The sequence below is a fragment of the Vibrio sp. 1-2 (7-a) genome, from assembly GCF_013048515.1.
Taxonomy (GTDB): Bacteria; Pseudomonadota; Gammaproteobacteria; order Enterobacterales; family Vibrionaceae; genus Vibrio; species Vibrio diabolicus.
This window is the reverse complement of sequence record NZ_VHSQ01000001.1, coordinates 922,743-1,038,085: the sequence shown is the minus strand read 5'-3', so window position 1 is coordinate 1,038,085 and position 115,343 is coordinate 922,743. Positions and strand designations below refer to the sequence as shown.

The window sequence follows — 115,343 nt, the reverse complement described above, 5'->3', positions numbered from 1 at the left end:
CGTCAATTTTAATAATCACTCAGCCCTACAGATAACAAACGCAAATTCTATGATTAAGCAATGCCTAGATTAAAATAAAGCAGTCTGAATTGGGTACACCTCAAGAAAACCATATCACATCTTTGAAAAACTGGTTCGTTTATTATTGGTTTTATACCCTATGTGAACTAATATTGAATACCATACTTAAAACAGACCAAAGTGACAAAAATGTTCATACGAGGGTACCTAAGAGCATCAACTGATGAACAGGACGCTAATCGAGCTAAAGCTGAATTAGAGCAGTTTGCCAACCAAAAAGGTGTACGTATTGCCAGTTTCTATATTGAAAACCAATCAGGTTCTAAACTAGAAAGAGCTGAACTGTCACGTTTAATAGATGATTCTCATCAAAATGATATTTTGCTTATCGAAAAGGTTGATAGGTTATCAAGATTGCCATATGAACAATGGAAGCTGCTCAAACATCAATTAGTTGATGCAGGACTTCATATTGTTGTTCTTGACCAGCCAATGACTCACGCTGCCCTCAGTGGTAACGCCGAAAGTTCTATGATTTCAAAAGTGCTCACTGAGTTTATGATTGATCTCGCTGCGGCAATGGCCAGGGATGATTATGAGACTCGACGTAAAAGACAAGCACAAGGAATACAGAAAGCAAAAGCCTTGGGTAAGTACCAAGGAAGAAAACCAGATCTCAAGCTGAGAGAAAACGTAGCACTTTTACTTAGTGAGGGGAAAAGTTGGTCCCAGATTCAACACCTTTTAGGCTGTAGCCGATCAACTATTGCAAAGGTTAAAAAGCAAGGTGACTCTGGTAAAGACTTCACTTTGTAAGAAAGAATAAAATGAAGATATTTTTTCCTTTATAAATATAAGGTTACGCTCTTAGCGTACAATATATTCCGAATCGTCGTTTGACCCCTTCTTGCTCTTGAGTGATTTGTCCCACCTTTAAAGAAGTAAGAAACGCTCGTTCATGACGAATTCGTTGATTCTCAAGTGCTATTTTAGGCCTTAAGAAATCAAAAAACGCCGCTTTTTTCTCTTTGGTGTCTTTTATTGCGTTGAAGTCAGGGATATCACCAATGTGTGGCAAATGAGACAAATCGACATGCTTAATTGTCCCGGACAGCACATCAGGATTCTCAACATATTTAAACTGTTGCTCGTAGTGTAAATACGGTCCAATGGAAATGAAAGTGGCGGCTATACAGGTAGCCGCCACTCGTAAACTTATTGATTTTAAAGAATTAGGCATCAAACACCTGTGAGTTACCATCGTGATCATTGTCGTTTTTCTGTGTTGCAACGATTTTGAGCTTAATTCCAAACATTTCGCGGTAGAGTATGCCTTTCAAATGAAAGAAGAATGGCAACACAAAAATCAAGCCAATACCGTAGAACATCGCTGCGACAATAAACATCAACATCACGCCTAAGTAAAGCCCTGCGACAACAAAAATCTTCTTGTTAATAGCGCGAAGTGATAACAGTAGCGCCTGCATTGGTGGCACTCTTTTTTCACAAATCAACAAGATAGAGTGACTAAACGCTAAAGAAAGATACAGGGACAGTAGAGGGAAGATCATACCAACTACGCCTTGCAGCATTAGGCTCATCAGCGTTGCTAGGATCACGGGAATAGTAAACTGCAGCCCTTTACCTACATGGCGCAACTTAGTCTTTAAGCCCGCTATATGGCTCATCGCCATCAAGCTGATCCCTGCATAAATTGGGGCGCTGATCACCTCATAACTAAAGTTCGCGACATAAATAGAAGCCACAATATCGTTAGTGAATGATTCTGGATTCTCAAATGCATCAAGAATAACGGTCAGATCACCCAACTGCAGTTGTAACGCGATATAGAAAATACCTAACTGGACAAAAAGCAATACAATAATAGCAGGAGAAAAGGATAAAAAGTGCTGGATGGTTGCTCGCCAAGCCTCATTGAAAACAGCCCCAGCTTTAAGCTCGTAGTTGCCAGACAAAGCTCGCTCTACACTCCCCCCAAGATTGAAATCTTTCTCAAAATCGTCGTTCATAGTTTATCCAAGATTAACTTGTAAAATTTTCACTGGAATTCCAGTCAATTAATGTGGCCGTTATTATAAAGAAATCTTTCCACATCTAACATCACAACTCACGTACTATCCTTGCAATCTCAACTGTATGGTTGATAATTAACCACTCACAAGGTTATGAAATTGAAAACAATTATTGTACAGAGCTTAGTGCTATCAAACTGTGTTTAAATGCCAATTAATCTTATAAAAACAGTATGGTAAGGAATGATGACTTTTGCCTGCAAAATTTTTTCTGTTTCAAGATAAGAAAATGCTTTAATTTCACAATTTTGGTGATTATGATGCGCGCCTCAAAAGTGAATGGCTAGTGTCACATCAGCTGGGATTATCCCAGCTTGAACGTGGGGGAAATACAGACGTTGAACGCAAAACCGCAAGCAGGAAAGCCAGTTATTCGTTTATCTGGTATTAGTAAAAGTTTCGATGGTAAGGAAATCATCGGTAATTTAAATCTGGATGTTAATCATGGTGAGTTTCTGACGATTCTTGGGCCTTCTGGTTGTGGTAAAACGACAGTTTTACGAATGATCGCTGGTTTTGAAGCGGCGGATAACGGTCAAATCATTTTGGATGACCAAGATGTAACACAGGTTCCTGCTGAGCAGAGACACGTCAACACGGTATTTCAAAGTTACGCACTGTTTCCACACATGACCGTATATGAGAATGTCGCTTTTGGTCTTCGTATGCAAAAAACGCCTGCAGCAGAGATTGAACCAAGAGTAATGGAAGCATTACGTATGGTTCGTCTAGAAAAAATGGCACAGCGTAAACCGCACCAACTTTCTGGTGGCCAGCAACAGCGTATCGCAATTGCTCGTGCAGTTGTTAATAAACCAAAAGTACTTCTGCTCGATGAATCGCTATCGGCGCTGGACTACAAGTTGCGTAAACAAATGCAGATCGAGTTGAAGCAGCTTCAGCGTCAACTTGGTATTACCTTTATCTTTGTAACACACGACCAGGAAGAAGCCCTATCGATGTCAGACCGCATTATCGTGATGCGTGATGGCGTTATCGAACAAGATGGCTCTCCGCGTGAGATTTACGAAGAGCCTAAGAACCTGTTTGTTGCTCGCTTTATTGGTGAGATCAACGTATTCAATGCAACCATGCTAGAGCGCATCGATGACAAACGCATCCGCGCAGAAATTGAAGGTGTTGAATCCGTCGTTTACTACGATAAGGAAGCACAGAAAGGCGACAAACTACAAGTACTACTTCGCCCTGAAGACTTACGTATCGAAGAAATCAAAGAGTCTGAAGAAAAAGGCATTGTTGGTCACGTAACTGAGCGTACTTATAAAGGTATGACGTTAGATTCTGTTATCCAATTGGATTCAGGTATGCGTGTAATGGTAAGCGAATTCTTTAACGAAGATGATCCTGATGTGGACCACTCACTTGGCCAGAAAGTCGCTATCACTTGGGTTGAGAGCTGGGAGGTAGTACTCAATGATAAGCAAGAAGATTAATCTTCAGAACGCGATCATTGCCTTAATCGTAGGCTGGCTAACACTGTTTGTGTTGGTACCAAACGTGATGATTATTGGTACCAGTTTCTTAACGCGTGATGAAGCAAACTTAATCGAAATGACATTCACTTTCGACAACTACTTGCGTCTGCTGGACCCACTGTATGCGAAAGTGCTGATGCACTCGTTCTACATGGCAATTGTGGCAACGTTGTTGTGTTTAGTCATTGGATACCCGTTTGCTTATATCGTAGCGAAAATGCCTGAAAAATGGCGTCCGTTTATGCTGTTTTTGGTGATCGTACCATTTTGGACGAACTCTTTGATTCGAACTTACGGACTGAAGATTGTTCTCGGTACACAGGGCATTTTGAACAAGTCGCTGATGACAATGGAAATCATCGACAAGCCGTTGCGTATTATGTATACCGAAACGGCTGTAATGATTGGTCTTGTATACATCCTACTTCCTTTCATGATTCTGCCGCTTTACTCGGCAATCGAGAAGTTGGACAACACTTACATCGAGGCAGCAAAAGACCTCGGTGCGAACAAGCTCCAAACCATTACTAAAGTAATTCTACCTCTGACAATGCCTGGCATTATCGGTGGCTGTTTGTTGGTTCTACTACCTGCGCTGGGTATGTTCTACATCTCAGATCTTCTAGGCGGTGCGAAGAACCTACTGATTGGTAACGTAATTAAGAGTCAGGTATTGAACGCTCGTGATTGGCCATTTGGTGCTGCGACCAGTATCGCCCTCACCTTCGCAATGGCGGTCATGCTTTACGCTTACTACCGAGCAGGAAAATTATTGAATAAGAAAGTGGAGCTAGACTAATGGGACGCACAGTTAGATTTAGCTTTATGGCGTTGGTTTATGCATTTTTGTATCTGCCAATCGTTGTACTAATCGTAAACTCATTTAACGCCAATAAATTTGGTATGAAATGGGGTGGTTTCACCACGAAATGGTATGAAACCCTAGTCAACAACGACAGCCTAATGCAGGCTGCATGGCACTCATTGAACGTGGCGGTATTTTCTGCAACAGCGGCTACTATTATTGGGAGCTTAACAGCTGTTGCCCTATTCCGTTACTCGTTCAAAGGCAAAGGTGCTGTAAACGGCATGCTGTTTGTCGTAATGATGTCTCCAGATATTGTCATGGCGATTTCATTACTTGCTCTGTTCCTAGTATTAGGCGCACAGCTGGGCTTCTTTACTCTATTGATTGCCCACATCACCTTCTGTTTGCCATTTGTGGTGGTAACCGTATACAGCCGCTTAAATGGCTTCGATGTGAAGATGTTGGAAGCAGCAAAAGATCTTGGCGCAAGTGAATGGGTTATCTTAAAGCAGATCATCCTTCCTCTTGCAAAACCAGCAGTTGCGGCAGGCTGGCTGCTTAGCTTTACCCTGTCTCTGGACGACGTAATTATCAGTTCGTTCGTAACAGGTCCAACGTATGAAATCCTACCATTGAAAATTTACTCGATGGTTAAGGTGGGTATTTCACCGGAAGTGAATGCTCTTGCAACGGTCATGTTGGTAGTTTCTTTAATTCTTGTCGTAATTTCTCAGTTGCTCGCAAGAGAAAAAGTAAAGTAAAATCCACATCCGTTAACATCACGAAACAGAATGGTTACATGCCATTCTGTTTTTCTATCTACCGTCCAAAATGATTTGGACAACGTTTGGTTTGGAGCTAACGTCAATGAAAAAATGGGCTACTCTATTAGCTGGTAGTGCATGTGCGCTTTCTCTGTTCTCAGGTTCAGCGGCAGCGGACGATAAAGAATTGGTATTTATGAACTGGGGGCCTTACATCAACAGTAATATCCTAGAGCAATTTACCAAAGAAACTGGTATCAAAGTGATCTACTCGACTTACGAGTCGAATGAAACTTTGTACGCAAAGCTAAAAACTCATAATCAAGGTTATGATCTAGTGGTACCTTCAACGTACTTTGTAGCAAAAATGCGCGATGAAGGTATGCTACAAAAGATCGATAAGACTAAGCTGAAAAACTTCGGCAACCTAGATAAGAACTATCTAGACAAGCCTTACGATCCAAATAACGACTACTCTATTCCACACGTTGTTGCGATTACAGGTCTAGCGGTTAACGCAGATATGTACGATCCAAACGACTTCCAAAGCTGGGCAGATCTATGGAAGCCTGAGCTTGAAGGTCAAGTAATGCTGATGGACGACACTCGTGAAGTCTTCCACATCGCTCTGCGTAAACTCGGCTATTCAGGTAACTCAAAAGACCCTAAACAAATCGATGAAGCGTACGCTGAGCTACAAAAGTTGATGCCAAACGTTCTAGTTTTCAACTCTGACAACCCAGGCGCACCTTACATGTCTGGTGAAGTGGGCGTTGGTATGCTTTGGAACGGCAGCGCTGCAGCAGCTCAAAATGAAGGCCTAAACCTTAAACTCGTATTTCCTAAAGAAGGCGGTATCGGTTGGGTTGATAACTTCGCTATCTCTTCCGGTGCGAAGAACGTAGAATCAGCTCACAAGATGATCGACTTCCTACTACGTCCAGAAATCGCAGAGCAAATCTCTCGTGATACTGGTTACTTAACAGCGGTAGAGGAATCGAACGCTAAGTTTAAAGATGTTGCACCGCTATTTCCTTCTCAAGAAGATCTTGATCGAGTGGAATGGCAAGATGCGGTTGGTGATCTAACCGTTAAGTACGAAGATTACTTCCTAAAGCTGAAAGCGGGACAGTAATCGAGCTTGTGTAACAAGTCATCGACTAAAAGAAAATAGGCAGCAATACGCTGCCTATTTTTGTAATTGACTGATATAATTATGCGTTGCTAGGTTTATCTGGCTCGATGTCTAGTTTTATCTTCTCACAAAGCGGAGATACAGCCCTCGAGCTAAATAAACAGATTTGTGCTTACTGCGATTTGGATCAACTTGATAACTCCAGCTAGTATTGACTTGTCCAATCGCGAAACAAAACGGAAAACAAATGAAAAGTAAATTCTACGCAAGCGCTCTATGTGCAGCGACGCTCATCGCTACCCCTGCAATAGCTGCTGATCAAGAACTGTATTTCTATAACTGGTCGGAATACATTCCAAACGAAGTTCTTGAAGACTTTACAAAAGAAACTGGAATCAAAGTTATTTACTCTACATATGAATCTAACGAGAGTATGTACGCAAAACTTAAAACCCAAGGTTCTGGTTACGACTTGGTAGTACCGTCTACCTATTTCGTCTCTAAAATGCGTAAAGAAAGCATGCTGCAACAGATCGACAAAGAGAAATTGTCTCATTTTGCCGATCTTGATACTAACTTCCTTAACAAACCGTTCGATCCGAACAACAATTACTCTATCCCTTACATTTGGGGTGCGACTGGTATTGGTATCAATGCTGACATGCTAGACAAATCATCTGTTACTAAGTGGGATGATTTTTGGGATAGCAAGTGGGAAGGTCAACTAATGTTGATGGATGATTCTCGCGAAGTATTCCACATTGCATTGACTAAGCTTGGTTACTCACCAAACACGACTAACCCAGAAGAAATCAAAGCCGCTTACGAAGAACTGAAAAAGCTAATGCCAAACGTATTAGTATTTAACTCAGACTTTCCTGCAAACCCTTACCTAGCGGGTGAAGTTTCACTTGGTATGCTTTGGAATGGTTCTGCTTACATGGCTCGTCAAGAAGGCGCGAACATCGACATCATCTGGCCAGAAAAAGGAACGATCTTCTGGATGGACAGCCTGGCAATTCCAGCTGGCGCGAAGAACGTTGATGCGGCTCATAAGATGATTGACTTCTTACTGCGCCCAGAAAACGCAGCTAAGATCGCACTAGAGATTGGTTACCCTACTCCAGTGAAAACGGCACACGAACTGCTACCGAAAGAATTTGCTAACGATCCAAGCATCTTCCCACCACAAGAAGTGATGGACAGCGGTACTTGGCAAGATGAAGTTGGCGAAGCGAGCGTAATGTACGATGAGTACTTCCAAAAGCTAAAAGTGAACAACTAATTCGTTAGTTTTAAAGATATGAAAAGCGGCTCATGAGCCGCTTTTTTTGTTCTTAATGACAAGACAAAAACTCTCCTCTGTGAGAATTATTACGCTCTTTCTTTTCCTTCTAGAGCCAGTATCTCGTCAACTAATTTTGGAACCTCGACGCTTGCTTTTCCGTAGCGTTTTTCCTCAAATTCACTTTCTACCGCACTAGGCTCGAGGTTAATTTCGATGGTGTGCGCGCCATGCATTTTTGCATCATGAACAAAACCTGCTGCGGGATATACGACGCCAGATGTCCCGATAGAAATAAATAAATCTGCTTCTTCTAATGCTGCGTAGATATCCCCCATTCGTAGTGGCATTTCACCAAACCAAACAATATGTGGTCGCATTTGTGAAGGGATCTGACAGCAGTGACAAAGCTCACCAGTCTTAATGTCCTCACTATGTTCTATAACTTGGTTTGATTCACTGCACCTCGCTTTTAAAAGCTCACCGTGCATGTGAATGACGTTATGGCTGCCGCCTCTTTCGTGAAGGTTGTCTATATTTTGAGTGATGACGGTCACTTTACCTTCTAACTCAGCTTCTAGACGACCCAATGCTTCATGCGCTGCATTAGGCTGTATAGCATTGTCTTGAAGTTTCTTGCGGCGTTGGTTGTAAAAATCTTGAACAAGGTCCGGATCGCGAGCAAACCCTTCAGGTGTTGCTACATCTTCAATACGGTGATTCTCCCAAAGGCCATCTTGCGCACGAAATGTTTGAATACCAGATTCGGCCGAGATACCTGCACCAGTAAGTACTACAATATTTCTATAAGGGAAATTCATAACTCATCCTTGCTGTTTTTTCATTAGCTTAACACTGAAAGAATAGCAACAGTAGTAATATGGATTAGACCATGGTCGTAATGGTCACTATTAGAATTACAATTTAAGAGGAACAGCAATGAGACAAGTATCTCTAGCGCTTATATTACTTACGACTTTAGCAGGTTGCCAACTAACCAATGTTGAAGGCGAAGTGGACGACGTAAAAGTAAGAGTCAGCACCAATGACGATAACCATCGTGGTAATGGAGATTTCTGTCCACCTGGCCAAGCAAAAAAAGGCAATTGCTAAAAGAGCGGCTTTACGCCGCTCCCACATTGGCCTCAATCCTCGTTGGTAGAAGATATTTTATGAATGGCTAGGTCAGCGCCATTGAACTCGTCTTCTTCCGAAAGCCTTAGTCCCATACTGGCATTGATCGCGCCGTAGACTGCAAAAGCCCCAAGCACTGCGATGGAAAGGCCCAAAAGCGTTCCTAGAAGCTGAACGATAATGCTCACGCCACCTAGCCCACCCAATGCGCTTTGACCAAAAATCCCAGCGGCAATACCACCCCAAGCGCCACATAAACCGTGTAAAGGCCAGACACCCAACACATCATCAATCTTGGTTTTGTTTTGTAGGTAGGTAAAAAGATAAACAAATAGCACGCCAGCAATCGCACCTGTCACTAAAGCACCGATAGGATGCATTAAGTCTGAACCCGCACATACAGCAACCAAGCCAGCCAGTGGGCCATTATGAATAAAGCCGGGATCATTCTTACCAGCCAACAATGACGCGACAATGCCTCCGACCATTGCCATCAATGAGTTCATAGCCACCAAGCCACTTATGCCTGACACGGTTTGAGCTGACATGACGTTGAAGCCAAACCACCCCACACATAAGATCCAAGCTCCCAAAGCCAAAAACGGAATATTCGAAGGTGCAAAGTTGGTATGCTTTCCTGCTCGAACTCTGCCTTTTCTCATGCCCAAAAACACAACGGCAACCAGCGCTATCCAGCCGCCAACACCATGTACAACGACTGAACCTGCAAAATCGTGGAAGCCATAACCAAAGGTATTTTCAAACCAAGCTTGAACGCCAAAGTTTCCGTTCCAGATCATTCCCTCAAATAACGGGTATACGATGCCGACAGTGAAAAATGTTGCGATTAGAATCGGATAAAAACGAGCTCGCTCTGCGATACCACCAGAAACAATAGCAGGAATCGCTGCAGCGAAGGTCAGCAAGAAAAAGAACTTCACCAACTCGTAACCATTGCCTTGAGATAATGTCTCTGCATCAGCAAAGAAGGTGCCGCCATAAGCGACCCAGTATCCAATGAAAAAATACGCAATGGCGGAAATACCGAAATCGGCCAAGATTTTAACTAAAGCATTAACTTGGTTCTTTTGGCGCACGGTTCCTACTTCAAGAAAAGCAAAACCAGCATGCATCAAAAAAACCATGATTGCGCCAAGTAGTAAGAAAAGTGTGTCGGAACTTTGCGTGAGAGTTTGTACAGCGCCGTGTACCTGATTGGCAGTTACACTCATTATGATTGTCTCCGTTGATCTGTAGCGCACTTATCCTGTGCATCAAAGTTAGGCTCATCACCAATTTGGTGAACTTAGTTTATAGAGCGTCTAACAGAGCAATTCTCATTCCATAATTTACATTTCTAACACTTACACTTTAATTTATTGTTTTGTATGAACTTTAATAAAATTATGCATTCTTGAAATGGTGCTTAACACGCTAATAAATGCACCAATATGGTTTTAGTGCACCAACATAATGCGTACTATATAACTCAACAAAACGTAAAAGCCACCTCATGAGAGGTGGCTTATATACTGAATTGCTAACTAAAGGAGTTTATCGAGTGAACTTCCCTGCTTTTACGCCCTCTAACCAGCGCCCCTCGACGAGATAAGGAGGAAGCCAACCGGTTTCAATAGATAAACGGTTGCCTTTGTCGTACCACATACAAGCCATGCCAAGCAGAGGGAAGTTAATAAAAGTTCGGATGCCTATCCTATCTGGTCCTAATTCTCTAAGATGATATTTCTCTTGAAACTGTAGGTTTTTAACGAGCACTTCCTCAAAATTATAACCAATGTTAGTAGTGAGCGCTGCGAAGGTTTCTAGAATCCCCATCGCAATTTCCAACGCCCAGTTATCCCCTTGAGCTACCGCTGCGTCCATTGCTGCAACCAGCTTATCAGGATAATCCGATGTGCGGTTGTGGAACGACTGAATGACGTCTACTAGCATATAAGACAGCTCACCTGCTTTGGTAGAGCTCTGTCTCATCAAAGAAATCGGAAAGTTCGCCAATACGTCCATGCTAGGTTTATCACGCACAATCACCGAAGTAAAATAAGCATCTAGCCACATTGAAGGACAAATGAAGCCCATATCTAAGATACCTTCACCATCCCATGTTACTTCTGGACAATCGGGTAAATTTAAACGTTGAGGCTCATTTGGATTCAGCACTAACTGATGATAAAAAGATCTCATCACAGATGCTTCGTAGAGACAAAGAGTTCCGACTTGCTCATTTGGTATGGATTGAGGTAACCATGTATACCACCTTACTATCTCTTCATAGGAACCGACCATATCCACAAGGTTTTCTCTTCTAATCAAGAGTCTTCGTTTTCTTTTATCTAAATCATCGTTTATCTCTTCCACCAATTCTAATTCATGTTCCTGATTTAATTTAGGGTTAGCCTTTCGCTCAATTTGCATAATCACGTTGCAAGACCTCGCTTCAATTTTCCTTGGTTAATTGAGAACTCCTTGACACGCACTTTATCAACCTTTTTGTTGATTGGAGTTTGCGCATGTAAATATCTGATCGGGATACCATCGTACATTGCTTTTTTAATTTGATTTCCTGCTCGTCTTTCCGTCGTCCCCATTGCATTTTCTTGCATTAACTTTGTTATTGCTGCCGCATACTCAGTTGTCCCTTGTTGATATGCTTCGTTTCCTATTTTTCTGCTACCGAGCGAACTGCTGCCACCTTTAGCCTCAACAATTATAATTTCACCAGGTGGTGGCTCTTCCACCTTGTAAACCATATCAAAGTCGCCCGGCTTCGAAATTGAAGTTCCAATATCTTTGGGATGAATTAGCTTAGCATTAGGACATTTACTCCGAACAAAATCATCCGCCGCCAATTCACCAATTTTTGCCGATTGTTTATTGATTTTACCTATTTGCGCGTTATATCCATCTTGACCAGTCCGAGCGTCCATTGCCTTTTGACGTTCCACTAAACACTCTTCAATCTTCTCTTTACACTCTTCAGAGAGTTTGTATTTATCATTATCGTTGAATTTTGAGTTCTCTTTGTAATCCGCTTCATTAAGCACTAGCTCCTCGGTTAAGATAGTACAACTTTCATCTCCACCGACTTTCTCTGAGTCAAAAACATGCGCATTGACAAACTCCTCAATCCCAACAACATACTGCACTTCGTGCCTGCTGCCATCTGAATGATTGATATGACGATAAAAAGTAATTTCATTTTTCTCGCAATCAATATGGTCTAAATCGTATTCATATCGAATATGATTTTTACCTTTGGGTTTGCGGATTTTGACTTGCGAGCGAACGCCATCTTCTCCGACGGATGACTCTTTTGCAGCTTCTAAAATCTGATCGCAAACCTCTTGGGGAACATCGCTTTGCGCCTGATACTCAGCCAGCATTTGCTGCAAGCGTTTTAGCCCTTCTTCACATAGGAAACCTGTTGGGTCAATCCATTGGATAGGGTTGACTGCATATTGGTAATGATTAATACCACCAGCAATAGATATCGGATCTTGTTGGATAAAACGTCCTAGCTTAGGGTCGTAATACCGAGCGAGGTTGTAGTGTAAGTTGGTTTCTTGATCGAAATACTGTCCTTGAAAACGCAATGGATTTACTACTTTTTCAATATGTACATGAGCAAAGCCGTGAGCATCGTAGCTGGCACCCCATACAACATTCCCTTCGCAATCGATCAGTCGCTCTGGTTTACCAACTTGATCGCACTGGTACCAATAAATAACGTCATTCTCTAACAGTGCCACTGGCGTGTAGGTTTCTGGTTGATATAGGTACCAACGGAAAGCACCTGAAGAACGTTCACCAATTAAACGTTCACCTTCCCACAGGAACTCTGTAACGCCTTGTTGTGTAATTTTCTTCGTTCTGCGCCCTAATGCATCATATTCATATTGACTGATACCATCGTCGGTGTGAACTTCAATGAGCTGATTTAACGCATCAAATACGCGAGTCTGAACGTGTCCTTGCCCTTCACGTTTTGTCTGATTTCCTTGCGCGTCATATTTGAACCGGACATCATCGTGTACTTCAATACGATCAGCGAATACCTCTGAAGATGGCAAAGTAGGATTGCCAAAACTATCGTATTCAAACTTAATCACTTCTCCGGAAGCATTGACTCGTTTCAGTTGCCCTAAGGTATCGTACTGATAGTGCGTTGCTCCTGCCGTATTATCAATGATTGATGAAATACGGTTTTGCGCATTGTAAACGTACTTTTTCTCTCTATCCGGCCAATGTTGTTCAACCAAACGACCAACACCATCATAAATGATGCGCTCATTAAAATGTGCCGTTTCAATTTGGGAAACTCGTCCCATTTCATCGTAATGAAATTTGATTTGAGGTAAATCTAGGTTTCCAAACCGAATCGCTGAAAAACGCCCATATCGATCGTAAGAGAAGTTCAGCTCCGTATTATCTGGCAGTACCTGAGATACGCGTTGGCCAACTCTGTTAAACTCCTGCGCTATCTCAAACTGACCTTGAATGCGCTTTGTTAAATGCCCGAATGAAGAGTATTGGTATTGCAATGTTTGATGGCGATTGGATGCGAAAGTAAGTCGCCCACCAAACGTATAATTGAAGTGGTTCTCTACAATACTGCTACCATTTCCTGCTTTGACGTGCTTGAGATAACCCGCAGCGTCATAGCGGTACAGCACGGTCCTATCGGCGACTTGCTTACGATGGATCCGCCCCATATCGTCATAATCAAATTGGCTTTGTAGATTATCAAACCCAACAGTTCCTGATAGCTGGCCTTCATCGTCATACAGGAATTCGAATTCTAAGCCGTCACTCCGAACTAATTTAGTCAGGTTACGTTGTTTATCGTATTCATAAGAAATATGGCTGCCATCGGGGAAGATGACTGCTTCTTGTTGCGCGAGTGCTCCCCACTGATACGAGGTAATGCCTGCTGGCGTTCGAATCTGAGCAACACGGCTGTGCTCATCGTAAGAATATTCTTCGCTATAACCGACTTTGTCTTCGTCGTTAAAATAACGAACTGATGTACGCCTGCCAAATTGATCATAAGCGAGTTGAGCAATACACCCATCGGGATAAGCGACGCCATTCACCAGATCTTCTTCGTTGTAGCTGTAACGAAGTAATGTACCGTCTATTTCATTCGCGATAAGTCTTTGTTGTTCATCCCACCACCACTGACTTTTCTTACCATCTTCAGACTCTTTTTTGACGACTTGACCGTGTTTATCGTAATCATATTCCGTGACACAGCCGAACTGATCGGTATCCCAAACTCTTTGACCGAGGCTATTATAGTAAGCCTTCTCGATATCCCCGTCAGGTGAAACCGTTTTAACTAACTTACCTAAGCCGTCATAACCATATTGAACTTCTTTGCCAGAGGAATGAAACTTAGAAACTAATTGACCATGCTGATTATATTGATAATTGACCGTTGACTGATCAGGATAGATAGCTTGTGCTTTTCGTCCTAATTCATCATATTGCCATCGCCAAGTTTTACCTGTGGGGCTTATTTTCTCGAGTAAGTTACCCTGCTCGTCATGCAAGAAAGACCATTGATGATCTAACGAGTCAGAATAAGAAGAATGATTTCCCTGATAATGGAAGCGATAGTCATAAATTCCTGCGTCCCCAACGTTCCTGATGCATTTCGCGTTAGCACCTTCGCCATCCCATTCAAAATAATGAGTAAAGCCAGTTGGTCGTACACGCTTAACAATTAAATGACCGCTATATTGATATTGTTCCTTTAAGCCCAAATGATTAGTTGCACTGACCAAATCATCGTGCTCATCATAGGTATAAGTTGTCAGAACTTTTTGGGACTTTGCATTAAGCAGTTCTACAAGGCGTCCTTGCTTATCATATTGACATTCAAGAACCGGACGCTTGTTATATGCGATCTCGATCAATCGATGGTTTCGAGAATACTGCAATTGAAACGTTGAAAACGTGCCATTTCTAACTTGTTTAACAAGCCAACGATCATCTTTTTGCTCAAACCGATATTGATGCCCACTAGCGAGCGTTACAATCCGAGTTGTTGAGCTCAGGAAATAACAGCTCGCACCAGCGTATATTTGATAACTTGTTGCTCCAATATCTACTGGCTCAAATTCTGTGATATCGGCCTTATCGTCAACAAACTCCCAAGCGATAACATTATCTTTCTCGTCCGTCTTTTCGCGTAATTCAAACTGAAATGCATGTCGCCAACCAAAGCCCATTCCATGATTTACATCCGACTGCGAAGAGCGATAAGTACGCTGCCAAGTAGTGCCTTGTTGCAGCTCGATATCATAGAGTTCGAGAATTTCTTCACCCGTAACAAGTGATACAGGGTCACCGGCTTTTTCATGTTTTTCGCTACTTTGTTGCTGAGGCTTAGCAGATGCGGCACTTCTTCCACTCTTTTTATTCGACCTCCCCTTTCCCTTCGACGGCTTTGTATTGACGGTACTACGAGTCGGTGGAGGCGTAACCGCAGAGGAGAGTGCGTAGTTTTCTCCAGTTGGCAAAATTCGAGCGACATGCAAGTCACCGTTCACCAAAGCATTGGCAAACGTTGAATTATAGTGTTGGGAAGTAAGCTCACCGTCAGGTATGTTTGGCTTGAATTGACCAATCAAATAGAACAAGTCTTCGACAGAGCGAAGGTCAAGCTCACCAAAGCTCTCAAGAAACTCTATTGCCTCTTGTTTGGTCACGAATGTTTTAGGTTCGCCGCTAGTAAGTAACTGACCAGAGAAGTGATAACTTTCGCCAAAGCGATTCGTGATAGGAATGACGAATTGAGGGATCATAGCCGTAACGTGTTTGTCCTTTTCTTACCTTGCCGCATCATTTAATGCTCGTTTCGCTCTTTTTATTTGTGAGAGCAAGATGCCTTAATCAAACATCCTCCGATAGAGATTCCTCTGTATGCGTAGACTGAATGTATTGATGGCAATTTTCACGTATGCAACTCTTTGAATTTCTGAGCGCAGCGTACTTTAACGGGACGATGAATCCTGAGTAAATGAACAATAGCGTGAGTGAGACTAATGTCTCATCGCGACGCGATTTTTTTACATGTTTCTTACTTAACTATGATTTTCTGCCCAGTTACGTAAATTCACTCAATAAGTTGCATCAAGTATCACCTGTGGGACTCAGCGCTTCATATTTGAGACATGACAGCAACAAAAAAACCGCCTATTACGGCGGTTTTGCTTAAAGAATACTGATTAAAGGTTTGGACCTGTCGATGGTCTGTGTGGTTGGTTATTGCGCAGTTGCTGCATCCCTTGAAACATTCGCATAAACCACACCAAGATGGCTAATGCAGCAAACACCATCCCTACCCAAGGAATAAAGTAAGCGATGGTTTCAAGCAAAGTACTATGCAACCAATAATCACTCACGCCAACGAGTACACCATTAGAAGTCGCGACGGTGACGATCAACACAACAAAAAACGTCAGGTAGAGAAAGAAGGTACGAATTAAACCGTAGTAATGAGAAATCACTACGTCGCTGTCTTCTCCCTTATCTAATCGGTAACCAGCATAGATAATTGCGATAACGCCTGAGATCAGAAACGTAAACGGAGTCAGACAGCTCAGGATGTACGCAACCCAAATCCCGTTATGAGGTTTGTTCATTCGCTTTCGCTCCTTTTGCTTCCGTTTGTGCCGTATCTGTTTCGCCCATCGCTTCTTTGGGTTTCACTTCTTCATACCAAAGATCGTGATGCTCTTTCGCCCATGTTTCATCAACTTCACCTGTCACCATGCCTTCTAGCGCACCTTCCATACCGAATAGACCAATATAGATGTGGAAGATAAAGCCACAGATTAGAATCAGTGCCGAAATCGCGTGAACTAAGTTAGAAAGCTCCATGTCACGGCGAGTTTGGCCAAAGATAGGAAAATCTAGAACTAAGCCACTCACTGCCGCGATAGCACCAAAGAAGATCAATAACCAATAGATTGCCTTCTCGCCACCGTTTGAGAAACCAGCTGACGGATGTGTGCCTTTGTGTTTACCAACCATACCGCCCATTTTCATGAACCAACGAACATCAGTCATGTTTGGAATCGACTTGCGCCACCATTTAAAGAGCACGAGCATCAGCAAAATGAAGAACAATGGTCCCATGTAATTGTGGTACTGCTTCGCCAACATGACGATAAAGCCCCAGAACTCAGTAGGAACGTACGGTTTTAAGAAGTGCTTACCGTAAACCAGCATCAAACCACTGAATGCCAACGTTAAGAATGTAAACGCCATACTCCAGTGAAGCGCGCGGTCTAAACGAGACCAACGTTTCATCTTTCTGCCAGTACGCGGCTTGCTAAGCATTAAAGGGCCAACGAGTACGTAAGCCATGATTACCATTGCAATACTGCCGAAAATCGCGACAGCACCCGCAGGAGACATCCATTTCTCTTTTAGAATGTACCAAGTCTCACCAGGTTTACTGATCAATACGCCATGTTCTGGCGATTGAGACGTGGTGTAGCCTTCTTGCCCCTCTCTGACCTCGCGCCAATAGTCTGCCCCGGCGAGTTGCGTGATCTCCTGTTGAATAACTTTAGAAGATTGTTCCTCTGCTGAAGCAGGCATTGCGAAAGTCAGCAGCAATGCCGTCATCATTGACAGCATTGCTAGAGACGCACGTTTAAGCGTGTTTAACATGTGCCTCTCCTTACTTAGCTTTTCGTCGCATCGTAAGAAAGATCGTTTCCGTCTGTCCAACCTGCGTTTTTCGCGCCGCGTTCTACCACACGTTGACGGAAAATGTCAGAGACTTTCTCTGCGTCACCCGCCAGCAGCGCTTTGGTTGAACAAAGCGATGCACACATCGGTAACTTGCCTTCTGCGATACGGTTCGCACCGTATTTTTGACGTTCTTCCTCAGAGCCTGGCTCTGTTTCTGGGCCGCCCGCGCAGAAAGTACATTTATCCATTTTGCCACGTTCGCCAAACGCTTCTTGTTTAGGGAACTGAGGTGCGCCAAACGGACAAGCAAACAAACAGTAACCACAACCGATACACAGATCTTTATTGTGAAGAACGATGCCGTCTTCGGTATGTTCGAAACAGTCTGCTGGACAAACTGCCATACAAGGCGCATCGGTACAGTGCATACAAGCAACAGAGATGGAGTTTTCACCGGCTTCACCATCGTTTAGTGTTACCACGCGGCGACGTTGAATGCCCCATTCAAGCGCATCGTCGTTTTCGTTCTTACATGCAGTAACACAGCCGTTACACTCGATACAGCGCTTGGTGTCACATAGAAATTTCATTCGTGCCATTGTCAGACTCCTTACGCTTTACGAATGTTACATAGGGTTACTTTGGTTTCCTGCATCAAGGTAACCGGGTCGTAACCGTAAGTGGTTGCCGTGTTGGCCGATTCGCCAACAACGTAAGGCTGTGTACCTTCTGGGTATTTAGGACGTAGGTCTTCACCTTCGAACTTACCGCCAAAGTGGAACGGAATGAACGCCAAGCCAGGTTTCACACGGCGTGTTACCATCGCTTTCACCTTGATTCTTCCCTTCTCTGCACCTTCAACCCAAACATCATCACCATCTCTAAAGCCAAGATCGTTCGCGTCTTTCGGGTTCACTTCAACAAACATTTCTTGTTGAAGCTCGGCAAGCCAAGGGTTTGAACGCGTCTCTTCACCGCCACCTTCGTATTCAACCAGACGACCAGAAGTCAGAACGATTGGGTACTCGCCAGATTTGTCTTGCTCTTGAATGGATTTATACAACGTAGGAACACGGAAGATCGCATCTTTGTCGTCCCAAGTTGGGTAGTCCGTTACAAGGTCACGACGTGGTGTGTATAGTGGTTCACGATGCAGCGGTACGCGGTCTGGGAACGTCCAAACAATCGCACGCGCCTTCGCGTTACCAAATGGAATACAACCGTGCTTGATCGCGACACGCTGAATACCGCCAGAAAGGTCAGTCTTCCAGTTTTTACCCTCTGCTGCCGCTTTCTCTTCAGCAGTTAGATCGTCCCACCAACCAAGTTGTTTCAATAACTTGTCAGTGAACTCTGGGTAACCATCTTTGATTTCACAGCCTTTCGAGTAGCTGTCTTCTGCAAGAAGGCTCTTGCCTTCGAATTCCACACCAAAGCGCGTACGGAAGTTACCGCCACCTTCTGCAACCGTCTTAGACGTATCGTACAGAATGTGTGTACCTGGGTGTTTCATTTCCGGTGTACCCCAACATGGCCAAGGTAGACCGTAGGTTTCACCGTTGACAGGGCCACCTTCCGCTTCCAACGTGGTTTTGTGGAACGTATGCCAGTTTTGTTGGTGCGCTTTCAAACGCTCTGGGCTTTGGCCTGTGTAACCAATCGTCCACATACCTTTGTTGAATTCACGCGTTAGGTCTTCAATCACCGGCTGGTTGTTTTCAACACGGATGTTTTTGAACAGAAGATCTGAATAACCCAGTTTCTTCGAAAGCAGGTACATGATTTCGTGGTCTGGTTTTGATTCGAACAAAGGTTCAATCACCTGATCACGCCATTGTAGAGAGCGGTTAGAAGCGGTAACACTGCCGTATGTTTCAAACTGCGTTGTTGCAGGAAGCAGGTAAACGCCGTCGGTACGGTCGTTCATTACCGCAGCAACAGTTGGGTATGGGTCCACAATCACCATCATGTCCAGCTTCTGCATCGCTTTTTTCATCTCAACACCACGTGTTTGAGAGTTCACTGCGTGTCCCCAGTAGAACATTGCACGGATGTTTTCGCGTTGACGAATGTTGTCTTTGTTTTCCAGTACGCCATCGACCCAACGAGATACTGGGATACCTGCACTGTGCATTGGTTTTTGACCACCGTAAGCGTTGTCATCGAAACGACCTTTGATCCATTCGTAATCGATTTCCCACACTTTTGACCAATGACGCCAAGCGCCTTCAGAAAGGCCGTAGTAGCCCGGTAGCGTGTCAGAAAGTACGCCAAGGTCGGTTGCGCCTTGTACGTTATCGTGACCACGGAAGATGTTTGCGCCACCGCCTGATTTACCAATGTTACCAAGCGCTAGCTCAAGCACACAGTAAGCACGTGTGTTGTTGTTACCAGTAGTATGCTGAGTACCACCCATACACCAAACGATACAGCCTGGGCGATTTTCAGAAAGCAGTTTTGCTGTTTGGTAAACGTCTTCTTCGCTTACGCCTGTTACACGCTCAACTTCTGCTGGCGTCCACTTCGCTACTTCAGCACGGATTTCATCCATACCGAATACACGTTGACGGATGAACTCTTTATCTTCCCATTGGTTTTCGAAGATGTGCCACAACACACCCCAAATGAATGCTACGTCAGAACCAGGACGAAGTGATACATAGTGATCCGATTTTGCTGCCGTACGTGTACGACGAGGATCCGCTACGACGATCTTACAGTTGTTCTTCTCTTTCGCGATCAGAATGTGCTGCATCGCTACTGGGTGTGCTTCAGCTGGGTTTGAACCAATGAACAGCATCGACTTACAGTTGTGCATGTCATTGAAAGAGTTGGTCATCGCACCGTAACCCCAAGTGTTCGCTACACCCGCCACGGTTGTTGAGTGACAAATACGCGCTTGGTGGTCAACGTTGTTAGTGCCCCAAAGTGATGCCATTTTGCGGAACAAGTACGCTTGTTCGTTGCTGTGCTTTGCGCTTCCCAAGAAGTAAACCGAATCAGGGCCAGACTCTTTGCGGATGTCCATCACCTTGTTACCGATTTCTTCGATCGCTTGATCCCAAGAAAGCTTTTTCCACTTACCGTTTTCAAGCTTCATTGGGTATTTAAGACGGCGCTCACCGTGGCCATGTTCACGCAGTGCGGCGCCTTTTGCACAGTGACCACCGGCGTTAAATGGGTGGTCGAATGCAGGCTCTTGACCCGTCCAAACACCATTTTGAACTTCTGCGTAAATACCACAACCCACTGAACAGTGAGAACAGATAGTACGTTTTACTTCTGTTTTCGCTTCTGGATCGACTGATTTTGCTTGCGCTTTCTTCATCATTCCCGGTGCAAATAGACTAGCACCAACCACTGCGCCACCGGCGGCAAGCGAAGTGTTTTTCATGAATGCACGACGAGATACGCCAAGCTGGTTCGTTTCTTTGCTCACACTGTCGGAGCGTTTGACAAGTTTCATCCGTTATCTCCTAAAGTGTGTCGTAGTAATCGCGAATGTGTTGAGTTTCACGATACCCTTTCTTCTTCACGTCTTTCTCAGAAGGCTCAACCGTTTCTGAAGCAACGGCCACTTTCGTGGTTCCCGCAACAACAGCACTAGCAACGGCAGCGGTTGTGAAGCCTTTTAGGAGATCCCTACGGCTTGTGTTTATTTCTTTATTATCTTTCATCATTGCTTCCTTACCTTACGGTAGATCTTTGGAGACTCATGCCTCTCTATCGATATGACCAAGTACTGCTCGATTACTCGTAATCAGTGACGTTTTTCACATCAATTTTTAATTTGCTCTTACTGCTTTTGGTGTTCACGCTAAAGCGCACTTGCTCTAACGTTAAAAATGCATCGCAAAGCTGCGCAGCTGGCTTGTAGAAGTTCACGCTTTCTGCGTTCTCTAGTTGGCGCGTAAAAGATTGGAACCAAGGGGCGATGTGTTTGTTAAACACCGCTTGTTGAAGTTCTTCCTCTTCACCCGTCAGCATTGCCATCACTTCGCACAGTGCAGAAATATGGTCTTCAGGCTCTTTCACGTTCTCTTCTCGTTCGATGCCTAAAAGTTCCAAATCGCGACGAATTTCCGCTAACGGTTTTTCCATCATCGAGCCCATACGATGCCAAGACCCGAATGGCACAACTTCACCACGTCCAATGCCAATAAACAGATCTTGATATTCTTCTTCTAACGCTTCTCGCTGCGCTTCGTTCGCGGCTTGTTGCAGTGCGAGCCAAGCTTTTTGCATCGCGCTCTCAGACGGTTCAATTTCTAGCGATTTCAAGAACGCCAGCATTTCATCACTTGGCGCACTACGAAAAAGTGCGGATAGAACGAGATAAATGTCTGTTCTCAGTGTTTGTTCTTGTTGTGTATCCACTGCGAGCTCCTAGTATTTCAATTGATTCATTGGATCTGCAGCCATCGATTCAAACATGTCGATCACACGACAGTCTTCACACATGGCGATGCGATTAATGGCAGCTTCATCAGAGAAATGAGAATGACCAAGAAGCTTGTTTTGCAGCATGTCGATCATCGATTGCGGAGCAAAAGGCTTGTGACAGCGAATGCACTCGGCTGCCTTTTCTTCATGAATCACAACCGCTTTCTGGCGTTCTTCTTTCACCCAGTTCATACGAGGAGTAAGCGTCAGCACTTTCTCTGGACACGCTTTCTCGCACAGCCCACATTGAATGCAGTCTTGCTCGACGAATTTAAGCGACGGAGATTGGCCGTCCGTATGCAATGCACGTGTTGGACACACCGCCACACAGCTCATGCACAACGTACAATCTTTGCTTTCACAAGAAACCGTGCCGTAAGGTGCATTCGCTGGCAGTTCAACAATGTTCTCAACTGGAATACGCGATGCTGACAACGCATCCAACGCCGTAAATAGACGCTGACGTTTGTTACCTTGCAAATCACCTAATGCCAAATCAAAAGACTCGGTACAAAGTGTCGGAGCACCTTCACGTAGTGATTCTAGATATAGAATGTCGATGGTTTCTTTGGCGATACCAAGTTGGTCGAGCAGTTCTTGAGCAATACCTACTTCGCTATTAAGTACACGAATAATGGTTTGAGGCATAAAACGCGAAGCCGCAAACAGCACCTGAGTGGCACCGTTCACAAGCGCGGCGAACCAAGTATCAATACCAACCGAAGGCAGTTCTTCCACCACAATTGGAATCACGTTATCTGGCAGTGCTTTTAGTGCCATCACGTTGTAGCTCTCGTGGCGAGAACTACAAATCAATACGATAGGATCTAAACCACCCGCTTGCTCATAGTTGGCTAGCGTACGTTCAATAAACTTTTGCGTATCTTCGGGGTTTGGCAATGCGTAATGAATAGCTTCTGTCGGACACGCTGTAGCACAAGTACCCACGCCTTGACATAGGTATGGGTTGATCTCGATGCGATGGCCCGTTTTGTCGCTGCCTTCACTCGATAGTGCACCTGCCGGACAAGCATCCACACAACGTTCGCAACCTTTTACGCCACGAGAGCTGTGTGCACATAGATCGGTATCTAAACGGAAGAATTTCGGTTTATCGAATGTCCCCATCAAGGTTGGAATTTCTTCCAACGCCTCAGCCAGTTTCGGATAGCCACGACCAACTGGGTAGTAGCCCGGTACTGGTACTTCTTCCGACATGCAGCTGTTTAGGCAAAGATCGAGTACGATATCGAAACAATCGCTATTGATCGCGACCTTGGCAAGATTGTTGGTCGAACCGTGATTTTCAATGAGAACTTCAAACGTACCTAAGAACCCTGAAACCTGAACCGAATTGGCGTAGTAAAGCTCGGGATTTGTTCCCTTTTCGCCATCGGTAGAAAGCAGTGTTAGGCTGTTCATTTGCGACAATTGCGCTGCCGCACTTTCGATGATTGCCGTTGGACCCACAATCAAAGTATTACCGCCGCTTTCATAGCTTACGGTTGGTGGAATAAGATTGGTCAACTCTACGGTATTTTCGAAAGCGTACAGCCTCGCTTTACCGTTATTGGAAGTTGCTTGTTCTAATAATTGTTTCAGCATTGCTCAATTCCATTTATGAACATGGATAGTCTTTTCCATCTCTTAGTGTAGTTAGCGCCGGAGATTCTGCTGATTAACTTATCAATGAGCATTCTTATTCCGCCATCTATAGGCGATGAATACTACGCAGTGCGTCCGTACTAACTTCAACCAGATTGGTATTGAGCAACAAAAAGCAAATTTCATGCCAATAAAATATCAATTAAAATTCAATCAGTTAGACATTTTACCGACAAATAGTAGGGATAAAAAAACCGGTTGAGACATTTTGTCCCAGCCGGTTCATTGAGTATTTAGTCAAAATGTACCTATTCTTTGTGTGGTATATTTTGTCTCACCTCGTGAGGCGGTGATTCCTCAGCAAAAGTATCACTTTCACCAGGTGCTGTATTTATATACAGTTCATTTTCATCTTGGGTAATTCCGGCACTTTTTTCGGCGTTTGGTTCTAAGTCTTCAACCACCTCAGATGCGATATCGTCAGCGTTAAGTTCAGATCCTTGCGCCGTTTCAACGTCTGGTTCTTCTTCCACTTTTTCTTTAACCCAATCACGCAGCGTCTCTGCGACGTCTTTAGAAAGTGACTTTAAGTTACTGTAATCATCATCGTAATCGTCTAGGCCATCACGCACGTTAAATTCTTCGGACAAGAACATTTTGCGCAGCGCGGCTTTCTTAACGCTTTCTGAAGCTTCAGAAACCAGCAGTTGCGCCACAGACATTTCTTCGGGCTTTTCAGCCTCTACACTCGCGGTAATGTCTGGAGCCTGACTAACCTCATTGACGTTCAAAGCGTCTGAGCTTTCGTCAGCGTTTGAAAGCGCTGTGACACTATCTTCGGATTGCTCCGTCTCTGCTATCGGCGTTATCTCTTCATCATGTTGGGAAGGTTCTTCTAATTTACGTTTCGACCAACGGCTTAAAAAACTAGTTGCCATTTGCTCTGCCCGCTCCTTTGCGTTTCTTACGTCTTACTTCTAACAACTCACCGTGGCGACCAATAAAGGCTTCCATCCAAGCCTGAACGGCTAACGGCATATCGTTGGATAGTACAAGGTTGTCGCCATCCATATATTGCGCCGCGACAGATTGTGAAGCCGTTAGTAGCTGTATCGCTGGTTTTTCACCAGACTCGACGTTATCCATCACTAAAAAAAGTTTAGGTTGCTGAGAGCTTAAGTTAAAGCGGTAGTCTGTACGCTCGTCTTTGTGTAATTGCAACAGACAAACATCGGGAGTCTCTTCCGTCGGATTTAGCGCAAATCCCGTCAACTGCCATTGGGTTGTTACCCAAATCCCTGTACTGATCTCATGCTCAACAAGCTCTACGCCAATTGGCCATGCGTCTTCGGTCTTCTCGTAGTAATTGTTCTCGAAATCTTTCTTATCCGACATAACTCACCCAGTTTTTCTATTTTGGTCTGAAAGCAATCAGGACACTTTGACCTTACTTTCGACCATTTTATTGACTTATAAGCAATAAACGAGCCACACTGATAAATCTTAGCCTATTCATGTCCTCTGGCTATAAGTACCAAACTAGCCGAAACTCAAATGTACTGATGTGTCATTACTGCGAACTCGCAGTTTTAATGCATTGTTGACATAAAACCTCGCAATTTTTGTGGGAACCGCTATTTTGGAACGAGATTTGCTTTGCTAACCACTTAGCAAGCTAAATGCGTAGCAACCTAACGCTCTTAATCACTAGGACACGACTGTGCTGAAACCAAATATTATTAAAACCAGTGAAAATCCCCTGCAAACCATCGAAGTCGATGTGTACGACGAGTACGGCGAAAAGCTCACGAAGCAAATTGCGTGCGAGCGCCCTCTTACGGTCATGCTGAACTGGAAAGAAGTAGTCACGCTCATGACGCTAGGTTCGCGTCCAGAAGCGTTAGTACTAGGTTATTTGAAAAACCAAAGCTTCCTGTCCGATCCAGCAGCGATTGAATCCGTCATTATTGACTGGGAAACGCATTCCGCAGCAGTGATTACTAAAGAAAATACCGAACATTTAGAAGGCGCTCTGAAAAAGAAAACCGTCACATCTGGCTGTGGTCAAGGCACCATGTATGGCAATGTGATGAAACAACTTGAGAACTACCAAGTGCCTCAAGTTCTGCTTAAGCAATCAGAAATCTACTCCGCACTAGAAGCGTTGACTCATTACAACGACACCTACAAAAAAGCGGGCGCGGTGCATGGCTGTGCGGTTTGCAAAGGCAATGAGGTATTGTCATTTGTGGAAGATGTCGGCCGTCACAACGCAGTGGATACGCTTGCAGGTGAGATGTGGCTCAAAGAAGAAACAGGTGAAGATAAAATTTTCTACACAACTGGTCGCCTTACTTCAGAGATGGTGATTAAAGTGGCCCAAATGGGCATTCCTGTTCTGCTTTCTCGCTCTGGCGTTACTCAAATGGGGTTAGATCTTGCGAAACAATTTGGCATTACGACGATTGCGCGAGCAAAAGGTTTACGCTTCCAAGTATTTACCGGAGCCGACAAGATTGAGTTTGATGTGAAAGGCGAAAGTGCATCTCGTTAACGAGAAAATAATACAAAACCGTCGATTCGTGTAAACTTATAACAATTGGGATAAGTAAATCATCACGTTATGAAGGCTTAATTAAACGATATAAGTCAGAAATAGCAACATGTGTTGTAGCAATACAACGCTTGCTTTAATTGATGCTAACTACAGCTCATTCACAAAGGATGTGAACTATGGACAATGACCAACTGTGGAATTTTTTGCTCACGCCCAGTGGCATCATGCTCTCAATGATCATTACATTTGGTGTCGTCGGCATATATGCGTATATAACCGGTCAGTTTAAGGATTAAGACCAATATAAAAAGCCTCGCTAAATAGCGAGGCTTTTGCTTTTTAAACGCTTTGCGAGTAATTACGCGTCAACGCCACGAGATTTTAGGAACTCAGAGTACGTGCCTTTGAAGTCCGTGATCTTGCCATCGCGGATTTCGATAATACGCGTTGCTAGCGAGTCTACGAATACACGGTCGTGAGATACGAAGAACAACGTGCCTTTGTATTGCTCAAGCGCGGTGTTCAAAGATTCAATCGATTCCATATCCATGTGGTTGGTAGGTTCGTCCATTAGCAGCATGTTTGGCTTGTGCATCATCAGCTTACCAAGCAGCATACGACCTTGCTCACCACCAGACAGTACTTTTACTGACTTTTTAATGTCGTCTTGACCAAACAGCATACGACCAAGGAAACCACGAACGACTTGCTCGTCATCACCTTCTTGACGCCATTGACCCATCCAATCCGTTAGGTTCATGTCTTCTGCAAAGTCATGCGCGTGGTCTTGCGCGTAGTAACCGATGTTTGAGTTTTCAGACCATTTGTACTCACCCGCACGCGGTTCAAGCACACCAGCAAGCGTGTTTAGAAGTGTTGTTTTACCCACACCGTTCTCACCGATGATCGCAACGCGCTCACCCACTTCAAAAATTGCATTGAAGTCTGAGAACAAGTCCTCTTCGAATCCTTGGCTTAGGTTTTCAACAATCAGAGCGTTACGGAACAGCTCTTTCGACTGTTCGAAACGAATGAATGGGTTTTGACGGCTAGACGCTTTAACTTCATCCAGTTTGATCTTGTCGATTTGCTTAGCACGAGATGTCGCTTGTTTTGCTTTCGATGCGTTTGCTGAGAAACGTGCAACGAACGTTTGTAGCTCTGCAATTTGTGCTTTCTTCTTCGCATTGTCGTTTAATAGACGTTCACGAGCTTGAGAAGCTGCTGTCATGTACTCATCATAGTTACCTGGGTAAATGCGCAGTTCACCGTAATCCAAGTCAGCCATGTGCGTACATACTGAGTTTAGGAAGTGGCGGTCGTGCGAGATGATGATCATGGTGCAGTTACGCGCATTTAGCGTGTCTTCCAACCAACGGATCGTATCCATGTCCAAGTTGTTGGTAGGTTCGTCAAGCAGCATAACGTCTGGGTCTGCGAATAGAACTTGCGCTAGAAGCACACGAAGTTTCCAGCCCGGCGCCACTTCGCTCATTAGGCCGAAGTGCTGCTCCATTGGAATACCCACCGCAAGAAGGAGCTCGCCCGCTTTTGCTTCTGCCATATAGCCGTCCATTTCCGCAAACTGAACTTCTAGGTCAGCCACTTTCATGCCGTCTTCTTCACTCATTTCAGCAAGTGAGTAGATACGGTCACGCTCTTTCTTCACTTCCCATAGCTCTTTATGACCCATGATAACGGTATCGATTACCGTAAATTCTTCGTAAGCGAACTGGTCCTGGTTTAGTTTTGCAACGCGCTCGTTTGGATCGTAACTCACGTTACCGCTGGTTTGCTCAAGCTCGCCGCTGAGGATCTTCATAAAGGTTGATTTACCACAACCGTTAGCTCCAATTAAGCCGTAGCGATTACCTTCGCCGAACTTAACTGAAATGTTTTCGAATAGCGGCTTAGCGCCGAATTGTTGAGTAATATTCGCTGTGGAGATCAAAACCTTTACCTTAGCAATTGGGGTGTATTTAGAAAAACCGGGCAACGGTACTTGTTCATGCTACATACTGCAAGTGTTGTTTTTATTAATTCATCGCTAGTGAAACCATCGCAGTGCTTCTTCAAAGCAAAAAGCTCGAGCACAAATGCGTCATTGAATACAAAAAAGAGCCAGTATTATAACTGGCTCTTTCTTCCGTAATGCTTACAACAAGTGACTAAGCGATATTCGTCACCTCTAGGATCAGTTCGGCTTTTTTAGGTAGATAAATACTGAATTTACTGCCCTTTCCCCATTCCGACTCGGCTTTTAGCTCACCACCCGTTTGGCTAAGAATACTTTGGGATACCGACAGCCCTAACCCTGTGCCTTCTCGCTTCGTCGTGTAAAATGGTGAGAAGATTCGATTCAAGTTTTCTGGCTTAATACCGCAGCCCTCGTCAATAACATGAATCGCAGCTCCTTTCACGTCGCCCTCTTCAATCCAGTCTTCACTGACTACTGTTAACGTCCCTTTTCCGTTCATCGCGTGAATGGCGTTCATTTGCAGGTTAACTAAGATTTGTAGCAAGTGGTGACGGTTTATCTCAACGGACGTATGTGCTTGTAAGTCAGTCACAAACTCGACGTCGCGTTTCTTGGTGCCAGTTTTAACCAAGGTGATGCTTTCATCAATGATAGGATTGACGTGTTGCCAAGTGATTTCATCTTGAACACCGCCCTGGCGACTGTATTGCAATAAACTGCGCGTGATATTGCGAATACGATCGATTTGCGCGTGAATCGCATCAATCTCTTCTTGTACTCGACTTGCATCGTCACCCAACTCAAAGTGGATCAACTCCACGTTGCCAAGGATCACGGCGGTTGGGTTATTAATTTCGTGAGCAATCCCCGCGGTGAGTTCTCCCAGTGCTGCCAGTTTTTCATGAACAACGAGTTTGTCGCGGGTTTGGTTAAGCAATTGAATATGCAGCTCTAGATCTTGGGTTTTTTCTCTAAGGCTCGCTGTACGCTCTTGAACTTTGCATTCAAGTTGCGCTGCGGAGTTCTTCAGTTCAATTTTGCGCTCTTCTAGCGCGTCTAACATATCATCAAACTGTCTGGCTAACTGCGCAAGTTCATGATCGGCATCCAATCCCAACGGACCAATCCGTTTTTCTTTACCTTGTTGGACCTGCTTCACCACTTTATGGATGCGTTCGATCGGTCGAAACAGATCATAAGAACCGCGATATACCATCACGCCGGAAACCAGCAATAACATAACCGTAATCAAGCTAATTTCGGCAATGTTGGTCATGTAGGCTTTAACGAATGGCCACATTAGGTAACCCGTATAAAGCATACCAATGACGTTGTCGTATTGGTCTTTGATCGGTTGATACGCCGTAATATACCAAGCGTCATACACATAGGCTCGGTCAACCCACTGCTCACCTTTTGAAAGTACTTGGTTATACACTTCTGCGCTCACGCGAGTGCCTATGGCGCGCCCTAGCCTATGCTCGCTGTCTAGAGGAACGTTGGTGCTTACACGCAAATCATCAAGAAATACCGTCAACGTGCCAACCGGACGAAGGCGATCATTATCGCTGAGATAGATTAAGTCGCGAATTTGATCTACCAATACAGTACTGTTATTGAGAAGCAAACCACCATCAAGAAAGCCGATCAAATCATTCGTTTGGCTATACACAGGAATCACGGTTCGACTGACTAACCCACGCGCTTCCATGCCACCATCAGCAAGAATAGGCACTTCCGCTCGTTTAGCGAGTTCAGGATCGAGGCGTTCGAGTTCTTCTTTATTGAGTACATCAAAAAACGATTCTCGCTTAGTGAGATCCATAAAGCGGAATTTGTTTTCCATCGAGTTGACGCGTTGGAAAGAGAGAAAATCTAAAGCATATCTTTTCTTCTGCTCAGTGACCCACTTTTGCAGCTCATCTTGCGGTATCCCTTGATTGATGCGAATACGAAAATCGTATGAGTCAGCAAACGCACGTACGTAATTCGATTGCTTTTGCTGTAACAACGTTACGCTGTTATTCGCAACACCAAGACGTTCAGAAACATCCAGCAGTGCATTTTGCCACGTATAATGGATGGACCAATAAATGGTAATCCCGATCAGGGCTATCAAAGTCAGAAAGATAGGTGCGGAGGTTAAAAATAATAAGCGATAACGCACCATAGTTTTAAAACGGTGCATCCATTTCGACAATCCTTTGTGCTGTGGGCCGTTAGTCGGCATATTCCTCATCCTCAGAATCCCATTCTTTATACTTACGTTCTAAGGTCTTACGCGCCACGCCTAAGTCACGGGCAGCGGCTGATTTGTTGCCTTCGTGCAAATTAACGACCTGTTTTATATGCGCTTTTTCGACTTCTTTCAGTGTCCAGTTGTTTGGATACCCCTCACCAGTGAACTCTCTACCTTCTTTAAACGTCGGTAGTTCAGCAGAATGAGAAACGGTAATCGACACATTAGGCAATGAGTGTCCACCATTCAGCTCCCGCCAATAATGCGCAGGCGGTTTGCCAAGTAAAATGCATCGCTCGATCAAGTTTTTCAGTTCACGAATATTGCCTGGCCAATCGTACTCACTCATGGCTTCCATGTCCTCGTGCGCCCATTTTGGCGCAGGCATACCAAGCTCCCGCGTCAGCATATTGCTGAAAAATGGCACGAGCTCAAACAAATCGGTTTTGCGCTCACGCAGCGGACACACTTCAATTTTCAGAACGTTTAAACGGTAATACAGGTCACTGCGGAAGTTGCCTTGGTTGACCTCTTCTTGCAGGTTTCGGTTGGTGGCGGCAACAATACGGACATCAATGCTGATTTCTTTTTCTGAACCAACAGGACGGATAGTACGCTGCTCTAACACACGCAACAATGATGCCTGCATTGCAAGTGGCATTTCCCCAATTTCATCGAGGAACAAGGTGCCGCCATTTGCTACGCGGAACAAACCTTCACGAGATTTTTTTGCACCGGTAAACGCCCCCGATGTATGACCAAATAACTCACTTTCAAGTAGCTCTGGCGCAATGGCGCCACAGTTGATTGGCACAAATGGGCCCGTTCGCCCACTCGCTTGGTGAATACCTCGCGCAACCAGCTCTTTACCCGTACCCGACTCACCTTCGACCAAAACAGAAGCACGCGACGGTGCAAACTGGTTAATAAGCTGCTTAAGCTGACGCGTTTTCTCTGAACCACCGATGATCTCGGAGGTATTGTGACGTTGGTAATCGCGCTTCATGGCGTACTGCATGCGCTCGTTTAGACGTCGGTCCATGCAGCGACTGACCGCTTTTAGCATTTGTTCTAGGTTGAAGGGCTTTAGGATAAAGTCAGAAGCACCAAGTTGAAGTGCGCGAATAGCAATCTCTAAATCCGCATAGCCCGTCATGAAGATCACATCGGCACGTTTGTCGTCATCTTCAAACGCTTCTTCCCACTCAATCCCAGAGCGCCCCGGCAGATTAATATCCAGTAAAATCAGATCATAATGTCGAGAATTACGCAGTTGCTCTGCTTCCTCGATGCTGCCAGCAGTGTCGACATGTGAGAAAAGCTTCCCCAATGCCTTTTTCAAAATGGCTTGCATGCCCAATTCATCATCAACGACCAGTACGGAAAAGGCGTTATATTGTTGGTTTGTACTAATATGGGATTGAGTAGACATATTTACCCCAGATGGCTTCGGATGGGACAGAGTGTACCAAGTTTAAACAGAGATACCCTACAAAAAGTGCGACATTTTGTACCAACGCAAACTTTTGTGCAAATAACCCCATGATTTAGTGCATAAATCGAGCACTTTTCGCTTGTAAAAGGTTGGCATCTTGTTTGCTATAAGGTGGCTACAGGGCGTATTCAAGTGATCTCAGGATGTTGGTGTTTGTTATTCCAACACCCTAAGACAACTTGCACTTTGAACTAATCGCTCTCGCCCAAGAGGCCTCTCCCAATACATCGGGAGAAAAGCCACAGAATCATTGGAAAGGAACACATAAAAATGAAAAAAATTGCGCTAACTCTGGCTGCGACGTCAATCACGCTTGTAAGTTACTCTGCGTTTTCCGCTCAAGATGGCGAGCACGTTCGCCTAGCAACCACTACCAGTACTTACCATTCAGGGTTACTTGATTACCTGCTTCCACAATTTGAGAAAGACACGGGCTACAAAGTCGATGTTATCGCTGCGGGTACTGGCAAGGCCTTAAAAATGGGCGAAAACGGTGACGTAGATTTGGTGATGACACACGCACCAAAAGCCGAAGGCACATTCGTTGAGAAAGGCTACGGCGTTCTACCTCGTAAACTGATGTATAACGACTTTGTAATTGTTGGCCCGAAAGCTGACCCAGCAAAAATCAAAAATGACGAAGGCGTGTTAGATGTATTCAAAGAGATCGCGAACAAAAACGCAACGTTCATCTCTCGCGGCGATGATTCTGGTACGCACAAAAAAGAAATGGGCTTCTGGGCTCAAACTAAAATCGAACCAAACTTTGGCGGTTACCGCAGCGTAGGTCAAGGTATGGGCCCTACTCTGAACATGGCGTCTGAAATGCAAGGCTACACCATGACAGACCGCGGCACATGGTTGGCTTATCAAAACAAATTGGATCTAGAAATTCTGTTCCAAGGCGATGAAAAACTGTTTAACCCGTACCAAGTTATTCTTGTTAATCCTGAGCGTTACCCAACAATCAACTACCAAGGCGCGAAAGCATTCAGTGATTGGTTGGTGAACCCTCGCGGACAGGAACTTATCAATGGTTTCCGCCTAAACGGTAAACAACTGTTTGTTGCGAATGCTGAGAGCAAATAACGCAATATGAATCTTGCTGATACAACACTGGAAGCGCTTCGCTTACTGGTGAATTTTGATGCAGACCTATGGGAGATCGTTGCGGTCTCCTTTAGTGTTTCTATCACGGCAATATCTTTAGTGGTATTGCCGGCTATTTTGATGTCCTTTGTACTGGCGTATACCGACTTTCGCGGTAAATGGTTTTTGTTGTCGATCGTGAATACGCTGCAAGCGGTCCCTACCGTCGTGATTGGCCTGTTGCTGTACATGTTGCTGTCGCGCGCTGGCCCTTGGGGAGATTGGCAAATGCTGTTCACTCAGAAGGCGATGATTTTCGGCCAAATGGTGATCTGTTTCCCTGTTTTGGTATCGATGATGCATGGTGCATTGCAATCTAGCGACCGTCGCGCTGTGGAAACTGCCATCACGCTAGGCGTCTCCATCCCGCGCGTGGCCGCTACGATGATTTGGGAAACCCGCTTTCCTCTACTCGCAGCTATCATTGCAGGGTTCTCACGTATCGTAACCGAGGTGGGCTGCTCAATGATGGTAGGCGGAAACATTATGGGCGTAACGCGCAATATTCCGACCGCTATCGCAATGGAAAGCAGCAAAGGTGCTTTTGCGCAATGAGTTGCATTAGGAATTGTATTACTATCTTTAGCGTTGGCACTAAACTTCTTCTTATCAAGCATGAGAGGCAAAGGCTACCTCAGAACATAGAACATGAAGCAAACAAACGACTCACCATTAACCCCATGTAGAGGCGCATTATGACTATAAAAATCACCGCCGAGCAGTTATCCATGCGCTTTAAAGAGCGTGTGCTTTTCCACATCCCTGAGTTAGCCATCGGTCCAAATGATGCCATTTATCTCAAGGGTGACAATGGTGTGGGCAAAACTACCCTACTCAAAATCCTTGCTGGCTTGCTCAAACCCTCTACTGGCGACGTTGTTGCGCCAAAAGATACGTGGCTGAAAAGACTGACGCGTCGCAATGGTCGTGTCGATGTGATTTATCTTCATCAATCTCCTTACCTTTTTGACGGCACTGTTTATGAGAACGTAGTCTATGGCGTGAAATATCAACAAGACACACCAAAAGATAAGCGAGCTCAAGTTATTCACGCGCTACGCATGGTAGGTTTAGAAACCTTAGCGGACGAACATATTTCCGTGTTGTCCGGCGGTGAAAAACAGCGCGTTGCCATGGCAAGGGCTTGGATCTTAAAACCGTCGATTTTATTGATGGATGAGCCAAGTGCGTCTTTAGACCAAGAATCCATTGAACGATTGGTGGTGATGGCGAAAGATCTTTTGGATCGTGGTTCCAGTATTGTGGTGACAAGCCATCAAACCAACGCACTGACCGACTTATGTAAAAAACAGTGGTGGATTAAAGACAAGACTTTGATAGAGTCTCCTCTGTTGTATGTCATACCAAAAGAAATATCCCAAGAGAATGCATATGCTTCAACCAACACAAACTAGTTGGGTCATTTTGGCTGGTGGCCAAGCCAGCCGTATGGGTGGAAAAGATAAAGGTCTGATTGAATTAAATCAGAAGCCACTCATCGAACACGTTATTGAACGTTTATCTCCACAAACACCACGCATTTTAATTAATGCCAACCGAAACCAAGATGCGTACAGCAAATTTGGTTTCGTATTTAGTGATCAATTCAAAGATTTCCCTGGACCTATGGGCGGTATTCACGCGGGTTTGATGCATGCTGAAACTGACTGGGTCGGATTTGTACCTTGCGATAGCCCTCAAATTAACACCGACCTTGTCGAGCGTTTCTGCCAGGCAGTCAAAGAAGACAGTGATATTTTAGTCGCGCATGATGGTGACCATCAGCAACCTGTTTTTACGCTCTACCACAAGCGCGTACTGCCAAAACTCACCGCATTTTTAGAACGTGGCGACCGAAAAATCATTCTGCTCTACAAAGAGTGCAACACCAGTTACGTTGACTTTAGCGACTCACCAAACTGTTTCGTCAACTTGAACACTCCGGAAGAACTGGCGCAATTTGGACAATTAGAATCATGAAACACACGCTAAACATTCCTATTCTTGGTTTTGCAGCTTATTCAGGCACAGGCAAAACCACGCTACTTGAAGCCCTATTGCCAAAGCTAACTGAAGCAGGTTTACGCATTGGCATACTAAAACATGCGCACCACAACTTCGATGTCGATAAGCCGGGTAAAGACAGCTACCGTTTACGCAAAGCTGGCGCGTCTCAAATGCTGATTGCTTCTCGCAACCGTTTTACGTTAATGACAGAAACGCCAGAAGCCGAATCGGAGTTTGAATACCTATTAACACGTTTTGATGAAGACATGCTTGATGTGGTTTTGGTCGAAGGCTGCAAAAACATCGCGTTTCCTAAAATTGAATTGCACCGTGAAGAAGTAAGCAAGCCTTGGCTTTATCCAAACGATGAAAACATCATCGCTATCGCTTCAGACTGCGGCGAGTTGGACTCTGAACTGCCTCAAATGAACATCAATGATTTGGATGCCATCGCTCAATTTGTTCTTCAATACGTTCAAGATGCAAAAGCACCAAAATCTAAAGAGAAAGACGCCGCATGTTGCGACACACTTTCTCCGGCGTTCCTTTCTGTGATTCAAGGCCAAGAAAAAATCCTTTCTTTGGTGAACACGGTCTCGGAAATAGAAGCATGCAAGATTGAAAACGCCTATGGCCGCGTTCTCGCGGAAGATATCATTTCACCAGTAAACGTGCCGCAATACACCAACTCCGCGATGGACGGTTACGCTATCCGCAGTGATGATGTTGACCGCGATAGCTACCAAGTGGTTGCTGAAGTGATGGCGGGCCATGCTTACGATCAGCCTCTGGAAGTTGGTCAAGCGGTGAAAATCATGACCGGCGCACCAACACCACTTAACGGCGACACAGTGGTCATGCGTGAGCAAGCCTCTCAAGAAGGTGACAAGGTCACCTTTAACGGTGCGAATATCAAAGCAGGCCAAAACGTTCGTCAAGCAGGTGAAGATCTCGCTATCGGAAGTGACGTCTTTACCGCAGGCACTCGCCTAGCCTCTCCAGAAATGGGCATGATCGCTTCGCTTGGTTTTGGTGAAGCGAATGTGTTCCGCAAATTGAAAGTTGCCGTGTTCTCCACCGGTGACGAAGTACAAGCGCCGGGAACAGAGCAAAAAGCGAATTCTATCTACGATTCCAACCGTTTTACCATCATGGGCATGCTTGAAAAGCTCGGCTGCGAGATCTTGGATTTCGGTATTCTGGAAGACAACGAACAGTTAATGATTGAAGCGTTGGAAAACGCATCGGCGCAAGCGGACGTGGTTATGACTTCTGGTGGCGTATCCGTTGGTGATGCGGATTACATCAAACTTGCCTTGGATAAACTTGGTCAAATCGATTTTTGGCGAATCAACATGCGTCCGGGACGTCCACTAGCGTTTGGTCAAATCAACAACAAGCCGTTCTTTGGTCTGCCGGGCAACCCTGTTGCCGTGATGGTCTCTTTCATTAACTTTGTCGAGCCTGCAATGCGTAAGATGCAAGGCGAACAAGGCTGGAAGCCTCTGAAAGTGAATGCCATCGCGAATGAGAGTCTTCGCTCTCGACAAGGTCGTACCGAGTTTAGTCGAGGACTCTATGAACTGGATGAAACTGGCCGTTTAACCGTTCGTACAACAGGCAAGCAAGGCTCTGGTATTTTGCGCTCAATGAGTGAGGCAAACTGTTTGATCGAAATCTCCCCAGCTATTGATACAGTAAAAGCGGGAGAAAGCGTGACAATTATCCCACTTCAAGGCAGAATCTAGCCCAAACTAGAAATTCAAAGGTCAGCGAGTCTGGCCTTTTTGTTTAATACAGAAACCTTTTCAGAGAGACAGCTATGGCTCGCACCATTCTTTACACTTACAAAGACCAAGACAAAGAACTGACGTTCTCATACCAGCAGCACCGCAACATTCAAGAAGCGGTTGCAGAAGCAGAAGGTATCGATATCACTGAGTTCCTAAAGATGGAGCAACAAATTGAAGCAGTGTCTGACACTAAAGCGGTGCGAAACTACCGCGATAACTACTTCAGAAAATTAGGCTTTAGTAAAATCACCCTAGCTCAAAAAGAAAACCTAGGCGTAGGCAAAAAGAACAAATAAGCTTAACTGTAAACAGAAAACTCGCGATTCGTCGCGAGTTTTTTTATGCATGCTACTTTTGTTCGTGCTCTATACCCAGCATATAGAAGTTACTTGGGTATATGAGTTACTTCGATATATAAGTAAAAAGCCCCGTTTTACCTTGATGGTCTAAACGAGGCTTTAGATTTCTTCTTACTTTATATCGAGTAAGGTTTCAGTCACTACTTGATGTTTAGGAACGCAGCACCGCGTACACCGCCTGAATCACCGTGTTTTGCTTTGATGATCTTAGGACACTTAGCTACAGACAATAAGTGTTTAGGGATGCGTTTTGGCATCTCTTCATAAATCAATTCGAAGTTGGAAAGACCACCACCCAGCACAACAACATGTGGGTCAGTCGCTGTAAAGATGTTTGCAAAACAGATAGCCAGCAACTCCATAAAACGCTCAACGTGCTCGACGGCTTTCGCTTCACCTTCTGCGTGCGCTTTAATGATGTCGATCGCTTTCTTCTCTTCACCGTAGTAATGGGCATACAGAAGCTCGAAGCCTCGACCAGAAAGGTAACTGTCTAAACACCCCTTCTTGTCACAACCACACCCCAACAGAGGTGCGTTTTCGCCTAAGTGGAACCAAGCATCGATAGGTAAACGAGTATGGCCCACCTCACCTGCTACGTGGTTACGGCCAGAGAAAACTTTACCATCGTAGATAAAACCGCCACCAAAGCCAGTACCTAGGATCAAACCAAGTACGGAAGGCTCATCTTGAAGCTCTTCGTCCCATGCTTCTGATAGCGCAAAACAGTTTGCATCGTTTTCAATTTTTACGCTGCGACCGATTTTAGCTTCCAGATCAGCACGAAGTGGTTTGCCTTTTGCCGCAGGAACGTTAACTGTTAGTACAGTTGCATCATCGGCGTCTTCCATACCTGGTAGGCCAAGACCAATCGTACCTTCGCAGCCAAACTCTGCATCGTATTTGTTAACCAATTCCGCAATGGTATCAACCAGCAGCTCGTAGTTGTCTGTTGGTGTAGGTACACGTTCCGTCGCTACACGCTCAAGCTTCTCGTTAAATGCACCAAATTCAATTTTAGTGCCACCGACATCAAAGCCGTAATACATGTATTTCTCTCCTAAAAAATGCTTAAACGACTCCAAAAATGGCTGGAGTCAAAAGTATAAACTAGTGGCATTATCCATATCTGTACGCCTGCAAACCGTGACCGAATGCAGATTTATACCCTCACCGCAGCCAGTTGAACAACATGCCATCAACAAAAGTTCATTCCTTAGAGTCAGCTCTCGGTTTTCACCCACTCTTTGAAACGTTTTAAATGCGGTCGGTTGGGATCGTTTTTGACTCGGGTCTTGGTCAACATGTAGGTTTCTCTAAAGGCTTCAAACCACAATTGAAGGCATTCCGATGCTTTGTTCTCACCGGCTTGTTTCAAAACTAAAGTCGCAACTTCGGCGGTCGAAAGATGCTGCTCGTTCTCAGAACGGCGCATGATGTATTCTGATAAACACTCCGGCTCGATAGATAAAACTGGTAGAGACTGTAAAAACTCAGAGCGACGGAAAATTTTTCGTGCCTCACGCCAGCTACCATCAATAAAGATCAGCAACCATTTTTTGTTCTGAGCCTCTTCGTTTATTAATAGCGCAGGCTCCAGATCTTCAATTAAACGAGATGGGTCATCCACATAGTCTGCAGGAAATACAATCACTGGTTGGTAGTTGTCATCCTGTAATAGATCCAGCATCTCCTCAGACGGCTCTGTTCGATTCCATTGATACACGTAAGTCTCTTGAATCGTATCAGCTATTAGACGACCGGTATTACTTGGCTTAAATACTTCGTTTTCAGAAACAATCAACATACATGCAATATTAGCCTTGATGTTTGGCTGAAGATCGCACAAACAGTGTTGCTCAGAAACCTGGCAATATTGACAACGAACCACTTTACATCCACGCGCGTTGAAAGGCTTGGTTGAGATAGATTGTCGGTACTGATATAAACGGTGGAAAGCGTGAATTCTCATGGTAAGTAATGCCAAGTAAAAAGTAGAGCGCGATTCTACTGACATTATGGTTTCGCCTCAAGATAAGCCCTTCAACGCACCTTACTGTTTGTTGAAATAATTTCACTCTTACCTCGGTCATAGATAAAGTAATAAATAAGGAAATGACAGTGACAGAAACGACGTTTCAAGATCCCTCGTGGATAAGATTAGGCTTTTTTCTCGGCGTATTATTACTTTGTGCCCTTTGGGAAAACAAACTGCCGAGAAAAACACTTACCGCTTCACGTGGGTTTCGCTGGGTCAATAACTTATCACTGGTTGCTGTGAATAGCTTGATTGTTGCGTTAGTCATGCCTATCGCCGCCTTTCAAGCTGCAATTATCGCTCAGGAGCAACAATGGGGACTATTTAATTTGCTCTCCCTGCCCGCTTGGTTAAACGTGCTTCTAGCGGTTATTCTGCTTGATTTCGTCATTTACGTTCAGCATGTGGTCTTTCACTATGTAAAGCCACTGTGGAAGCTTCATCGAATGCACCATGCCGATCTCGACATTGATGTCACTACTGGCGCACGTTTTCATCCCATCGAAATCATCATCTCGATGGGTGTCAAAATTGCCACTGTATTTATCTTAGGCGTTTCTCCTATCGCTATCGTGGTATTCGAAATAGTGCTCAATGCCAGTGCGATGTTTAATCACAGTAATGCAAAACTGGCTTTATCAGCGGATCAGAAACTGCGAAACGTCATAGTGACGCCAGACATGCATCGCGTTCATCATTCCGTGATAGCAAAAGAAACCAACTCGAATTTCGGTTTCTTCCTTTCTGTTTGGGATCGACTTTTTGGGACATATCGAGCTCAGCCTGAGCTTGGCCATGATGATGTCGTAATTGGTATACCGGAAATTAGAAATGAAGCAGAACAACGATTAGACAAGCTGTTAACGCAACCTTTTCGCTATAACCGAAGAAGACGCAACAGTTGAAGAAAAGTTTTTGTGGATGAAGTGCGTAAACAAAGCGAATAGACTAAACCTAAACACCAACCAGTTAAACACCACTTCATCCTTACGATGCTAGCTAATGGATTCACTCTCCGTTAGTTGACGTTTTTTGTTTAACTGAGTAATACCAACAAATAAACCAACCACACCAAGCACCGTGCACACCAAAGCATTAGTATTCATTGCTTGTTGTGCTTCTATTGAGCTGTATAGAAAAGCCAGACTGAAGAAAGTGGTACCAAAGCTTAAACCTGTCAGTACGCTGAAACCAGCGAAACTGGCCAAGTCTTTAAAATCGTTCATAACGAATCCCTGTTTACTATCCTTAATTGAGTGATGAAAAGTGAAAGTTAACGAAATATCTGACGTGATTGTCGATGTTTACGCGCGTTCCATAACCAGATAGATACGCCGAATGAAAAACCTAAAAAGAGTGTTTTCATTTGAAGTGCGGCATTGTTGTCCAATATTTCTAATGCATAGTGAGCGTGCGAGCTAAAAATAACATTGGTCGTCAGAATCAATAGCATAAGTACTAATCCGGAACGACGGTGCTTCACCAACAGATACACCGCTAGTAAGTCTAACAGCCCCAATGAGCTCCAATAAATATTCAACCAGCGTGGCGCAAAATCATAAGGCAAAAAACCGTTAGCAATGTTGTCATAAAGATGAACCACACCGCCAACTGTCATAAAAAGGCATAAGAGAAACACGACGAATTTATCCATTATCGTTTCCTTATCTGAATGAATGCGCAAAGCATATAGAAGTCAGTTAAACATTTGTAATCTCATAGCCATTTTTGAGATCGACAGTGCCTTTAAACAGTACGTGAGGCGTGCGAAAGAAATTTATTCGCTCCTGATAGAAGCATAGTGTTAGCTTTGGCATTTCGCTCAAATACACCAATGTTAGAACAGAAGTCTCATTCAAACCGCTCCTTGGTCTATCAGTTGTCGAACTTTTTCCAGTGCGTTCTGAAAAACGGTATGCGCTTGTGAGGAAATATCGCTCCCTATATCGTGCCAAAAGAACGCAAAATCATGTCCGCCATCGTCTTGCGTATGAAACGTCCATGAATCCGCTAGATCAGCACACTCGCACAAAACAAAGTGCCATACTTGATTTTGAAAGCCACTGTCCCAGGAGCATAAATACCGAGCGGAGGTAACGTGCGTAATTCCAGATTCTTCAGCGAGCTCCCGCTTTGCAGCCGTGATGTAACTTTCATCAAACGTCTCAACAGTGCCCTTGACGAGCTGAATACCCGCCAACGGATGTTTAAAAAGTAAGAACTCTTGATTTTGCTTACGCAGAACGACGGGACAAACTTTATCGATCACAAAACCACTCCTCGTTGTTTAAGCAGAAAGCTTTGGCTTGTTCTGGATATAAAGGAATCGCATGAAGTTGCTCTACACGCACCCACTTTAAATGGTACTGATTAACATCTGATTTTCTGATTTGCTCTGGCCCAGCCCCCAGTTTCACTTTTGAGTTCCCGACATAAGAGAGAAAATAGGTTTCTATGCGCCCTTGATTTTCGAGTTCAAAAGCCTTCTCAACCCAATTGAGTTTCAATGAGGTTTCTTCCAGCGCTTCTCTTTTCGCGGCTTCAACAGGCTGCTCTCCTACCTCAACACTGCCACCGGGGAAAACCCAATAGTGTCTATCGTTTTGAAAACGCTGAATAAGCAAAAGTTCTTGCTGATGATTAACCAGTATAAGGCTAGCTCTTTGTAATAATTGCATGATTCATTCCTTTGAATTCGGACAACATTCTAGTCATCTTGTTTCACCGAGATACCATTAACACCACGTAGTGATAACTCAGCCCTTAAGAAATGAGCAAGATGCGATATAACTCACTTTTGCGATTTGAATAGCAATCAGAGGGGGCGTAGAAGCAACAAAAAAGCAGAACCGAAGTTCTGCTTTTAGAAGATGAAAACATGTCACTTATGCGGACTGATGTAGCTCGTATTTATGCAACATCGCTTGTTGATGCCCCGCAATTTCCGCCACTTGCTCAGAACTCTCAACCATAGACTCAAGCTGCAGCTTTGTACGTTCGCCAAGATCAGAAATATGGGTAATGGATTGAGATACATCTGCCGTCGCACGTTCTTGCTCTTCCGTGGCAACTGAGATTTGCTCAACACGCTCTTGAATGTGCTTAACCGCGAGGTTGATATCAGAGAATGTCGATTTCACTTCATTGCTGGACTGCAGTGCGTGGGCCATTTCTTCTCTTGAATCATTGACTGCTTGGCGCGAACGCTCTGCGGCAGTAATAAGCTCGCTCATCATTGCTCGGATGTTCGTTGTTTGTTGAGAAGTATCACTTGCTAGTTTGCGGACTTCATCCGCGACAACTGCAAACCCACGCCCTTGTTCACCAGCTCGAGCGGCTTCTATTGCTGCGTTGAGAGCAAGCAAGTTTGTGTTGTCAGCAATACCACTGATCATATCGACCATTTCACGAATCTGCTTAACACGTTGGTCTAGCTCTAACATAGATTGCTCATTCATATCCAAAGAGCGTTCAAGTGATTCCAAACGTTCACGGTTTTGTTCCACAACTTGAACGCCTTTTTCAGTGTGCTTGGTAGCAAGCATCGAGTCCTGTGACGAGGCATTTGTCACTGTTGCTATTTCACGAATGGAGGCTTCAAGTTGCGTAATGGTCGTGATCATGCTCGCCAACGCTTCATTTTGTGTCGTCAACCCATCGCTCGTTTGTTCAGCTGCACTGTGGCTTACTTCGGCTGTCTGATAAAGCGTCTCACAGTTACGTGTAACTGTTTGGATAGAGTTGTTTGTTGAATCAATCACTTGGTTTAGTTTTCGTGCCACTTCTTTTAGTTCATAAGGACCAACCTCTTGTGCATTGTCACGGAAGTCATGCTCGGTAAGTGCAGAAAGACGCGTTAGTACATTCCTTAACCCTCGGTTTGTCCATGACTTCAGACTGAACCAAGTGATCAGAATAATGAAAGAAATCACACACGCTGCAAAAACGATCATAACACTCACTGACTGAATAGTGTCATTGACCACACTCTCTTTATCCGCAATCAACTCACCAGCAGCTTGTGATATTTGATCAAGCAACCGCATGGTTTCATCCGCAAGAATCGAAGCCTGTTTAAACTCTGAACGTTGCAGTTCCCCTTGTTCTAGTTTGGCGAGGATCAAACGCAGCACGCCCTTTTCACTAAAGCCTTGCTTCACCATCTCGTACGGTGCCGTTAGGCTTGCGTATTCGCTTACTTCTGGATGTAAAGACTGGAAATCTTCATAGGCGAGATTAATACCTGCAATACGGTTACGCATTTCTCGGTATTCTTTTTCGGCTTTGCTCAGCTCAGAATGCATCATCATTACTAAGAACGTGCTTTCCATTGAGCTCGCTGAGGCAATAAATCGGTTGGCGGCATCACTCGATTCAGGATTTTCGGCACTAAGAAACGAGCTAATTCGATTCATTTCCGGGCCGATAGAGCTGAGTCCATAGCGGAACCCGCCAACTCCTGCATCAATATCCATTTGAATTTTTATCACTGAAGATTGCTTCAGTAAAATGGACTGCGTGATGTTATGTAAACGCGCTAAATTTGTATCTAACTCCTCAGAGAGTTGCTCAGCAACACCAGAAGCTTCTCCAACCAAACTTTTACTTTGAGTCGCAAGTGAATCGATTTGCTCTTTTATTAGAGGCAACTCTTTTGGCTCAGTAATTTGCATACCATGGTTGAGTAGCTTAACCATCTCCAATACATTCCTGGTTAACTTTGCGTTCGCCATCGCGATTGGTAACGCTTTTTGCGACAAGTCTTCAAATTGCTCTCCTACCTGTTCCATTCCTTTGAAACTTGAGACAGAAAGGGCTATAACAAGAGCTATGATAGTTAAAAATGTTGCACTAACAGCCTGAATCAGTGAAAGTGATGTGCGTGAGCGTTTTCGCTTTGCCATAATCAATTTTTATTCTTTCTTAAGGTTGAATCGGTTTTGCAGTGATTCCGTCACATTTGTGAGACAAAACCGTGATTTGCAGCCCATACTATGGATTGGTTATGACACTAATATTTCAGTTGTGAGTCGTAGAGATGACAGGTGGTGATTTGCGTCGAGTATATTTTCCTTTGATAATCAGTGTGCTACTAAGCGCCTGCTCTTCTGGGCCTGAACCTAGCGAGCAAGTGCAAGTGACAACACCTACAAATCAGTTATTGGACAATAACCCTGATTTGTTCCAGTTTTATACAGAATGGCATGGCACACCTTATCGCTTAGGCGGCACACAAAAATCTGGTATTGATTGCTCGGCATTTGTGCAAAAAGCCTTTGTCGAGGCTTATCAGCTATCGTTACCCAGGACAACGAGACAACAATCGAAACAAGGTGTGGAATTAAATTGGACGGACGCCAAACAAGGAGATTTGGTGTTTTTTAAGACAAGACGGACGACCTATCATGTAGGGATTTACTTGGGTAACAAGCAGTTCATGCATGCGTCAACGTCTAAAGGTGTGATCATTTCAAGAATCGACAACCCATACTGGGCATCTAAGTTTTGGCAAGTAAGAAGAGTTACAATGTAACTCTTCTTACTTTTAGAATTGGAGATGACTGGTATCAAACAATATCAATCGTAAGTAGCAACGGCAGTATCGAATAGGTTTTTAACCAAAGCGATGTATTCATCAAGGAACGTGATCTGTTCATTAGTCGCTTTTTTATGCCATACACCAGCCAATATCTCACCAAGATCTTCAACAACCGCATCCGCTTCTTTTAGTAATTTGAAGCGTACGCTTGAGTGAAGCTCTGGGTTTTGCTCAAAGATCGCCATGATGTTTGAAGCCACCATATCGGTGACGACATCTTCGATGCTTTCGGATCCAGTGTCGCCAATTTCAGTCGTGAAAATATCTAGATTTAGCGACAAGTGCTCGATAAGAGCGAGATATCCATCGGTTTCTAAAACCACTGTTTTTCTCCGTTTATTGCAAGCCTTCGAAGCTGAAAGCGGAATAGTTTCAATAGTAAGACATGCCGAGAAAATTTCATTAACTTATTTCATATTAACAAACATTCACGAACCAACTGGATGTTTTTCAAACAATTGCGCTTTGCCTCACTGCGTTCGGATACAGGGTTTCTTCAAACCTTTTTGTATTTCAGTCATTTTCATGCAAACAAGTTTGGTTACGACCGTTTTCTTTTGCACGATACAACGCAGCATCGGCACTCTTTAACCATTGAGTGTGAGTTTCAAAATAAGGTTTATACTCGCAAACACCAATACTTATCGTGTAATTAATCAAAAAATCTTCCACTTTCACGATCTCTTGCTCAATTCTTTTACGTAAACGCTCCGCGAAATAGCAAGCTTGTTCTTGATTCGTATGAGGAAGCAATACCGTAAACTCTTCTCCGCCAAAACGACCGCACACATCACTGCTTCTTGCTGTCTTTCTTAATAACGAAGAAGTACGACGAATGACTTCATCTCCCGTCGGGTGACCATAGGTATCATTCACTTTTTTAAAGTGGTCGATATCAAATATTACTAACGAGCATGGTCCGTCGATAACTTTTAGGTGAGCAAACTCTTCTTTCAGCGATTGCTCCCAATAAGCACGATTAAATAAACCTGTTAAACCATCTTTGCGACTGATTTCAGACAAATGTTGATTTGTTTCTTTCAAATGAATGCGATTTCTTGCCGTTTCAGAGACATCATTCACTTGAATAGCAATGTGGCTGACCTCTCCTGAGAGCCCGATTAACGGGGTGATTACGATGTCTTGATACATGAAATCACTGCTGTTTGAAACCGGAGAAAAATTGTTGAATTTAAAAAGGTACGGTCGGTTTTCCCAGCTAGAGAAGGAACGAGTTTCCAGATCGGCGGCGGTTTTTATCTTGGTTTCTAGCCAAGTTTTTGGCAGCTCTTCAAAATGATCAAATAAACATTGGCCAAGGATTTCTTGTGACAGAACGCCACTGTATGACTGCATAAAACTGTTCCACACACAGACCTTATACTCTTGATCCAACACGATAAGCCCTGAATCCATCGTATCGAGAATTTGTGTGACCCAATGAAAGTCTGCTATGTCCAGCGTAATATCGGACATTAGATTAGCTCCATGATTTCATAAATAATTTCTACGGATGGTTTATCAATTAAAAACAGTACCTCACACTCAAAATCGAGCGCTTCTGCCATGTAGGTGTATTCGATAGTAAACAGCTCACCTAATTCACCCTGCTCTTCACAGTAAGGCGTTAACGTATCCACAATGCCTGGCTGACGAAGTGAGAATTGCTTGTCGAGCTGATCCCCTAACGATGTGAGAAATGACGAAACCAGTAAGTTCGAGATATTCAAAATGATTTCATTATGAGGTGTAAACTCAAGCAGGTAGCCTAACTTCTCGCCAATTTGATTGATGTCTCTACCACGCAAACACACCAGAGCTTCACCATGAATACCGCCACCAACAAACCTCTGCGCAACCGCGACGGAGCCATCACGCCCAACAACGTCGACAAGCGTCATATGAAGTTCGCCGTAGGATAACGGACCAACATGTGGAACAGGAAGTTGGATGAACTCGTGTAAGTGGTCTGCCATAATCGCAGCCCCTTTACCAAGTGCAATGTTTGCAATCTCGCGGAATTTGGCTAGTGAGGAGAACTCCTCGCAAATCTGGCTTTTAGGATCAATCGAATGGCTAGGCTTGAACGCATAGTGCAGCCCCAATTGTTCATAGAGCGGTATCACCTGCTCTTCTGTCAGAGGCTTAGCGATAAAAGCTTGAGCACCTAGCTCTATGCAGCGCTGTTTTGCCTCTTGTTGAACATCTCCAGAAATAATGACGATTTTAGTCTGGTAGTGACTAACAGGTAATGACTCGAGGACTTCAAAACCGTCCATGATCGGCATCGTTAAATCGAGAAACAAAATATCGATATTTTGCTCCGCAAGAATATTTAGCGCCTCATACCCATCTTGAGCTTCGATCAGGTGCAATGATGTATCTTGTACGATGGAGCGCGCAATGAGCTTTCTTGCAACCGCTGAGTCATCACATATCAGTATTTTCATGTCACCAATGGAACTAACGTCAAAAAAATAATAATACCTGTTGTATACGTTCATCTCCATATGCTATGCCGACAAATCAGAGGCTTATAAGCGATTTGATTCACATTTATACAAATTGACTACACTGAGAGGAAGGTTTCTTTACGAAGTATGCTCAACGTAGCGCCAACACCTTGCTTTTTATCCTAAACTGTTGGTGGTCAAATAGATTCGCGAGGTTTTGTATGTGGCAAGCAATATCGCAACAGCTTTCTGATACTTTATTATTCGAGTACCAGATCACGGAAAAAGTAAGACTGTCTGGTGGGGATATCAGTGAAAGCTACATGATCAATGACGGCGAACAGCGCTATTTCGTGAAAATTAACGATCGCGAGTTTTTGTCTAAGTTTGAAGTTGAGGCAGAAAGTCTGCATCTTTTGCGTGAGACATCTACCCTATTTGTTCCAGAGGTTGTGTTGGTTGGTAAAACCAAAAACGCCTCATTCCTAATTCTTAACTACCTTCCAACAAAGCCATTAGAAGATGGCCCAAACAGCTTTAAATTAGGACAGCAATTAGCTCACCTTCATCAATGGGGCGAGCAAAAGGAATTTGGTTTTGATACGGATAACTATCTCGGGTCCACTCTACAACCCAATAAGTGGCACAAGAAGTGGTGTGTCTTCTTTGCTGAACAACGCATAGGATGGCAATTACAGCTCCTTAAAGAAAAAGGCGTCACTTTAGTTGATATCGACGACTTTATAGATGTCGTAAAACAACTGCTAGCAAACCATGCTCCAGAGCCTTCCTTGCTGCATGGCGATTTATGGAATGGGAATGCAGCTCTCACGGCATGTGGCCCTATCTGTTACGATCCCGCCTGCTACTGGGGTGACAGGGAGTGTGATATTGCGATGACTGAGCTGTTTGGTGGATTTCAGCCGGAATTTTATCAAGGTTATGAATCTGTTATGCCACTTTCTGCTGGTTATCAAGAGCGTAAAGATATCTATAACCTTTACCATGTTCTCAACCATTGCAATTTATTTGGCGGCCATTACTTGGAGCAGGCTCAACAAGTTATTAATAAAATTATTTCTTATTAATTTGGAAGCCACTGCATATTTCAAGATGTAAAACCTCGAGGCACATCACTACAGAAAATGACCCTAAGCTCAAGGTTGAGTTTGGGGTCAAGTTTTATACTTATTTCGACTCAATTAGCAACAACTCCACCTAATATCAAAGGAGACTTAACTTTGGATTGTGCCTATTTTCCTTGTAGGCAAAGTAAGTGAAGGGCTGTACTTCCTTAAAGAATAGAGTGTTTAAAAGCCCTGCGATATTAGGAGTTGTTGTATGAAAAATTATACCGAAAGGCATGTCAAATGCCCCCATTGTGGACATTCAATCGGCATTACACTAGATGCAAGTAATGGTGACCAAGAGTTTTATGATGATTGTCCAGCTTGTTGCCATGCCATTCACTTAAATATGCGAGTAGATGAGCTGCAAGATAAAGTCGAACTGTTTATCGATGACAATTACGAATAACAACTCGAGCATGTAAGCGTTGGAAACACAAAATCACTTGAATTAAAAAGGAGCGCTTGGCTCCTTTTTATCATTCTAAAGCTGTTTTGCTGCGAGAACTCGCTCAACAGTATCAACTATGGCTTGAGTCTGAGGGTCAAACTCAATATTAACGCGGTCCCCTACTTGTCTTACTCCAAAGAGTGTTCGTTGCAAGGTTTCTGGAATTAGGTGTACTGAAAAACGACACGCTTCAACCTCACCAATCGTCAAAGAACAACCATCCAAGCCGATATAACCTTTCGCTAATACATATTTCATTGATTCTTGCGGCAGTTGGAACCAAATCGTGCGGTTATTAGGCGTATCGATGATCTCGACAATATCAGCCATCAAACTAATATGGCCAGACATGCTGTGTCCGCCAATTTCATCACCAAACTTGGCAGCTCGCTCAATGTTTACGCTGTCACCTTCAACTAGCTCGCCTAAGTTGGTGAGAGCCAATGTCGCTTGCATTAAATCAAAGCTGATAAGGTTGCCATTAATTTTGGTCACGGTCAGGCAGCAGCCATTGTGAGCGACAGATGCACCTATTTCTAATCCTTTACAAAGCTCTTCGCTTAACTCGACAACATGCGTTTGAAAGCGTTCTTTTTTATCAATTTTAACGACCTTCGCCGTACCCTGAACTATTCCTGTAAACATTCTTTTTACCTATTGATTTCATACAAGCTGCAATCGATGACAGAGCCTTAAGCACAGCACTGTGTATCGAGATAAAACCTGTAGATTATAGAGCAACGACCTATTGAAAAATGGAGCCTTGTTCTCATACATGCTTCTAACATTAACATGATTTATTACAGCTCTCAGTATTAGCGTATCCTGAGCTTAGCGAGCATTAAGTTAGTGTTATCCACTATTCGCAACCTAACTATGGAATATAAACATACAATTGTTTATCATTTGCGCGGAGTTTCTCCGAGGCATTTTTTCACCTTATCGTGACTAAAATCAACCATCAGATCAGTTCACCACATCTTTTGTCCTCGAGCGCTCTCATTCTTTCAACTTATTGTTCCGCTCTGGAGTGTTTTTCGTGCATCGCTATAAAGAAGAAGCATCAAGTCTCATCAAATTGGCGACCCCGGTATTGATCGCATCTGTTGCTCAAACTGGTATGGGGTTTGTTGATACCGTTATGGCCGGAGGCGTTAGTGCCACCGACATGGCTGCGGTTTCTGTCGCTTCAAGTATTTGGCTTCCATCCATTTTATTTGGTGTGGGTTTGTTAATGGCGTTAGTCCCTGTTGTCGCACAGTTAAATGGCTCTGGTCGTCGAGTAAAAATCCCGTTTGAAATTCAACAAGGCGTCGTTTTGGCATTGTTGATCAGTGTGCCGATTATTGCAGTGCTGCTTCAAACCCAATTTATTCTCGGATTTATGGATGTTGAAACGCTGATGGCAGAAAAAACAGTGGGGTACATTCATGCTGTTATCTTAGCAGTCCCTGCCTTCTTGCTTTTTCAAACGCTTAGAAGCTTTACGGATGGTATGTCATTGACGAAACCAGCAATGGTCATTGGCTTTATCGGTTTACTGCTCAACATTCCCCTAAACTGGATTTTCGTGTATGGCAAGTTTGGAGCACCTGAATTAGGCGGTATTGGCTGTGGTGTCGCAACCACGATTGTTTACTGGGTCATGTTTGCCCTACTATTGCTTTATGTAATGACATCAGATCGACTTAAAAGCATCAACTTATTTGGTGAATGGCATCGACCACAATGGAAAGCGCAAGTTCGTCTGTTCAGGCTCGGCTTTCCTGTTGCAGCAGCGCTGTTTTTTGAAGTGACACTATTTGCTGTCGTTGCACTATTGGTCTCACCACTAGGACCAATCATCGTTGCTGCGCATCAGGTTGCGATTAACTTCTCGTCGCTAGTATTTATGCTTCCAATGAGTATCGGTGCGGCAGTGAGTATTCGTGTCGGACACCGACTTGGCGAAGAAAACGTTGATGGCGCTCGCGTTGCTTCACGAGTGGGCATCATGGTTGGTCTAGGTCTATCTGTTCTTACAGCGATATTAACCGTATTGTCTCGTGAATGGATCGCCGAACTTTACACTAGCAACCCAGAGGTCATCACTCTAGCGATGCAACTGCTCGTATTTGCTGCTGTTTATCAATGTACGGACGCAGTTCAGGTAATCGCGGCAGGTGCACTGCGTGGCTATAAAGATATGCGAGCCATCTTCAACCGTACTTTTATCGCCTACTGGATTCTTGGTTTACCAATGGGTTACGTCCTTGGCCGCACAGACTGGATCGTCGAGCCAATGGGAGCGCAAGGTTTCTGGCTAGGCTTTATCATCGGCCTTTCTTCTGCCGCACTTATGTTAGGGGTAAGAATGCGCTGGATGCACCGCCAAGAACCAGAGGTGCAATTGAACTTTTCAGTTCAGTGATAATAAGAAAAAGCCAGCGCACGCTGGCTTTTTTGATCGAATAATAACGCTGTTGAGTATACTTATAGCAAGCTTGTGAGCCAGTTCAGCCTGCTCTTTTGGTGACGAATACGAAGTTATAAAAAGGATATTTGTGCGGTCTATTTTATTGTTCTTAGTCTTGTTTCTTAACGGTTGCGATAACTGGTTCAACCCAGAAAACGCCATGTTTGACAAGTATCACCAACGTGTCGCCAATGTGTTGGACGCTCCTACTCTTCCAATAGAATCGCAATCTACGGTGACCATACCTGCAAAACGTGACTTATTCGAGCCACTTCCAAGGCTATCGATTGGTTTACTAGAAAGCTACCAATTACGCCAGTGTGGATTATTCAATCTACTTGCCGAGAAAAACTCGCAACTTGGTAAGGTGCAGGATGCATTTCATGATTTTGATTACCAAACTTCACTGTTACGAGCCATGAATCGATGTCTATCCGAATTTCAGCTCAGCGATGAAGAACGTACTACATTAACAGAGCTTTATTCGACTAAGTGGCAACATTTAGGTACTCATCTTGACAACTTGCTACTCGCGAGTGATGCAATGCAAAAGCAGCTAACGGCGTCGGATTGGCTATCTCAAGAAACACCAAATGATGTTGCACGTATTAACGACGTCTATCGTCTTTTCAGTGAAATGTACGGCTTGCCTCATCGCGCCATTTCACGTCTGCCCGATATTGAGATTGTGCAATATCAAGAAGAGCTAGAGAAATCTCGTTTAATCGGACGGCTTTACTATTCGATGATAAACGCTTCTCACTGGCTAAAAGCTACGACTCAGTTACTTGAACAACATCAGAATAATGTGTTGTGCGGGCCAAACCGAAACGTGACCCAGTTCCGCTACCTAAGAAATGTCTTTCAATCCATTTATGTTGAAGAAGTGCAACCTTACTTAGCCTATTTAGACAGTACCTATCAGCAACTTCATGATGGCGCCACCTTGATAGAAAAGCGTATGCAACTTCATGGTCATCAATATGGTATAAAAGAGGCACACAAAACCTTTAGACAAGAAACCCTAAACCACGTTCAGTTTTGGCAGGCTCTCTTCAAGCGATGCGGCGTAACCGTTGGTAAATAGTAAGTACAGAGCGTTCTATTCCTTCAGCCTCTCACGCAAGAATCGGGCAAAACGTGGCTTACCGGTATGAGTAAAACCGTTGTACCTGAACGTGATGGTTGAACCTATTTTCGGAGGCTGACGACGCACTTCATCGGTAAACCCACTACCAATGTAAAACTCTGTACCATCTGGTAAGCGAACTAACATCGCCCCCATCATACCCAATAAACGCCCCGTGCCTGGCTTATAGCCCACGACTAGCGCTTCATCATCCGCGTATCGTTTCAGTTTAAGTAAATCACTACCACGTCCAGCTTGATAACGGCTTGATACCTTACGTAGCATCACCCCTTCACCATCGGATATTGAAATCTTATCCAATTGCGCAAACAGGTGAGCTTCATTTTGGATCGCTCGGTGTTCGACATATTTGATATGAGCTTGGTCTACTTCGAGCACTAAGTCTTTGATGTTGTAATAACGCTTCCGGTAATCACCAGCAGAATACGGCATATCAAAGATCATAAAATCAATGTTTCGCCAAGCTGACTCCACAGGCGTTTTATCCAAAACCGTTTGTTGTACGAGATGGAAATTGCCTCGTCCCGCCCATAGCTCACCATCTAACGGATAGTCAGGTAGTGAATCTATAAACCAATCTGGAGCGTAGATTCGGTTACCATTTCTCGTCACGAGATGTTGTCCTGTCCAATAGGCGCGAATGCCGTCGAGTTTTTCGCTATACCAGTATTCAGATACATCGATACCATCTTGATAGCTTTGCGCAAGAGAAACTGGAGGCGTGAGAGAAGTATCAGCTTGAAGCTGTGAAGACGCTGTCATAACAGCCAGCGCGATTAATGTCATTTTTAATGGCATAAGAAGACCTTGTACAAAAAAGCGCCTTTATTGAACCGTAACTCCTCTCGATGACCTATTTGTTACTAGTCATTCTTCGACTCAGAACAATCAACTTAAGTAATGATTTGCAAGGACAATCATAAACTTTAGACAGATTTTGCATTTAATATTTACACATTGTTCACAATAGGATGAGTGAGTCTCAAATCAAGTCGCAACCTAATCTCGATGAGACTCTTGCTTTAGCACTCGATATTAATTCGACACCTCTCCTGAACAAGCCGTCTATCTATGCGTTTTTGATTCTCAAATTGAGAACCTATTCCTTCTCAATTTGAATGACATTATCAAAAAATCATAACCATTTGATTTTATTTGCATTTAAATTTGGCACGTTACCTGCTCTATATCCAAGTAGAGAAAACAAACGGAGATAGAGTCATGGAATTACGCAAACTAGAAATTAATCAAGACAAATTAGCCATTGAGTTTTTTGGTGACTTAGACGCAAGTGGCTGTCGACAAGCACAACATCACATTGATGAAGTAATTCACGACAATCATCACAAAGAAGTCGAAATTAACCTACAGCACGTCCAATTTCTTGATTCTTCAGGGATTGGTGCCATTGTTTACTTATATAAGCGTCTAGTTGAACGTGAAAGAAGCATGAGTATTGAAAACGTATCAGGCCAACCTTTAGAAATCATGAGCTTGCTTCGTATTAACCATGCTATTCCCGTTAACTCAAAAGGACACTAAAAATACCGGTTTAAACGGAGGTTGGCATGGTAAATCTTATACGACGATATGTAGTAAGCGGTCTTGTTGTCGGCATGTTTGGTTGTTCGTCGTTTGACTACCCAGACCACGGAAAAGGTGGCTTGGCGGAAAACTATCAAGATATTTCAATTGAAAATTATCAGTTTTCCCCAGTCATGCCCGATGAGCCGTTAGGTCCAGAGCATGGGTTGAGGTTTGATTGGCAACTCACCAAGCTACACCTAGACGCGTTGATTCAAGAAGGCGCACGCTGGTGCTTTCCTGCGGCAGTAGTGCAGGCGCTTGAGAAGCAAAACAGAATCGCACGTGAGTTAGAAGGCGGACTTCTACTCGATGCTGCTAACGACCTAGTGATTCAGCGTCGACGTTTAAACCAACTTGAACAGCAACTCGACTATGTATTAAGCCAAACCACTTGTACGCCACCCGATGATATTGAAGCATTGCGTAGCGATTTGAACGTCGTCGCTGAAATTTATGCACTCCTCAATATTGATAATCAATTTGCTGTCGATTCAGCAGAAATTAATCCAAAGTACATGGGACATTTGGCAGAAGCTGCCTACATTTTACGTGACCACCCTAACCTAACTCTCGTGGTGACTGGGCATGCCGATGTCACTGGCTCACCAGATTACAACCAGAAACTCGCTCAAGCGCGTGCAGAACAAGTGAAGCGTTACCTGACTGTATTTGGCATCACTTCAGAACGCGTAACCACCAAATCTGTGGGAGATAGCCTGCCGCTTTATGAAGGTGAAACACCTGCCGTGCGTTTAACCAATCGCCGCGTAAGCATCGAAGTTATTAGCCCTAATTCAGATAGCGATACCTCAGTAAATCGCAATCTATCTGCAGGAGGTACGCTATGAACACGATGAAACCATTTATCACCTTCGTTCTTTTGTGCTTGGTTGCTTGGGTACCTACTTCGTCAGCAGATGAAAACAATACTGTTAAGGTCGGCGATTTAATTCAGATTAACCTACCTGGAGAAGCATCTTTAAATAAAGGGTTTCAAGTCGATCGCCGTGGGCGTATTAACTTACCGGAAGTCGGCCCTGTATTTGTTGCTGGGTACAATGAACAACAGCTCCAAGACGTGATTATCGAAACGCTAAAAACCGTGTATCGTGACGTAAACAACGCTCGAGTCTTTATCAAACAACAACAGTTATTAGTGTCAGTCCAAGGCTACGTGGTCAAACCCGGGGAATATACCTTACCTTCGGGTTCCAACATTCAAATGTTTGTATACGAAGCTGGCGGCCTTCGCGCAGGTGCTCAGCTCGATAAAATGATCGTTAAACGCGGCGACAAAAACATCGAGTTTGACTACAAACGTTTCCTTGATACTGGTGATAATAGCCAGCTCCCGAAATTAGAATCGCTGGACGTACTGTTTGTTCCAGCATCTCCACTCGTTGGGAATATTGAGCAAGAATTTGATGCAGCAAAACTCGCGAACTCAGGCGATAGCGCAGACTCCGCTCGTGCCATCAAAGTCTTTGGTGAAGTGAATGCTCCCGGCTCATTCTCTTACAAACCGAACACCACGCTCGTTGATGTCGTGATGAGAGCTGGCGGCGTAACACGATATGCCAGTGTTGAGCAAATTCGCGTCATCACAAATAACAACCCAACCATGTTTAATCTAAAAAAGTATCTGGATACGGGTGATCAAAGCTTACTACCAGAAATCCTACCGGGTGCCACCATCTTTGTTCCAAAACAGGAAGAAGAAATCAAAGCGGGTGCAAATGTGGTTTATGTCATGGGTGAAGTTGCCCACCCTGGCGCGTATGAAGGAAAGCAAGACGCTAGCTTCATGGATATTCTCGCCAATGCAGGCGGGCCTACTCGCTATGCAGAATCTCGCCAAATTCGTGTCATAAAAGCCGATGGTAAGGTCATCAAATTCGACCTAACCGCGCATACCGAGGGGCTGTCTTCGGTTAGACCACCGAATGTCGGACCTGGAGACGCGATTTTCGTGCCTGAGAAAACCGATTTCAACGAGAAGTCATGGCTAAAAGTGGCGCCAAGTCGAGCGGTCGCTGTGATGGGAGAAGTCGTGCGCCCGGGACGTATTGAATGGTCAGACGAAATGGATTTAATTGATCTGCTTGCGCATGTTGGCGGCCCAACACGTAGAGCTGACACCACCAAAATTGAAGTCGCCAATAATGGTCAAATGACACAGTTCGATTTAGATCAATACATTTTAGATGGCTCACCAACATCGAATCTGCCCCGAGTTTCAGCTGGTACGGTAGTAAGAGTCCATGCATTACCTGACGATCCATCAGACAACAAATCGCAATGGGTAAGCCAGAGCTCTGATGCCTCGATATATGTTTTCGGTCAAATCAATGCACCAGGCCGCTATCGCTTTACCGAAGAAATGCACTTTCTGGATATTCTATCTGCCGCCGATGGACCAACAATGGATGCCGATATTCACAATATTCGTGTGACGCACCGTGGCCTAGGCTATGCCAAAGTGAGTAAATTGAATTTGTCGATGTACTTTGAAACGGGCGATGAGTCTATTCTGCCCCACGTTCGTCCCGGCGATACCATTTACATTCCGGAAAAAAACAAAAACTGGTTGGATCGCTCCAAAGAATCCACCGTACGTGTATTAGGTGAAGTAAGAGACCCTGGGCGCTATGTATTTAATGACAACATGACTGTACTTGACTTGCTGGCCGAAGCAGGAGGGCCGACAAACAATGCGTATCTTGAAAAAATCAGTGTGGTCAACATGTCTTGCTGTCAGGGCCAAGCTCGAACATTTGATTTGGTGAACTTTAGCAAAACCGCCAACATTTATGATTTACCAGTCATCCGTGCAGGCGACACTATTTACATTCCACATAAAGACGAAAGCTTTGCTGAAAAAGCGAGAGCCGGATTAAGAGATATTCTACAAATCACCACAACCATCGTGTTAATAGGAGCGTTGTAATGACTATTCCTGCCACTCACGCTGAGATTGAGCAAATTTATCTTCAGAGTGAACAGAAAGGCCACAAAACGATTTGTGTTGTGGGTTGTAAGTCTGAAGACGGCGTCACTTCCGTGGCTTCATCTCTAGCTGAGCGTCTGGTTTTAGCTGGACACAATACTTTGTATGTGGATCTTAACTTGTTCAAGCCCGCTTATCGCACTATTCACGAGTTTGATGATACAGAAAAAGTTGGCCACCTGATCACAAGAGAAAATACGCATCAAACCTTAGTCGGTCTCCCAGCTCCATCTCTCGCCAGCACTCAATTGGCGTACCGAGATCCGACAATGCTGAAGCGCAATATTGCAGAGTGGTTAACGCAATACGAGCGCGTCGTGATAGACACATCTCCACTTCTGAGTGTCAACCGAAGCAATATTGCCCCTCAAGTGATTGCGGGCGTATGTGATGCCACCTTATTAGTCGCACATTATGGCTCTACGACGGCAACCCAACTCGAACAAGCCAAAAAACTACTTGATGCTAGCGATGCGAATTTGATTGGTTCCGTGCTGAATATGAAGCATACACCTAGCCTGAAAGATGAGTTGATCCGCCAAGTTTCCAAGCTACGCTTTTTACCCAAAAAGTGGAAAGAAAAGATATCTCAACAAATTAAGAAAAGTGAACTGTTTATGTTTTAGGGAGCGCCAATATGACTGCAAATAACACACCGACTATCGAACAAGAATTGGTGGATGAACACATTCTCCAGCAAATGATCAAAGATACGTGCGCCGAAATCATCCCTACGCTGATTGAACATTATACTGAAGAGTCACGAGAGCGCATGGAGAAAATAGAGCAAGCATTAAGCGCGAAAGACCTCCAAACATTAGAGTTCGAAGTTCATACACTCGGCAGCTCTGCCCTTGCTTTAGGTAACCGAACGCTTTCCAGACAAGCAAGAATGATTGAGAAATATTGTGTGGAAGGGAAAACACTAGAAGCATTGGCTCTCTGTGAGTCTCTTTCCCAGCTGGCAAATGAATCGTTTGACGCGCTAGAAAAGCGAAAAGATCAGGGGTTCGAGTAACCGTTTCAATAATAAATTATCTTATGAATCATCGCACTTATTAAAGTGCGATGCCGATATCATCTAAGACATTTACAATTTAACTTAATCAATTAAAAAGTATGGATTTTTCGCAAATTTCCCACCTTGTGCTAATACTTAGATAACGCTTTTCTCAAATTGAGAATATTCAGCACTAGAGAGCACTAAGCCATATAACTCGCTCATCACGCCAAATACAAATAATAGTGCTGACAAAAATCATAAAAAGTGAAACGAACTACGTTGGGATAGGACTATGAGACCAAGGGTGTTACTGGTAGAAGACTCTACTTCACTAGCCATACTTTATAAGCAGTATGTCAAAGACGAACCTTATGACATTTTTCATGTCGAAACAGGTCGCGAAGCAATTCAATTTATTGAAAGAAGCAAACCTCAGCTCATCATTCTCGATTTGAAACTGCCCGATATGTCTGGTGAAGACGTATTGGATTGGATAAACCAAAATGACATTCCTACCTCCGTTATTATTGCTACAGCGCATGGCAGCGTAGACTTAGCCGTTAACCTAATTCAAAAAGGTGCGGAAGATTTCTTAGAAAAACCTATTAACGCTGATCGCCTAAAAACTTCTGTTGCATTACACCTCAAACGCGCCAAATTGGAAGATTTAGTAGAAAATATTCAGTCCAAGTTTGATCGCCATAACTATCACGGATTTATCGGTTCAAGTCTCCCAATGCAGGCGGTATATAAAACTATTGATGCCGTTGCTCCAACATCTGCCAGTGTCTTTATTGTGGGTGAAAGCGGCACAGGTAAAGAAGTCTGTGCTGAAGCCGTGCACCGTCAGAGCGACCGTAAAGACAAACCTTTTATTGCTATAAACTGCGGGGCTATCCCACGAGATTTAATGGAAAGTGAGATTTTTGGCCATGTTAAAGGCGCATTTACCGGGGCCACAACAGACCGAAAAGGTGCTGCGACGCTGGCTCACGGTGGGACGCTTTTTCTCGATGAACTGTGTGAAATGGAACTTGAGATGCAAAAGAAGTTGCTCCGTTTTCTTCAAACAGGAACCTACACACCGCTTGGTGGCACTCGAGAGATGAAGGTGGATGTTCGAATCATTTGTGCCACCAACCGAGATCCATTAACAGAAGTGGAAGAAGGTCGTTTTCGTGAAGATTTGTATTACCGCGTACACGTAATACCTATCGATATGCCCCCCCTACGTGAGCGAGGAAGTGACATCGTCACGTTAGCCAAGCACTTTTTGACCACTTATGCTAAACAGGACAAAAAGAAATTCTCAACAATCGACAGCGAAGCTCAACATATCATCAAGCACTACGAATGGCCGGGTAATGTAAGGCAATTGCAAAACATCATACGTAACATTGTAGTGCTTAATAATGACGAAAAAGTCACGGTGAATCACCTACCCGCTCAACTGACTAGAAAGTCTAAAACGGTGAGAACATCCACTCCCGCACATGTAACTCAAGAGCCTGCAACCCCTCCAACAATAACATCCCAACCTGTGTATGTTGAGGAACAATCGGCCCCCGCTAGAGAACCGTCAATACCGACACCGGAACCTAACATACAATCCTCAGCGGCTGCCTCGCCGTACTTTAACTCTGATGGAACCATTCGCCCTATGTGGCAAGTGGAGCGTGAGGCGATTCAAAACGCAATCGCATACTGTGATGGCAACGTTCTCAATGCCGCCGTAATGCTGGAGCTAAGCCCATCTACGGTTTACCGAAAAAAACAAGCGTGGGAAGCGGATGAAATTAATCTCGAACAATCTTGAGAAACCTGACGTTGGTGAAATTTGGATTTTTCTTGATAGCCGCCTGTTTGGCGGTATCGAAAGTCACGTCATAGAGCTTGCTCGTGGATTAATGACATTTGGGCACAAAGCACGTGTTGTCTTAACGACTGAGTACTCGCCACCAGCACAGATTGTAGAGAAAGCAGAAGAATCCACCATCCCTGTGAGTTACTTGAACCATTTGTCTGGTGAGCCACATAAGGCATTAAAGATCAAACACCTAACAAGCGCGGTCGCCAATCACCAACCATCGGTCATTCACTCCCACGGTTACAAAGCGTCAATCTTAGCGCGCTGTGCCAAGCTACTCACGCGCACATTTCCTCGCTTGATTTCAACTTATCATGCAGGAGAATCATCCTCGGGCAAAATGTGGCTCTATGATTGGCTTGATAGAAGTTCAGGCTACCTCTCTAACCACTGCTTTTCCGTCAGCCCAAGCATTCAGCGCAAAGTCATTTTCCCTTCGGAACTGCTGAATAACTTTGTTTCGATTCCCGATCGTAATCTCAACTATCAAGAAATCGCTTTCGTCGGCCGATTGAGCCAAGAAAAAGGTGCCGACCAATTTATCGAAGTAGCTAAGCTCTGCCCAACACTGCATTTTAGTGTTTTCGGTGATGGACCAGAAAGAGAATCACTCGCCCAAATTGCCCCTTCAAATGTGACATTTTTCGGTCATCAAACTGAAATGGAGACCGTTTGGAAAAACATTGGCGTGCTGGTAATTTCTTCTCGCTATGAAGGCCTGCCTATGGCGGCGCTTGAAGCAATGGCTAGAGGAATAGTCGTGATGAGCCTACGCGTGGGTCGCTTGCCCGATATTATCCAAACTGGCGAAAATGGCTTTATTGTCGATGACGTCCCATCTCTCGCTCAATGCCTTAAACATTGGATGTCTCTTGATGAAGCGCAGCAATCTCTCATTCGTCAAAACGCTCGGCAGACCATTATTGATGATTTCTCGGCGCAAAGCGTTATTCCTGTATTGCTACGAAAATATCAAATTGAAACGGAGCAATAAGCCATATTGGTTCTCAATATGAGAATATTGCTTCTCCCCTTAAGTCCAAGCACAAATATCTAATAATATTCAAACACATAAACTAATGGCATATTTTGGCATCTCTGTTGCAACTCAGCAGTTAACACAAGTTAATGATGAGACAGAGGTGACTTATGATTACTCCAAAACGCATTCTATATGTTCATTATGGTGATAACTGGATTCGCGGCAGTGAAGTGGTACTTCTGGATCTCATCTCAGGGATTGACCGTGATAAGTTTGAGCCATTCGTGTGGTCAAACTGCCAGCCACTAATCGATAAGTGTCAATCGCTCGGAATTGAAGCGGAACATTCTGTTTTCAATCTCGTTGGTGGCTGGAGTGCGCCTCGCTGGGATATTAGCGGATGGAATAGCCTTATCAAACAGGGCTCAGCACTGATCGAAAAACACAATATCGACTTGGTACACGTTAATAGCGGTGGTCCTTGTCAATGGATGTGCTTGGCTGCACGCATGAATCACATCCCACTTGTCACCCAACTTCATTGTCACTATACATTGCGAGATCGCTTCTCTCTTGGGTTACACCTCTCCCCAAAATTGATTTGCGTTAGTAAAGATGTCGGTCGTGACATTATTCAGGACGGTTACCCAGAAGACCAGCTTTATGTTGTGCACAACGGTGTATCGCTTCAAGACTCTGATACGCCCGTTGATATCAAGGCTCACCTCGGAATACCTCCACAAGCGTTTACCTTCCTCTCGGTAGGTTCGTTGATTAAAAGAAAAGGATTCGACCGCCTTATTCGCGCTATGCGCATGCACAATTACCATCACGATAATCCTCATCTTGTTATCGTTGGCGATGGCGAGGAAAGAGAAACATTGCAACAACTTGCTTCGGATCTCGGTATCCAAGACAGAGTCCACTTTGTCGGGGAAAAAAGCAATGCTGGTGCATGGATGTCTGGGAATGCAGACGCTTTTATTAGCGGCGCCTATGAAGAGGCCTTTGGTCTCGTGCTCGGGGAAGCGGCTTTAGCTCAACTGCCTATCGTGGCTCCTAAAACAGGAGGCATCCCTGAGTTGTTCGAGCATAATCACTCTGCACTACTGTACCAGAATCGCGGAATGGCAAGCTTATTAAACGCTATCCAACAAGTCATGCAAGATGCAGCGCTAAGAAACAAGCTAGCTGAAAACGCCTATCTTCATGCTAGCCAAAACCTCACGACTGCAGCATCCATAAGCGCCATTGAACGTATTTATGAAGGTGAGCTTGAGAACAACAGTATTACACCAATGCCAATGACTCACTGCATGAAGCCTCTTTCACGCTGGTTGAGCATCAATTGAGGAGGCCAGTCATGAAACGTGTATTAATGTTCGACGCCATCCCAATGCAAGGTGGTTCTAAAATTGCGAATGCAGAGCTCCTCAAACAGTGCGATAAACTGAACGTAATTGGTTATCTGCTGACCACGAATCCAGAGCATTGGGAGTCACTACTTAGCGATACGCCTCGTGTGCAGATTATCAAAATCAAACCATCACCATTGAGCTCCACTCATGGCCTCACTTACTGGTTAATGAACGCGTATTACTTTATCCAACTGATTTTTGCGTGCATGAAACTACCAAAGATAGATAGCTTTTTAGGTCTATCTTGCCCAAGTAACGATATGCCTTTGTACTTACTAAGATTAATCAGCAAAAAGCCTGTGGTACAAATGGTTCATGGTCCAGTTGGTCGTTCAAGATCTTCCGGCTACTGCTTGGTAAAAGCATCCGCAATTTATTACTTGGCAAACACCCGAGAATCGATGCTAGAGGCCTTACAGGTCTACCTCAAAACAGAGAAGCCAGCCACTGAACGCTATTGGTGTGGTTTGAATGCGTCTACGTTTGTTAACGGACTATCGAGAGACCGTTGGCCAAAACAAGCAAATCCGATTTCAAACCGCGTCTTCTGGGCGGCCAGCTTACTAAAATGGAAGAACATCGATCTTTTTCTTGATGCTTTAACACTTGATAAGACAAAAGAGATCAAATCTACCGTGTGTTACATCAAACCAAATGTGGCAGGTGTGGAATATTCAACACCAGACTTCACCACAAAAGGTGTTGAATGGCATGAATGCCCAGATAACCTCGATGACCTACGCTCTCAGTGTGGTGTGTTTGTTTCCACCAGTGTTAACGAACCTTTTGGATTATCCATTTTAGAAGCTCTCGCAGCAGGCATGTGCATCGTCATCCCACATGATGATAGCTACTGGGATCGCGTATTGACGCATGGCCGCAATTGCATCAAGTACACACCAAACAATGTGGCGTCGTTACATAACGCAATTCGCCTTTTGAATGAGTCTCCATGGATGAAAGTGACAATGGGTATAGAAGCACTCAACGTTTCTCAACTTTATACGGCCGAACGTTGTTATCTGCCAATCGCTCAGCACCTTGCAGCAGAATCCGCACCGAATGGCGATTGTAAACTTAAAACACCGCGATACATCAAAGGATATGACCATGTCTAAAGCAATGACCAACATGTCGCTGTTCGCTATCGCGTTAGTGATAAACAAAAGCATCAGCTTAATCATGCTGCCTGTATTGCCCCACTTTCTCTCACCAGAACAAATGGGCAAGCTTGAACTGCTTACCACCTTTGGCGTTGTCACAACCTTATTCGTCAGTTTCGCTTTGCATGAAGCGCTGTATCGATTCGTCGGGGTTGAAAAGGATCAAAATACGCGCACAAGCCTACTAAACCAGCTGTACTCACTTGCTTTGTTCATCGCTGGCATCGTGGCTTTATGCCTACTCGCTATCATTATGCTCGCGCCTATTCCTGCACCTTTTACGCGAGTCGAGTTTGCTATTGTTATGTTTGCTATCGTTCTAGAAGGCAGTATCGCAATCGGCACAGCTTGGTTGAGAACGCAGGACGACAAAGCAAGAACCCTACTTAACGTCATGGTGACTACCACTGTTTTTCAGGTCATTTTCATCATCACGGCTCTGTCTGTTCACCCACATGTTATTGCTGTTTTATGGGGTGGCTTGTTGGCTGCTATTACTCAGTTTGTCTGGCTGCACATCATTAACCGCTACAGCATGACTCTGCCAAATCTGACAGTGGCGAAACAATACCTAAATTACTGTCTGCCAATGATGATGGCTGGATTGGTTGCGTTTTGTCTCAATGGCGCTGAACGCTGGTTCATCGGCGCGAACGCCTCACTTGCGACATTAGGGATTTACGCGATAGCCGTAAAATTTGCGGTTGGCATGTGTATTTTAGTTCAGCCATTTGGCATGTGGTGGATGCCACGTCGATTTAATTACCTAGAAGGTCGTAAGAGTACAGAAGCTGTGCGCATCACTCATCTAGGCATGATTTACATTACAGGTTTAAGTGTTGCAGTCGGCACATTAGCAATGGTGATGATCACTTACCTGTTACCAGAAACCTATCATGAGGCGGTACTGTTCAGCTTGTTCTTACTGCCTATCGCCATGCTAAAAGAGTGGAGCGAACTCATTAATATTTCCATTTTGTACAAGCGTCGTACTCGCTGGTTACTGGGTATTAATGTCGTCTCAGCATGCGTTGCAATTGCTTTGCTGTTTGGCCTATCGTCTCTGGGTATCTATGGAGTTTTCATTGCGCTTTATTACGCTCAACTGTGTAAGCTTGGCCTTACTTATGCGGTAGGCCAACAATGCATGCCGTTGCCTTTTCACCTAAGTCTGATGGTTTTATTGCAGATTATCTCCGGTGTGGCACTGTTCCTGCTTCACTCTTCACAATCAATAGGCATCGCCATCGCAATTTGCATTTTGACATGCACTTTGCTGGCAGGGATAGCCACTCGCTATATGAGTAAAGAGACGCTAAATGCGCTCACTCGATACATGGTGAAATGGCGTGGACAGGTGAAGAGATACTCGTTATGACTGAAACCAAGGTGAGAAGAAAGCAGTCCATCGCAGCGCTGACGATTACCGTCTGTATCGGCCTGCTTTGGATTGTTATGCCTCACCCTATTTTGATTGTCGCACTATGTTTCGCCCCACTTGCTTTACTGTTCGTTCTCAACCAAACGTTTTGGCTCGTCACGCTGTTCGTTATTTTTTCATTCTTCCGTATTCATGAAGCGTTTCCCGTTATCTATAACTTTAAGATCCCATTGCTACTATCATTAGGGGCACTGGCCGCACTTGCTTTCCACCTTTTGATAAGTCGCCAGCTTACGGCTTTTTGGCACCCTTCATTAAAATGGCTGTGCATATTTTGGGGGCTGGTGATCATCGGCATCGTCTTCGCCTCCAGTCGTGACATTGCCATTACAGTTTTCAAAAATACCTATTGGAAAATCATCATTATGACATTGGCGATCACCTGGCTTATTACCAAGCCTGCTCAGTTGGCACAAATGTCGAAAGCGATAATTTTCGCCGGATTGTTGATTGGTTTAGTCGCATTACAAAACGCAGCGAATGGCATTGATTTAGTGGAAGGAACGCGCGTATCGATTGGACGCTCCATAGGTTCAGTACTCGGCGATCCGAACGACTTGGCGCTGGTGTTAATGTTTCCCCTCGCCTTTACCGTTAGTCAGTTAATGGAGAAACGTTCACCTAAGCATCTCCGACTCTTTGCACTTGTTACCTGTTTGGTATTGTTTTTTGCGATTATTGAGACACAAAGCCGCGGAGGCTTGTTAGGCTCTCTATCGGTATTTGCGTACTTTGCCTTTAAGTACATCAAAAGCAAAACGTTAGTCTTAGTACTAGGCGCCGTCGCAGCCATCGTACTCTACGCATTTGCTGGTATCTCAGGGCGAGAATCGGGTGGCGCAGCCGAGGATGGTATAGATGCCTCTGCGATGGGGCGACTTTACGCGTGGGAAGCCGCATTTAAAATGGCTCTCCACCATCCGTTAACTGGGGTTGGGCTTGATAATTTCTACTTTAATTACTATTTCTATAGCCCTCACTGGGATGGTATCAATCACGCCGTACACAGTACTTGGTTTGGCGTATTAGCGGAAACGGGGTTTGTTGGACTCGCCGTGTTCATTACATTGATTGTGTCATTGATTCGAACCTCTTTGCATTCTATTTCACTACTGACGCCAACATCGGATTACACCCTATCTGTTGGAGCAAATGCAGTCTTAAGTGGGCTGATCGGGACCATCGTATCAGGCACCTTCCTCACTCAAGGTTTCACTTGGCCAATTTACATTCTGGCGGCATTAACGGTAGTCGTTAGCCGAATCGTTCAAAGTGATTGTCAAAATGAGAAACCCTAATTTCAAATACCAACAGAAAGCCCAATCATCTGTTTTATAACAAATAAATCCTTGGCACGTATTGTGATTACTCTCTTGATTAGTAATCAAATAACAAAGACTCAAGGAGAGCCACATGACAGACATCGTAGTATTTGGAGAAGATTTTGGCGGGTTACCCTCCTCCACTCAACACATTGTCAAACGACTAGCAACGAGCCACCGCATCCTTTGGGTTAACTCAATCGGTCTTCGTCAACCTAGGCTGACCACTAAAGACATGCAACGTGCGTTAAACAAGCTCACTCGTGTATTTAATAACGCTGGATCGCATAAGCCAACGTTAGAGTCTGCAATAAACCCAAATATTCACACCATTAACCTACTCACTATTCCTGCTCCAAGTTCTGCGCTGGCAAGAAAAGTAGCGGCTAAGATGATGAAATACCAGCTCAATAAAAAATTACACGCTCTTGGTTTTGATAAGCCTATATTTTGGACATCGCTCCCAACGGCCGCAGATGTTTGTGCGGAAATGAATTCACGTGGGCTAATTTACTATTGTGGCGATGACTTTAGCGCTTTAGCTGGTGTTAACCACGACACGGTTGCCAAGCATGAACGTACACTGGTTAACGCGGCTGATGTGATTTTTACAGCAAGTGACAAACTCGCCACTCAATTTCCATCTGGTAAAACCGTCACTTTGCCTCACGGTGTCGACTTTAGTCTGTTTTCTGAGCCAGCACCTAAGGCTGAAGATTTTCCTAATGATGGTCGCAAAGTGCTGGGCTTTTATGGCAGTTTGTCTGAATGGTTAGACTACGACTTAATTGCCCAAGTCGCAGACCAAGCGCCTGACTGGGATCTCGTGTTCATCGGCCCTAACGAGTTCAGTGATAATCCGCTTCCACAAAGAAGCAACATATACTACCTGGGCCCGAGAGCGCATCACACTCTGCCACGTTACTCCCAACACTGGGATGCCAGTTGGTTGCCCTTTGTTGATAACGCTCAAATCAAGGCATGTAATCCGCTTAAACTTCTTGAGTACTTGGCAACAGGAACCCCTGTTATCAGCACACCGTTTCCTGCATTAATGCCCTACAAACATATGCTTCATGTGGTTCAAGATGTCGAAGACGTGTGTGCCAGTCTCGATCACCTCCTACCGCCACCGACAGATTCAAAGTCATTTGTTCAACAGCAAAGCTGGGAAGCAAGAGCCCACCAAGTTGATAAATTAGTGAGGGCGCTATGAACGATTTAAGAGAAAACCTCAGCGTACTGTTACATGGTGCTTGGAGACGTCGCTACATGATCGTTATTCCTATGCTTGTATTGCCTGTGCTGGGTTTCATCGTAAGTAAACTGGTTCCGACGACTTATGTCGCTCATACAAGTATGCTTATCCAAGAGACAGCGAAAATGAACCCATTCCTTCAAGATCTTGCCGTCTCAACCATGCTGAAAGATCGATTGAGCGCACTCAGTACCTTGCTAAAAAGCCGACATGTTTTGTACTCAGTTGCCAAAGAACAAGCGCTGATTAGTGACGAAATGAGTGCCAAAGAGCAAGAGTTCATCATTAAAGATCTCGCGTCGCGTTTGTCTGTTCAGCAGCTCGGTAAGGACTTCATTCAAATCCAACTACGAAGTGGCAAACCGAATGGCATGGAGTCGATGTTACTCTCCGTCAGCGAACATTTTGTCGAACAGCTTTTAGCTCCTGAACGATCTTCAATTAAAGATTCAAGTCACTTTTTAACCATCCATATTAATAAACGCAGAGAAGAGCTGGATAAAGCAGAGCAAGCGTTCGCGGAATACAAGAATACTTACTCTCACGCGACGCCTGAAATGCAAGCACAAAGCCTGACTCGTCTGGCAAGCCTTAAACAAACCTTGGCAGAAAAAGAAGCGGAGCTTGCTGGTGTTACCCGAAGCCTAGGTAGTTTGGACCAACAGCTTTCTAAAACCAACCCGGTTATCGGTAAGCTTGAAGAACAAATCATCGACATTCGTAGTGAGCTCACCTTGCTTCGCGCCAAGTACACTGAGGCACATAGCATGGTTCAAGGCAAGCTACGAGAGTTAAACCGCTTGGAGCAAGAGCGCTCAGTACTATTGAACTCTAAACAACCGGAATTAAACAGCGCCCAACTTTGGGATATCGCAAGCAATACCACCGTAAACAGTCTTGGAGAAGCTCAGCCTCTTCTGGTCTCTCAGCTTCACCAACTGCAAATTATGCGCGGACGCTTTGAAGCCCTCACAGAAGAAACCAATAGCTTACGAACAATGATTCAAGAGTTAGAAAGTAATGCGCATCGATTTGGTAGCACAGCAACAGAAATTAACCGCCTAGCTCGTGATGTCGCGGTAAAAAGAGAAATGTATGATGACCTTGTAGAGCGTTATGAAATGGCTCAATTAACTGGTTCACTTGGCGTATTTGAAGAGAATAAACGCGTGAAAATCATTGATGAACCTTTCACACCAACCATTCCGTCTAACTTACCTAGTTTTGTGTTTGTCATTTTAGGGTTTATCGGTGGCGCGGGTTTGGGCATTGGATTAGCGACGATACTTGAGTTAGCAGATAACTCTATCCGCTCTAAAAGAGCATTAGAAAAGCATCTTGGCGTTCCTGTGATCACCACCTTACCTAAAGTGGTATACGGAAGCTAACAGCCGTTAACACTCTATTACAAGCACTCGCTCAGCGAGTGCTTTTCTTTTTGTGCTTATTCTAACTCTGCATAAGGTTTCCACTAATATGAATCTCAAATTGAGAATAAACATCGCCCTTCATATGCGCCACCATTAACTCCATGTTTTTAAAAACTTAATTTTTTGGCACGCAGTCTGCAATTCCTGAATAAACAAAGAACTCAACGAGGGTTTGAGAATGGAATTCAGACAAAAACAAAATAGCACTCAACGCAATAAAAAAGTGATATTACACGTCGTGCAGCACTTAGCTCCTGGCGGTTTGGAAACGCTCGTATTAGAGATGCTTCGTTTTGCGCAACCGAATCATTCCGTGTTTGTCGTAAGTTTAGAGGGAAGCAAAGCGCAAGCACTGCAATGCTGGTCAAAACTCTCGGCCTACCAAGGCCAACTGCACTTTCTCAATAAGAAACCTGGATTCAGCGGAAAAACCATCAGTACGCTGACTTCCATGCTCAAAGGACTTAAGCCTGATGTGGTCCACACTCACCATATCGGTCCACTATTATATGGTGGGATTGCGGCACGCTTAGCGCAGGTGCCAGTAATTATCCATACTGAGCACGACGCCTGGCATCTGAATAACAGAAAGTCAGCTCGACTTCAGTCCCTACTGCTAAAAATGATTCGTCCACATGTGGTTGCCGATGCGAACTTTGTCGCCGAACAAATCCAGACAAAACTGAATTACCGCAAAGTCTGCACCATACATAATGGAATCGATTGCCAGAAATTTCAAAGCGGTAATCAAGCAACCAAGAGAAACTTGTTTGGGCTTCCAGCCAACAAAACCGTGATTGGAGTGGCTGGACGTTTAGAAGCAGTTAAAGGCCATAAAGTGCTTATCGAAGCCTTCTCTCATCTTACGCCAAACACACACCTAGCCATTGCTGGAGATGGTTCTCAGAGAGCTCAATTGGAAGCACAAGTTAGAACGTTAAAACTTGAGGATCGCGTTACCTTTTTAGGCTTGGTCGATGATATGCCCAGCTTTTACCAAAGCCTCGATTTATTTTGTTTACCGTCGCTTCAAGAGGGTTTCCCCCTCTCAACACTAGAAGCTCAAGCATGTGACATTCCTTGTGTCGCAACCGATGTTGGTGGCGTGAAAGAGACGCTCTGCCCGATTAACAGCACATTGGTTGAAGCCAACCGAGTGTTCTCTTTGGCGGAAGCTTTGTCGCAGCAATTGAAATCAACCCATGGTTCTCCTCGAACTTTTATTCTCAAACATTTTGATATCAGAGACATGGTGAGTCGCTACTCACGTTTGGCCAAGGAGGCTAGCTATGAATGATTTACTTTGGATTACAGGTTTTGGTTTATCCGCATTTTTGATTGTCTATCATCATGTTGGTTATCCATTGCTACTTAAATGGCTTCCTTTAAAACAGCAAAAAACCACAGCACCATTTGTAGAGCGAGCTTACAAAGCCTCTCAAACAGACAGTCAGTTACCATCTATTACTGTCATCGTGCCCGCCTACAATGAAGAACAATGGATAGCAGAAAAGATCCGCAACCTTGCGAGCTTAGATTACCCAAGAGATAAATTGAAAGTGGTGATCGCATGTGATGGCTGCACAGATAACACAGCCGAGATTGCTCAAGCGACGATTCAAGAAGCAATCTGCTCCGATACACTGTTCATCATTAATGACCACCAAGTCAATCGCGGTAAAGTTGCCCTACTCAACGAAGAAATGCGTCATGTTAGCTCGGACATTACCGCACTGAGTGATACATCGGCATTGATTTCTTGCGATTCTCTGTTGCTAGCTAGTCAGCATTATCAAAATGAGAAGGTTGGAGTGGTTAACGCGACATATCAAATAATGAGTACCGATAACCAAGGTGAAGCAGCGTACTGGCAATACCAGTCTCGAGTGAAGCACCAAGAATCCTTGCTAGGTTCAACGATTGGTTCTCACGGTGCGTTTTATACATTCAGAACCCACCTATTTGAACCACTTGAAGTCAGCACCATCAATGACGATTTTATTCTCCCTATGAGAATCGTTTTGCGAGGCTATAACGCTATCTACGAACCTAACATGCTGGCTCTTGAACTCGAACAAAGCTCAGACGACGCAGACTTCAAGCGACGCCTAAGAATTTCAGCGGGTAACATGCAGCAGCTCATGCAATTAAAGAAATTACTGCTACCTCGCTATCGTGGCACTGCCTTTGCATTTCTATCGGGAAAGGTTCTGCGCTTAGCAACACCCTATTTGATGATTGTTTGCTTGGTTTGTTCACTACTACTGGCACACAACCCGCTTTTTCAAGTAATGCTGCTCGCTCAAGCCTGTGTTTATGGTATCGCACTTGTCACTTACTTGGTGCCTGCACTTAACACAGTCAAGCCTTTTAAACTGATTAGCTACATCGTCATTGGTCATCTCGCCAATTTCATCGGCGGTATGAAGTATTTGCTAGGAATGGAAAATGGACGTTGGAAACGCGTCAACCAATAAGGAAAGCATCATGAAAAACTCACGCTACGATTCAAATGTATGCCACGCGAAAAGAACGTTTGATGTACTGGTTGCAATGTTTATTTTGCTCGTCACTGCACCGCTATTCCCATTTATCGCGCTAGCTATAAAAATCACATCGAAAGGCCCAGTGATCTATCGTCAACTGCGTGTTGGGCGCTGTACACCAGAAAAAATGGATCTTTTTCAAATCATGAAATTTCGCACCATGTATATTGATGCGGAGCAACGCTCCGGTGCAGTTTGGGCAACCGAAAATGATCCTCGAATCACACCAGTAGGACGTTTTTTACGTAAGACGCGTTTGGATGAGTTACCACAGCTGTTTAATGTGTTGAGAGGTGAAATGTCGATGATCGGACCACGTCCAGAGCGCCCTGCTTTCTACCAAAAGTTGGAAGATGAAATCCCTTATTTTGTAGAACGCACATATGGCGTATTACCAGGAATTACAGGCCTAGCGCAAGTTAACCAAGGCTATGATGCTTGCATTGAAGATGTACGACGTAAAGTTGGTTTTGACCACAGTTACGCACTAAGCTTAGGTTCGTTCTACTCTTGGATTTCAATGGACCTTTCAATCATGAGTAAAACATTCGTTGTAATGATTGATGGACGAGGCCAGTAGTTTCTCGATTCTGGTAACGGTCACTCTTGCCACTGGCGTCGCATCTTTTCGATGGTCGCTGGTGGCACATCATGAATGCTTTGATACGCTCCGCGACACACTTTAACTTCCACCTCAATGCGCTTCTTCACGCAGTAGTCCAAGTAACGCTTCATCTCCCAGTGCCGAACAAACGTATTACTCACAATCACGACTTTCCTTTTGTTCAACCACTTTCGAGTTTGCTGAAAACACCATTCGTGCGCTTGGGGCAATTGAGTCGGGTTAAAGTGATAATCACCTTCATCATTTTCAAAATACATGTCAGCTTCAAAATGCTTAGCACCAAGCTCTATCGCCAATTGCTTTGCTAAGGTTGTTTTACCTGAACCTGGAAGTCCACGAATAAGAATGAGTTTAGCCAGTGACATAATGCTGTTAAATGAGGTGGGAATAAGCCCAAACTGTAACGGAATTATTGAAAAAGAAAAGTAGAAATAAAAATGCCGAGCGCATTAGGCTCGGCATTTAAATCCAATAGTGGATAGTGTTTATTTGTAAGCTGACAGTTCCGTTCTTAACCCTTTAACCAAGCTTACACACATCAACAACAGAACAAAGGTAAACGGTAATCCCGTTGCAACCACGCCTGACTGCAATGCTTGCAAGGCTTCTTTGCCACCAACCCAAAGCATAACGGCTGCAATTGCACCTTCAATACAAGCCCAGAAAATACGTTGTGGAATTGGTGCATCAATCTTACCACCCGCAGTGATACTATCGATAACCAGTGAGCCAGAGTCTGATGATGTAATAAAGAACACCAGAATCAGCACGATAGAAAGCATTGAAATCACTGAGCTATACGGAAGCGCATCGTAAACATGGAACAGAGTCAGTGAAATATCAGTTAGACCATTTGCACCTAGCTCACCCACTTTATTCACCACTTGGTCAAGCGCGATACCACCGAATACAGACATCCAAATCAAGGTAACGACAGTAGGAATAACGATCACTGCGAACAGGAATTCTCGAACCGTACGACCTTTAGACACACGCGCGATAAACATACCAACAAATGGTGACCAAGATACCCACCAAGCCCAGTAGAATACCGTCCAGCCGTGCATCCAAGTTTCATCTTCACGACCGTGAGGGTTGCTCAACGGAATAATATTTTCAATGTAAGCCATTGTTGTGTCGCGTAGCGAACCCCACGCCGTATCAAACGTGATAAAGGTAATGAAAATAAGCAGGGCAAACGCAACCACCATATTGACGTTACTCAGTAGCTTAACACCACCATCAATACCACGAATTACTGATAGCACCGCGATAAAGGTAACAAAGGTGATCACAATCATTTGTGTACCAATGCCGCCTTCTAGACCAAAGACATGGTTAATACCACTGGTCGCCTGCTGAGCACCGAGACCCAGCGACGTTGCAAGACCAAACAGCGTGGATAAAACGGCAAGAATGTCGATAACATGCCCTAACCAACCCCATGCTCGGTCACCAAAAATTGGATAAAACGCCGCGCGCAATGAAAGCGGTAAACCCTTGTTAAAAGCAAAAAATGCAAGTGCTAGTGCAACGAGTGCGTAAATACTCCAACCATGCACACCCCAGTGGAACATGGTGGCACCCATCGCGAGAGATTTCGCTTCTTCTGTGTATGGCACTGCGTTCAGTGGCATTCCCCACCAATCAGTGAAGTACGCGGTCGGCTCCGCCACACTCCAGAACAGAAGGCCAATACCCATACCAGCAGCAAAGAGCATCGACAACCAAGAAACGGTTGAGTGATCCGGCGTTGCTTCTTTGCCACCTAAGCGGATTTTACCCAGCGGAGAAAAAAGAAGAGCAACAGCGAATAATAAGAAGAAGTTTGTCGACCACATAAAGAACGCATCAAACTGTTCGATAATTCCGTTTTTCAGACCGTTTAATACATCACGAGCAGTGGTTGGCTCAACAAGAAGAAGTGAAATTAGACAGAAAACAACGAGACCCGCACTGATGCCAAAAACGGGGTTATGTATGTCGAATCCCCACTTTTGAACGTTGTCCTGTCCAACCTGATAGTCTGTTGTGTCGATACTATATTTTTTAAATGCATTATCCATAAATACAAATTTAACGTGAATTTGAAACGCCCCTCAGGTGAGAAGAACTCCAATACCGCCCTCCATTAATTTGAACTCTAAAGTTTTAAAGCGGGGCGAAGTTTAGCAGTAATCACATATTTTTGCAAAAAATCGCCATTTATTGCATTTTTGGCTCAGTTAAAGGCAGATGAGAACAAAGTAATATCAACACAAAAATTATGAGGTCTAACGATTGATTTTATCGTAATTTGATCGTTCGAAAAGCACTGGAAATACTTGCGCTCTGTGGCTTTATCATTGATGGACGCGTAAATTGAGATAAGTAACACTGACTTGGTTTCAAAGCTAGCGATGAAACCATGTCAGTAAAGTTTTCATATAGATTGAGTATTATAGGAAATGGAAGGTAATATTCCCCGTCACACTGCTCACGGTGTCACTATCGCTGTCAATATCCACGCCAAACGCTTGATAGCTTGCCCCAATAGAAACATTATCGAGCAAGAAGTATTCGGCACCGACACCATACATGTAGGAGACACCATCATCTTTATCTAAATTTCTCAGTCCGCCGTCATAATCAACATTGAATGCATTGATGCCACCTTTGGCATAGACATGAAGCGGCCCAAAGTCGATGCTTGGTTTCGCTGCTAAATAGAATGAATCAAAATCAGCACTACCCCTGCTGCCACTCAGTGATAAATCCACCTTGCCGTGGTTAAAGTAACCTGCTTCAATGCCAATGAATGGCAAAATACCAGTACCTACATGAATACCGTAGGTTGTATCGTTTTCGCTATCGATATCAGATTGACCGATTTGACCGCCAGCGTAAATCCATGAGTCAGCCATTGCTGATGTTGAGCACAACGTTAGAGCTAATAACGAGAGTGTTTTTTTCATACTATCCCTTCCTGAGCGATTCCTAAGCGAAACATTACGCAAATATGCGCATTTAATCGCCACTATATATTGGAAAGCATGAGCATTTTAAGATCCAAAAGTGAATAATTTATGTTCAACTTTTGTTTTGTGACTTCCAGACAAAAAAACACCGACATAAAGTCGGTGTTTTTCATATGGGTGTTAGAAAGCTAGACGCTTATAGGAAATGCAGTGTTGCGTTAACAGAGAACGTGCCGATATCGTCTTTACCCGCCGTGTAGTTCATGTAGCTAGCACCAACAGACATCGGACCAAAAATGAAGTACTCAGCACCTACACCGTACATTAGATCCAAATCGTCATCGTCTTTACCGCCTTTCACTTCTTTGTCCCACTGGTGGAAACCACCTTTTGCATACACATGCAGTGGACCAAAGTCGATGCTTGGCTTAAGTGCTGCGTAGTAAGACGTTAGCTTAGTGTCTTGACCATTTACGTTAAATTCACCGTGTTGCGTTACACCCGCTTCAATACCAATGATAGGTAGGATGCCTGTACCAACGTGAACAGAGTATGATGTATCCGTCTCACCTTTGTAGTCAGACTGACCTACTGTTGCACCACCGTAAATCCAAGAATCTGCCATTGCCGCAGAAGATGCGCCAAGTAGCGCCACTGCTAATAGAGTTTTTTTCATCATCTACCTTTACTCTTTATTATTCCCACGTCTGCATAACTCAGTCGTTGGTACTACAAATAAAGGGAGGCGAACCATTGCCTCCCAGAACTAAAAAATAACGCTTATTGAGTTACTAGCAATTAGTGTACCAGTAACCTCATACGCGATAATTGCAAATCTGACGCTATTTTACTGGTTGATTAGCAAGCATCAATCGCGTTTTTGACTCGTTTATCAGAAACAGGATAAGGAGTGCCTAATTGTTGAGCAAAGTAACTCACGCGAAGCTCTTCAATCATCCAACGCACTTCTTTTACGTTTTCAGGAATGGCCACGCCTTTCGGGATCTTATTCAGCAACTCTTTATAGTCTTGAGTCACAGATTCAATCTTCAGCATATGTAAACGATCTTTGTTTGGATCGATTGGCAACTTCTCCATACGACGCTCTATCGCACGCATGTAGCGAAGAATATCCGGCAAGCGTTTCCAGCCACATTCCGTCGCAAAGCCTTTGAAGATCAAGCCTTCAATTTGTGCTTTGATATCGGACAGAGCAAACGCCATAGTGAAGTCGATTTTGCCTTTGAGCTTCTTATTGATGCTGAACGCCGTTGTCAGAATAGTCTCAACCTGTTTCGCGATCTCTACGACGGTATCACCCAGTTCAGCACGAACGTGTTCTTTCAACGCTTCGAACTTCTCTGGCTCCCAAACTAAGCCACCCTGCTCTTCAATAAGCTTATCGACACCACAGGCGATACAGTCATCAATCAGATCAAGCACTTTGCCGTAAGGGTTAAAATACAAACCCAACTTCGATTTGTTCGGTAAGTTAGCGTGCAAATATTTAATTGGAGACGGCACATTCAACAAAATCAAACGACGCTGACCAGCACGCATTGCCGTTATCTGCTCGTACTCCGTTTCGTAGAGTTTGATTTCAACGCTGTCTTTACTATCAACAAGTGCTGGATACGCTTTTACATCGTAGCCACCACGTTTTTGTTGATACACTTTCGGCAATTCACCGAAGCTCCACGTATGCAGACCTTGCTGTTCAATATCGTCATCCGCCACTTTAGAAAGCGTTTCTTGAACTTTGTCTTTCAAGCTCTCTTTCAATTCGTGAAGATCTTTATGTTCCTTCAGTTTGCGATTTCGATGATCAACCGCTCGGAACGTGACTTTCAAGTGTTCAGGCACCTGTTCCAAGTTCCAGTCTTCACGCAACACTTCTACACCCGTCATGCGGCGCAGTTCTTTTTCTAGCGAGTCTAGCAGCGGCGCTTCCATTGGTGTTACGCGTGCTAAGAATGCATCGGCATAGTTCGGCGCAGGTACAAAGTTCTTACGAATCGTCTTCGGCAGCGATTTAATCAAACTAACAATAAGCTCATGACGCAAACCCGGGATCTGCCAGTCAAAGCCCGCTGGTTCAACTTGGTTTAAAATCGGCAACGGCAAATGCACTGTGACACCGTCACTATCATCGCCTGGTTCAAATTGGTAACTCAACTTGAGCTTCAAACCATTTTGATGCCAGAAGTTCGGGTAATCCAAGTCGGTGACATGACTAGCGTCGCCCTTGAACAGCATCTCTTTTTCAAAGTTCAGCAGTTCAGGATCTTCTTTCGATGCTTTTTTCCACCACGTATCGAAATGTTTACCAGACACCACTTCGGTACCAACACGTTGGTCATAGAAATCAAACAGCTCATCATCATCCACCAAGATGTCACGACGACGAGATTTGTGTTCAAGCTCTTCCACTTCTTGCAGAAGCTTGCGGTTTTGCTTAAAGAACGCGTGTTTGGTTTCCCACTCACCTTCAACCAATGCACTACGAATGAAGATTTCGCGACTTACGGTCGAATCGATACTGCCATAGTTCACCAAACGTTTCGGTACGATTGGCACGCCGTAAAGCATGACTTTTTCGTGCGCCATCACCGCCGCGCGTTTCTTCGACCAATGCGGTTCGCTGTAACTGCGCTTGATAAGGTGTTTGGCTAATGGCTCAATCCACTCCGGCTGAATCTTGGCAATGATACGGCCCCAAAGTTTCGAGGTTTCCACCAACTCGGCTGACATTATCCACTTAGGTTGTTTCTTAAATAGACCCGATGCAGGGAAGATATGGAAACGAGCATTGCGCGCGCCTTGATATTCATTCTTTTCTTGGTCTTTCATACCGATGTGCGACAGCAAACCAACCAAGATCGCACTGTGTACACCATGGTAAGAAGCAGGCTCATCGTTAAGTTTGAATTCCATTTCACGCATCGACTGATGAATTTGGAAGTAAACGTCTTGCCACTCGCGAACGCGCAAGTAGTTCAAATAATCTTGCTTACACTGCTTGCGGAACTGGTTGCTAGACAACGCTTTTTGCTGCTTTTGGATATATTCCCACAAATTCACAAACGTCAGGAAGTCCGACTCTTCATGGAAGAAACGACGGTGCTTATCATCTGATGATTGTTGTTTGTCTGAAGGACGTTCGCGTGGATCTTGAATCGACAAGGCCGCTGCAATGATCATCACTTCTTTAAGCGCACCATATTTTGGCGCTTCCAAAACCATACGCGCCAAGCGTGGGTCGATTGGCAAACGAGCTAATTGGCGACCGATGGAAGTCAGGCGTTTTTTCGGGTCTTTTACCTCAGAATTAATCGCGCCAAGCTCTTCCAGCAAACGAACACCATCTTGGATGTTACGTTTGTCCGGCGCTTCCACAAATGGGAAGGCTTGAATGTCGCCCAAGCCAAGTGCGGTCATCTGTAAGATAACCGATGCTAGGTTGGTACGCAGGATCTCGGGATCGGTAAACTCTGGGCGCGACTCAAAATCTTCCTCTGAGTACAGACGGATACAGATACCCTCTTCCACACGACCACAACGACCTTTACGTTGGTTCGCACTCGCCTGAGAAACCGGCTCGATTGGAAGACGCTGAACCTTGGTGCGGTAACTGTATCGGCTGATACGAGCCGTGCCCGGGTCGATAACATATTTAATACCCGGAACGGTTAGCGAGGTTTCTGCCACGTTGGTTGCCAGTACAATTCGGCGACCAGCATGAGGTTGGAAAATCTTGTTCTGCTCGCCCGCCGACAAACGCGCGTAAAGCGGCACAATTTCGGTGCTCTTCAGATTGCGTTTAGACAGTGCATCTGCGGTATCACGAATTTCACGCTCACCGTTCATGAAGATCAGGATGTCACCTAAACCTTCATCGCACAATTCGTCGACCGCTTCGAAGATGCCTTCAAGTTGGTCACGATCATTGTCGTCATCACCGCTTAGTGGGCGGTAACGCGTTTCTACTGGGTAAGTACGACCCGATACTTCAATGATTGGTGCATTGTTGAAGTGTTTTGAAAAACGCTCTGGGTCGATGGTTGCCGACGTGATAATTACTTTCAAATCAGGACGGCGTGGTAGCAACTCTTTCAAGTAACCCAAGATGAAATCGATGTTAAGGCTGCGCTCGTGCGCTTCATCGATAATAATGGTGTCGTATTGATTCAAGAAACGGTCATGCTGAATTTCAGCCAGCAAGATACCGTCCGTCATCAATTTGATTTGGGTATTTTCAGAGATCTGATCGTTGAATCGAACCTTGTAACCAACAAACTCACCCAACTTAGTTTCCATCTCTTCGGCAATACGGTTCGCAACCGAACGCGCCGCAAGACGACGAGGCTGAGTATGGCCAATCAAACCGTACTTACCGCGACCAAGCTCAGCACAGATTTTTGGCAGCTGAGTGGTTTTACCAGAACCGGTTTCACCCGCGACGATAACCACTTGGTTTTCTTCAATCGCTTTAGCGATGTCGTCACGCTTTTGGCTGACGGGCAGAATTTCTGGGTATTCAATCGTTGGTTTGTAGTTGCTGCGTTGTTCCGCAACCATCATCGATTTAGCAATGTCGAGTGCAATTTCATCAAACACAGCATTACGTGCTGCATCTTTCTTAATTTTGCTCGCACCAGAAATGCGTTTACTTAAACGGAAGCGGTCACGCATCATGCACTGGCTTAACGCTTTGCGTAGAGACGCCGCGCTATTCACTTGAGCCTGAGGTGCTTTATCTTGTTTCGCTGTCGCCTTTTGCACACCATTTGACGGTGTCGCTTGCTCTTTAGCGGGATTCTTTTTTGGGGGCTGTGACGAAGTCAAAGCGTTTCCTATTCTTTTCATTACAAAAACTGCGCGGATTGTATCACACAAGATCTGCAACAAGATAACCGAAACCACATTCAAATTTTTCGAACATGTTCAGCGAATCCCTATACTTTTTAACCAACGTGCCTCGCTTATAATGGCTCCCATAGTCAAAAGCACTTATTTAAGGAATAACCATTATGTCTCGTGTACTAGCTCTAAAATCAAGCATCCTTGGCGATTACTCTCAATCAAACAAACTGGTTGAAGACTTCATCAAAAATGTAGACCAAGACAAGCTAACTGTTCGTGATTTGGCTGCCAACCCATTACCAGTTTTGGACTTCGCCGTTGCCACTGCACTTCGCGCAACGGAAGATCTTTCACAAGAACAACAAGAGGTTGTCGAACTGTCGGATACCCTTATTGAAGAAGTAAAAGCCGCAGACACTTTGGTTATTGCCGCACCAATGTATAACTTTACAATTCCAACTCAGCTTAAAAACTGGATTGATTTGATTGCTCGTGCTGGCGTGACATTCAAATACACTGAAAACGGCGTTCAAGGCCTGATCGAAGGTAAGAAAGCGATTGTCATCACGACTCGCGGTGGTATCCATAAAGATTCACCAACTGACAACGTCACACCATACCTGCGTACCGTGCTAGGTTTCGTTGGTATCACTGATGTGGAATTTGTTTATGCGGAAGCGCTAAACATGGGTGAAGATTTCGCTGCGAAAGGCATTTCTGAAGCGCAGAGCCAACTTGCAGCGATAGCGTAAATTGGCCTAAGTTCAAGAACAAGTAGAATACAAATAACAAGGGATTGGTTCGCGCCAATCCCTTGTCGATCAAAATACCCTAATCGTGTTTAGAAGTTATCTTATTTCTCCCAGAGCGATTCACTTTCTCTAAGTTGTGTAGCGCTTCGTGATAGAGCTTTTCCAAAGACTGCTCAGCTTCGTTTATCATATTCTCAATCATCGCATCAAACGCGACATCACTCGGAATTTCGAGATCGTCTCCAACGTCAACCTCAAGAGAATTGACGTACAACACTAACCATTCATCACCCTCTAAATGTCCTTCCCCGTGGACGACAAAAAAGCGCTTGGCAAATTCATCGTTGGTACAGTTTATCGCCTCAATTTGAATATTGAATGAGGAGTCGATACTCATGGTGCTCATGCCATCCGATTCATCAGATGCATCACAAACAGCCTTAACTTTGGCACGATACACGAAGGTTCGCGTTGAAAGCAGCATTGTATTATTCATCATTACTCATAATGGGCGATAAAGAAGTCAGTTGCAAATCCGACCTATATACATCTTACGATGCTCTAAAACTCGAACTGGAAGTAAACTGTATTGTAGTTGCTTCCGCCTTTAATGCGCCCAAACTGGGACGCACTTTCGAAAATTGCTGAGCGGTGATGCAATGAATAACCCACCCACATATTTTCCCAGTTTTTTTGGTTGAATAAGTCACCTATATTTACATCAAACGAGAAGTCTAAGTAGTTCAGTAGTTTACTTGGTGTATAACCCTTGTCTTCCATTTCGGTTCCTTCGATGTAGGTAATGTTGTCGACGTATGACATACCTTCCGCAACACCAAATCGCCAAGTCGTTGGCCAATTAACGGTATAATAAGCCTTAATCGCCATCACGTATTCTGTGCTCGCGGACTGAACACTGGACGACCAGTGATGAACCAAACCTGGCGTTAAATAAATATCAAGAGGAAAACCAAACAACTCGTCCGTTAGCGGGTGCCCATAAAACAATGAAGTAAGTTGATTGTCGTATGGGTCTTTTTCTCTCTCAAAGCTAAATATTTCACCAATATTTGAAGGCGTCGCCCAACCATGTGCGATACGTAGGTATGGTTTATTGCTCCGTGTTGATTTCGGAGCTTTGCCTTTATCGTTGAAAAAGCCAAAGCCGACAAACACTTCACCTTGATATCGGTCTTCTACAAGCTGGCTGTTGTAGGCATTATCATCTAAGCGAGTGACACTCGTCTCCCCCAATAAATACAAGTTGGAAGTCACATGATAACGCGCTTTGATGCCGAGGTTGGCGTCAACTCCTGCTCCAATTCTTTCCTCAGTAACATCTTTAAACGCATAATATTCACTGTTGAAGTCAGCGTCTTTGTATCGAATCGTGATAGATGGCTCTAACTCCCAATCACCAAACGCATAATTAGCGGCAAGGCGATAATTAGAGTGAAACTGGAGTTCATCGTCCGTCATTAGTTCTACTTCTGCGCGCCAGTTGTCGTTAATGCTATAACGAACTTGACCACCAAAGTCGACTCTGTCCCCTTCATTGGCATTTTGTAGCGACATGGGAATATCAACAAATCTCAATCGCATGATCGCACTCGCGCGCCAATCAGAATCACTCTCGTCATACAGAAAAACGCCGCCTTCAATGCCGTTGATATACAAATGCTCGTTTTCAAAGAACATCATTGGTACAAATGTACTCACCGTCGAGTCATTATCGGCGGTATAAAACGGGATCGATGCGGTGCGATACATCGCTGCAATTCCCCACGTTTGCTCTTCTATACCATACGCAGAAGAAGCCATCGCAGCTAAAGGTAAAGTGAGTGTTGTTAGAATTAATCTCTTCATGAGTTCGAAAAATGTTGGTTGAGAAGCAGGCAAACATCAATGATTTGCCATTTAAAGCTTATGTTCTTCTGATGATAGCCGTTACAATGACAAATGTTGTCATCCTCGTGACAGTTTGAGTCCCAAGATTATATTAATATTGCACGCCTAGATGAGCTTGTTTGTGAATATTTTTACTATCGTAACAAGCTCTTAAAACTCTAGCTTAGTTCTAAATCAAACATAATGAAGTAAAAAGTGAAAGCATCAGAACTTATCTCTACCTTGAATCATTTACCCGCAGACACGGACCCAGACATTGTGATGGGAGAAGCATGGCTGCCTGAAAGGTTGATAGGGACTCAACTTGATGGGGACATGTTATTTTTGCACTTTGATAATGCTCCAGAAGATGGTCAGGGAGACGAAGAGGGACGCGGCTTCGTCGAGCACGAAATAGATCTAATCAGAACGCGACTTCAGCAGATTTTGGATGAAGACAGTGATAACGCGTCAAAAGCCGATGCTATGCTAGGTTTATTCCTTATGGGACATGAACTTAGCAGCTCACAAGTTATCGAAATATTAGAAGAAGAAGCTGACACATAAGGAGCCGTTTTGCCAGCATTGATGAATACGAATGAAACACCTTCAATTCCTCTTATCGTTGCAGGTCCGATTTTGCGCAAAGTGACCGCAACTGAAATCAATATTTGGCTAGTCACCACCCAACGCTTGGAGGGTATGGTGCAAATTACGGATGAAAACGCCTCCGTCCTTCATCAAGCCCCCTTAAGTGAGCAAAAAGAACAGCTTCAAATCGGTCTCAATGCGTGGTGCTGTTTGTTGCAATTAAAGGGCGAGTTTCCGCCCTATCAAACGTTACGCTATCAAATACAAACGCAACACGGTTTAGTAACGGAACTGCTTCCTCATCTGACTTATGAACGAGATAACAGTCCAAATTTGGGCGTTGAGTTCCTAATCAGCAAAAAAGCAGATTATGTCCTGCATGGCTCGTGCCGGAATCCCCACCACTTCAGTAAAGATACATTGGTCGCTGCGGATCATAAAATCGCATCTCAAACCATCGAAGAAAGACCAGATATGCTCATCATGAGTGGTGACCAAATCTACGCAGACCATGTTGCAGGCCCTACTCTGGACGCCATCGAACAAGTCATTGCCCTACTCGGTTTACCGGGCGAAGAATTCGAGCAAGCGCCGATAAAAAATACCAATGCCCTCTACCAGCACTCAGCTTGTTATTATGGTCGGGACAAATTGTTGCCTCATTATGTGAATGATGGCAGTTTACTGAGTACGTTTTTCCCGCACAGAGGGACGCCAATATTCAGCGCCAAAGAGTGTGAAAACCATCTAATAAGCTTTGCCGAATGCTTTGCAATGTACTTATTGGTTTGGTCTCCAACCTTATGGAAGCTCATTCGGACAGATCGCTTATTAGAAAATGAGTTTACTGTCGGCGGAGCAACTCTCGATCCCAAATGGCAGCAGCAATGGCGCGAAGAAAAAGCTCAAATAGATAAATTCGTCTCAGGTCTGGATAAGGTTCAACGCCTACTTGCTCACATTCCAACCTACATGATCTTTGATGATCACGATGTCACCGACGATTGGAACCTTACCATAGGCTGGGAACAAGCCGCGTACAGCAACGCCTTTGCAAAACGTATTATAGGCAACAGCCTGATTGCCTACTGGCTCTGCCAAGGGTGGGGAAACGCGCCAGAAAAATTCAATGATGAGTTTATGAGTATCGCTCAACGCTTTTTCAACGAGCGTTCCTCACAAACTCAAGATGCATTTATTCAATATTTGTATCGCTTTGAGAATTGGCATTACACCATTCCGACGACGCCAAAAGTTGTCGTGCTAGATACGCGAACCAGACGCTGGCGTTCTGAGTCTAAAATGAACAAGCCCTCTGGGTTAATGGACTGGGAAGCAATGATTGAGTTCCACCAAGAACTTGTTCATCAAGACAAAGTTATCATTGTTTCTGCCGCGCCGATGTTCGGAGTGAAATTTATCGAAGCACTGCAGCGAGTAGTAACGATGCTTGGTAAACCATTAATGGTCGATGCTGAAAACTGGATGGCGCACCCCGGAAGTGCGAATACGCTTATTAGTATTTTTACACATACTAAGACGCCGACCAATTTCGTTATTCTCTCTGGCGACGTGCACTACTCTTTTGCATACGACATTAAACTTCGCTACCGAAAAAATAGTCCTAATATCTATCAAATCACCTGTAGCGGGATTAAAAATCAGTTCCCAACCCAATTGCTCAATATTTGTGATGGTCTAGATAGGCTTCTATATAGCCCTCGTTCGCCTTTAAACTGGTTCACAAAACGTAAGCGGCTAAAGATCTACAAACGCGCACCAAGTTCGCACAATTTTTATCGCTTAGTTAACCACAGCGCCATTGGTGAGCTGCGTCTTGATGACGAAGGAAAGCCGAGCCAAATTAGCATTCTAACGAGCGATGGTGAAGAGGTACATTTTCCACCAACTCGTGCAGAAGGCTAAATCTCGCTCCCAAAATGACTTGCCCTTTCTTGAAGGCAAGTCATTTTGACTGAAATTAAAAGTACGAGGGATTTGGGTAGATGAGCAAAGCTCTTGACTGTCAACGGCGTGCTAAATTTGATACCACACCTTGAGATCTACCGTATTTATGACCATGTTAACCAAATAAACAATAGCTCGGTGTTCAATATGTTTAACTCTCTTACCTCATTATTTAAACAGCTCATTGAAGGCTCTGATTTAAGCCAAACCAACACACTCTCTCCGAATATGGCTATCGCGTGCTTGCTGTGTGAAGTATCTGGCGCAGACCATAACGTCGATGATAAAGAGCAAGAAACAAAGCGCTCTTTATTGATGAAACTGCTTTCGTTAAATGAAGAAGAATCAAATACTTTGTTAGAGCAAGCGCAACAGAAAATAAAAGATTCCGCTTCGCTGTACGACTTTACCTCTCAACTAAGAGAGCTGACTCAAGAAACTCGTTACAACTTAATCAAAAGCATGTGGGAAGTGGCGTATGCCGATGGCGAAATTGATCCACTAGAAGATGCAGTGATCCGCAAAACAGCAGAACTACTCTACGTTGATCACAGTGAGTTCATTCGAGCAAAGTTGCAATCTCAGTAAAGAAACAAGGTAAACATGTAAGTCGCGCAAGCTATTTCAAGTCTACCGTGAAATGATGGCGAAGATTGAATTCTATAGCCATAAAAAAACGCGCATTACGCGCGTTTTTTCGATAAGCCAACGACATTGTTATTAAAATACTAGTCAAGATATGAATATGTTTGACGAGCTCTACACTAAACAGATTCCATGACAAAACAACAATGGTTGAATGACGATTTGATTACAAGTTTGCCTATCTATATCGAACCATTAAAGCATAGTCAGAGCAAGCTTCGCTAAATTGTAGGCATCCACATAACCAGAATGTTGGCGCCCTTCCCAATCAATGCCTTTTGCTTCTTGAGCTGCTCGGTGACCAATACGCTTATCCTTAAGACGATTTTGAATGCGATAAAGCGTCGCTAAGTTGATGAACTCCGTAAATGGCGCTTCAATACCTTTTTGCTTACACTCTTCAAGCAGGATGAGGTCATCTCGGCCCCATGATGCATAAATCTTGTTTCGACCACCAAAGTTCTTAACCATGGATTTAAGCACTTCTTCTAATGGGCGCCCTTGTTTTTCAATTTTACGCGGCGTAATACCTGTTAGCTCGGCACAAAACAGCGAAACTTCATCATGTTCAGGTTTTACGTAGTATTGAGCTCGCTTGACTATCTCGCCTCTAGACAAATCTATTTCAGCCAACCCAACTTCGATAATTTCACCCGTGCTGCCGACACCATTTTCGTTCCAGCAACACATTTCTAAATCGAAGCATACAATACGGTTATGGTTCATAGTTTGTCTTGATTCCTAACATAAAATTTTAAAGCGTGCGATTCTACCGTAACACGGTGTAAAACTCGAATTTGCGCGCCCATTTAATCGCCAATCGACACATTATTACGACCGTTTTTTTTACTCAAATAAAGTTGATTATCCATTTTGTGATACAAGCTTTCAGGATCTTCATCTTTATGGACAGCCGCGCCAATACTTAACGTGCAAATGATTGAAGCATCGCCATAGTCAAAAGCCGTACTTGCCACGATGCTCCGCAACTTTTCCAGATAAGCTTCCAGTGCTTTTTTATCAATGACTTTAGAAATAATACAGAACTCATCACCACCAGCACGATAAAATCGGTCTCCAGGCTTTAGATTCGCACTAACTAGCTTAGTCACATGCTGCAATGCTTCATCGCCCCCTAAATGACCGTGCTTGTCATTGATAACTTTGAAGTGGTCGATATCAAAACCAACCAATGCGAAGCTAACACCTTTGTTTATCTGGTTAAGCAAATGATCGTTAAACGCTCGGCGATTGAGTAACTGAGTTAGAGGGTCACGCTCAGCCATCCTTTTTAATTCGACGGTTTTAAGCTCTAACATGACCGCCAAGCGCTCTTTTTCTCGCGACTGTAAATTCACAATCCAACTAATCAAAAAGGCGATTACCAACCCGGCTAATGTCGTGCCCGCTAAAATAGAACGCTCCCAAGCAGAGACGGCATCAGAAAGTTTAAAATCAATCCGCCACTCACGATTAGGCAGTTGAATAGTACGGCTTATAACCGTTCCTCGAATGTTATCCCAGTTTGAACTTTGGAAGAGAACGGGGTCATCTGCTGCGTCAAAGCCTAAATCTTCTACGCGCACCGACATATCTAGCTCAGTCGCGGTTTTCGTGATCAAATCCTCAAAGTAAACTGTACTTCGAATCACCCCTGTCACTACACCTAATAAATGTTGGTTCTCGAAGTCAAACACTGGATGGAACACTAGCAGCCCAGTTTTAGGAATGGACTTGTCATACCCATCTTGCAGTAAGCGAACTTTATCCGAGACATTCGCTCGACCATTTGTGGATATATCATCCAAGATGAGATCGAAGCGTTTACGTGAAAAATAGAAACCTAGTAGAGAAAGGTTTTCTGGTGTTCTTGGATAAATATCCGATGCGATAAAAATTGGCTCTTTGTGTTCAAAAATGTACCCGTAGGTTTTGGGGCCATCTTTAGGAACGGTAAACGGTTGGAAATCAGGAAATGTTTGACGGGTCTTTAAAATATGCTCATCAAGGTCTTCGAATTCGACCTTTTGCATCCATTGAAGTCCGATTAGACTTCGCGAGCTATTGATTACTTGTTCCGCATACATTGGGAACGAAGACCAATAGGTGCGTTCAATCGAATGAAAAAAGTTTGCACCTGCACCAATAAACTTTAAATCATTTTCGACGTTCGCTTTCAGTGATTCTGCTTGTCGGTCAGCTAAAGTATCAAACGTCGTCTGCGTATACCGTTGCTGCATCGTATAAGCAGCACCGACCACACCAGCAGTGACACACAACGTCGCTGCAAAAGCTAGAATAGAGTCTGAATGTCGTTTGATAACGCTCTTGTGAGCGGTGCTTTGTGTCATATCTTAATTTTGATACTTCCGTAAGTTAAACTTCGGGATCTATTGAAATACTGCGTTAGCAACGCACAAACATCAAGCAACAACCTATGCTGGGCAGTCCGATCGTCGATTTTTCACGCTGTTCGTACGGTATAGTCACGAATTATTACAGCCTTAAGCCTTGAATATGCTACCATCCGTCATCATTTTAATGTCTAAACTTGGTGCAAGATCGCAAAGACGATCGTTTTAGTGAACACATATGAGCCAATACTGAGCACCAATAATCAATAGAAAGAGAAAAAACGTCATGAACATTGATTTGAACCTAATTCCTCAAACGTTCGATATGCTTCACGCTGGCCTAACCGCATCGAGCGTTTTGCTTCTTTTAGTCGCGGTCTCTCGCAAATCAAAAGTGGTTGAGAAAGTCGTAGAAAAACCGGTCGAGAAAATAGTCGAAGTTGAGAAGCCAGTTGAGAAGATCGTCGAAGTAGAAAAAGTCGTTGAAGTTGAGAAAGTCGTTGAAAAAGTGGTTGAAGTTGAATCGAAACTTGCAACAGCTTCTACTGATTCTGCAATGCAGCTACTTTCTATCATGCAGCAAGAAGCTCGTCTGATCGACTTCCTACAAGAAGACCTAACGTCATTCTCTGATGAAGAAGTCGGCGCAGCAGCTCGCGTAATTCATACTGGTGGCCAGAAAGTATTGAACGATTACGTAACACTTGCGCACGTTCGCAACGAAGACGAAGAAACTCGTATTACGGTTGAAGAAGGCTTCAACCCACAAGAAATCCGCCTTACTGGCAACGTGACAGGTAGCGCGCCATTCCAAGGCACGTTAGTGCACAAAGGCTGGAAGGCAACATCGATGAACCTTCCTAAGCTGGCTGAAAACTACGATGCATCTGTGATTGCTCCAGCCGAGGTTGAGCTGTAATGGAACACATGAACCAAGAAAACCATTCTCAAGAAGCGCCTGTTGAAACTCAACAGACGCCTAAATTCAGTGTTGGTATCGACTTAGGTACAACACACTGTGTAATGTCTTTTGTTGATACACACGACGAAGATGCTCGCGTAGAAGTAATGCCTATCCCGCAGCTGACTGCGCCGGGTACGGTAGAGACTCGTAGCCAATTAGGCTCTTTCCTATACCAACCACACGAACACGAAATGAACCCGCAATCACGCGTTCTTCCGTGGTCGAGCGAGCCAAAAGCTCTGGTTGGTGCTATTGCACGTAACCTAGGTTCAAAAACACCAATTCGTCTTGTTGCAAGTGCGAAATCTTGGCTTTGCCACGGTGGTGTAAACCGTCGTAACGCATTCCTACCAGCGGGTAGCCCAGAAGAAGTGGAGAAAGTATCCCCTCTTCGCGCAACCGAGCTATACCTTGAGCACTTAAAAGATGCTTGGAATCACGCGAACCCAAATCACAACCTTGCCGATCAAGACGTAACTATTACGGTTCCTGCTTCTTTCGATCCTGCTGCTCGTGATCTAACAGCCGAAGCAGCACGCAACGTTGGTTTTGTGCACCTAACGCTTCTAGAAGAGCCTCAAGCTGCGCTTTACAACTGGATTGATAACAGCAACGACAAATGGCGCGACGAAGTTGAAGTTGGCGACATTGTGCTTGTGGTCGATATCGGTGGTGGTACAACTGACCTTTCTTTGGTTGAAGTAACTGAAGACGACGGCAACCTAACTTTGAACCGTATCGCGGTAGGTGAACACATCCTACTTGGCGGTGACAACATGGACCTTGCACTTGCGTACCGCTTGAAGATGAAGCTAGCGCAAGAAGGCAAAGAGCTACAGCCGTGGCAAGTTCAGGCGATGACGCACGCATGTCGTGACGCGAAAGAAGCGCTATTGAACGACAGCGAACTTCAGTCAGTACCAATCGTGGTACCAAGCCGCGGTTCTAAACTGCTTGGCGCAACGTTGAAGACAGAACTGACTCAAGAAGAAGTACAACAAACATTGGTTGACGGCTTCTTCCCTCAAGTTGCGATTACGGACCACCCTGTTCAACGTAACCGTGGCGCACTAACACAAATGGGTCTGCCTTACGCACAAGATGCGGGTATTACTCGTCACATTGCAGCGTTCTTGTCTAAGCAAGCACACGCGCAAAGCGGTGGTGAATCAGCGCAAGCTCAAGATTTCAACCCATTTGCAAACATGCCAGGTATGCCAGGCGCGGATGCAGCGCAATCGGCTGACTTCATCAAACCAACGGCAATCCTATTCAACGGTGGTGTGCTGAAATCAAAACTTCTAGCCACTCGTCTAGAAGACACGATCAACGAATGGCTAATTGAAGCAGACGCAGAAATGGCGAAACGCCTAACAGGTGTGGATCTAGACCTTGCAGTTGCTAGCGGTGCAGCTTACTACGGCTTTGTGCGTCGTGGTCAAGGCGTTCGTATCCGCGGCGGTATTGCTTCGGCGTACTACGTGGGTATCGAAAGTGCGATGCCTGCGATTCCGGGCATGGCGCCTCCAATGGAAGCACTGTGTGTAGCACCATTTGGTATGGAAGAAGGCTCAAGCGTTGACGTACCAAGCCAAGAGTTTGGTTTGATCATCGGCCAGCCAGTTAACTTCCAATTCTTCGGCTCAACCGTTCGTCGTGACGACCTAGCAGGTACTCACCTTGACTACTGGGCACCAGAAGAGCTTGAAGAGCTACCAGAAATCCAAGTAACGCTGCCTGTATCTGAAGGTCGTCGTGAAGGTGAAGTGGTTCCAGTTACCCTAGCTTCTCGCGTAACAGAGCTTGGTACGCTTTACTTAGAAGCCATTGCCGCTGATAACGGGCAAAAATGGCATGTTGAGTTCGATGTGCGCGAAGACGCGAAAAGTGACTCAAACGAAGAACAATAATTAGAAGTCAAACGGCATCCAATCGGGTGCCGTTTTTAAATACACGAAGGTTTGGTTTTGTATGGCATCTCCTCGTTTCCTTGTTGGTATTGACCTCGGCACCACAAACACTGTGGTGGCCTACTGTGAAATCACCGACAACCTTGAACAATCCGAAGTATCCCTATTTGACATCGACCAACTGATTGGTCCGGGCGAAGTCGTTCGTAAACCACTTCTGCCCTCTTTCCGCTACCACCCTGCGGTTGGTCAAATATCCCCTTCTGACCTGACACTTCCTTGGGAAAGCGAACCTGTATCTGGCGACATTAGTAATGTGATCGTGGGTGAATGGGCTCGTGAATTAGGCGTAAAGGTAGAAGGACGTCAGGTATCCAGTGCAAAAAGCTGGCTATCGCACCAAGCAGTGGATCGTAGCTCAGACATTCTTCCTTGGGCTGGCGCGCAAGACGTGGATAAAGTATCACCCGTCATTGCCAGCGCAAGCTACCTCAACCACATTCGTCAAGCATGGAACTACCGTCATCCTAGCAACAAGCTAGAAGACCAAGATGTGGTTGTGACCGTTCCAGCATCGTTCGATGAAACCGCTCGTAAGCTCACACTTGAAGCCGCTGGGTTGGCAGGTTTAAAGAAAATCGTCCTGCTCGAAGAGCCACAAGCCGTATGTTACGACTGGTACGCACGCCACCAGCAAACCGCAGCCGATGAACTCAAAGAGTTACCGCTGATTCTGGTGTGCGATGTGGGCGGTGGTACCACCGACTTAAGCTTGATTGAAGCAAGTTTCTCTTCTCAAGATGAGCTAGCCCTTGATCGTATTGGCGTTGGCGAACACTTGATGCTGGGTGGTGATAACCTCGATTTAGCATTAGCACATCTTGCGGAAAGCCGCCTTTCTCAGAATAAAGGGGAACAAAGTAAGAAGCTCACTGCAGCAAGCCTAACAAAGCTAATTCAGCAAACACGTAAAGCGAAAGAGAACTTGCTTTCAGCGAGCGCACCTGACGAAGTGAAGATCACCATGTTAGGTAGCGGCTCTAAGCTACTTGGAGGCACAAAGAGTATTGCTCTAAGCAAACAAGAAGTGCACCAAATCGCATTAGATGGCTTCTTCCCGCTTTCTGATTTCAGTGAAGTACCAGACAAACGCCGCAGCGCGGTTGTCGAGTTTGGCCTTCCATACGTTGCTGACCCAGCGGTGAGCAAGCACGTTGCCGAGTTCTTAACTCAGCACCAGCAAGTCGCTCGTGCCGCTCTTGGCATTAAAGACGATAAACAAAACGCGATTCCAGTTGGCGTGTTGTTGAACGGAGGCGTGTTTAACAGTGATCTGGTGACTGAACGTGTCACCGCCCTACTTTCTGACTGGCGCGGCGCACCAGTTACGGTATTAGATAACCCACATCCAGATTGGTCTGTTGCACTGGGTGCTGTTGCGTTTGGTAAAGCACGTCGTGGTGCGCAGCTTAAAATTGGTGGCGGTGCAGCGCGTTCTTACTTCTTGCATCTTCAAGAAAAGAACAAAATGGGCAAAGCGCTCTGTTTGCTTGCAAAAGGAACAGAAGAAGGCCATGAGATCCGTTTAAGCGGTCGTCGTTTCTCGCTCACTCTTGGAGAGCCAGTCCGCTTTAATCTGCTGACTTCTACCCACGACACCTTAACCAATAACACCGCCATTCAAAATGGCGTGATGGTTGATGTTGACCCAGACTTGTTTGCTCCGCTACCGCCTTACATCACGACACTTGAAGGTGAAGGTGCCGAACTGCAAGCCAACCAGAAAGAACGTGTCGAAGTGCAATTGGCTTGTCAACTAACAGAAGTTGGCACTCTTAAGATGGAGTGTGTCAGCGCCGAGGACGACAACAAACGTTGGGAACTCGAATTTGAAGTCCGTAACAAGCAAACCGATGACAGCGAGCAAGTTAAGCTTCACCCTAAACTGAACGAATGTAAGGAGCTGATCGCTCGCCTTTACAGCGGTAATAAGAAAAGCGCAGAAGGCAAAGAGATCAAAACCTTAGCCAAAGATCTTGAGAAGAAGCTCGGCAAACGTGACGAGTGGGATTTCACCACACTCCGTCAACTTTTCGATACCTTTGCACAAGGTCGTAAGCGTCGCCGTCGTTCTGAACAGCACGAGAAAAACTGGCTTCGTTTGGCAGGTTTTGCACTGCGTCCAGGCTTTGGCGATCCAACCGACTCATGGCGCATTGAGCAAGTTTGGGGTCTCTACCAACAAAACATTCAGTTTAAGAACCATCAAGGTTGGACAGACTGGTGGGTGTTCTGGCGTCGTATCGCAGGTGGCTTGAGCCAAGAGCAACAAGAGACCATCTTGGCGGACATCGCGAAATACCTACACCCTGGCGCGATGAAAAACCCACAATCCGCCAAAGCGGCACAAGACATGGGTTATGAATCCATGGTGCGTCTTTCAGCCTCTCTAGAGCATCTAGAAGTGGAAGATAAAGTTCTATTGGCAACGTGGTTCTTGAGTAAAGCGATCAACCAAAACCAGTTTGAACAAGCGCACTGGTGGGCGATCGGACGTTTGGCTTCTCGCACACCACTTTATGGCAGCCAGCACAACGTCATTCCTCGTGAACAAGCAGAACAGTGGTTGCCTAAGTTGTTAGAGCAGAACTGGCAGAAAGAGCCAATGATCGCTTTCGCAGCCGTAATGATTTGTCGTAAGACGGGGGACCGCCTGTTTGATATTTCTGACGACTACCGTGAGCAGGTCTTGGTTAAGTTGAAGCAAAGCAAGGTGCCTGAATCTTGGGTATCACTGGTTGAAGAAGTGAAAGAGCTCTCAGAAAGTGAGTCAAAACGTGTCTTCGGTGATGCTTTACCAAGCGGTTTAACGCTGGTTCATCATTAAATCCACTCTACACAAGAACACGAGTTAGACGTACAAAGCCCTTCCGACGAAGGGCTTTGTTGTATCGCATTCTTTTGGTTTTGGTCGTGTACAACGCGCTAATTCATTTCTGTCGTAATTACTACATCACGCGTTTCGTTATCCATATCACTAATACCGACCACCGACACTTCTCTGTCCGATAGAGTCTCAATTAAGCTGTCTTCTAATCCGCCATCAGCCAGCCAAGTATAAAATTTATCCGCGATACGCTCCGAACCTTCCCCGACAAACGTTAATGTGACCTTCTTCATTTGTGACACTCCATCAATTTACGATTCAGCCACTTAAGCGTAGTATGTTTCGCAAATATCGACATAAACTAGGACTAACTTCTTTTATGAGTATCGAAAAATTTGACGCGATTTATCAACGTGCTGCTGAGCGAAAAGGCGGAGAAGATCAGCTTGAAGCGCTATTGTCTCACCCATTAAGTAAAGAGGAATTAGCAGCGATTCCCGATGACCGTTGGCTCGCCGCTTTTTCGATGAAGGTGTTCCAAAGCGGGATTTCGTGGAGCGTGGTTCGCAACAAGTGGCCGAACTTCGAAGAAGTGTTCTTCGGCTTTAAGATTGAGCCACTATTGATGCTGTCTGACGAACAATGGGAAACCAAAGCGACCGACAAACGCATCATTCGCCACCTCACTAAAGTCATGTCGATTCCGGCCAACGCTCGCATGATCCATGAAGCAAGAATCGAATATGGCTCGTTCAGTAACATGATTGCTGAATGGCCTCGGGAAAAGATCACGGATCTATGGGGCTACTTGAAGAAGCATGGTAGTCGTCTGGGTGGAAATACAGGCCCTTACACTTTACGCCAAATGGGCGTGGACACTTTTATTCTGTCTAACGATGTCGAAGCTTATTTACGCAACTGCAAGATCATTGAAGGCGGCAAAGACACGAAAAAGTCCTTGGACTCTGCTAATAAAGCCTTTATTCAGTGGCAGCAAGAAAGTGGAAGAAGCTTGACCGAAATCAGTCAAATTATCGCGTTTAGTACTGGTGACAACCGAATTTAAACAAGCACTTTGTAGCTCTGGGGGCGAAATTCCGGCCCCCCCTATAACGCATGATATTTGCACGAATCACTCTACTTTAGCTCTTACTGATATTACTACTTTCTCGATTCCTCCAAAAAATCCCTCCTTAAAGTGGCAAAATCCCCCTTCAAATCACAAAAAGTTATCATATCGACAAATTATTTTTCTTGTTCAATATTTTTATTTATCAAATATTTAATTACAAGTGCCCAGTTTTTAGGCACTAAATATTGATGACGCTCAATTGCATTGCGCTGACAAACTGACTAGGATACACGCCCTTCCTGAGTGAACTATCAGAAACTTGATCGAGGAATTTATTCAAATTTCTCAACACTTCGTGAGCACTCACAACAATTGCACTCACTTTATAGATTTAAGGATCAACAGATCCGTTAATACAAATTCGACAGCGCAATAGAGTGCTGACTAGAACAACCATGACGCGATGTCACATGAGTGACTACTTTCGTGGTTTTGTGCTGGAAGTTATTTATTACATCAAGGCTGGTTAAAAGGATGAGCCCCTTGAACGCATTTACTGGAGGACAAGAAATGCCAAAAGGTCTAATGCTGACTGACTTAGCCATCGCTGGCTTACTATTAATTGCAGCAAAAGTAATTCGTGTACATATGCCTTTACTACAACGCATGTACATTCCATCTGCTGTATTGGCTGGGTTATTTGGTCTTATTTTTGGCCCAGCTCTGCTTAACGTATTACCTTGGACAGATACCTTTACCGCAAACGCAAGCCTCTTAACTGCTGCACTTTTTTCTGCGTTGGGTTTAGCAACAGATGTCCCGTCACCAAAAGTGGTTGCTCAACGAGCAGGCTCATTGTGGGCGTTTAACCAAATTGCATCCGTGTCGCAATGGCTGTTTGCAGCAATGTTTGGTTTAGTACTTACCACCTTCTTTTGGCCTGAGATTAATCCTGGGTTTGGCGTAACCATGTCCGCTGGATTCATGGGCGGACATGGTTCAGCATCTGTAGTCGGTGAAATCTTCACGGGACTTGGTTGGGAAGATGGCTTCACGCTCGGTTTAACGTTCGCCACAGTTGGGATCTTTATTTCAATCTCTGTGGGCATGTTAATGCTTCAGTTTGCGTTGAAAATGGGCTGGATTCGTAGCTTTACGACATTCGACAGCATGGACGAACACGAACGCAAAGGCTTAGTGAAACCTGACGATCAAGAACCTGTGATGAAAGATACGATGTCATCATTGTCAGTCGATTCTTTCGCGATTCACGCGGCGCTGGTTGTAGTGGTAACGGCTTTCTCTTATGTAGCAGCCAACTACTTATCTTCTTTCCACGATAAGGTACAAATTCCGACTTTCGTTACTGGCTTTCTAGGCGGTATGTTAGTTCGAATCATCGCTAAGCAAACCAAGGCATCTCATTACCTATGTGACGGCGCATTCAAACACGCAGCGGGTATTAGTACGGATTACCTGATCATCTTTGGTATTTCAGCTATTAAGATCACGGTTCTAGCGCAGTATTTAATGCCAATGGTAGTGCTCGCAATTGGTGGTATCGCGTTCACGCTATGGCTTATCTTTTGGGTTGCACCTCGCATCATGGGAGATGACTGGTTTGAGAAAGGCATTTTCTCTTGGGGATGGTTAACAGGTACAGTCGCTATGGGTATCGCGTTATTACGCATTGTCGACCCCAAAATGCGCAGTAAAGTGTTAGACGACTATGCTATCGCTTATGTTCCAGGCTCAATTACGGACATTTTCATCATCTCGCTTATGCCAATCGCAATGTATAACGGCATGCACTGGCAAGCGTTAGGTGTAGGTCTAGCCTATATTGCCGTTGTCTTATTTATTTGGCGATTTGTATTTAAGCGCAGCGGTCAAGCCGTCGCAAACGAGTCTTAATTGCTCATTTCGGGAGGTATTTTATCCTCCCGAATTTAACTCTCTTCTCTTATTCGATAGCCGCCTCCCAACAGCATGCAAAAAATAAGCAACTTGTTTTATACTTAAGATCTGCAAGCTTGGTCACCCCTTCCCATCCTTTTTTAATACTTGACCTACGCATTTTTATATCAAAATAGCCGCCAAACTATTCATGACTCATGGAGAAAAGGCAGTGCATCGCTCTCAAGGATTTACCCTCATTGAACTCATTGTGTGCATCATTATCCTTGGTGTCGTTAGTGTTATTGCCCTTCCTAAATTTCTTGGTCTGCAAAAAGATGCCCGAGTGGCAGTACTATATGGCGCGAGGGAAGCGCTCATGACTGCAAACAACTTTGTGTACACTAAAGCCGTTATTCAATCTCAAGAGACGATAGATGGCGGCAAACAATATAACATTGATCTAGATAATGACGGCAATAACGACCTAATTGGTTACTTTGGATTTATTAAGAATGTCATTCCCGCAAAAGAGCTGGCAGGTTTCGACCCTCAACTCACTATCAATACTTGGTACGGGGTAGACAGCCCGGACGAACCCTATTTCCTTATCGGCTTTGCAAACAAACCTGTTGGTCCAGACCATATGTGTTATGTCGAAGTTTACTACCCAGAAACTCCAGGTGGCCAAGTCAGCTACAAAATACAAACTGACGACTGCTAGTTCCCCTAGTGAGTGAAAGTAACAGTTGCACTTTTGGTGCTTTCATCGCTTTTAGCAGAATACTGGCCCCAAAACCCATTATTAACAACTATTTCACATAATGTTGTTTCATAGTTAGCTTGCAGCGAGAAAACAAGTAATTCGCGACCGCACACGCCCGTAATCGAAACAATCTATCGTTTTTCCGACCGCCAATAATTTGTGCTTGTAAACTCATCATTTCGCTCAATAATAGTTCTATAACAAATTCAATAATTTAAAGCGGGAGGCGTGATGAGAATATTCTGGCAGTTACGTTGGTATTTCCAACAAAAGTGGAAGCATTATGTCGGATCGATTTTGCTTTTCGCTGTGATATCAACTCTACAACTTGTTCCTCCTAAAGCGGTCGGTATCATCGTTGATGGGGTCGTAGATAACACGTTAGATACAAATACGCTGATTCTGTGGCTCTTGGGACTCACTGCACTGATCTTTGCCATTTATGGATGCCGTATCTTATGGCGAATTTGGCTTTTCGGCGCAAGCTGGGAACTCGGAACCATTCTACGTAATCGTCTCTATAGGCACTTATCGACACAACCACCCCGATTTTTCGAACGTTATAAGACCGGTGATCTCATGGCGCGTGGTACTAATGATGTACGTAACATCGTAATGACAGCCGGCGAAGGGGTTTTAACGGCAGCCGACTCCTTGATCACGGGTATTGCAGTTTTAATCATCATGGTAACGCAAGTTAGCTGGAAGCTCACTGTTATGGCACTTCTTCCAATGCCGTTTCTTGCAATCATCATCTTTTTTATCGTCCGTATACTGCATCAACGTTTCCGCATTGCTCAGGAAGCCTTTTCTACCATGTCAGACATGACGCAAGAGTCACTTAACGGCGTGCGAATGTTGCGAGCTTTTGGGTTAGAGAATCAAGAACAACAGCGTTTTGAAGATGTAGTCGATGATACTGGTCAGAAAAATATCGCCGTCGCTAGAGTCGACGCGAGATTTGATCCAGCTATCCAACTCACCATCGGCCTCTCTTTCCTTCTCAGTGTCGCTGCTGGTGCTTACCTTGTCGATAAGGGAGAGATCACGCTTGGTGATCTAACAGCCTTTACGATGTATTTAGGGTTAATGATATGGCCTATGCTGGCCTTCGCTTTCTTATTTAATATTTTAGAGCGAGGCTCCGCAGCATGGAATCGCCTACAAGAGATCTTTGATGAAACACCAGAGATTGTCAGTGGAAATAAACCATTAGAAGATAAACCACTGCCATTAAAAATTGATATCGATGCTTTCCACTGGTCCAGTGATTTACCACCAGCTCTGGCCGAAATAAAAATCGAACTTGAACCCGGTAAAATGTTGGGAGTAGCTGGCCCTGTCGGAAGCGGAAAATCAACCCTGCTAACGCTGCTTTTGCGTCAGCACGACCTAACAAACGGTTCAATTACATTCGGGGATGTTGAGATTAAAGATGCCCTACTTCCTCAGTGGCGCAACCGCTTTGCCGTGGTTAATCAAAGCCCGTTTCTATTCTCCAAATCTATCTTCGATAATATTGCCTTAGGTAACCCTAATGCAGAGAAAGAAGAAGTCTATAGAGCTGCAAAGTTAGCCTGTATACATGACGATATTGAGAAGTTTCCTGAAGGCTATCAAACTGAAGTTGGCGAGAAAGGCATTACTCTCTCTGGAGGACAAAAACAACGAATTGCGATAGCACGCGCTATGTTACTAAATGCACAAGTCTTGGTATTGGATGATGCGCTTTCGGCTGTTGATGGCCGGACCGAACATCAAATCCTTAAGAATTTGGAAACACACTACCGTAATCAAGCCCTAATCGTTATTGCACACCGCCTCACCGCATTGGAAGCAGCAGACGAGATCATTGTCTTGAATCACGGCCACATTACTGAACGTGGGCAACATAGCGCTTTATTAGCGCATCAGGGATGGTACGCCGAAATGTTCGAGTACCAAAAACTAGAACAGGCGATGGAGAAATAATGAATGAACCAGACCAGTACGTTTAAACGGTTGATGTCTTACCCATTATCTCAACCAAAGCCAATGATTAAAGGACTTGCTTTGCTGTTTATCGCAGCGTTAGCCAGCGCTGGCGGCCCTTGGTTGATTCAATATTTCATTGATGAGCACATCGCTAAAGGTGACTATTCACAGAATGTTCTGATTTCGCTAGCAGTAGGTTATATCGCTCTTCAGATGGTATCGGCAACATTTCAGTATTTTCAGTCATTGCAATTTAGCATTGTCGCGGCTAACACGATCAAAACGATTCGTAAGCAAGTATTTTCTGGTGTGATTAAGCAGCCGTTATCTGCGTTTGATTACACTCCTGCGGGGAAATTGGTATCGCGAATCACCAACGATACGGAATCTCTACAGCAATTTTATGAGCTCTTGATCGCGACCGTGGTGAAAAACGTGGTCATGATTGTGGTGATGCTTGGCGTTATGTTTTTCATGAGCTGGAAACTCACACTTGTTGTGCTTGTATTGCTACCGATCGTCATCGGCTTTATGTACTTGTTTAAGCAGCTAAGTACAGAAAGCTACCGAAAGATGCGTGACCTATTGACTGATATAAATGCGAATCTGAGTGAATCCATTCAAGGGATGAGTGTCATTCAATTAATGCAACAAGAAGAGCGTTTTAATAAACAGTTCAACGAGCTAACCGCAGAGCATTTGGTGGCATCTAAACGAGTGATTCGGCTAAACGGCTATCTGCTAAGACCATTGATGGACTTGCTCGCTGGCCTCGCGTTACTTTGCTTGGTTGCGATCTTTGGCTTTAACGGTATTGAGTTGATTGGTGTGGGGGTACTGTATGCGTTTATCAGTTATCTTGCGCGCGTTACTGAGCCATTAATTGAAATGACTCAGCAGCTTGCTCTACTTCAGCAAGCGTTAGTATCAAGCGAACGTGTGTTTGAATTGATTGATGCGAAAGAACAAACTTATGGGGACGACCATCAGCCATTAAGGTCAGGTGCTATCGAACTTAAAGACCTCACATTTAGCTACGATGGTAAACAGGACGTCCTAAAAGACATTTCGTTGAAGGCCAACCACCAAGACTTTATCGCGCTTGTCGGGCATACAGGAAGCGGTAAAAGCACATTAGCGTCACTGTTAATGGGCTTTTATCCAACGCAATGTGGTGAACTGCTCATCGATAGTCGTCCACTTAAAACACTAGGGAAAGACGTCCTTCGTAAAGATGTGGCAATGGTTCAGCAAGATCCGCACATTCTCCCTGCTTCAGTCAGAGAAAACATCTCTCTTAGTCGAGCGGTTGACGATACTCAAATATGGGATGCGTTAGACAAGGTAGGTTTGGCAGAGCAAATTCACCGTTATCCTAATGGGCTAGACACGCAGTTAGGTCAAGGTGAAACCAATCTATCTGCTGGACAAAAACAGCTCTTAGCGTTAGCACGTGTGCTTGTGGTAAAACCTAAAATATTGATATTAGATGAAGCAACGGCCAATATTGACTCAGGAACAGAAGCTTTAATACAAAAGAGCTTGGCAGTACTCAGACAAGACATGACACTAGTCGTTATCGCTCATCGACTTTCAACTATTTTGGATGCGGACCAAATAATTGTTCTTCATCATGGGGAGTTAGTAGAGAAAGGCACACACAAAGCACTATTGAAACAAAATGGTCGTTATGCCCAAATGTATCAGTTACAGCAAGCAAACCGACATTTACAGCAGATTGAAGAAGAAACCAAGCAACTCGAAGAAGCGGTGTGATTTTTATACCCATGCCTTCTTTTTATTTGGTAGGCATGGGCATAATCGGCCCAACTTCAAAAGTTAGCCTGATTAGCTTCCAATTTCTTCATAATGTGAACTAATTTTCTATTTCTTACCTATTATTGACATAACCCCTCGCTATATCACGCAAGGTCGTTGTAAAATCGTACGGTACTTCAGTCTGGTGCCCTTTGCACTAGACTGTTTTTCACTTTCTAATAATGCATATTAATCTCATGACACAAGTCCATGGACAAAGATAAGTTTACTAACATCTATCGCTTGCCTGGTTCGATTCAAATTCGTATCGGTAAATGGCAAAAAACGTTCCGCGGCACCTCTGATTTAGTTTTACATCAGGCGCTAATGGAGCGTAATAAGCAATTTAAGAAGCCAGACTTTTTACCTAAAGGCTGGTGCGTCACTCCTGTTGACGAAAAAGATATTACTGTCACGCACCACGGTAAATATATCCAAACCGTCATGCGCACAATGTTGGACAGAAAGGTCTCGTACAAGCGATTATTCCTATCTCGAATGAGTGCGGAAGAAGGTGAAAAAGTGCTCCACAATTACAAACTGGAGTGGGTAAGAAAACATAACCAGATCGCCAAAAAGTACAATCAAATTAAGAAGAAACAGTACATGAACTTTGCAAGAGAAGAAGAGGAAACCCTCTACCCTTCGATTCCAAAGGGTGAGTTTGACAAAACGTTATGGAACAAGCTCGTAGTATCATCGTTTGGTCCGCAGAAAAAGTACAAAAACCCACATTTTGTCCGCAAAGCCGATTTCTAAATAAACACCCCTACACTAGGGGTGTTTATTTATCCGTTAAATCACCAATCGTAAGTTAAACTGGCAATAATATTTTGTCGATCGCCATACCAACAAAAACCATCACATGTCGCTATGTACTCTTTATCAGTGATATTTTTGGCTGCGACTTGTAGCTTGTAATCTCCAATGCGATAGCTGACCGTCGCATCCATTAAGAAATAACTTGGTACTTTTAGTCTCTCTTCATTATCTCCGTATGACTCACCTGTATAGCGCGCACCTAAGCCAACAGCAAAGCCATCAAGAGGTCCATCAAAGAAACGATAATGTGCCCAAGCTGAAGAAACGGTATTCGCAACTTGAGACGGTGTATTTCCAAGCCATTCGTTATTAACGTCTTCTTTTATCTCAGCGTCAACATAGGCTATGTTTGCGATTAATGTTAAAGAAGGTGTCACATTGGCTACAGCTTCAAACTCAACGCCGTTATTTTCTATTTTTCCTATTTGCGTTAATTCACTCAAGTAGATACGAGCCAAGTTTTCTTTTGTTGCCAGATACGTTGCAATATTGAAATAGCCATCAAATGAATCCGGTTGGTATTTCATACCGATTTCAAATTGATCACCGCTTTCAGGCTTCGCTGGCTTACCATTGCTATCTTCTTGAATAATTGGATCAAAGTACTGAGAGTAACTAAAGTATGGTGTGAAGCCAGAATCAGAAATATAAGCCGTTCCCACGCTAAATGTCCACTCTCCATTATCGACTTTCGTGCAAGCACCCGTGGTAACATTATGTACTTCATTACTTGTATCGTCGTAACGCGCACCCAATAACATTGTCCATTTATCGTTAATCAGCATATGATCTTGAAAATAGACACCGAGCTGTCGGTTCTCAACTTTCGTTCTTTGCTTATCGGTTTCGCTCAATGGCTGTAGCGTATTCGGATCGAGTAACGTTATATTATCCGAATAAGTGGGATTAAATACATTAAACCTAGGGTCAAGCAAAGCTCCCATTGGTGTGTTTAAGAGCGCATTACCATCAGCAACGATAGGATCATTAGCAAAGTCCTTACCATCGATACTGATCATTTGAAAATCTAAACCCAACATCAAGTTATGCTCAACGCTTCCCCAATTTACTTGGTGCATCAAACGATTATCAATATTAAAAGCATCGGATGATCCATCTTCTGTTGAAGCGCCCCGAAGTATGGTCTTGCGTTCATTTGATGGATCTAAAATCGGCCCCAACCCAGGTACATCAGCCGAGTAAACGTACGAATACATTTGTCTCAACTTAACATCCATTTCACTGTAACGAGCAGCTTGAACAAACGAAGTGGTATCATTAAACGCATGAGAAAACTCATAGCCTAAAGACACCTGATCACGCTCAAACGTCTCCCAGTTGGGATTGCCTATCGCTAAACTATCACTGATCTTTCCATTTTTGTTTGGCGTTAACGTTCCTTCAACTGGCAAAAATTGCAGATAAGGATCTGAGTCGTCTTTTTGATAGCTCGTTAGAAAGGTAATTTCAGACGTCTCATTAAATTTGTACGTCATTGATGGAGAGAGAAGAATGCGCTCTGCTTCTACCCCACTAATTCTCGTCCCATTTTTTCTCGCTAACCCTTGAAAGCGGAAAGCTAACTGCTCACTCACCTCAGAGTTTACGTCAAGAGAAAGTTGTTTACGGTCTTCAGAACCGTACTCCAAAGATACAAGCCCTGAGCCTCCATCAAATTGAGGTCGCTTACTGACGACATTGATAACCCCACCAGGAGGGTTTTGCCCATAAAGAACAGACGCTGCACCACGTAAAACTTCAACCCTTTCTAACGCAAACGGATCTATTTGCCAACTATAGAAACCAGAAGAATATAAACGGGTACCATCTTGATACAGCCCGCTGTTCGCCTGTTTAAAACCACGAATAATAAACCAATCTTGCTTGTTATCTTCGCCGAAATAATTAGTTTGAATACTTGGTGTGTACTGTAGCGCGTCAGAAATGCTAATAGAGGCACGATCATCCATTTGTTCTCGCGTAACAACAGATACCGCTCTTGGGGTTTCATGGATGGCAATATCAGTTTTCGTCGCTGCCCGACTCTTCGCTCCAAGATAACTAAAATCAGGACCAACTGCACTGTCTTGCTGCTGTCCAATCACAACTATATTTTCATCTTCCTGAGCCAAGACATTTGGCGTTGATAACGCTAATACAACCGCCATTGACGTTGGTGTCAGCATAAACTGCCGAGTCATATTATTCTCCTTTTTTGTCGGCAGCCAAACCAACCCTTCATGACTTCAGCGATCGCTGAAAGAAAAGCGAGTTACGGCATCGCCAGTTGTTTCCATAAAAGACAAACCAGAGGTTTTGCATAAAGCACTCGCATAGGTTGCGAATGCCACTGCGAGTGCTTGTTTGTATAAGTACTTTCTTCGTTGAGGCTTAGCTGGTATCTATAAACGGCGTAATCCCCACATCAGATACAAACCGCCAATGAGAGATGCCATCAGCCCTGTTGGTATTTCTTGTGGGTAAAGAACTTGTCGTCCCAACCAATCGGCCAACAACATCACGCCGGAACCCAATATCGCGGCGCATAACATGTGTTGTGACGCTTTGTTAAAGCCAAATAAGCGAGCTAAATGCGGAGCCAGTAACCCAACAAAGCTAATAGGACCAACAACCAATGTCGCACTGACCGTGAGACAAGCAACTAAAAGCAGCAGTATCGCGCGCGAACGATCAACGCGAATCCCAAGTGCTTTAGAGGAAGCGGCGCCAACAGGAAGAATATCTAGCCATCTTACGCAGAGAAAACTCAACCCTATAAAGACAAGCGCAGATAAAGACAATGGGAGTAACGTTTCAACCGAAACATAGTAGGTAGACCCAGACAACCAAGCCAATGCTTGATAACTTCTTGGGTCACCAGTGGCTAGAATAAAGCTCTGTATTGCATTCATCAGTGCGGTAATAGCAATACCAGTCAACAAAATGCGCTCCGGCTGAAAACCTGATTTACGGTTTAGCAGCACAATGACCAATACCGTCGCTAATGCGCCTACGAGCCCGCCTAGAGAAAGAGTGAAAATTGACGAACCAAACCCAGTAAACATCGCGATGATCAATCCCATCGCTGTCCCTGAACTGATACCGATCACTTCAGGACTGGCCATTGGGTTTCCACTTAGGCGTTGAATCATGGTCCCAGCAATCGCCAACATTGCCCCCGCAATTGCTGCTGCAAATAGTCTAGGTGCGCGCCATTCCAAAAAAATCCAATTTTGGCTAGAAAATAAGTTTGTCCACCCTTCATTTTGCACAGCAACCGTGGCAAAAAGAACAACGGAAATTAACGTGCCGATCAACGCCAATGAGATCGCTTTAGGGTTTAGCTTGTAAACATGTTGACGGTGTCGAGTTAACACTGTTTGAGTATGGCCCTGCGTCTTTTGTGATAAGCGAGGTAACAACCATAACAGTAGTGGAGCGCCCAATGCAGCCGTTGCTGCTCCCGTTGGTATAAAACTCGCCATCAGCCCTGGCAGTTGCTGAATAACCAAATCGGTTAAAGTCAATAACATGGCACCAATCAGCATTGATACCCAAAGCTTATGCTGGATTTTATTGATGCCTATCAATCGAGTAATCGCTGGCGCTGCTAACCCGATGAAACCGATGATTCCTACTGCAGAAACGACCCAAGAAGTGATTAGTACCGCAAGCCCAAGACAGACAAAGCGCAGTTTGGCTAGCGAGACACCTAAACTCTTGGCACCTTGCTCGGAGAGTTCTAACAGACTTAACGGCTTTGCAAACACAAATGCGATAACCGTAGCAAGTGCGATTCGAGATGCAAGATACGAGAAATCACCCCATCCGCTCTGAACAAGCGAGCCCGCTCCCCATATCATTAATCCATTCAGCTTTTCGGTATTCATCATCAGAATAACCGTACTTAATGATGCAAAGTACAGGTTTATCACTAACCCAGAAACGACGACGACCGTTGGAGATAACGCTCGTCGCCATGACAACAGCATCACCAACCCCATCGATGTCACACCGCCGATGAGAGCAACCAAATTAGGTGCTATATCCAACATCCAAGGGGCAAATAGCGTAGCTAACATCAAAGCAAAACTTGAACCGCTCGCCACACCTAATGTTGTTGGCGAAGCAAGAGGATTGCGCAGAACTTGTTGCATTAATACCCCAGCAACCGCTAATCCGGCACCAGAAATAATCGTGGTGAAGACTCGAGGCCACCAGCTAAAGTGAAGTAAGACGGAATCGATAGATTGAAAGTTAGGTTTCCATAAACTGCTAAGAGCCAGTGAGAATGAACTTGCTTGATACAATTGGAAAGCACCAATAGAAAAGGTAAATGCCGAAAGTAACACCACAAGGCTTAAAGGCATGGCTTTCATTGTTCTAACTCCTCGACCTTACTCGCCGTAACTAACTCCGCGAACCGAAGCGCTGAAGGCATAGAACCAAAACTCCAAACAGGCGCGACTTGCATGACCTTCTCACCAGACTGTTGAACAACGTATTGCCAAAACGGATCTTGAGAGAGCCGCTTTTCGCCACCGTGAGGCAATGGCTCAACGATAACAATTTGGGCTCTTATACCTGCTAACTTATCGATGCCGACCAAGCTGAAGCCCCAACTATTTGTCTCTTCGTTCCACGCATTACTCAGCCCAATCTTTTCGATAGCCTGAGAGTAAAGACTATTCTGACCAAAAACACGAACGTGCTTCGTATCCATAAACTGAATCATTAAAAGCGGCGGCTGGCCTTTGTTTATGCGCTGTTTTAATAAAGAGAAACGTTCTTCATATTGTTGTATAAGTGCCTCAGCTTCCGCTTCTCTTCCTAGCTCTTCACCAAACCTCCGAGTGAAACGAGTAAGTACCGACCAATCTGTAATCCCGCTTTCATATAAGTCAATCGTGGTAACGGGGGCGATATCGACTAAGCGATGCTTCATTGAGGAGAAGTACGGGGCAATAAAAATACGGTCAGGTCTGAGCTCGTAAATACGCTCTATATTGGGTTGAGTTCTTAACCCTACATCCTTAGTTTGAGGTGGTAACGGTGGCGATTTTACCCAAGCATCGTAATCTTGCCCTTGAGCGACGCCTACGGGCACGACCCCTAACGCCAACATCGTTTCAGTTTGTGTCCAATCAACCGACATCACCCGAGGTGACGCCTCAGCTACTGCTTGAAAGGAACTGACCAAAAGCGCACTAAGTGAGAGAGCGAAAGAGAAATGCTTAAGTCGAGTGTTTGTACTGCTCATTATTCAACCTCTAGCTTGGCATCGCCACCGGATAACCCGCAGGGTGGTCAGAGATCTTCATCTCTATCCCGTATATGTCCCTTAGCTTAGGTTCAGTAAACACCTGTTCAACATTGCCTTGTGCAATCAAATCACCTTGATGCAATGCAACGATATGATCGCAAAAGCGCGCCGCTAAGTTGATATCGTGCAGTACGATAATAACGCCCAAGCCCAACTCTTTACTGAGTTTAGAGATGAGCTTCAACATATCGACTTGATGGCTAATATCTAACGCAGACAAAGGCTCATCAAGAAGCAAATACTCGGTTTTTTGCGCTAATAGCATGGCTAGCCACACTCGTTGGCGCTCCCCTCCAGATAGCGTATCAACTAAGCGATCTGCGTATTTTAGTGTTCCTGTCATCGCCATTGATTCTTCAACAATGTCATGATCTTTCTTGCTCAAACGACCAAGTAAACCATGCCATGGGTAACGACCAAAACCGACTAAATCTCGACCTAAAATACTGTCGGTCACCGGAAGATGCTGAGGCAAGTAGGCAATGTGTTGGGCGAATTTTTTCGCTGAGAGATCGTTAATGCTCGTTCCATGCAGAACCACGTCACCAGCGGTGTATGGCTGTTGCTGTGCCAGCAACTTTAACAATGTGGATTTTCCTGAACCATTGTGCCCAACAAGAGCGTATGTTTTCCCAGGTTCAAATGTCACATCAAACGCTTTTAGCAATGACTTGCCTTCAATCTCAAACTGGAGTGCTTTAGCTTCCAACATCCCTACTTCACCTAATAGCCATTCACAAATGAAAGCTAATCAATCGCTTTCATTCGTTCATCACGTTTGCCGTTCTTATTCAACAGAACGATTAATAAGGGAGGTTTTATATAACAACAAAGATACAAATGCAAACCGTTGTCATTATCATTACATCAACAAGATCATTGAGAGAATTACTAAGCGTTAATGATTATTTGTTGCGGATGACTTCATTAGTGGATTGTCGCAGGTCAACGAGAGCAGCGGTCTACCACTGCCCTCGCATAAATTTGAATGAATACTGCGGCGCATGAAGAAATGAGAAATGCCGCAGTGAATAAATTAATGACGAGCGTCAGCGCCAAACTCTACTTCTTTATAGATATCGGCCAGCGACTTTTTACCTTGTTTGTCTTTGGCTGAACGCTTTTTCTTCGTTTGATAATGGTATTCTTGCTCCTGAAGTGCTTGTTCGTGCTCTTTTGCTGACTCAACAAACTCAGGATTTGCAAGTGCTTGTTGGCGTAAGCGGTTTACTCTTTCAAGGGTTTCCCACAACATACTTCACCTCCAAACCTATTACTGTATATAAAAACAGTATTGTTTAAATATTCCTCCTCGTCAACATTTCAACTTCGTTACTGCTCTTCACATTAACCCCAAGCCTGTATAGTGCTCCGGATATTTGTGGATGATTTGCTTTATATAACCTTGATGCTCTCGCAGAGCATTAACACATTCTCGAGATAACCATCCCTGATATACCCATTTTTCAAGTTCTAACAATGCGTATGGGATGGACCACGCTTGTCTGTACGGATGGTGCGTCGTCATAAAATCAAAGGCATTCGCGACAGCCGTAATTTGCGCGGCGATTGGTATATCGCCACTGGTTAAACCATACGGATAACCAGTACCATTTAAGTTTTCGTATTGATAAGTAACCATCTGCAAAAACAAAGTCACACTCGGGTGAACCGGATTTCCGATACGAGCCACTATGTCATCGGCCGAGTCGATGCAACGCTCAATATGTTGAATCAATATCGCCTCTTGTTCTTGAGTATAATTTGTTCGGCGACTAGCAATTTCAACTGGCAGCTGAATATCACTGAGCGCATGGAATTGAGCAAAAATACCAATATCTTCGACCATTTCATCATTCAGGTGATAACGATCCGCTAACTGCGTTGCGATGACTTGGCTGTAGTACTTCATTCGTTTGGTATGCGCGTAAAACTCAGGGGAGTAGCCTGGCATCATACATTGCATTCGGTTCGCCAACGTTTCTATCGCGCTAACGACGTGGTCTTCTGATTCAACCGCAAATTGAATCATTTCGAAATAAGGTTTAAGACTATTCAACGCTTCTAAGCTAAACGCATTGGGCTGAGTGGAATTTAAAAACACAAAGCCTGTAAATGCTTTATTGTCGTAACAAGGAATCGCAACCGACGACTGGTATCCCTGTTTGAGTAAGGTTTGAACCCGAGGACAATGATTAATATCGTGAAGGTCTTCGACGATGCGAGGAATCGCGTTTTTGGAGGCAATATTGAGGTGGTGGAGTTTACGGAATGCTGACTCATGGTGGGCTAAACACCAAGTGTCGAACTCACTTTCTGCAAATGATTTGAGCACATCTTGGTCTGGGTGATATTTAGCAAATGACACCCTATCAATACACGGCAAGTGCGCCTGCATCCTGCCCTTTAGCGTTTGCAGTTGCTCATTAAGCGGTTTTGCAAACGGGTAAAAACTCCGGTGCGCCATACTTCACCTCCACACCCAAGCAGAGAAACAAGAGAAGCTCATTGTGTTGTAAATTCAATGGTATTTTGAGCGGTTTTCTCCACTTAAATTATCGATATACCACAACTTAAGTGTACGAAATAAAAGCACATTTCTACCAATTCTTTCACCGAATATCTTACGGTAATTTGATCCAGATTAAAAAAGCCAACGAGCGAAACTCGTTGGCTTAACAATACTGATTGATTACGATGGATTCAGTAACTAGAGGTTATTCAGAAAACGTTCTAAACAACTAGCCCAGAGCAGGAAGCACACCCAGCGTAATTAACAGCTGAGCTAATACGATACCTGTGCCAGCGATACCCGTTATCACTAATGCGCCTTGGCCACCAGCAACTCGGTACTCCCCCGTAAAATCATCCGATTTACGAACCTTGATCACCATAACCAAAGGCAAAAAGATGGCTAAAATCGCTAAGGCAATCGCTGCATAACCCAAAGCCATAATAAAGCCTTGAGGGTAAAAAAGTGCGAAGCCCAGCGGTGGGGTAAACGTCACGAGTGCCGCAACCAAGCGATTAGGCTTATCGTTGCTCCCTTTGATGGTGTCACCCAAAAACTCGAATAGACCTAAACTCACACCAAGAAATGACGTTAACAGTGCCAAATCAGCAAATACACCGACAATGTTGCCTAAGTTTGATTGGTGCACCGTCTGCGATAGTTGACCAATAAGCGCGCTCAACCCGCCGTTTTCAATAAGCGTACTTTGGCTAACCACACCCAATGTCACGATCTGCCAAAAGATGTAAATCACGAGCGGGATCGTCGAGCCAATAATAACGGCTTTGCGCAAAGAAGAAGTATCGCCATCTAAGTAATTCACAATTGCCGGAATGCTTCCGTGAAAACCAAACGAAGTAAAGATAACAGGAATCGCCGCTACAATAAGACCTTGCTCAATCGGCATACTCAATAAGTAAGATTCCGTAACGTTTGGAGCAAGAAAAGAAAGCACAGCAACCATCGCAACAAGTTTCATCGCGAACAACACGCGGTTAACTTTATCGACCGTACCTGTACCAACTGTCACAACTAAAGTCACAATCAAGGTAAAGATTATCGTTGATGTAGACCCTGAAATATCAAGGTCAAACCATTGTGCGAGGCGATCTCCGAACTGAGCACCACCGCCAGCGATGTATGCTGCACACAATGAGTAGAAAAGAAACAGCATCGCAAAACTTGCCACCCACTTGCCTTTTTGGCCTAGGATCTGTTTCGCTAAAGTATGAAGAGTTGCACTACTTTCTGCATGCTGATGAAGCTCAAGCATGAGTAAGGCAGTGAAAGCCATCAGAGCCCATAAACTGAGCATGATGATGATTGAAGTTGAAAAACCAATGCCGGCAGAGGCAAGTGGAAGGGCTAGCATGCCAGCACCTATTGTAGTTCCCGCGATAATTAGAGTACTACCGAATACTTTAGAACGACTCATTGTATATTTATCTTTACACTTTATTAGGAATTATCGGTATTAGATCGGGCAACGGCGTACCGAAACCAATACCATATTTGTAATACTGTCGATATTGTAGGATCTTCAGCAGAAGATCAAGCAAAGTGTAAGGATAAAAAACCACAAGTGTAAATAATAATTTACACACCACTAATGTCCAACAATATCTGAGTACATTCTTCCCTGCTCATGAACTTAGGGACAGGGTAATTCCAGTGCGCCTCTTTCATAATTAAATCTACAAGCGCATCAGCATCTTCGCGCTGAATGAGTGCACTTTTCTGCTTAATATCAATGCTTGCAAACAAAGACTCCACATGCGTCAAAAAGTGTTGAGCACTCGCCTCACCTGACTGCCCTTCGGCCGTCAACGCATCGAGTTTTCTTAGTTGAGGCTCTATCTCTGATAATGAAAAGCGCAGCACAGGTAACAAGGCTAATCCGTTTGCCATGCCATGAGGTATTCCATATTTCGCACCGAATGTGTGAGCAAACGCATGAACATAACCCAAACTCGCTTTCGTAAATGCTAAACCTGCGTAATAGGATGCCATGGCCATTTTATGTCGAGCTTCAACATCATCCCCTTGTGCTACGACCCGAGGAAGATGCTTAAAAATTAACTTAATGGCGGCAACAGAATAAGCCCTAGTTTCTTGAGTAGCATTTCTCGACACATACGCCTCAATAGCGTGAGTTAATGCATCAACGCCAGTATCAGCCGTGATCTTAGGAGGTAAACCAATCATTAAGTTCGCATCTAAAGCTGCCATTAGTGGCACCAACTTTGGATCCATCAAAGGGGTTTTAATGTGTGAGGAGGGATCTGATACGACCGCGGCGATGGTGACCTCACTTCCTGTTCCTGCGGTCGTTGGAATAGCAAACAGAGGCGCTGGCATTCGCCATACTTTCAATAGTCCAGCTAACTTTTTTATTGGCCGTTTATTGGTAACTTTCGCAGCAATGACCTTTGCGCAGTCCATTGCCGAGCCACCACCCAAAGCTAATATGCCCTCACAATGAAAACGATGGTAAGCCTCTAGACCGCTTTCTACCTGATCATAGGTAGGATCGGGCTGCACTTTCGAGAAAACATCTAACTGTAAATCGAGTTGTGCTGCCGCCTTGAGCACCTTATCGACAATACCGACTTGGACTAACCCTTCGTCGGTAACTAATAAGACGCGTTTAAATCCCAGTTCGGTCATCGATTCTAATAGCTCATTCATCGAACCAGGGCCGGAAAACAAGGTTGGTCTCGGCATAGGAAGGATAAGAGCTGCTATTTTTAGCCCTGCGGTGTAAGTCCGATATAAGCGATGCTTCAACATACGAAATCCTTTTCATTTAGAGCTATCATTCTAGCTACTTTTATCACCTATGCTTACTTTGCAATCACACATTTTTTAATTAAGTCATTCCATCAACACATAAATGCTGCTGAGGGAGCAATACCGTTATCTTGATCTCCCCACACCACATGAGCTGTAGAGAAAATTATTTTTTATGATTTTCCATTAGCGTTACCTTAATAACTCACCCCTCTTCGGCTTTGCCGATCATAAAGTGGTTATTGAAGGTGCCTTATCATTCATACAAACTCAAAAATATGGATTCTACTTAATCACATAACGGTACGGTATATCAGTAATCTAATCCGAACATCACTTATAAAAATACAAATAAGAATGCGTTACATCATGATTTATTGTCGTTTTCAAATAAGTCAATAAAAGCAACAATAATCTTTCAAAACTAATACTTAGTTCAAATAACTGACTCTTAATCATGAGCTTCAGGTGATATTGTTATGCAACTAGGATTATTATCCGCCCCATAATTAAAACTACGTCTAAACGCCCACCTTTTTGGGGTCTATTCGCTGTCGTACCCAATTTTCCTATCACCTTCTGATTTGGGTTTCGCGTGGGCTAATTAGCAATGTCGGTATAAACCATGAATCATTCTTGCCATTCCCATACGGACACGGGCTTTGAAGTCGATCTAAAACAAGCACTTATCTGGGTTGCTCGAGCACTCGATTATGTCGGTGTTGACGATACTCACCACAGCCATCGTGTCGCTTATATCGCTTACCAATGTGCTCGCGTCATGGGTTGGGAGCCAGAAAAAGCGGAGTTTTGTTACTTCGCAGGTATGATCCACGACTGTGGAGTCTCCGAAACACAAGAACATAAAATGTTACTTGGAGAGCTGGTGCCACAAGACGTGAAAACACACTGCTTAAGAGGGTACCGAAGCCTCAAGCAGTGTCGTTTGTTGCGCCAATTTGCGACACCAGTTCTTTACCACCATACACATTGGAGCGAACTAAAAGAGCTCGATTTACCGCCTTTTGAAAAAGAGGTGGCCGCCCTGCTCTACTTATCGGATCGCCTTGATTTTATGCGCTCAAAATACGTCATGAACTGCCATTGTGACATTGTCACGCTTCATGAGGAATTGATTGCTGAGTGTATCATGGCAAACGTTGGAACCTTGTTTAATCCAAGTATGGCCGAAGCAATGGTTAAACTCGTCATGACCGACGCGTTTTGGTTCGCGATGGAGTCGGAAAATATTGAAACCATAGGCCTAAATTTTAAAAGCATTGATTGGCTTCAAAAGCAATTAACCATCCAAGATATGAACAGTTTGGGAATGTTTATCGCTCAAATTGTTGATGCAAAGAGCCCATTCACTTATCAACATTCACAAAAAGTGGCGGAGTTATCTCGGTATCTCGCGATTAAGCTTGGGCTAAACGAGCACGATCAAGAAATGTTATATATTGCAGGGCTGGTGCATGATATTGGAAAGTTAAAAACACCAGATGAAATCCTTCACAAAGAAGGCTCTCTGAACAAACAAGAGTACACGCGCATTAAACGCCATACCATTGATACTCAGCTCGCATTGCATAAGGTCTTCCCTAACGCGAAAATAGCGGAATGGGCTTCCAATCATCATGAACGTTTAGACGGGTCGGGCTATCCCTATCACAAAACAGGCGACGAGCTCGATGTTCCATCGCGTATCATTGCTGTCGCGGATGTCTTCCAAGCCCTGTCTCAAGATCGCCCCTATCGAGGACGAATGACTCAAACACAGATCGCCGACATTATGGGTGAGCAAATAGCCAAAGAGGAGCTTTGCTCTGACGTTTATGCGGTATTAGAACGAAACATGACAGAGTGTTACGAACTCTCAACCGACGTTTAATCAAAACAGGGGCGAACACACGCCCCCCTTTTTTAGGATGATAAGACTAGGCGACAAATAGTTACCTAGCAATATCAAGTAAATTATCTCGCACACCATTGATTCTGAACCAACCAGCGATACTAAAACGCTCGGCATTGGTTGGTAACACCTCATGTGGGAACTGCTCTGATAAGAATACGAACAAACGCCCTGAGCGTGGGGGAATGGTTGCAATTTTATTGTCATTCAAATCGTATACTACTAATTCACCCGCGTCTTCTTCCGTCCAGGATTCGTTCATATAAAAAACGGTCGTCAATCGACGGTTTTCGTTACCTTTGAAGCAATCTAAATGTTTTTGGTAGAAGTCCCCTTTCTCGTACTTGGCAAAATGAGCTTCGTACTCAAAAAGTCCAAGAAACAAGTGACGGTTCACTTCTTGGCGGATCTCTTCCATTTTATCCAAGTAAGAAGTAACAGCATGCCCCATATTTGGCGATAACCATTGAATCTTGTCACTACGAATAGATTCAATACGAGTAACATCATCGTTACGACCAATACGTGCTTTTTTCCAATTGCTTGGAATGCAATCTCGCAGTTGAGCCACCTCTTGTTCAGAAAGAAAGTCATCCCAGATGTAGTAGCCATTGGTTGCTAACGCATCGATCATTTTATTCATTATTTTCGTTCACTCGTGTTAGTTGGG

Annotated in this window: 98 protein-coding genes and 1 pseudogene; 50 read left to right on the top strand and 49 right to left on the bottom strand. The window is 44.3% G+C overall.

Annotation, left to right across the window (positions count from 1 at the left end; genetic code table 11):
• Positions 1-210: 210 nt before the first annotated feature.
• The gene (locus tag FKN08_RS04640) at positions 211-837 is read left to right on the top strand and encodes a recombinase family protein (protein ID WP_025590157.1); all 627 of its coding nucleotides are present in this window, start codon (positions 211-213) and stop codon (positions 835-837) included.
• Positions 838-880: 43 nt separating this feature from the next.
• Here the strand turns inward: FKN08_RS04640 and FKN08_RS04635 are convergent, their stop codons facing one another.
• Positions 881-1,261, bottom strand: a complete 381-nt coding sequence (locus FKN08_RS04635) for a hypothetical protein (protein WP_249373353.1) — start codon at positions 1,259-1,261, stop codon at positions 881-883.
• Complete coding sequence (locus FKN08_RS04630; RefSeq protein ID WP_053807419.1) at positions 1,254-2,051, bottom strand: hypothetical protein; 798 nt, start codon at positions 2,049-2,051, stop codon at positions 1,254-1,256. The genes FKN08_RS04635 and FKN08_RS04630 overlap by 8 nt, the downstream gene beginning before the upstream one ends.
• A gap of 401 nt (positions 2,052-2,452) precedes the next feature.
• Here FKN08_RS04630 and potA point away from each other — a divergent pair, with 401 nt between their 5' ends.
• The 5 genes from potA (at position 2,453) to FKN08_RS04605 (ending at position 7,602) form a co-directional block, all read left to right on the top strand.
• Positions 2,453-3,568 (top strand): spermidine/putrescine ABC transporter ATP-binding protein PotA, encoded by a 1,116-nt coding sequence (gene potA / locus FKN08_RS04625; protein WP_012841830.1) that lies wholly within the window; start codon positions 2,453-2,455, stop codon positions 3,566-3,568.
• Complete coding sequence (gene potB / locus FKN08_RS04620) at positions 3,549-4,409, top strand: spermidine/putrescine ABC transporter permease PotB (protein WP_139059772.1); 861 nt, start codon at positions 3,549-3,551, stop codon at positions 4,407-4,409. Before potA ends, potB begins: the two co-directional genes overlap by 20 nt.
• Positions 4,409-5,179 carry a spermidine/putrescine ABC transporter permease PotC gene (gene potC / locus FKN08_RS04615; protein ID WP_005396472.1) on the top strand — a complete coding sequence of 257 codons (771 nt, stop codon included), beginning with the start codon at positions 4,409-4,411 and terminating at the stop codon, positions 5,177-5,179. Before potB ends, potC begins: the two co-directional genes overlap by 1 nt.
• A gap of 106 nt (positions 5,180-5,285) precedes the next feature.
• Positions 5,286-6,317: an extracellular solute-binding protein gene (locus FKN08_RS04610; RefSeq protein ID WP_170891438.1), complete on the top strand. Its 1,032-nt coding sequence runs from the start codon at positions 5,286-5,288 to the stop codon at positions 6,315-6,317.
• A 247-nt stretch (positions 6,318-6,564) separates the two neighbouring features.
• Entirely contained in the window at positions 6,565-7,602 is a 1,038-nt protein-coding gene (locus tag FKN08_RS04605; protein ID WP_139059773.1) for an extracellular solute-binding protein, read from the top strand.
• Between the two features lie 89 nt (positions 7,603-7,691).
• On the opposite strand, the gene cobB is transcribed toward FKN08_RS04605, so the two are convergent.
• A complete protein-coding gene (cobB, locus tag FKN08_RS04600) occupies positions 7,692-8,423 on the bottom strand; it encodes a Sir2 family NAD+-dependent deacetylase (RefSeq protein WP_053807417.1) in 732 nt (243 codons plus the stop codon).
• 118 nt (positions 8,424-8,541) lie between these two features.
• On the opposite strand from cobB, the gene FKN08_RS04595 reads away from it, so the two are divergent.
• Positions 8,542-8,715, top strand: coding sequence for a hypothetical protein (locus FKN08_RS04595; protein WP_012841833.1), 174 nt, complete (start codon positions 8,542-8,544; stop codon positions 8,713-8,715).
• Positions 8,716-8,747: 32 nt separating this feature from the next.
• Here FKN08_RS04595 and FKN08_RS04590 read toward each other — a convergent pair whose 3' ends face one another.
• The 12 genes from FKN08_RS04590 to FKN08_RS04535 all read right to left on the bottom strand — a co-directional run bounded on the left by FKN08_RS04590 (position 8,748) and on the right by FKN08_RS04535 (position 24,906).
• Positions 8,748-9,968: an ammonium transporter gene (locus tag FKN08_RS04590; protein ID WP_104971692.1), complete on the bottom strand. Its 1,221-nt coding sequence runs from the start codon at positions 9,966-9,968 to the stop codon at positions 8,748-8,750.
• A 322-nt stretch (positions 9,969-10,290) separates the two neighbouring features.
• Positions 10,291-11,169, bottom strand: a complete 879-nt coding sequence (locus FKN08_RS04585; protein WP_139059796.1) for an immunity 49 family protein — start codon at positions 11,167-11,169, stop codon at positions 10,291-10,293.
• Positions 11,170-11,171: 2 nt separating this feature from the next.
• Positions 11,172-15,563, bottom strand: coding sequence for an RHS repeat-associated core domain-containing protein (locus FKN08_RS04580; protein WP_170891437.1), 4,392 nt, complete (start codon positions 15,561-15,563; stop codon positions 11,172-11,174).
• A 423-nt stretch (positions 15,564-15,986) separates the two neighbouring features.
• Positions 15,987-16,403 carry a membrane protein gene (locus FKN08_RS04575; protein ID WP_012841836.1) on the bottom strand — a complete coding sequence of 139 codons (417 nt, stop codon included), beginning with the start codon at positions 16,401-16,403 and terminating at the stop codon, positions 15,987-15,989.
• Positions 16,387-17,439, bottom strand: coding sequence for a formate dehydrogenase subunit gamma (locus FKN08_RS04570; RefSeq protein WP_170891436.1), 1,053 nt, complete (start codon positions 17,437-17,439; stop codon positions 16,387-16,389). Before FKN08_RS04570 ends, FKN08_RS04575 begins: the two co-directional genes overlap by 17 nt.
• A 14-nt stretch (positions 17,440-17,453) precedes the next feature.
• Positions 17,454-18,062, bottom strand: coding sequence for a formate dehydrogenase FDH3 subunit beta (fdh3B, locus tag FKN08_RS04565; protein WP_005377536.1), 609 nt, complete (start codon positions 18,060-18,062; stop codon positions 17,454-17,456).
• 11 nt (positions 18,063-18,073) lie between these two features.
• On the bottom strand, positions 18,074-20,929 hold the full coding sequence (locus tag FKN08_RS04560) for a formate dehydrogenase subunit alpha (protein WP_053807412.1): 2,856 nt from the start codon (positions 20,927-20,929) through the stop codon (positions 18,074-18,076).
• Between the two features lie 10 nt (positions 20,930-20,939).
• On the bottom strand, positions 20,940-21,140 hold the full coding sequence (locus FKN08_RS04555; RefSeq protein WP_170891435.1) for a twin-arginine translocation signal domain-containing protein: 201 nt from the start codon (positions 21,138-21,140) through the stop codon (positions 20,940-20,942).
• Between the two features lie 73 nt (positions 21,141-21,213).
• Positions 21,214-21,840, bottom strand: a complete 627-nt coding sequence (locus tag FKN08_RS04550) for a molecular chaperone (RefSeq protein ID WP_170891434.1) — start codon at positions 21,838-21,840, stop codon at positions 21,214-21,216.
• Positions 21,841-21,849: 9 nt separating this feature from the next.
• The gene (locus FKN08_RS04545) at positions 21,850-23,511 is read right to left on the bottom strand and encodes a 4Fe-4S dicluster domain-containing protein (RefSeq protein ID WP_170891433.1); all 1,662 of its coding nucleotides are present in this window, start codon (positions 23,509-23,511) and stop codon (positions 21,850-21,852) included.
• Between the two features lie 308 nt (positions 23,512-23,819).
• Positions 23,820-24,449, bottom strand: coding sequence for a DUF3306 domain-containing protein (locus FKN08_RS04540; RefSeq protein WP_170891432.1), 630 nt, complete (start codon positions 24,447-24,449; stop codon positions 23,820-23,822).
• The gene (locus FKN08_RS04535) at positions 24,439-24,906 is read right to left on the bottom strand and encodes a DUF3305 domain-containing protein (RefSeq protein ID WP_025499918.1); all 468 of its coding nucleotides are present in this window, start codon (positions 24,904-24,906) and stop codon (positions 24,439-24,441) included. The genes FKN08_RS04540 and FKN08_RS04535 overlap by 11 nt, the downstream gene beginning before the upstream one ends.
• A 325-nt stretch (positions 24,907-25,231) precedes the next feature.
• Between FKN08_RS04535 and FKN08_RS04530 the strand changes: the two genes are divergently transcribed.
• Positions 25,232-26,065 carry a formate dehydrogenase accessory sulfurtransferase FdhD gene (locus tag FKN08_RS04530; protein ID WP_170891431.1) on the top strand — a complete coding sequence of 278 codons (834 nt, stop codon included), beginning with the start codon at positions 25,232-25,234 and terminating at the stop codon, positions 26,063-26,065.
• A gap of 361 nt (positions 26,066-26,426) precedes the next feature.
• Here FKN08_RS04530 and FKN08_RS04525 read toward each other — a convergent pair whose 3' ends face one another.
• The 3 genes from FKN08_RS04525 to FKN08_RS04515 all read right to left on the bottom strand — a co-directional run bounded on the left by FKN08_RS04525 (position 26,427) and on the right by FKN08_RS04515 (position 31,717).
• A complete protein-coding gene (locus FKN08_RS04525; RefSeq protein WP_012841837.1) occupies positions 26,427-28,019 on the bottom strand; it encodes an ABC-F family ATPase in 1,593 nt (530 codons plus the stop codon).
• Between the two features lie 217 nt (positions 28,020-28,236).
• Positions 28,237-30,276, bottom strand: a complete 2,040-nt coding sequence (locus FKN08_RS04520) for a cache domain-containing protein (protein WP_170891430.1) — start codon at positions 30,274-30,276, stop codon at positions 28,237-28,239.
• A complete protein-coding gene (locus tag FKN08_RS04515; protein ID WP_005396186.1) occupies positions 30,266-31,717 on the bottom strand; it encodes a sigma-54 dependent transcriptional regulator in 1,452 nt (483 codons plus the stop codon). Before FKN08_RS04515 ends, FKN08_RS04520 begins: the two co-directional genes overlap by 11 nt.
• Before the next feature lie 333 nt (positions 31,718-32,050).
• On the opposite strand from FKN08_RS04515, the gene FKN08_RS04510 reads away from it, so the two are divergent.
• The 6 genes and pseudogenes from FKN08_RS04510 to FKN08_RS04485 all read left to right on the top strand — a co-directional run bounded on the left by FKN08_RS04510 (position 32,051) and on the right by FKN08_RS04485 (position 37,025).
• The gene (locus tag FKN08_RS04510) at positions 32,051-32,869 is read left to right on the top strand and encodes a substrate-binding domain-containing protein (protein ID WP_005396187.1); all 819 of its coding nucleotides are present in this window, start codon (positions 32,051-32,053) and stop codon (positions 32,867-32,869) included.
• Positions 32,870-32,875: 6 nt separating this feature from the next.
• A pseudogene (locus tag FKN08_RS04505) lies at positions 32,876-33,574 on the top strand (ABC transporter permease).
• A gap of 50 nt (positions 33,575-33,624) precedes the next feature.
• Complete coding sequence (locus FKN08_RS04500) at positions 33,625-34,344, top strand: energy-coupling factor ABC transporter ATP-binding protein (RefSeq protein ID WP_046875265.1); 720 nt, start codon at positions 33,625-33,627, stop codon at positions 34,342-34,344.
• Positions 34,322-34,909: a molybdenum cofactor guanylyltransferase MobA gene (mobA, locus tag FKN08_RS04495; protein WP_005453897.1), complete on the top strand. Its 588-nt coding sequence runs from the start codon at positions 34,322-34,324 to the stop codon at positions 34,907-34,909. The genes FKN08_RS04500 and mobA overlap by 23 nt, the downstream gene beginning before the upstream one ends.
• The gene (locus FKN08_RS04490; RefSeq protein ID WP_170891429.1) at positions 34,906-36,684 is read left to right on the top strand and encodes a bifunctional molybdopterin-guanine dinucleotide biosynthesis adaptor protein MobB/molybdopterin molybdotransferase MoeA; all 1,779 of its coding nucleotides are present in this window, start codon (positions 34,906-34,908) and stop codon (positions 36,682-36,684) included. Before mobA ends, FKN08_RS04490 begins: the two co-directional genes overlap by 4 nt.
• 74 nt (positions 36,685-36,758) lie before the next feature.
• On the top strand, positions 36,759-37,025 hold the full coding sequence (locus tag FKN08_RS04485; RefSeq protein ID WP_005377584.1) for a DUF2960 domain-containing protein: 267 nt from the start codon (positions 36,759-36,761) through the stop codon (positions 37,023-37,025).
• 203 nt (positions 37,026-37,228) lie between these two features.
• Here the strand turns inward: FKN08_RS04485 and nagK are convergent, their stop codons facing one another.
• Positions 37,229-38,137: an N-acetylglucosamine kinase gene (gene nagK, locus FKN08_RS04480; protein WP_006742573.1), complete on the bottom strand. Its 909-nt coding sequence runs from the start codon at positions 38,135-38,137 to the stop codon at positions 37,229-37,231.
• A gap of 173 nt (positions 38,138-38,310) precedes the next feature.
• Entirely contained in the window at positions 38,311-39,060 is a 750-nt protein-coding gene (locus tag FKN08_RS04475; protein WP_170891684.1) for a tRNA-uridine aminocarboxypropyltransferase, read from the bottom strand.
• Positions 39,061-39,209: 149 nt separating this feature from the next.
• Here FKN08_RS04475 and FKN08_RS04470 point away from each other — a divergent pair, with 149 nt between their 5' ends.
• Entirely contained in the window at positions 39,210-40,031 is an 822-nt protein-coding gene (locus FKN08_RS04470; protein WP_012841839.1) for a sterol desaturase family protein, read from the top strand.
• A 90-nt stretch (positions 40,032-40,121) separates the two neighbouring features.
• On the opposite strand, the gene FKN08_RS04465 is transcribed toward FKN08_RS04470, so the two are convergent.
• The 5 genes from FKN08_RS04465 to FKN08_RS04445 form a co-directional block, all read right to left on the bottom strand.
• On the bottom strand, positions 40,122-40,352 hold the full coding sequence (locus FKN08_RS04465; RefSeq protein WP_005396201.1) for a hypothetical protein: 231 nt from the start codon (positions 40,350-40,352) through the stop codon (positions 40,122-40,124).
• 47 nt (positions 40,353-40,399) lie between these two features.
• A complete protein-coding gene (locus FKN08_RS04460) occupies positions 40,400-40,780 on the bottom strand; it encodes a hypothetical protein (protein ID WP_065646732.1) in 381 nt (126 codons plus the stop codon).
• A 201-nt stretch (positions 40,781-40,981) separates the two neighbouring features.
• Positions 40,982-41,395 carry an NUDIX domain-containing protein gene (locus FKN08_RS04455; RefSeq protein ID WP_170891428.1) on the bottom strand — a complete coding sequence of 138 codons (414 nt, stop codon included), beginning with the start codon at positions 41,393-41,395 and terminating at the stop codon, positions 40,982-40,984.
• Positions 41,385-41,804, bottom strand: a complete 420-nt coding sequence (locus FKN08_RS04450) for an NUDIX domain-containing protein (protein ID WP_170891427.1) — start codon at positions 41,802-41,804, stop codon at positions 41,385-41,387. Before FKN08_RS04450 ends, FKN08_RS04455 begins: the two co-directional genes overlap by 11 nt.
• Positions 41,805-42,011: 207 nt before the next feature.
• The gene (locus tag FKN08_RS04445) at positions 42,012-44,030 is read right to left on the bottom strand and encodes a methyl-accepting chemotaxis protein (protein ID WP_170891426.1); all 2,019 of its coding nucleotides are present in this window, start codon (positions 44,028-44,030) and stop codon (positions 42,012-42,014) included.
• 134 nt (positions 44,031-44,164) lie between these two features.
• Here FKN08_RS04445 and FKN08_RS04440 point away from each other — a divergent pair, with 134 nt between their 5' ends.
• Positions 44,165-44,659 carry an NlpC/P60 family protein gene (locus tag FKN08_RS04440; protein WP_005396208.1) on the top strand — a complete coding sequence of 165 codons (495 nt, stop codon included), beginning with the start codon at positions 44,165-44,167 and terminating at the stop codon, positions 44,657-44,659.
• Between the two features lie 44 nt (positions 44,660-44,703).
• Here the strand turns inward: FKN08_RS04440 and FKN08_RS04435 are convergent, their stop codons facing one another.
• The 3 genes from FKN08_RS04435 to FKN08_RS04425 all read right to left on the bottom strand — a co-directional run bounded on the left by FKN08_RS04435 (position 44,704) and on the right by FKN08_RS04425 (position 47,175).
• Positions 44,704-45,048, bottom strand: a complete 345-nt coding sequence (locus FKN08_RS04435) for a DUF3802 family protein (RefSeq protein ID WP_005396212.1) — start codon at positions 45,046-45,048, stop codon at positions 44,704-44,706.
• 190 nt (positions 45,049-45,238) lie between these two features.
• Positions 45,239-46,201: a diguanylate cyclase gene (locus FKN08_RS04430; protein ID WP_005396213.1), complete on the bottom strand. Its 963-nt coding sequence runs from the start codon at positions 46,199-46,201 to the stop codon at positions 45,239-45,241.
• The gene (locus FKN08_RS04425) at positions 46,201-47,175 is read right to left on the bottom strand and encodes a response regulator (protein ID WP_005396215.1); all 975 of its coding nucleotides are present in this window, start codon (positions 47,173-47,175) and stop codon (positions 46,201-46,203) included. The genes FKN08_RS04430 and FKN08_RS04425 overlap by 1 nt, the downstream gene beginning before the upstream one ends.
• 224 nt (positions 47,176-47,399) lie before the next feature.
• On the opposite strand from FKN08_RS04425, the gene FKN08_RS04420 reads away from it, so the two are divergent.
• The gene (locus FKN08_RS04420; RefSeq protein ID WP_005396217.1) at positions 47,400-48,266 is read left to right on the top strand and encodes a fructosamine kinase family protein; all 867 of its coding nucleotides are present in this window, start codon (positions 47,400-47,402) and stop codon (positions 48,264-48,266) included.
• A 253-nt stretch (positions 48,267-48,519) separates the two neighbouring features.
• Positions 48,520-48,714 (top strand): CPXCG motif-containing cysteine-rich protein, encoded by a 195-nt coding sequence (locus tag FKN08_RS04415; protein ID WP_005396219.1) that lies wholly within the window; start codon positions 48,520-48,522, stop codon positions 48,712-48,714.
• Positions 48,715-48,789: 75 nt separating this feature from the next.
• On the opposite strand, the gene FKN08_RS04410 is transcribed toward FKN08_RS04415, so the two are convergent.
• A complete protein-coding gene (locus FKN08_RS04410) occupies positions 48,790-49,401 on the bottom strand; it encodes a riboflavin synthase subunit alpha (RefSeq protein ID WP_104974118.1) in 612 nt (203 codons plus the stop codon).
• Between the two features lie 394 nt (positions 49,402-49,795).
• Between FKN08_RS04410 and FKN08_RS04405 the strand changes: the two genes are divergently transcribed.
• Together FKN08_RS04405 and FKN08_RS04400 are read left to right on the top strand one after the other, a co-directional pair.
• Positions 49,796-51,166 (top strand): MATE family efflux transporter, encoded by a 1,371-nt coding sequence (locus tag FKN08_RS04405; RefSeq protein ID WP_065646737.1) that lies wholly within the window; start codon positions 49,796-49,798, stop codon positions 51,164-51,166.
• A gap of 133 nt (positions 51,167-51,299) precedes the next feature.
• Entirely contained in the window at positions 51,300-52,298 is a 999-nt protein-coding gene (locus FKN08_RS04400) for a DUF3080 domain-containing protein (RefSeq protein WP_170891425.1), read from the top strand.
• Positions 52,299-52,313: 15 nt separating this feature from the next.
• Here FKN08_RS04400 and FKN08_RS04395 read toward each other — a convergent pair whose 3' ends face one another.
• A complete protein-coding gene (locus tag FKN08_RS04395; RefSeq protein ID WP_170891424.1) occupies positions 52,314-53,159 on the bottom strand; it encodes a DNA ligase in 846 nt (281 codons plus the stop codon).
• A gap of 423 nt (positions 53,160-53,582) precedes the next feature.
• Here FKN08_RS04395 and FKN08_RS04390 point away from each other — a divergent pair, with 423 nt between their 5' ends.
• From FKN08_RS04390 to FKN08_RS04315, 16 genes are all read left to right on the top strand, one after another.
• Positions 53,583-53,903, top strand: coding sequence for an STAS domain-containing protein (locus FKN08_RS04390; protein ID WP_005394270.1), 321 nt, complete (start codon positions 53,583-53,585; stop codon positions 53,901-53,903).
• 26 nt (positions 53,904-53,929) lie between these two features.
• Positions 53,930-54,796, top strand: a complete 867-nt coding sequence (locus FKN08_RS04385; RefSeq protein ID WP_170891423.1) for an OmpA family protein — start codon at positions 53,930-53,932, stop codon at positions 54,794-54,796.
• A complete protein-coding gene (locus FKN08_RS04380) occupies positions 54,793-56,895 on the top strand; it encodes an SLBB domain-containing protein (protein ID WP_005394266.1) in 2,103 nt (700 codons plus the stop codon). Before FKN08_RS04385 ends, FKN08_RS04380 begins: the two co-directional genes overlap by 4 nt.
• Positions 56,895-57,581, top strand: a complete 687-nt coding sequence (locus tag FKN08_RS04375) for an AAA family ATPase (RefSeq protein WP_170891422.1) — start codon at positions 56,895-56,897, stop codon at positions 57,579-57,581. Before FKN08_RS04380 ends, FKN08_RS04375 begins: the two co-directional genes overlap by 1 nt.
• Positions 57,582-57,592: 11 nt before the next feature.
• A complete protein-coding gene (locus tag FKN08_RS04370; RefSeq protein ID WP_170891421.1) occupies positions 57,593-57,973 on the top strand; it encodes an Hpt domain-containing protein in 381 nt (126 codons plus the stop codon).
• Positions 57,974-58,250: 277 nt separating this feature from the next.
• Positions 58,251-59,774, top strand: coding sequence for a sigma-54 dependent transcriptional regulator (locus tag FKN08_RS04365; RefSeq protein ID WP_170891420.1), 1,524 nt, complete (start codon positions 58,251-58,253; stop codon positions 59,772-59,774).
• A complete protein-coding gene (locus tag FKN08_RS04360; RefSeq protein ID WP_047008759.1) occupies positions 59,749-60,819 on the top strand; it encodes a glycosyltransferase family 4 protein in 1,071 nt (356 codons plus the stop codon). The genes FKN08_RS04365 and FKN08_RS04360 overlap by 26 nt, the downstream gene beginning before the upstream one ends.
• 155 nt (positions 60,820-60,974) lie before the next feature.
• Positions 60,975-62,159, top strand: a complete 1,185-nt coding sequence (locus FKN08_RS04355) for a glycosyltransferase (protein WP_170891419.1) — start codon at positions 60,975-60,977, stop codon at positions 62,157-62,159.
• Positions 62,160-62,170: 11 nt separating this feature from the next.
• Positions 62,171-63,343 (top strand): glycosyltransferase family 4 protein, encoded by a 1,173-nt coding sequence (locus FKN08_RS04350; protein ID WP_006742943.1) that lies wholly within the window; start codon positions 62,171-62,173, stop codon positions 63,341-63,343.
• Positions 63,336-64,766, top strand: coding sequence for a lipopolysaccharide biosynthesis protein (locus FKN08_RS04345; protein ID WP_170891418.1), 1,431 nt, complete (start codon positions 63,336-63,338; stop codon positions 64,764-64,766). Before FKN08_RS04350 ends, FKN08_RS04345 begins: the two co-directional genes overlap by 8 nt.
• Positions 64,763-66,127, top strand: a complete 1,365-nt coding sequence (locus tag FKN08_RS04340; RefSeq protein WP_170891417.1) for an O-antigen ligase family protein — start codon at positions 64,763-64,765, stop codon at positions 66,125-66,127. Before FKN08_RS04345 ends, FKN08_RS04340 begins: the two co-directional genes overlap by 4 nt.
• 115 nt (positions 66,128-66,242) lie before the next feature.
• Positions 66,243-67,367, top strand: coding sequence for a glycosyltransferase (locus tag FKN08_RS04335; RefSeq protein WP_139059793.1), 1,125 nt, complete (start codon positions 66,243-66,245; stop codon positions 67,365-67,367).
• Complete coding sequence (locus FKN08_RS04330; RefSeq protein ID WP_006742947.1) at positions 67,364-68,797, top strand: chain-length determining protein; 1,434 nt, start codon at positions 67,364-67,366, stop codon at positions 68,795-68,797. The genes FKN08_RS04335 and FKN08_RS04330 overlap by 4 nt, the downstream gene beginning before the upstream one ends.
• Before the next feature lie 220 nt (positions 68,798-69,017).
• Positions 69,018-70,136: a glycosyltransferase gene (locus FKN08_RS04325; protein WP_170891416.1), complete on the top strand. Its 1,119-nt coding sequence runs from the start codon at positions 69,018-69,020 to the stop codon at positions 70,134-70,136.
• Entirely contained in the window at positions 70,129-71,316 is a 1,188-nt protein-coding gene (locus FKN08_RS04320) for a glycosyltransferase family 2 protein (protein ID WP_046875243.1), read from the top strand. Before FKN08_RS04325 ends, FKN08_RS04320 begins: the two co-directional genes overlap by 8 nt.
• Positions 71,317-71,326: 10 nt before the next feature.
• Entirely contained in the window at positions 71,327-71,965 is a 639-nt protein-coding gene (locus FKN08_RS04315) for a sugar transferase (protein ID WP_005394228.1), read from the top strand.
• A 20-nt stretch (positions 71,966-71,985) separates the two neighbouring features.
• On the opposite strand, the gene FKN08_RS04310 is transcribed toward FKN08_RS04315, so the two are convergent.
• The 5 genes from FKN08_RS04310 to hrpA form a co-directional block, all read right to left on the bottom strand.
• A complete protein-coding gene (locus FKN08_RS04310; protein ID WP_139059795.1) occupies positions 71,986-72,375 on the bottom strand; it encodes an ATP-binding protein in 390 nt (129 codons plus the stop codon).
• Between the two features lie 120 nt (positions 72,376-72,495).
• Positions 72,496-74,076 (bottom strand): BCCT family transporter, encoded by a 1,581-nt coding sequence (locus FKN08_RS04305; RefSeq protein WP_005394224.1) that lies wholly within the window; start codon positions 74,074-74,076, stop codon positions 72,496-72,498.
• Between the two features lie 372 nt (positions 74,077-74,448).
• Positions 74,449-74,964, bottom strand: a complete 516-nt coding sequence (locus FKN08_RS04300; RefSeq protein ID WP_005394222.1) for an outer membrane beta-barrel protein — start codon at positions 74,962-74,964, stop codon at positions 74,449-74,451.
• 199 nt (positions 74,965-75,163) lie between these two features.
• Positions 75,164-75,643 (bottom strand): outer membrane beta-barrel protein, encoded by a 480-nt coding sequence (locus FKN08_RS04295; protein ID WP_005394221.1) that lies wholly within the window; start codon positions 75,641-75,643, stop codon positions 75,164-75,166.
• A 182-nt stretch (positions 75,644-75,825) separates the two neighbouring features.
• Positions 75,826-79,812, bottom strand: coding sequence for an ATP-dependent RNA helicase HrpA (gene hrpA, locus FKN08_RS04290; protein WP_170891415.1), 3,987 nt, complete (start codon positions 79,810-79,812; stop codon positions 75,826-75,828).
• A 185-nt stretch (positions 79,813-79,997) separates the two neighbouring features.
• Here hrpA and FKN08_RS04285 point away from each other — a divergent pair, with 185 nt between their 5' ends.
• A complete protein-coding gene (locus FKN08_RS04285; RefSeq protein WP_167426600.1) occupies positions 79,998-80,582 on the top strand; it encodes an FMN-dependent NADH-azoreductase in 585 nt (194 codons plus the stop codon).
• A 79-nt stretch (positions 80,583-80,661) separates the two neighbouring features.
• Here FKN08_RS04285 and FKN08_RS04280 read toward each other — a convergent pair whose 3' ends face one another.
• Together FKN08_RS04280 and FKN08_RS04275 are read right to left on the bottom strand one after the other, a co-directional pair.
• The gene (locus FKN08_RS04280; protein ID WP_249373351.1) at positions 80,662-81,078 is read right to left on the bottom strand and encodes a hypothetical protein; all 417 of its coding nucleotides are present in this window, start codon (positions 81,076-81,078) and stop codon (positions 80,662-80,664) included.
• Positions 81,079-81,143: 65 nt separating this feature from the next.
• Positions 81,144-82,448 carry a MipA/OmpV family protein gene (locus tag FKN08_RS04275; protein ID WP_170891414.1) on the bottom strand — a complete coding sequence of 435 codons (1,305 nt, stop codon included), beginning with the start codon at positions 82,446-82,448 and terminating at the stop codon, positions 81,144-81,146.
• Positions 82,449-82,685: 237 nt separating this feature from the next.
• Between FKN08_RS04275 and FKN08_RS04270 the strand changes: the two genes are divergently transcribed.
• The 3 genes from FKN08_RS04270 (at position 82,686) to FKN08_RS04260 (ending at position 85,616) form a co-directional block, all read left to right on the top strand.
• A complete protein-coding gene (locus tag FKN08_RS04270) occupies positions 82,686-83,036 on the top strand; it encodes a hypothetical protein (protein ID WP_005377676.1) in 351 nt (116 codons plus the stop codon).
• 9 nt (positions 83,037-83,045) lie between these two features.
• Entirely contained in the window at positions 83,046-84,986 is a 1,941-nt protein-coding gene (locus FKN08_RS04265) for an alkaline phosphatase D family protein (RefSeq protein ID WP_170891413.1), read from the top strand.
• 189 nt (positions 84,987-85,175) lie between these two features.
• The gene (locus FKN08_RS04260; protein WP_053807382.1) at positions 85,176-85,616 is read left to right on the top strand and encodes a TerB family tellurite resistance protein; all 441 of its coding nucleotides are present in this window, start codon (positions 85,176-85,178) and stop codon (positions 85,614-85,616) included.
• Between the two features lie 252 nt (positions 85,617-85,868).
• Here FKN08_RS04260 and FKN08_RS04255 read toward each other — a convergent pair whose 3' ends face one another.
• On the bottom strand, positions 85,869-86,399 hold the full coding sequence (locus FKN08_RS04255; protein WP_005394213.1) for a 3'-5' exonuclease: 531 nt from the start codon (positions 86,397-86,399) through the stop codon (positions 85,869-85,871).
• An 83-nt stretch (positions 86,400-86,482) separates the two neighbouring features.
• A complete protein-coding gene (locus FKN08_RS04250) occupies positions 86,483-88,024 on the bottom strand; it encodes a sensor domain-containing diguanylate cyclase (RefSeq protein WP_170891412.1) in 1,542 nt (513 codons plus the stop codon).
• A 289-nt stretch (positions 88,025-88,313) separates the two neighbouring features.
• On the opposite strand from FKN08_RS04250, the gene FKN08_RS04245 reads away from it, so the two are divergent.
• The 3 genes from FKN08_RS04245 to FKN08_RS04235 all read left to right on the top strand — a co-directional run bounded on the left by FKN08_RS04245 (position 88,314) and on the right by FKN08_RS04235 (position 93,788).
• Positions 88,314-88,946, top strand: a complete 633-nt coding sequence (locus FKN08_RS04245; RefSeq protein WP_005394205.1) for a DUF2760 domain-containing protein — start codon at positions 88,314-88,316, stop codon at positions 88,944-88,946.
• Positions 88,946-90,901, top strand: coding sequence for an Hsp70 family protein (locus tag FKN08_RS04240; RefSeq protein ID WP_170891411.1), 1,956 nt, complete (start codon positions 88,946-88,948; stop codon positions 90,899-90,901). The genes FKN08_RS04245 and FKN08_RS04240 overlap by 1 nt, the downstream gene beginning before the upstream one ends.
• 61 nt (positions 90,902-90,962) lie before the next feature.
• Positions 90,963-93,788: an Hsp70 family protein gene (locus FKN08_RS04235; RefSeq protein WP_170891410.1), complete on the top strand. Its 2,826-nt coding sequence runs from the start codon at positions 90,963-90,965 to the stop codon at positions 93,786-93,788.
• 98 nt (positions 93,789-93,886) lie between these two features.
• On the opposite strand, the gene FKN08_RS04230 is transcribed toward FKN08_RS04235, so the two are convergent.
• Positions 93,887-94,081 (bottom strand): hypothetical protein, encoded by a 195-nt coding sequence (locus FKN08_RS04230; protein ID WP_005394200.1) that lies wholly within the window; start codon positions 94,079-94,081, stop codon positions 93,887-93,889.
• 86 nt (positions 94,082-94,167) lie between these two features.
• Here FKN08_RS04230 and FKN08_RS04225 point away from each other — a divergent pair, with 86 nt between their 5' ends.
• The 6 genes from FKN08_RS04225 to FKN08_RS04200 all read left to right on the top strand — a co-directional run bounded on the left by FKN08_RS04225 (position 94,168) and on the right by FKN08_RS04200 (position 102,073).
• Positions 94,168-94,854 (top strand): DNA-3-methyladenine glycosylase I, encoded by a 687-nt coding sequence (locus FKN08_RS04225; RefSeq protein WP_012841859.1) that lies wholly within the window; start codon positions 94,168-94,170, stop codon positions 94,852-94,854.
• A 576-nt stretch (positions 94,855-95,430) separates the two neighbouring features.
• Positions 95,431-96,774 carry a sodium:glutamate symporter gene (locus FKN08_RS04220; RefSeq protein ID WP_170891683.1) on the top strand — a complete coding sequence of 448 codons (1,344 nt, stop codon included), beginning with the start codon at positions 95,431-95,433 and terminating at the stop codon, positions 96,772-96,774.
• Between the two features lie 214 nt (positions 96,775-96,988).
• Positions 96,989-97,480 carry a type II secretion system protein gene (locus FKN08_RS04215; protein ID WP_104974136.1) on the top strand — a complete coding sequence of 164 codons (492 nt, stop codon included), beginning with the start codon at positions 96,989-96,991 and terminating at the stop codon, positions 97,478-97,480.
• 273 nt (positions 97,481-97,753) lie between these two features.
• Positions 97,754-99,493, top strand: a complete 1,740-nt coding sequence (locus tag FKN08_RS04210; protein WP_170891409.1) for an ABC transporter transmembrane domain-containing protein — start codon at positions 97,754-97,756, stop codon at positions 99,491-99,493.
• 3 nt (positions 99,494-99,496) lie between these two features.
• The gene (locus FKN08_RS04205; RefSeq protein ID WP_170891408.1) at positions 99,497-101,272 is read left to right on the top strand and encodes an ABC transporter transmembrane domain-containing protein; all 1,776 of its coding nucleotides are present in this window, start codon (positions 99,497-99,499) and stop codon (positions 101,270-101,272) included.
• A gap of 252 nt (positions 101,273-101,524) precedes the next feature.
• Positions 101,525-102,073, top strand: a complete 549-nt coding sequence (locus FKN08_RS04200) for a hypothetical protein (RefSeq protein ID WP_054867095.1) — start codon at positions 101,525-101,527, stop codon at positions 102,071-102,073.
• Positions 102,074-102,114: 41 nt separating this feature from the next.
• Here the strand turns inward: FKN08_RS04200 and FKN08_RS04195 are convergent, their stop codons facing one another.
• The 8 genes from FKN08_RS04195 to FKN08_RS04160 all read right to left on the bottom strand — a co-directional run bounded on the left by FKN08_RS04195 (position 102,115) and on the right by FKN08_RS04160 (position 112,761).
• Entirely contained in the window at positions 102,115-104,337 is a 2,223-nt protein-coding gene (locus FKN08_RS04195) for a TonB-dependent siderophore receptor (RefSeq protein ID WP_170891407.1), read from the bottom strand.
• 201 nt (positions 104,338-104,538) lie between these two features.
• Positions 104,539-106,515, bottom strand: a complete 1,977-nt coding sequence (fhuB, locus tag FKN08_RS04190) for a Fe(3+)-hydroxamate ABC transporter permease FhuB (RefSeq protein ID WP_170891406.1) — start codon at positions 106,513-106,515, stop codon at positions 104,539-104,541.
• Positions 106,512-107,396, bottom strand: coding sequence for an ABC transporter substrate-binding protein (locus FKN08_RS04185; protein ID WP_104969484.1), 885 nt, complete (start codon positions 107,394-107,396; stop codon positions 106,512-106,514). Before FKN08_RS04185 ends, fhuB begins: the two co-directional genes overlap by 4 nt.
• A gap of 10 nt (positions 107,397-107,406) precedes the next feature.
• Entirely contained in the window at positions 107,407-108,171 is a 765-nt protein-coding gene (locus tag FKN08_RS04180; RefSeq protein WP_005394180.1) for an ABC transporter ATP-binding protein, read from the bottom strand.
• 324 nt (positions 108,172-108,495) lie between these two features.
• Positions 108,496-108,714: a hypothetical protein gene (locus FKN08_RS04175; RefSeq protein ID WP_005377723.1), complete on the bottom strand. Its 219-nt coding sequence runs from the start codon at positions 108,712-108,714 to the stop codon at positions 108,496-108,498.
• An 87-nt stretch (positions 108,715-108,801) separates the two neighbouring features.
• Positions 108,802-109,926: an HD domain-containing phosphohydrolase gene (locus FKN08_RS04170; protein WP_048626351.1), complete on the bottom strand. Its 1,125-nt coding sequence runs from the start codon at positions 109,924-109,926 to the stop codon at positions 108,802-108,804.
• Between the two features lie 274 nt (positions 109,927-110,200).
• Positions 110,201-111,406 carry an aromatic amino acid transport family protein gene (locus FKN08_RS04165; RefSeq protein ID WP_006741572.1) on the bottom strand — a complete coding sequence of 402 codons (1,206 nt, stop codon included), beginning with the start codon at positions 111,404-111,406 and terminating at the stop codon, positions 110,201-110,203.
• Positions 111,407-111,567: 161 nt separating this feature from the next.
• Positions 111,568-112,761, bottom strand: coding sequence for an iron-containing alcohol dehydrogenase (locus FKN08_RS04160; protein WP_170891405.1), 1,194 nt, complete (start codon positions 112,759-112,761; stop codon positions 111,568-111,570).
• 625 nt (positions 112,762-113,386) lie between these two features.
• Between FKN08_RS04160 and FKN08_RS04155 the strand changes: the two genes are divergently transcribed.
• Positions 113,387-114,652, top strand: a complete 1,266-nt coding sequence (locus tag FKN08_RS04155) for an HD domain-containing protein (protein ID WP_006741574.1) — start codon at positions 113,387-113,389, stop codon at positions 114,650-114,652.
• A 61-nt stretch (positions 114,653-114,713) separates the two neighbouring features.
• On the opposite strand, the gene FKN08_RS04150 is transcribed toward FKN08_RS04155, so the two are convergent.
• Complete coding sequence (locus FKN08_RS04150; RefSeq protein WP_047008737.1) at positions 114,714-115,316, bottom strand: 2OG-Fe(II) oxygenase; 603 nt, start codon at positions 115,314-115,316, stop codon at positions 114,714-114,716.
• Positions 115,317-115,343 lie beyond the last annotated feature (27 nt).

Bases quoted from the DNA above. Each gene is read 5' to 3' on its own strand.
- FKN08_RS04640 (WP_025590157.1), top strand. From the start codon at position 211: ATGTTCATACGAGGGTACCTAAGAGCATCAACTGATGAACAGGACGCT.
- FKN08_RS04635 (WP_249373353.1), bottom strand. From the start codon at position 1,261: ATGCCTAATTCTTTAAAATCAATAAGTTTACGAGTGGCGGCTACCTGT.
- FKN08_RS04630 (WP_053807419.1), bottom strand. From the start codon at position 2,051: ATGAACGACGATTTTGAGAAAGATTTCAATCTTGGGGGGAGTGTAGAG.
- potB (WP_139059772.1), top strand. From the start codon at position 3,549: ATGATAAGCAAGAAGATTAATCTTCAGAACGCGATCATTGCCTTAATC.
- potC (WP_005396472.1), top strand. From the start codon at position 4,409: ATGGGACGCACAGTTAGATTTAGCTTTATGGCGTTGGTTTATGCATTT.
- FKN08_RS04610 (WP_170891438.1), top strand. From the start codon at position 5,286: ATGAAAAAATGGGCTACTCTATTAGCTGGTAGTGCATGTGCGCTTTCT.
- FKN08_RS04605 (WP_139059773.1), top strand. From the start codon at position 6,565: ATGAAAAGTAAATTCTACGCAAGCGCTCTATGTGCAGCGACGCTCATC.
- cobB (WP_053807417.1), bottom strand. From the start codon at position 8,423: ATGAATTTCCCTTATAGAAATATTGTAGTACTTACTGGTGCAGGTATC.
- FKN08_RS04595 (WP_012841833.1), top strand. From the start codon at position 8,542: ATGAGACAAGTATCTCTAGCGCTTATATTACTTACGACTTTAGCAGGT.
- FKN08_RS04590 (WP_104971692.1), bottom strand. From the start codon at position 9,968: ATGAGTGTAACTGCCAATCAGGTACACGGCGCTGTACAAACTCTCACG.
- FKN08_RS04585 (WP_139059796.1), bottom strand. From the start codon at position 11,169: ATGCAAATTGAGCGAAAGGCTAACCCTAAATTAAATCAGGAACATGAA.
- FKN08_RS04580 (WP_170891437.1), bottom strand. From the start codon at position 15,563: ATGATCCCTCAATTCGTCATTCCTATCACGAATCGCTTTGGCGAAAGT.
- FKN08_RS04575 (WP_012841836.1), bottom strand. From the start codon at position 16,403: ATGAACAAACCTCATAACGGGATTTGGGTTGCGTACATCCTGAGCTGT.
- FKN08_RS04570 (WP_170891436.1), bottom strand. From the start codon at position 17,439: ATGTTAAACACGCTTAAACGTGCGTCTCTAGCAATGCTGTCAATGATG.
- fdh3B (WP_005377536.1), bottom strand. From the start codon at position 18,062: ATGGCACGAATGAAATTTCTATGTGACACCAAGCGCTGTATCGAGTGT.
- FKN08_RS04560 (WP_053807412.1), bottom strand. From the start codon at position 20,929: ATGAAACTTGTCAAACGCTCCGACAGTGTGAGCAAAGAAACGAACCAG.
- FKN08_RS04555 (WP_170891435.1), bottom strand. From the start codon at position 21,140: ATGAAAGATAATAAAGAAATAAACACAAGCCGTAGGGATCTCCTAAAA.
- FKN08_RS04545 (WP_170891433.1), bottom strand. From the start codon at position 23,511: ATGCTGAAACAATTATTAGAACAAGCAACTTCCAATAACGGTAAAGCG.
- FKN08_RS04540 (WP_170891432.1), bottom strand. From the start codon at position 24,449: ATGGCAACTAGTTTTTTAAGCCGTTGGTCGAAACGTAAATTAGAAGAA.
- FKN08_RS04535 (WP_025499918.1), bottom strand. From the start codon at position 24,906: ATGTCGGATAAGAAAGATTTCGAGAACAATTACTACGAGAAGACCGAA.
- FKN08_RS04520 (WP_170891430.1), bottom strand. From the start codon at position 30,276: ATGCCGACTAACGGCCCACAGCACAAAGGATTGTCGAAATGGATGCAC.
- FKN08_RS04515 (WP_005396186.1), bottom strand. From the start codon at position 31,717: ATGTCTACTCAATCCCATATTAGTACAAACCAACAATATAACGCCTTT.
- FKN08_RS04510 (WP_005396187.1), top strand. From the start codon at position 32,051: ATGAAAAAAATTGCGCTAACTCTGGCTGCGACGTCAATCACGCTTGTA.
- FKN08_RS04500 (WP_046875265.1), top strand. From the start codon at position 33,625: ATGACTATAAAAATCACCGCCGAGCAGTTATCCATGCGCTTTAAAGAG.
- mobA (WP_005453897.1), top strand. From the start codon at position 34,322: ATGCTTCAACCAACACAAACTAGTTGGGTCATTTTGGCTGGTGGCCAA.
- FKN08_RS04490 (WP_170891429.1), top strand. From the start codon at position 34,906: ATGAAACACACGCTAAACATTCCTATTCTTGGTTTTGCAGCTTATTCA.
- FKN08_RS04485 (WP_005377584.1), top strand. From the start codon at position 36,759: ATGGCTCGCACCATTCTTTACACTTACAAAGACCAAGACAAAGAACTG.
- nagK (WP_006742573.1), bottom strand. From the start codon at position 38,137: ATGTATTACGGCTTTGATGTCGGTGGCACTAAAATTGAATTTGGTGCA.
- FKN08_RS04475 (WP_170891684.1), bottom strand. From the start codon at position 39,060: ATGAGAATTCACGCTTTCCACCGTTTATATCAGTACCGACAATCTATC.
- FKN08_RS04465 (WP_005396201.1), bottom strand. From the start codon at position 40,352: ATGAACGATTTTAAAGACTTGGCCAGTTTCGCTGGTTTCAGCGTACTG.
- FKN08_RS04460 (WP_065646732.1), bottom strand. From the start codon at position 40,780: ATGGATAAATTCGTCGTGTTTCTCTTATGCCTTTTTATGACAGTTGGC.
- FKN08_RS04450 (WP_170891427.1), bottom strand. From the start codon at position 41,804: ATGCAATTATTACAAAGAGCTAGCCTTATACTGGTTAATCATCAGCAA.
- FKN08_RS04445 (WP_170891426.1), bottom strand. From the start codon at position 44,030: ATGGCAAAGCGAAAACGCTCACGCACATCACTTTCACTGATTCAGGCT.
- FKN08_RS04440 (WP_005396208.1), top strand. From the start codon at position 44,165: ATGACAGGTGGTGATTTGCGTCGAGTATATTTTCCTTTGATAATCAGT.
- FKN08_RS04430 (WP_005396213.1), bottom strand. From the start codon at position 46,201: ATGTCCGATATTACGCTGGACATAGCAGACTTTCATTGGGTCACACAA.
- FKN08_RS04425 (WP_005396215.1), bottom strand. From the start codon at position 47,175: ATGAAAATACTGATATGTGATGACTCAGCGGTTGCAAGAAAGCTCATT.
- FKN08_RS04420 (WP_005396217.1), top strand. From the start codon at position 47,400: ATGTGGCAAGCAATATCGCAACAGCTTTCTGATACTTTATTATTCGAG.
- FKN08_RS04415 (WP_005396219.1), top strand. From the start codon at position 48,520: ATGAAAAATTATACCGAAAGGCATGTCAAATGCCCCCATTGTGGACAT.
- FKN08_RS04410 (WP_104974118.1), bottom strand. From the start codon at position 49,401: ATGTTTACAGGAATAGTTCAGGGTACGGCGAAGGTCGTTAAAATTGAT.
- FKN08_RS04395 (WP_170891424.1), bottom strand. From the start codon at position 53,159: ATGCCATTAAAAATGACATTAATCGCGCTGGCTGTTATGACAGCGTCT.
- FKN08_RS04390 (WP_005394270.1), top strand. From the start codon at position 53,583: ATGGAATTACGCAAACTAGAAATTAATCAAGACAAATTAGCCATTGAG.
- FKN08_RS04385 (WP_170891423.1), top strand. From the start codon at position 53,930: ATGGTAAATCTTATACGACGATATGTAGTAAGCGGTCTTGTTGTCGGC.
- FKN08_RS04380 (WP_005394266.1), top strand. From the start codon at position 54,793: ATGAACACGATGAAACCATTTATCACCTTCGTTCTTTTGTGCTTGGTT.
- FKN08_RS04375 (WP_170891422.1), top strand. From the start codon at position 56,895: ATGACTATTCCTGCCACTCACGCTGAGATTGAGCAAATTTATCTTCAG.
- FKN08_RS04370 (WP_170891421.1), top strand. From the start codon at position 57,593: ATGACTGCAAATAACACACCGACTATCGAACAAGAATTGGTGGATGAA.
- FKN08_RS04365 (WP_170891420.1), top strand. From the start codon at position 58,251: ATGAGACCAAGGGTGTTACTGGTAGAAGACTCTACTTCACTAGCCATA.
- FKN08_RS04360 (WP_047008759.1), top strand. From the start codon at position 59,749: ATGAAATTAATCTCGAACAATCTTGAGAAACCTGACGTTGGTGAAATT.
- FKN08_RS04355 (WP_170891419.1), top strand. From the start codon at position 60,975: ATGATTACTCCAAAACGCATTCTATATGTTCATTATGGTGATAACTGG.
- FKN08_RS04350 (WP_006742943.1), top strand. From the start codon at position 62,171: ATGAAACGTGTATTAATGTTCGACGCCATCCCAATGCAAGGTGGTTCT.
- FKN08_RS04345 (WP_170891418.1), top strand. From the start codon at position 63,336: ATGTCTAAAGCAATGACCAACATGTCGCTGTTCGCTATCGCGTTAGTG.
- FKN08_RS04340 (WP_170891417.1), top strand. From the start codon at position 64,763: ATGACTGAAACCAAGGTGAGAAGAAAGCAGTCCATCGCAGCGCTGACG.
- FKN08_RS04335 (WP_139059793.1), top strand. From the start codon at position 66,243: ATGACAGACATCGTAGTATTTGGAGAAGATTTTGGCGGGTTACCCTCC.
- FKN08_RS04330 (WP_006742947.1), top strand. From the start codon at position 67,364: ATGAACGATTTAAGAGAAAACCTCAGCGTACTGTTACATGGTGCTTGG.
- FKN08_RS04325 (WP_170891416.1), top strand. From the start codon at position 69,018: ATGGAATTCAGACAAAAACAAAATAGCACTCAACGCAATAAAAAAGTG.
- FKN08_RS04320 (WP_046875243.1), top strand. From the start codon at position 70,129: ATGAATGATTTACTTTGGATTACAGGTTTTGGTTTATCCGCATTTTTG.
- FKN08_RS04315 (WP_005394228.1), top strand. From the start codon at position 71,327: ATGAAAAACTCACGCTACGATTCAAATGTATGCCACGCGAAAAGAACG.
- FKN08_RS04310 (WP_139059795.1), bottom strand. From the start codon at position 72,375: ATGTCACTGGCTAAACTCATTCTTATTCGTGGACTTCCAGGTTCAGGT.
- FKN08_RS04305 (WP_005394224.1), bottom strand. From the start codon at position 74,076: ATGGATAATGCATTTAAAAAATATAGTATCGACACAACAGACTATCAG.
- FKN08_RS04300 (WP_005394222.1), bottom strand. From the start codon at position 74,964: ATGAAAAAAACACTCTCGTTATTAGCTCTAACGTTGTGCTCAACATCA.
- FKN08_RS04295 (WP_005394221.1), bottom strand. From the start codon at position 75,643: ATGAAAAAAACTCTATTAGCAGTGGCGCTACTTGGCGCATCTTCTGCG.
- FKN08_RS04285 (WP_167426600.1), top strand. From the start codon at position 79,998: ATGTCTCGTGTACTAGCTCTAAAATCAAGCATCCTTGGCGATTACTCT.
- FKN08_RS04280 (WP_249373351.1), bottom strand. From the start codon at position 81,078: ATGAATAATACAATGCTGCTTTCAACGCGAACCTTCGTGTATCGTGCC.
- FKN08_RS04275 (WP_170891414.1), bottom strand. From the start codon at position 82,448: ATGAAGAGATTAATTCTAACAACACTCACTTTACCTTTAGCTGCGATG.
- FKN08_RS04260 (WP_053807382.1), top strand. From the start codon at position 85,176: ATGTTTAACTCTCTTACCTCATTATTTAAACAGCTCATTGAAGGCTCT.
- FKN08_RS04255 (WP_005394213.1), bottom strand. From the start codon at position 86,399: ATGAACCATAACCGTATTGTATGCTTCGATTTAGAAATGTGTTGCTGG.
- FKN08_RS04250 (WP_170891412.1), bottom strand. From the start codon at position 88,024: ATGACACAAAGCACCGCTCACAAGAGCGTTATCAAACGACATTCAGAC.
- FKN08_RS04245 (WP_005394205.1), top strand. From the start codon at position 88,314: ATGAACATTGATTTGAACCTAATTCCTCAAACGTTCGATATGCTTCAC.
- FKN08_RS04240 (WP_170891411.1), top strand. From the start codon at position 88,946: ATGGAACACATGAACCAAGAAAACCATTCTCAAGAAGCGCCTGTTGAA.
- FKN08_RS04235 (WP_170891410.1), top strand. From the start codon at position 90,963: ATGGCATCTCCTCGTTTCCTTGTTGGTATTGACCTCGGCACCACAAAC.
- FKN08_RS04230 (WP_005394200.1), bottom strand. From the start codon at position 94,081: ATGAAGAAGGTCACATTAACGTTTGTCGGGGAAGGTTCGGAGCGTATC.
- FKN08_RS04225 (WP_012841859.1), top strand. From the start codon at position 94,168: ATGAGTATCGAAAAATTTGACGCGATTTATCAACGTGCTGCTGAGCGA.
- FKN08_RS04220 (WP_170891683.1), top strand. From the start codon at position 95,431: ATGCCAAAAGGTCTAATGCTGACTGACTTAGCCATCGCTGGCTTACTA.
- FKN08_RS04210 (WP_170891409.1), top strand. From the start codon at position 97,754: ATGAGAATATTCTGGCAGTTACGTTGGTATTTCCAACAAAAGTGGAAG.
- FKN08_RS04205 (WP_170891408.1), top strand. From the start codon at position 99,497: ATGAACCAGACCAGTACGTTTAAACGGTTGATGTCTTACCCATTATCT.
- FKN08_RS04200 (WP_054867095.1), top strand. From the start codon at position 101,525: ATGGACAAAGATAAGTTTACTAACATCTATCGCTTGCCTGGTTCGATT.
- FKN08_RS04195 (WP_170891407.1), bottom strand. From the start codon at position 104,337: ATGACTCGGCAGTTTATGCTGACACCAACGTCAATGGCGGTTGTATTA.
- fhuB (WP_170891406.1), bottom strand. From the start codon at position 106,515: ATGAAAGCCATGCCTTTAAGCCTTGTGGTGTTACTTTCGGCATTTACC.
- FKN08_RS04185 (WP_104969484.1), bottom strand. From the start codon at position 107,396: ATGAGCAGTACAAACACTCGACTTAAGCATTTCTCTTTCGCTCTCTCA.
- FKN08_RS04180 (WP_005394180.1), bottom strand. From the start codon at position 108,171: ATGTTGGAAGCTAAAGCACTCCAGTTTGAGATTGAAGGCAAGTCATTG.
- FKN08_RS04175 (WP_005377723.1), bottom strand. From the start codon at position 108,714: ATGTTGTGGGAAACCCTTGAAAGAGTAAACCGCTTACGCCAACAAGCA.
- FKN08_RS04170 (WP_048626351.1), bottom strand. From the start codon at position 109,926: ATGGCGCACCGGAGTTTTTACCCGTTTGCAAAACCGCTTAATGAGCAA.
- FKN08_RS04165 (WP_006741572.1), bottom strand. From the start codon at position 111,406: ATGAGTCGTTCTAAAGTATTCGGTAGTACTCTAATTATCGCGGGAACT.
- FKN08_RS04160 (WP_170891405.1), bottom strand. From the start codon at position 112,761: ATGTTGAAGCATCGCTTATATCGGACTTACACCGCAGGGCTAAAAATA.
- FKN08_RS04155 (WP_006741574.1), top strand. From the start codon at position 113,387: ATGAATCATTCTTGCCATTCCCATACGGACACGGGCTTTGAAGTCGAT.
- FKN08_RS04150 (WP_047008737.1), bottom strand. From the start codon at position 115,316: ATGAATAAAATGATCGATGCGTTAGCAACCAATGGCTACTACATCTGG.